Origin of the sequence: Thauera sp. 28 (assembly GCF_000310145.2) — a bacterium.
Lineage (GTDB): Bacteria > Pseudomonadota > Gammaproteobacteria > Burkholderiales > Rhodocyclaceae > Thauera > Thauera mechernichensis.
Window position 1 is genome coordinate 54,606 of record NZ_AMXA01000001.1, and the last position, 114,320, is coordinate 168,925.

The 114,320-nt window shown below is 66.6% G+C and carries 98 protein-coding genes and 1 tRNA gene (2 of these 99 cut by a window edge); 48 read left to right on the plus strand and 51 right to left on the minus strand.

The annotated features are described in order from the left end of the window. From C662_RS00280 to C662_RS00295, 4 genes are all read right to left on the minus strand, one after another. Positions 1-16,021, minus strand: the 5' portion of a protein-coding gene (locus tag C662_RS00280) for a leukotoxin LktA family filamentous adhesin (protein WP_002923505.1). 26 nt of this gene lie to the left of the window's left edge; 16,021 of the gene's 16,047 nt are visible here — the first part of the coding sequence; its start codon is at positions 16,019-16,021; its stop codon lies off the left edge, out of view. Positions 16,022-16,238: 217 nt separating this feature from the next. Then, a complete protein-coding gene (gene fdhF / locus C662_RS00285; RefSeq protein WP_002923512.1) occupies positions 16,239-19,088 on the minus strand; it encodes a formate dehydrogenase subunit alpha in 2,850 nt (949 codons plus the stop codon). Beyond that, the gene (locus C662_RS00290) at positions 19,085-20,842 is read right to left on the minus strand and encodes an NADH-ubiquinone oxidoreductase-F iron-sulfur binding region domain-containing protein (protein ID WP_232433182.1); all 1,758 of its coding nucleotides are present in this window, start codon (positions 20,840-20,842) and stop codon (positions 19,085-19,087) included. The genes fdhF and C662_RS00290 overlap by 4 nt, the downstream gene beginning before the upstream one ends. Positions 20,843-20,882: 40 nt before the next feature. Then, entirely contained in the window at positions 20,883-21,215 is a 333-nt protein-coding gene (locus C662_RS00295; RefSeq protein WP_002923514.1) for a hypothetical protein, read from the minus strand. A gap of 284 nt (positions 21,216-21,499) precedes the next feature. On the opposite strand from C662_RS00295, the gene C662_RS00300 reads away from it, so the two are divergent. Then, the gene (locus tag C662_RS00300) at positions 21,500-23,548 is read left to right on the plus strand and encodes a sigma-54-dependent Fis family transcriptional regulator (protein WP_037983949.1); all 2,049 of its coding nucleotides are present in this window, start codon (positions 21,500-21,502) and stop codon (positions 23,546-23,548) included. A 33-nt stretch (positions 23,549-23,581) separates the two neighbouring features. Here the strand turns inward: C662_RS00300 and C662_RS00305 are convergent, their stop codons facing one another. After that, entirely contained in the window at positions 23,582-24,151 is a 570-nt protein-coding gene (locus tag C662_RS00305) for a cytochrome b (RefSeq protein WP_002923518.1), read from the minus strand. 58 nt (positions 24,152-24,209) lie between these two features. Continuing rightward, positions 24,210-24,737, minus strand: a complete 528-nt coding sequence (locus C662_RS00310; RefSeq protein WP_002923521.1) for a DUF302 domain-containing protein — start codon at positions 24,735-24,737, stop codon at positions 24,210-24,212. A gap of 66 nt (positions 24,738-24,803) precedes the next feature. Between C662_RS00310 and C662_RS00315 the strand changes: the two genes are divergently transcribed. Beyond that, positions 24,804-25,262 carry a tetratricopeptide repeat protein gene (locus tag C662_RS00315; RefSeq protein ID WP_002923529.1) on the plus strand — a complete coding sequence of 153 codons (459 nt, stop codon included), beginning with the start codon at positions 24,804-24,806 and terminating at the stop codon, positions 25,260-25,262. Positions 25,263-25,272: 10 nt separating this feature from the next. Here the strand turns inward: C662_RS00315 and C662_RS00320 are convergent, their stop codons facing one another. Together C662_RS00320 and C662_RS00325 are read right to left on the minus strand one after the other, a co-directional pair. After that, positions 25,273-26,226, minus strand: coding sequence for a quinoprotein relay system zinc metallohydrolase 1 (locus C662_RS00320; RefSeq protein ID WP_002923531.1), 954 nt, complete (start codon positions 26,224-26,226; stop codon positions 25,273-25,275). Next, a complete protein-coding gene (locus tag C662_RS00325; RefSeq protein ID WP_002923533.1) occupies positions 26,223-27,020 on the minus strand; it encodes a quinoprotein dehydrogenase-associated SoxYZ-like carrier in 798 nt (265 codons plus the stop codon). The genes C662_RS00320 and C662_RS00325 overlap by 4 nt, the downstream gene beginning before the upstream one ends. A gap of 373 nt (positions 27,021-27,393) precedes the next feature. Here C662_RS00325 and C662_RS00330 point away from each other — a divergent pair, with 373 nt between their 5' ends. After that, positions 27,394-29,187: a methanol/ethanol family PQQ-dependent dehydrogenase gene (locus C662_RS00330; RefSeq protein WP_198291855.1), complete on the plus strand. Its 1,794-nt coding sequence runs from the start codon at positions 27,394-27,396 to the stop codon at positions 29,185-29,187. Between the two features lie 122 nt (positions 29,188-29,309). Here C662_RS00330 and C662_RS00335 read toward each other — a convergent pair whose 3' ends face one another. From C662_RS00335 to C662_RS00345, 3 genes are all read right to left on the minus strand, one after another. Next, positions 29,310-29,765, minus strand: a complete 456-nt coding sequence (locus C662_RS00335; RefSeq protein ID WP_002923540.1) for a c-type cytochrome — start codon at positions 29,763-29,765, stop codon at positions 29,310-29,312. Continuing rightward, positions 29,747-30,352 carry a pentapeptide repeat-containing protein gene (locus C662_RS00340; protein ID WP_002923542.1) on the minus strand — a complete coding sequence of 202 codons (606 nt, stop codon included), beginning with the start codon at positions 30,350-30,352 and terminating at the stop codon, positions 29,747-29,749. Before C662_RS00340 ends, C662_RS00335 begins: the two co-directional genes overlap by 19 nt. A gap of 72 nt (positions 30,353-30,424) precedes the next feature. Then, positions 30,425-32,320 (minus strand): methanol/ethanol family PQQ-dependent dehydrogenase, encoded by a 1,896-nt coding sequence (locus C662_RS00345; RefSeq protein WP_002923543.1) that lies wholly within the window; start codon positions 32,318-32,320, stop codon positions 30,425-30,427. 182 nt (positions 32,321-32,502) lie between these two features. Between C662_RS00345 and C662_RS00350 the strand changes: the two genes are divergently transcribed. The 3 genes from C662_RS00350 to C662_RS00360 all read left to right on the plus strand — a co-directional run bounded on the left by C662_RS00350 (position 32,503) and on the right by C662_RS00360 (position 35,476). After that, entirely contained in the window at positions 32,503-33,834 is a 1,332-nt protein-coding gene (locus tag C662_RS00350) for a sensor histidine kinase (protein ID WP_002923547.1), read from the plus strand. Further along, on the plus strand, positions 33,809-34,456 hold the full coding sequence (locus C662_RS00355; RefSeq protein WP_232431436.1) for a response regulator: 648 nt from the start codon (positions 33,809-33,811) through the stop codon (positions 34,454-34,456). Before C662_RS00350 ends, C662_RS00355 begins: the two co-directional genes overlap by 26 nt. A 189-nt stretch (positions 34,457-34,645) precedes the next feature. Beyond that, a complete protein-coding gene (locus C662_RS00360) occupies positions 34,646-35,476 on the plus strand; it encodes a cache domain-containing protein (protein WP_002923551.1) in 831 nt (276 codons plus the stop codon). 75 nt (positions 35,477-35,551) lie between these two features. Here the strand turns inward: C662_RS00360 and C662_RS00365 are convergent, their stop codons facing one another. Both C662_RS00365 and pedF read right to left on the minus strand, forming a co-directional pair. Further along, on the minus strand, positions 35,552-36,403 hold the full coding sequence (locus C662_RS00365) for a substrate-binding periplasmic protein (protein WP_002923552.1): 852 nt from the start codon (positions 36,401-36,403) through the stop codon (positions 35,552-35,554). Further along, positions 36,390-36,839: a cytochrome c-550 PedF gene (gene pedF, locus C662_RS00370; RefSeq protein WP_002923553.1), complete on the minus strand. Its 450-nt coding sequence runs from the start codon at positions 36,837-36,839 to the stop codon at positions 36,390-36,392. Before pedF ends, C662_RS00365 begins: the two co-directional genes overlap by 14 nt. A gap of 294 nt (positions 36,840-37,133) precedes the next feature. Between pedF and C662_RS00375 the strand changes: the two genes are divergently transcribed. The 16 genes from C662_RS00375 to C662_RS00445 all read left to right on the plus strand — a co-directional run bounded on the left by C662_RS00375 (position 37,134) and on the right by C662_RS00445 (position 51,272). Continuing rightward, positions 37,134-39,206 carry a sigma-54-dependent Fis family transcriptional regulator gene (locus C662_RS00375; RefSeq protein ID WP_002923554.1) on the plus strand — a complete coding sequence of 691 codons (2,073 nt, stop codon included), beginning with the start codon at positions 37,134-37,136 and terminating at the stop codon, positions 39,204-39,206. Between the two features lie 133 nt (positions 39,207-39,339). Further along, positions 39,340-39,819: a 4Fe-4S dicluster domain-containing protein gene (locus C662_RS00380; protein WP_002923555.1), complete on the plus strand. Its 480-nt coding sequence runs from the start codon at positions 39,340-39,342 to the stop codon at positions 39,817-39,819. A gap of 12 nt (positions 39,820-39,831) precedes the next feature. Next, positions 39,832-41,679 (plus strand): aldehyde ferredoxin oxidoreductase family protein, encoded by a 1,848-nt coding sequence (locus C662_RS00385; RefSeq protein ID WP_002923556.1) that lies wholly within the window; start codon positions 39,832-39,834, stop codon positions 41,677-41,679. 59 nt (positions 41,680-41,738) lie between these two features. After that, a complete protein-coding gene (locus C662_RS00390; RefSeq protein WP_002923557.1) occupies positions 41,739-43,031 on the plus strand; it encodes an NAD(P)/FAD-dependent oxidoreductase in 1,293 nt (430 codons plus the stop codon). 9 nt (positions 43,032-43,040) lie between these two features. After that, complete coding sequence (gene thiS / locus C662_RS00395; protein ID WP_002923559.1) at positions 43,041-43,310, plus strand: sulfur carrier protein ThiS; 270 nt, start codon at positions 43,041-43,043, stop codon at positions 43,308-43,310. A gap of 3 nt (positions 43,311-43,313) precedes the next feature. Further along, positions 43,314-43,622, plus strand: coding sequence for a hypothetical protein (locus C662_RS00400; RefSeq protein WP_002923565.1), 309 nt, complete (start codon positions 43,314-43,316; stop codon positions 43,620-43,622). Between the two features lie 69 nt (positions 43,623-43,691). Then, complete coding sequence (locus C662_RS00405; protein WP_002923566.1) at positions 43,692-44,396, plus strand: ABC transporter permease; 705 nt, start codon at positions 43,692-43,694, stop codon at positions 44,394-44,396. A gap of 8 nt (positions 44,397-44,404) precedes the next feature. After that, positions 44,405-45,139, plus strand: coding sequence for an ABC transporter ATP-binding protein (locus tag C662_RS00410; protein ID WP_002923569.1), 735 nt, complete (start codon positions 44,405-44,407; stop codon positions 45,137-45,139). Then, positions 45,136-45,309, plus strand: a complete 174-nt coding sequence (locus C662_RS20210; protein ID WP_198291856.1) for a hypothetical protein — start codon at positions 45,136-45,138, stop codon at positions 45,307-45,309. The genes C662_RS00410 and C662_RS20210 overlap by 4 nt, the downstream gene beginning before the upstream one ends. Further along, positions 45,306-45,542 carry a hypothetical protein gene (locus tag C662_RS00415; RefSeq protein ID WP_002923571.1) on the plus strand — a complete coding sequence of 79 codons (237 nt, stop codon included), beginning with the start codon at positions 45,306-45,308 and terminating at the stop codon, positions 45,540-45,542. Before C662_RS20210 ends, C662_RS00415 begins: the two co-directional genes overlap by 4 nt. A 154-nt stretch (positions 45,543-45,696) precedes the next feature. Further along, positions 45,697-46,518 (plus strand): response regulator, encoded by an 822-nt coding sequence (locus C662_RS00420; protein WP_232431433.1) that lies wholly within the window; start codon positions 45,697-45,699, stop codon positions 46,516-46,518. Next, positions 46,505-46,831 (plus strand): hypothetical protein, encoded by a 327-nt coding sequence (locus C662_RS00425; protein WP_002923577.1) that lies wholly within the window; start codon positions 46,505-46,507, stop codon positions 46,829-46,831. The genes C662_RS00420 and C662_RS00425 overlap by 14 nt, the downstream gene beginning before the upstream one ends. After that, a complete protein-coding gene (locus C662_RS00430; RefSeq protein ID WP_002923579.1) occupies positions 46,821-47,672 on the plus strand; it encodes an HDOD domain-containing protein in 852 nt (283 codons plus the stop codon). Before C662_RS00425 ends, C662_RS00430 begins: the two co-directional genes overlap by 11 nt. 14 nt (positions 47,673-47,686) lie before the next feature. After that, positions 47,687-49,420 (plus strand): ATP-binding protein, encoded by a 1,734-nt coding sequence (locus C662_RS00435; RefSeq protein ID WP_002923584.1) that lies wholly within the window; start codon positions 47,687-47,689, stop codon positions 49,418-49,420. Beyond that, positions 49,417-50,739, plus strand: coding sequence for an HD domain-containing phosphohydrolase (locus C662_RS00440; RefSeq protein WP_002923586.1), 1,323 nt, complete (start codon positions 49,417-49,419; stop codon positions 50,737-50,739). The genes C662_RS00435 and C662_RS00440 overlap by 4 nt, the downstream gene beginning before the upstream one ends. After that, positions 50,736-51,272 (plus strand): response regulator, encoded by a 537-nt coding sequence (locus tag C662_RS00445; protein WP_002923590.1) that lies wholly within the window; start codon positions 50,736-50,738, stop codon positions 51,270-51,272. Before C662_RS00440 ends, C662_RS00445 begins: the two co-directional genes overlap by 4 nt. Positions 51,273-51,290: 18 nt before the next feature. Here the strand turns inward: C662_RS00445 and moaC are convergent, their stop codons facing one another. Then, a complete protein-coding gene (gene moaC / locus C662_RS00450; RefSeq protein WP_002923592.1) occupies positions 51,291-51,788 on the minus strand; it encodes a cyclic pyranopterin monophosphate synthase MoaC in 498 nt (165 codons plus the stop codon). 167 nt (positions 51,789-51,955) lie between these two features. Here moaC and C662_RS00455 point away from each other — a divergent pair, with 167 nt between their 5' ends. After that, positions 51,956-53,395, plus strand: a complete 1,440-nt coding sequence (locus C662_RS00455; RefSeq protein WP_002923595.1) for a M48 family metalloprotease — start codon at positions 51,956-51,958, stop codon at positions 53,393-53,395. A gap of 93 nt (positions 53,396-53,488) precedes the next feature. Next, the gene (locus C662_RS00460) at positions 53,489-53,719 is read left to right on the plus strand and encodes a sulfurtransferase TusA family protein (protein WP_002923597.1); all 231 of its coding nucleotides are present in this window, start codon (positions 53,489-53,491) and stop codon (positions 53,717-53,719) included. A gap of 97 nt (positions 53,720-53,816) precedes the next feature. Here the strand turns inward: C662_RS00460 and C662_RS00465 are convergent, their stop codons facing one another. From C662_RS00465 to C662_RS00480, 4 genes are all read right to left on the minus strand, one after another. Then, positions 53,817-56,801 (minus strand): valine--tRNA ligase, encoded by a 2,985-nt coding sequence (locus tag C662_RS00465; RefSeq protein WP_002923600.1) that lies wholly within the window; start codon positions 56,799-56,801, stop codon positions 53,817-53,819. A gap of 121 nt (positions 56,802-56,922) precedes the next feature. After that, complete coding sequence (locus tag C662_RS00470; RefSeq protein WP_002923604.1) at positions 56,923-57,507, minus strand: hypothetical protein; 585 nt, start codon at positions 57,505-57,507, stop codon at positions 56,923-56,925. Then, complete coding sequence (locus C662_RS00475; protein WP_002923607.1) at positions 57,504-57,944, minus strand: DNA polymerase III subunit chi; 441 nt, start codon at positions 57,942-57,944, stop codon at positions 57,504-57,506. Before C662_RS00475 ends, C662_RS00470 begins: the two co-directional genes overlap by 4 nt. Positions 57,945-57,967: 23 nt before the next feature. Continuing rightward, the gene (locus C662_RS00480; protein ID WP_002923608.1) at positions 57,968-59,473 is read right to left on the minus strand and encodes a leucyl aminopeptidase; all 1,506 of its coding nucleotides are present in this window, start codon (positions 59,471-59,473) and stop codon (positions 57,968-57,970) included. 182 nt (positions 59,474-59,655) lie between these two features. Here C662_RS00480 and lptF point away from each other — a divergent pair, with 182 nt between their 5' ends. Together lptF and lptG are read left to right on the plus strand one after the other, a co-directional pair. After that, entirely contained in the window at positions 59,656-60,738 is a 1,083-nt protein-coding gene (lptF, locus tag C662_RS00485; protein ID WP_002923610.1) for an LPS export ABC transporter permease LptF, read from the plus strand. Then, positions 60,735-61,811: an LPS export ABC transporter permease LptG gene (lptG, locus tag C662_RS00490; protein WP_002923616.1), complete on the plus strand. Its 1,077-nt coding sequence runs from the start codon at positions 60,735-60,737 to the stop codon at positions 61,809-61,811. The genes lptF and lptG overlap by 4 nt, the downstream gene beginning before the upstream one ends. Positions 61,812-61,936: 125 nt before the next feature. On the opposite strand, the gene rplS is transcribed toward lptG, so the two are convergent. The 4 genes from rplS to rpsP form a co-directional block, all read right to left on the minus strand. Continuing rightward, on the minus strand, positions 61,937-62,338 hold the full coding sequence (rplS, locus tag C662_RS00495; RefSeq protein ID WP_002923618.1) for a 50S ribosomal protein L19: 402 nt from the start codon (positions 62,336-62,338) through the stop codon (positions 61,937-61,939). Positions 62,339-62,436: 98 nt separating this feature from the next. After that, positions 62,437-63,276, minus strand: a complete 840-nt coding sequence (gene trmD, locus C662_RS00500) for a tRNA (guanosine(37)-N1)-methyltransferase TrmD (RefSeq protein WP_083485709.1) — start codon at positions 63,274-63,276, stop codon at positions 62,437-62,439. Beyond that, the gene (gene rimM / locus C662_RS00505; RefSeq protein WP_002923621.1) at positions 63,270-63,788 is read right to left on the minus strand and encodes a ribosome maturation factor RimM; all 519 of its coding nucleotides are present in this window, start codon (positions 63,786-63,788) and stop codon (positions 63,270-63,272) included. The genes trmD and rimM overlap by 7 nt, the downstream gene beginning before the upstream one ends. A gap of 31 nt (positions 63,789-63,819) precedes the next feature. After that, positions 63,820-64,071 carry a 30S ribosomal protein S16 gene (gene rpsP, locus C662_RS00510; RefSeq protein ID WP_002923624.1) on the minus strand — a complete coding sequence of 84 codons (252 nt, stop codon included), beginning with the start codon at positions 64,069-64,071 and terminating at the stop codon, positions 63,820-63,822. 191 nt (positions 64,072-64,262) lie between these two features. On the opposite strand from rpsP, the gene C662_RS00515 reads away from it, so the two are divergent. The 4 genes from C662_RS00515 (at position 64,263) to C662_RS00530 (ending at position 67,484) form a co-directional block, all read left to right on the plus strand. Further along, positions 64,263-65,777, plus strand: coding sequence for a hypothetical protein (locus C662_RS00515; RefSeq protein WP_002923626.1), 1,515 nt, complete (start codon positions 64,263-64,265; stop codon positions 65,775-65,777). Between the two features lie 81 nt (positions 65,778-65,858). Further along, positions 65,859-66,458 (plus strand): NAD(P)H:quinone oxidoreductase, encoded by a 600-nt coding sequence (gene wrbA, locus C662_RS00520; protein ID WP_002923628.1) that lies wholly within the window; start codon positions 65,859-65,861, stop codon positions 66,456-66,458. Beyond that, positions 66,455-66,808 (plus strand): DUF2069 domain-containing protein, encoded by a 354-nt coding sequence (locus tag C662_RS00525; RefSeq protein WP_002923629.1) that lies wholly within the window; start codon positions 66,455-66,457, stop codon positions 66,806-66,808. Before wrbA ends, C662_RS00525 begins: the two co-directional genes overlap by 4 nt. Before the next feature lie 193 nt (positions 66,809-67,001). After that, entirely contained in the window at positions 67,002-67,484 is a 483-nt protein-coding gene (locus C662_RS00530; protein WP_002923630.1) for a cytochrome P460 family protein, read from the plus strand. 79 nt (positions 67,485-67,563) lie between these two features. Here C662_RS00530 and C662_RS00535 read toward each other — a convergent pair whose 3' ends face one another. The 5 genes from C662_RS00535 to C662_RS00555 form a co-directional block, all read right to left on the minus strand. Beyond that, positions 67,564-69,105, minus strand: a complete 1,542-nt coding sequence (locus C662_RS00535; protein WP_002923631.1) for a 2-isopropylmalate synthase — start codon at positions 69,103-69,105, stop codon at positions 67,564-67,566. Next, the gene (gene pssA, locus C662_RS00540) at positions 69,102-69,920 is read right to left on the minus strand and encodes a CDP-diacylglycerol--serine O-phosphatidyltransferase (protein WP_002923634.1); all 819 of its coding nucleotides are present in this window, start codon (positions 69,918-69,920) and stop codon (positions 69,102-69,104) included. The genes C662_RS00535 and pssA overlap by 4 nt, the downstream gene beginning before the upstream one ends. Positions 69,921-70,109: 189 nt before the next feature. Next, a complete protein-coding gene (gene ilvC / locus C662_RS00545; protein ID WP_002923637.1) occupies positions 70,110-71,126 on the minus strand; it encodes a ketol-acid reductoisomerase in 1,017 nt (338 codons plus the stop codon). Positions 71,127-71,200: 74 nt separating this feature from the next. Continuing rightward, positions 71,201-71,692: an acetolactate synthase small subunit gene (gene ilvN, locus C662_RS00550; RefSeq protein ID WP_002923638.1), complete on the minus strand. Its 492-nt coding sequence runs from the start codon at positions 71,690-71,692 to the stop codon at positions 71,201-71,203. A gap of 34 nt (positions 71,693-71,726) precedes the next feature. Further along, the gene (locus C662_RS00555) at positions 71,727-73,439 is read right to left on the minus strand and encodes an acetolactate synthase 3 catalytic subunit (RefSeq protein ID WP_002923639.1); all 1,713 of its coding nucleotides are present in this window, start codon (positions 73,437-73,439) and stop codon (positions 71,727-71,729) included. Positions 73,440-73,687: 248 nt separating this feature from the next. Here C662_RS00555 and C662_RS00560 point away from each other — a divergent pair, with 248 nt between their 5' ends. Both C662_RS00560 and pepN read left to right on the plus strand, forming a co-directional pair. Then, positions 73,688-74,209 carry an RDD family protein gene (locus C662_RS00560; RefSeq protein WP_232433184.1) on the plus strand — a complete coding sequence of 174 codons (522 nt, stop codon included), beginning with the start codon at positions 73,688-73,690 and terminating at the stop codon, positions 74,207-74,209. Between the two features lie 135 nt (positions 74,210-74,344). Then, positions 74,345-77,020 (plus strand): aminopeptidase N, encoded by a 2,676-nt coding sequence (gene pepN, locus C662_RS00565; RefSeq protein ID WP_002923642.1) that lies wholly within the window; start codon positions 74,345-74,347, stop codon positions 77,018-77,020. A 97-nt stretch (positions 77,021-77,117) separates the two neighbouring features. Here the strand turns inward: pepN and C662_RS00570 are convergent, their stop codons facing one another. The 10 genes from C662_RS00570 to C662_RS00615 all read right to left on the minus strand — a co-directional run bounded on the left by C662_RS00570 (position 77,118) and on the right by C662_RS00615 (position 85,061). After that, positions 77,118-77,564, minus strand: coding sequence for a CBS domain-containing protein (locus C662_RS00570; RefSeq protein WP_002923644.1), 447 nt, complete (start codon positions 77,562-77,564; stop codon positions 77,118-77,120). A gap of 114 nt (positions 77,565-77,678) precedes the next feature. Beyond that, the gene (panC, locus tag C662_RS00575; protein WP_002923645.1) at positions 77,679-78,506 is read right to left on the minus strand and encodes a pantoate--beta-alanine ligase; all 828 of its coding nucleotides are present in this window, start codon (positions 78,504-78,506) and stop codon (positions 77,679-77,681) included. Positions 78,507-78,567: 61 nt separating this feature from the next. After that, a complete protein-coding gene (panB, locus tag C662_RS00580; RefSeq protein WP_002923649.1) occupies positions 78,568-79,383 on the minus strand; it encodes a 3-methyl-2-oxobutanoate hydroxymethyltransferase in 816 nt (271 codons plus the stop codon). A gap of 109 nt (positions 79,384-79,492) precedes the next feature. Beyond that, positions 79,493-80,131 (minus strand): deoxynucleoside kinase, encoded by a 639-nt coding sequence (locus C662_RS00585; RefSeq protein ID WP_002923651.1) that lies wholly within the window; start codon positions 80,129-80,131, stop codon positions 79,493-79,495. Positions 80,132-80,145: 14 nt separating this feature from the next. After that, a complete protein-coding gene (locus C662_RS00590; protein WP_037983894.1) occupies positions 80,146-80,529 on the minus strand; it encodes a DMT family protein in 384 nt (127 codons plus the stop codon). Between the two features lie 80 nt (positions 80,530-80,609). Next, positions 80,610-81,095 carry a 2-amino-4-hydroxy-6-hydroxymethyldihydropteridine diphosphokinase gene (folK, locus tag C662_RS00595; protein ID WP_002923656.1) on the minus strand — a complete coding sequence of 162 codons (486 nt, stop codon included), beginning with the start codon at positions 81,093-81,095 and terminating at the stop codon, positions 80,610-80,612. A 7-nt stretch (positions 81,096-81,102) separates the two neighbouring features. Next, positions 81,103-82,461, minus strand: a complete 1,359-nt coding sequence (gene pcnB, locus C662_RS00600) for a polynucleotide adenylyltransferase PcnB (protein ID WP_002923657.1) — start codon at positions 82,459-82,461, stop codon at positions 81,103-81,105. Positions 82,462-82,544: 83 nt separating this feature from the next. Continuing rightward, positions 82,545-83,207, minus strand: coding sequence for an HAD family hydrolase (locus C662_RS00605; protein WP_002923659.1), 663 nt, complete (start codon positions 83,205-83,207; stop codon positions 82,545-82,547). Between the two features lie 58 nt (positions 83,208-83,265). Then, positions 83,266-83,958, minus strand: a complete 693-nt coding sequence (hda, locus tag C662_RS00610; protein ID WP_002923662.1) for a DnaA regulatory inactivator Hda — start codon at positions 83,956-83,958, stop codon at positions 83,266-83,268. Next, on the minus strand, positions 83,955-85,061 hold the full coding sequence (locus tag C662_RS00615) for an AI-2E family transporter (protein ID WP_002923664.1): 1,107 nt from the start codon (positions 85,059-85,061) through the stop codon (positions 83,955-83,957). The genes hda and C662_RS00615 overlap by 4 nt, the downstream gene beginning before the upstream one ends. Before the next feature lie 141 nt (positions 85,062-85,202). On the opposite strand from C662_RS00615, the gene purM reads away from it, so the two are divergent. Beyond that, complete coding sequence (gene purM / locus C662_RS00620; RefSeq protein WP_002923667.1) at positions 85,203-86,261, plus strand: phosphoribosylformylglycinamidine cyclo-ligase; 1,059 nt, start codon at positions 85,203-85,205, stop codon at positions 86,259-86,261. Between the two features lie 86 nt (positions 86,262-86,347). Next, on the plus strand, positions 86,348-86,707 hold the full coding sequence (locus C662_RS00625; RefSeq protein WP_002923670.1) for a DUF2784 domain-containing protein: 360 nt from the start codon (positions 86,348-86,350) through the stop codon (positions 86,705-86,707). A gap of 215 nt (positions 86,708-86,922) precedes the next feature. Here the strand turns inward: C662_RS00625 and C662_RS00630 are convergent, their stop codons facing one another. Beyond that, entirely contained in the window at positions 86,923-89,007 is a 2,085-nt protein-coding gene (locus tag C662_RS00630; RefSeq protein WP_232433185.1) for a cation:proton antiporter, read from the minus strand. Between the two features lie 267 nt (positions 89,008-89,274). Here C662_RS00630 and C662_RS00635 point away from each other — a divergent pair, with 267 nt between their 5' ends. From C662_RS00635 to C662_RS00655, 5 genes are all read left to right on the plus strand, one after another. Further along, entirely contained in the window at positions 89,275-89,751 is a 477-nt protein-coding gene (locus C662_RS00635; protein WP_232433186.1) for a hypothetical protein, read from the plus strand. Positions 89,752-89,812: 61 nt separating this feature from the next. After that, the gene (locus C662_RS00640; protein ID WP_002923679.1) at positions 89,813-90,070 is read left to right on the plus strand and encodes a hypothetical protein; all 258 of its coding nucleotides are present in this window, start codon (positions 89,813-89,815) and stop codon (positions 90,068-90,070) included. A gap of 10 nt (positions 90,071-90,080) precedes the next feature. Next, complete coding sequence (locus tag C662_RS00645) at positions 90,081-90,506, plus strand: VOC family protein (protein WP_002923681.1); 426 nt, start codon at positions 90,081-90,083, stop codon at positions 90,504-90,506. 160 nt (positions 90,507-90,666) lie between these two features. Further along, complete coding sequence (locus tag C662_RS00650; protein ID WP_002923684.1) at positions 90,667-91,791, plus strand: efflux RND transporter periplasmic adaptor subunit; 1,125 nt, start codon at positions 90,667-90,669, stop codon at positions 91,789-91,791. Positions 91,792-91,801: 10 nt separating this feature from the next. After that, positions 91,802-94,876: an efflux RND transporter permease subunit gene (locus C662_RS00655; RefSeq protein ID WP_198291857.1), complete on the plus strand. Its 3,075-nt coding sequence runs from the start codon at positions 91,802-91,804 to the stop codon at positions 94,874-94,876. Positions 94,877-94,943: 67 nt separating this feature from the next. Here C662_RS00655 and C662_RS00660 read toward each other — a convergent pair whose 3' ends face one another. The 4 genes from C662_RS00660 to C662_RS00675 all read right to left on the minus strand — a co-directional run bounded on the left by C662_RS00660 (position 94,944) and on the right by C662_RS00675 (position 99,094). Next, positions 94,944-95,165 (minus strand): YdcH family protein, encoded by a 222-nt coding sequence (locus tag C662_RS00660; protein WP_002923690.1) that lies wholly within the window; start codon positions 95,163-95,165, stop codon positions 94,944-94,946. A 289-nt stretch (positions 95,166-95,454) separates the two neighbouring features. Then, a complete protein-coding gene (locus tag C662_RS00665) occupies positions 95,455-96,000 on the minus strand; it encodes a DUF1415 domain-containing protein (protein WP_002923698.1) in 546 nt (181 codons plus the stop codon). A 62-nt stretch (positions 96,001-96,062) separates the two neighbouring features. Beyond that, entirely contained in the window at positions 96,063-97,010 is a 948-nt protein-coding gene (gene miaA / locus C662_RS00670; protein ID WP_002923700.1) for a tRNA (adenosine(37)-N6)-dimethylallyltransferase MiaA, read from the minus strand. A 314-nt stretch (positions 97,011-97,324) separates the two neighbouring features. After that, a complete protein-coding gene (locus C662_RS00675) occupies positions 97,325-99,094 on the minus strand; it encodes a diguanylate cyclase domain-containing protein (RefSeq protein ID WP_002923702.1) in 1,770 nt (589 codons plus the stop codon). Between the two features lie 201 nt (positions 99,095-99,295). Between C662_RS00675 and C662_RS00680 the strand changes: the two genes are divergently transcribed. Further along, entirely contained in the window at positions 99,296-99,874 is a 579-nt protein-coding gene (locus tag C662_RS00680) for a YqaA family protein (protein WP_037983899.1), read from the plus strand. A gap of 52 nt (positions 99,875-99,926) precedes the next feature. Here C662_RS00680 and mutL read toward each other — a convergent pair whose 3' ends face one another. Beyond that, the gene (mutL, locus tag C662_RS00685) at positions 99,927-101,795 is read right to left on the minus strand and encodes a DNA mismatch repair endonuclease MutL (RefSeq protein ID WP_002923704.1); all 1,869 of its coding nucleotides are present in this window, start codon (positions 101,793-101,795) and stop codon (positions 99,927-99,929) included. 224 nt (positions 101,796-102,019) lie between these two features. Here mutL and C662_RS00690 point away from each other — a divergent pair, with 224 nt between their 5' ends. From C662_RS00690 to C662_RS00715, 6 genes are all read left to right on the plus strand, one after another. Continuing rightward, entirely contained in the window at positions 102,020-102,718 is a 699-nt protein-coding gene (locus tag C662_RS00690) for a hypothetical protein (RefSeq protein WP_002923705.1), read from the plus strand. 60 nt (positions 102,719-102,778) lie between these two features. Further along, complete coding sequence (purN, locus tag C662_RS00695) at positions 102,779-103,444, plus strand: phosphoribosylglycinamide formyltransferase (RefSeq protein ID WP_002923706.1); 666 nt, start codon at positions 102,779-102,781, stop codon at positions 103,442-103,444. After that, positions 103,441-104,190 (plus strand): DUF3108 domain-containing protein, encoded by a 750-nt coding sequence (locus C662_RS00700; protein ID WP_002923707.1) that lies wholly within the window; start codon positions 103,441-103,443, stop codon positions 104,188-104,190. Before purN ends, C662_RS00700 begins: the two co-directional genes overlap by 4 nt. 1 nt (position 104,191) lies before the next feature. Then, positions 104,192-105,565, plus strand: coding sequence for an RsmB/NOP family class I SAM-dependent RNA methyltransferase (locus C662_RS00705; RefSeq protein WP_002923710.1), 1,374 nt, complete (start codon positions 104,192-104,194; stop codon positions 105,563-105,565). After that, entirely contained in the window at positions 105,552-106,145 is a 594-nt protein-coding gene (locus C662_RS00710; protein ID WP_002923712.1) for a phospholipase D family nuclease, read from the plus strand. Before C662_RS00705 ends, C662_RS00710 begins: the two co-directional genes overlap by 14 nt. A 162-nt stretch (positions 106,146-106,307) precedes the next feature. Next, positions 106,308-107,477 carry a DesA family fatty acid desaturase gene (locus C662_RS00715; protein WP_002923713.1) on the plus strand — a complete coding sequence of 390 codons (1,170 nt, stop codon included), beginning with the start codon at positions 106,308-106,310 and terminating at the stop codon, positions 107,475-107,477. Positions 107,478-107,505: 28 nt separating this feature from the next. Here the strand turns inward: C662_RS00715 and queD are convergent, their stop codons facing one another. Further along, on the minus strand, positions 107,506-107,949 hold the full coding sequence (queD, locus tag C662_RS00720; RefSeq protein ID WP_002923714.1) for a 6-carboxytetrahydropterin synthase QueD: 444 nt from the start codon (positions 107,947-107,949) through the stop codon (positions 107,506-107,508). An 87-nt stretch (positions 107,950-108,036) separates the two neighbouring features. Here queD and C662_RS00725 point away from each other — a divergent pair, with 87 nt between their 5' ends. Further along, entirely contained in the window at positions 108,037-108,921 is an 885-nt protein-coding gene (locus C662_RS00725; RefSeq protein WP_002923718.1) for a radical SAM protein, read from the plus strand. A gap of 17 nt (positions 108,922-108,938) precedes the next feature. Here C662_RS00725 and C662_RS00730 read toward each other — a convergent pair whose 3' ends face one another. Beyond that, positions 108,939-109,232 carry a helix-turn-helix domain-containing protein gene (locus C662_RS00730; RefSeq protein ID WP_002923721.1) on the minus strand — a complete coding sequence of 98 codons (294 nt, stop codon included), beginning with the start codon at positions 109,230-109,232 and terminating at the stop codon, positions 108,939-108,941. Positions 109,233-109,653: 421 nt separating this feature from the next. Between C662_RS00730 and C662_RS00735 the strand changes: the two genes are divergently transcribed. Then, positions 109,654-109,747, plus strand: a tRNA-Ser gene (locus C662_RS00735). Between the two features lie 397 nt (positions 109,748-110,144). Here C662_RS00735 and C662_RS00740 read toward each other — a convergent pair. The 6 genes from C662_RS00740 to C662_RS00765 form a co-directional block, all read right to left on the minus strand. Next, a complete protein-coding gene (locus tag C662_RS00740) occupies positions 110,145-110,456 on the minus strand; it encodes a cyd operon YbgE family protein (protein WP_002923722.1) in 312 nt (103 codons plus the stop codon). Between the two features lie 19 nt (positions 110,457-110,475). After that, positions 110,476-110,646 carry a cytochrome bd-I oxidase subunit CydX gene (gene cydX, locus C662_RS00745; protein ID WP_002923724.1) on the minus strand — a complete coding sequence of 57 codons (171 nt, stop codon included), beginning with the start codon at positions 110,644-110,646 and terminating at the stop codon, positions 110,476-110,478. A 27-nt stretch (positions 110,647-110,673) separates the two neighbouring features. Continuing rightward, positions 110,674-111,816, minus strand: a complete 1,143-nt coding sequence (cydB, locus tag C662_RS00750; protein ID WP_002923725.1) for a cytochrome d ubiquinol oxidase subunit II — start codon at positions 111,814-111,816, stop codon at positions 110,674-110,676. A gap of 16 nt (positions 111,817-111,832) precedes the next feature. After that, the gene (locus C662_RS00755) at positions 111,833-113,395 is read right to left on the minus strand and encodes a cytochrome ubiquinol oxidase subunit I (RefSeq protein ID WP_002923727.1); all 1,563 of its coding nucleotides are present in this window, start codon (positions 113,393-113,395) and stop codon (positions 111,833-111,835) included. Further along, on the minus strand, positions 113,385-113,582 hold the full coding sequence (gene cydP, locus C662_RS00760; protein ID WP_002923728.1) for a cytochrome oxidase putative small subunit CydP: 198 nt from the start codon (positions 113,580-113,582) through the stop codon (positions 113,385-113,387). Before cydP ends, C662_RS00755 begins: the two co-directional genes overlap by 11 nt. A 344-nt stretch (positions 113,583-113,926) precedes the next feature. After that, positions 113,927-114,320 carry the 3' end of a SulP family inorganic anion transporter gene (locus tag C662_RS00765; RefSeq protein WP_002923730.1) on the minus strand. 1,349 nt of this gene lie beyond the right edge of the window, so only the last 394 of its 1,743 coding nucleotides appear in the window; the start codon falls outside the window, past its right edge; its stop codon occupies positions 113,927-113,929.

Consider the following 114,320-nt stretch of genomic DNA (forward strand, 5'->3'; position numbering starts at 1 on the left):
CCGGGTTGGCGTCGACGCTGACCAGGCTTTCTTCCTCATCCTCGCGCGGTGCCCCTGCAGCGGGCGGCGCGAGATGGAACTCGGCCAGTACGCGCTCGGTGTATTCGACCACGCTCAGCTGCGGGCCGTCGGGGCCGAGCACCTCGTGCGAGGCACGGCGGTCGATCACAAAGCTGTCGGTGGCGATCAGGTTGCGGTCAAGCTTGAGGGCGAAGGCCGGGCCGCCGGAGTAGAGCTGCGCATCGTAGCCCTGCAGGCGGAAGTTGTGCTGGTCGATCAGCAGGCGGGTCTGCGGATTGGTGACGACGACGCGGTCGCCGACCTGGAACTGATCCACCTGCAGCGTGCCGACCGGTATGTCGATCCTGCCCGTGAGGGCGGCGATGCGGTCGAAGTGGAAGCCGCCCAGCCCGCTCAGCGTCAGGTCCATGGCCGAGGCCATCCCGCCGCCGTAGCCGCCGATCGCGCCGAAGATGGGGGCGCTACCGCTGGCGAAGACCTGGGCGACGATACGGTCTGCACTCAGACGCAGGTCGCGACCGACTTCGAGGCGATCGACGTCGATGCGGTCGCGTGCGCCGATCGAGACCTCCGTCGCCCGCAGCTCGCCGATGCCGACACTGCCTGAAGGGACGTCGACATCGAGGTTGCGGGCGTCGATCGAACCGATATCGGCGTCTCCATTCATGGCGCTGAGCTCGACGTCGCGTCCGCTGATGGCGCCCACGCGCAGGTCGCCGTCATCGGCAGCGAGCTTCACGTCTTCGCTCAGGCTCGTGACCGACTGGGCGCTGATCGAACCGGCGGCGCGGATGTCGATTTCGCGCTCGGCGTGTACGTCGCCCATGATCAGGGAGCCCGGCGAGTCGATGTGGATGAGCCCGCCCGCACTGGCGTTGAAGTTGAGTACGTCGATGTCGAGCGGGTTGCCGCCGATCTGGCCACCCGCACGGATGGTGAGCGTCGCCCCGGGGGCGGTGTTGGCGATGATGTCCAGACGGGTGTCGCCGCCGTCATACACGCTGCCGCCGGCGGTGATCAGGATCGCGCTCTCGGTGGGGTTGCCGGTGAAGATGCCGGTGATGACGGCGTCGCCATCGGTGCGCAGGTCGATCGTGCCGACATCGACGCGCATCTGCGCTGCGTGGATGCCGTCGCCAGCGTCCTGCATGAGCAGGTCGCGTGCCTTCAGGAACACGCCCAGCGTCGTCGCATGCACGTCGGCGAACGGGGTCAGCACCATCTGCGCGCCGGCGACGAGGCTGATCGGGCCCGGGCCGCTGACGCGGCCGTCGATGAACATGAAGGTGGCCGAGGACAGCGCGACCGCGTCGCCCGAGCGCACGGCGCCGATGTTGAAGAACTTGCCGAGCGTGCCGTTGAGATGGACGCCGTTGCCGAAGCCCTCCGTGCTTGCAGAGATGCGGCCATCTTCGTCGGAGAGCGCGACGTCGAGCGGGTTGTCCGCGCTGCCGATCTCGCCGCCGCTGGCGTTGAGACTGACGTTGCGGGCCAGGATGTTGAGATCGGGGGCGAGCGGGTTCTCGGTGAGCTGGAAGTCCAGGATCGAGCCTGAAGCGTCCAGGCGCACGTCGCCGATCGAGAACACGGTGTCGACGAACAGGCCGGACGAGGCCGCCAGCCAGATGTCGGAGCCGGCGCGTGCGATCAGTCCGGCACCGTCGCTGAGCTGGATGCCGAGCGGCGTCAGGAACAGCTTGTCGCCGTCGAGGGTGCCGCCGATGCCTCCGCTTGCCGCCTCGAGGATAATGCGTCCGCCACTGTTGATGTGGACTGCGCTGGCGCCGGAGTCGATGCCATGCAATGCGCCGGCGACCTTGATGCGGACCTCGTCGCCGGCGCTGACCTGGCCGATGCGCAGGCTGCCCTCGGAGCCGATGAAGACCTTGCCGGCGGCGGTGGCGTGGAGCGTGGCGGGATCGTCCGGGTCGCGGTTGGCGACGTTGAGCGGTTGCGGCTGGCGGATGGTGACGAAGCGCGGGTTGTCCTCGTCGTCCACGATCGCGTCACCGCGTTCCACTGCGGCGAGTGCTGCCTTTTGCGCCTTGGTCAGGGTGTCGATGCCCGCGATGGTGTCGATGACCTGGTCCGGGCCGTAGCGGCCGATGTCGTCGCCGGCGACCAGGGTGACCGTGCGGCCGACGACATTGGGTGCCTTGATGGTGGTGACGGTGTCGGTGATCTCCTTGAGCAGCCCGGCGCCGACCGATAGCAGCAACTGTGCGTCGGTCCATTCAGAGCCGCGGGTGATCGCGGTGATCTCCTCCGCGCTGAGGCGGCTGCGGTAGTCGAAGTCCTCGTCGAAGGTGCTGGTGTAGCTGCCCACCTCCTCGTGCAGGGCGCGGTATTGCTGGGTGCGCTTGTCGGCGAAGGCGGCGATGTCGGCCGCGTCCATGCCGGTGTCGCGCAAGGCCTGCTCCTCGGTGGCGGTCAGCGCGTATTCGAACGTCGGGTCGTAGCTGGCTCCGCCATCGGCCTGGCGGACGCGGAACTGCCAGTACAGCCGGTAGTTGTTGCTGCGTCCGTTGGCGTAGGCTTCGACCGCTTCCTGCGCCTTGGCGTCGGAGCCGCGCGCAGCGCCGGTGATGGGGTCGTTCGGCTGCTGGCGCAGGCGCATTTCGTCCCACAGCGCAGCGAGCTCGTCCTCCGTGCGGGTGTCGACCGTGGCGAAGGGGTTGTTGTCGATCACGCTGCCGGTGGTGGTGATGCGTACGTCACCGCCGAGCGATTCCACGCCCACCACCAGCAGGTCGCCGGTGTAGATGTGCGCGGCCAGCGGATCGGCCAGGTTGGCGATGTTGATGTCGCCGCGCGCCTGTGCCGAGAGGCCGTGGCGGGCGAGCACGGCGGCGTCCTCGCTCGTCGTGTAGCCGCTGCGGATGCGCAGCGGATCGCCGCCCAGTGCGTCGAGACGGCCGATGCTGCCGTTGGCGCTGCTGAGGTCGATGCGGCGGGCCTGCACGAGGGCGCTCGCGTCGCGGCCGACGATGTCGCCCGCAGACTCGAGGACCACCTTGTCGGTCGCTGCCGAGCCGATGGTGCCGACCCTGAGGTCGCCGATCGTCTGCTCGAGGTAGATCGACCCGCTCGTGGTGCCGGCATTGACGACGCCGCCCTCGGACTGACGGATGCGCAGGGCCTGGTCGGGTGTGCCGTCCGCGTGCAGGCTGCCGATCCCGGTGCCCGCCGACAGGTCGATACTGTGTCCGCCCAATACCGCGGACGGCCCGTTCTGGGTCAGGCTGCCGGCGCTGCTGACCGTGGTGTTGCCACCGCGGTTGTTGACGCTGCCGTTGAACATGACGTCGCCGACCGAACTGATGTCGACGCGTCCCTCGTCGAAGCCGATGTACTCGATGCCGATGCGGTAGTCGCCGCGCACGCTGTCGGTGGTGGTGTACTTCTTGCCGGTGGTGACGCTGAACTCCTGGTAGTAGCGCGCCGAGATGCACAGCGACCACCAGTTGCACTCGCGCCAGCTGCGGCCCGGCGTGAGCACGCTGCTGACCGTCTCTTCCTGCGTGCGCGGGCCGCCGGGGAGGTAGTGGTAGTCGGCCGCCGGATCGACGACGAGGAAGGCGTCGGTGAGCAGCGGGTCCTTGGTGCGCTCGATCGAGCGCAGGCGATAGCCGTCGAGCGCCTTGCCGCTGAGGATTGCGGTGCCGAACCAGCCGGTCTGCGAGTAACGATACTCGTCGATGCGCACCTCGTCGTAGCCGGTGGTGACCACGTAGCGCAGGCCGCTGACCGGGTCGTACCCCTGGGTGCCGGTGCGCGCCTCGCCGTCCGCGCGGGTGCGCGAAACCGGCTCGCTCAGGATCGGCGCCCCGGTCGCCGGGTCGATGCCGCGGATGTCGGTGATGTTGATGCGCCCCTTCACGCCGAGGCCGGCATCGAGTGTGTTGACCAGCAGGGTCTTGCCGGTCTCGTTGTCGATCTTGATGCGGCCGTAGCCGTCGAGCACGCGCAGGCGACCGCCGCCCGACTGGCTGGTGCTGAAGATCTGGCCGAAGAGCTCGATGTAGCCGCCCTGCACCTGCACGCCCGACAGCTCGAGCCTGTCGTGCAGTGCGTTGTAGCGCACCGTGATCGACTCCCAGGCGTCCCACTCGGCGCTGCCGAGCCCGGCGACCGTGGCGCCGCTGACCGTGTAGTACTCGCTGCCGGTGCTGGTCCGGCCCTCGAGAACCTGCAAGGCGTAGTCGTCGCGCGCGTCGGCGAAGCTGCCGGTGCCGCCGCCGGGCAGGCTCACGGTGGCGCCTTCGGGGATGCGTACGCCCCATTCGGCGATGCCGCTCTGGATGGTGCCGTTGATGTTGAGGTAGCGCGCCGCGATCAGCACGCTGCCATTGGCGATGATGCCGCCCACCGGCTCCGTCGCTGGGCGTTCGATGCTGTCTACGTTGGCCGGGAAGGGGTCGGTTGGGACGCCCGGGATGACCTTCAGCGGTTCGCCCGCGGCGTGCCAGGCGCCGTCGGTGTAGCTCTGCACGAAGTCGCCATTGCGCGTCTTGACCTCGACACGGTCGGCGCGGATGGTCGCGGTTTCGACCGGTGTGATCAGGCTGCCGTCCGGCTTGCGCTTCTGCTCGAGGCGGATGCTGCCGGCGGCGCTGTCGATCTTGACCAGGCCGCGCAGGTTGCTGATGTCGCCGCGCAGGATGATGTCGGGTGCGAGCGGGCGGATGCCGTCGGCGCGCATCGCATCCTTCTCGGCTTCGCTGATGTCGAGCGGCGAGAACAGGCTCTTCACCAGGATCACCGGCTCGCCGGCGCCGCTCGTCTCCGCGGTCGTGATCGACGAGAAGGCGGCCGTGCCCGCGCCGCGGTTGATGCGAGCGATGTCGGCGTTGGCGTTGACCTCGACGCCATTGAAGAACAACTTGCCGCCTTCATTCGGTGCAATCGTCATGTTACCGAGGATGAGGACATTCGGCCCGTAGTTGGTGATGGTGATGCTGGCGTCGCCCGGGGCGTCGAGCACGCCGGTCCCGGTCAGGCGGTTGCCGCGCACGTCGATGTTGCCGAGCTTGGCCACGCTGTCGCTGATCTTGAGCACGCGCGCGATCGGGCCAGCCAGGGGTACGTTGCTGAACGCCCCGGCGGTGATGTCGCGGTCGAGATCCGTGATCTGCGCGTTGAGGTCGGTCAACCTGGCATCCAGGTTGGGGTAGGCTGCGACGATGCTGCCCAGTTCCGCGGGGATGTCGACGTCGCGCCGCGTCTCCTTGGTCGTGATCAGCCCTTCGCGAACGGCGATCTGGCCTTCGCGGTCGGTGATCAGGCCGTTCAGCCGGGTAATCTCGGCTGCGTCGTCGGTGTCGTCGGGGTCCAGGCCAACCAGGTCAGTCTCGAATCCTTCGATCTCGGTCTTCAGGCTGGTGATCTCAGCCTCGAGAGCGGTGATCTCGGCCGGAATCTCCGCGAGCTCAGTGTTCAGGGCGCTGCGTCGATCGACCTGGGCGTTCAGCTCGGTGCGTGTGTCCTGCATCGCGCTGAGCGATTGCTGGGCGACTTCGAGCGGGCTTTCCGGCGGCACGCTGCTGAAACCCGGCTGGCTGGGGTCGCGTGGGAAGCCCATCTCGTCGAGCTTGCGTTCGAGGAAGCGGACTTCGGAGCGGTAGGCTTCGGCGGCGATTGCCGCGTCCGAGCTGGGGTTGCCCACCGAGTACTGGCGGATGAGCTCCTCGAGCATCGCGATGCGGTCGAGGATGTCGGTTGCCAGGCCGATGAAGTCCCGGTCGAGCACCGAGATCCCGTCGGTATGGGTTTCGCTGCCGTCGAGCGCAATGGTCAGCCACTGTTCGCGATTGATGCCGACCTCCACGCGACCGTCGACATGCACGCTGCTGTCCTGGTTGACCACCGAGCGCCCGGTGCGGGTCTCGAAGCTGACGTCGTCGCCGCCGAAGAGGTTGCTGAACCAGCTCGCGATCGCCGCCAGGGTCTCGCGGTAGATGTCCTTGCCGATGCCCACGCCCGAGGCGGTGTTCGAGCCGCGGTCGGCATGCAGCGCAGTGTGGCGTACCGACAGGATCTCGGCGCCAGCGGCGACCGAGAGGTGGCTGCCGGCGTTGACGAAGGCGTCGGCGACGGGGTCGCGATTGACCGGGATCGCCGTGTTGTTATAGACGTCGGTGCGTGCCCTGGCCGATGCGCTGCTCCCCGCGCCGTTGGTGGCAGCGCCTGCGGACAGCTTGATGTCGTTGCCCGACTTCAGGGTGGCGTCACCGATGGTGACGCGGTTGTTGCCGATGTAGCTCGACACGCTGCTGCCTTCGGGCGCGACGCCGACGAGGCCATAGACGTCCACCGCGGACTGGGTGGACAGGCTGGCCACGGTACGGCTACCGAGGGCGATGTTCCAGGCGCTCTCGATGTGGGCGCCGTTGGCCACCTCGACTGCGGCCAGGGGGGTCTGGCCGGTGGCGCACACGATGCGCCCGGCCGGGCACACGGTGATGATCTCGGATTCCCCGCTGGCCGCGGAGACCGCACCGCCCGAGGTCATCGTGACCCGATCCGAAGCATTGATGTGGTTCGCGGCGTCGATGGCGACGCCCGCGACCAGGGCCGCCGGATCGCGCGGCGTGATGTTCGCGCTGGCGCCGACCCTGGCGCGGGTGTCGGCGAGCAGGCGCGTCTGGCTACCGGCTGCGGGGAAGTCGGCCAGGCCACCCGAGCTCGATTCGACGTTCCAGGCCGGGCGCGAGATGCCCGACCCGGCCAGCAGGCCGGCAGGGGCGCCCTTGGTGAGCGTGGTTGCCGCATTGAGTTCGACACGGTCGCCCTTGACCCTGGCGTTGTCGCCGATTTCGGCGAGCGTCCTGCCGAAGGCGAAGTTCTCCGCGTTGGCGCCGCTGACGCCGATCAGCGAGGCGTTGAGGTTGCGCATCCAGCTGTCGAAGGACAGCGCCTGGGTCGCGTCGATCCTGAGCGTGCCGACTTCGAGCATGCGTGCATCGGCCGGATGGCTGGCGCTGTAGCGGCTGCCGATACGGGCGATGGTGGTGCCGACGGTCGAAGTGTAGGACGCGGAGAAGGGCACCGACACCAGGCCGCCCGCGCCAGCCACGCCGTGCGCATGGTTGGTGCTGTTGCCGTTGGCCAGGACCTGCAGCGTGCCGGCGCTTACGCCGACGCGGTCGCCGAGCGTGGCCTGGCTGAGCGTGCTGGAACTGGCCGTGGCCTTGTTCGCCCCTATGGCGACGAAGCCGACCGAGACACCGGAGACGTGCGCCAGCTGGGCGCTGGTGTTGTCCGTCTGCACGGTGGCGATGCCGGTCACCGTGAGCAGGCTGTCGTCGCCCACGCCAGCGCGCACCTGGCCGGTGTTGCTGGCGAAGGACTGCGAGGCGTTGGCGCCGACCAGCAGGCCGCCCGCCGCACCCGAGGCGCTGGAGTAGGCCGAGCGCGCGATGCCGCCGGGCAGGCGCTGGCGCGCCATCAGGCTGAGGCTGGCGGACTCGATGCGGCTGCCGCTACCCACCGTGGCATCGACCTGCGGCGACACGCGTGCGCGCGCGATCGAGGCGCCGACGGCGCCACCGAGGCTGACGTTGATCCCGGTTGCGCTGGCATGGGCCGCGGTGGCAGCGTCCGCGTCGATGAGCACATCGTCACTCACCTTGATGCGGGCGTCGGTGCCGGTGCTGGCGCCCACTGCCGTCTCGATGGTGGCGGTGGCGACCGTGCCGCTCGCCGCCAGCCCAAGCCCACCCTTGGCCGCGAGGGCCTTGGCGGACACCTCGTGGTGGGCGTCCGCAGTGGCTTCCAGGCGGCCGACGCTGCGCCCCGCGGTCTGGCCGACGCGGACCTCGTTGCCGACCTTGGCTTGCGTGCGGCCGGTGATCTCGGCGGTGGTCACCGAGGCGCCGGCCGCGATCAGGCCGACGCTTGCACCTGCGGTCTCGGCGCTCAGCTTGCGCGTATCGTCGGCATCGACGCGCACGCTGCCAGCCTGCTCCACGATCACGCCTTGCTCGAAGCGGGCCTCGACATGCGCACCGGACTTGAGCACGGCGACGGCAGCGTCCACTGCCAGGATGCCGCCGGTGCCGGCAAAGGCGAGCGAATCCAGGTCCTCGTCGAGCGCGGCGGATACCGACACCGTGCCGGCATCCCCTGCATTGAGCGTGGTGCCGGTGTCGACGAAGGCCGTGGTGTGGCTGCGGAAGCTGGTCACGCCAACCCCTGCGCCCAGGCCGATGGCGCCTATTGCCAGACCGCCGTTGAGCATGTCGAAGCGCACATGCTGGCGCGCATCGACATCGATATTGCGGCCGGCCTCCAGCGTGCTGCGCTTGCCGACGAAGGCTGCGGTGCCCGCGGGCAGCAGCCGGGTCTCGGTGGCGGTGAAGCTTGCGCTGGCCGCCGTGTCGGCGCGTTCGGTGGCGACCCGCGTCGATGCGTTGCGGATGCGGCTGTCGCTGTAGCCATTGAGCACGCTGCTGATGCTGCCGTTGGTGGCCTGGCCGTCGACGTAGCTGCCGGCGTTGCCATCGTCGGTCTGCAGGCGGCGCTGGGCGTCCTCGTCAAGCCCGCTGCCCACCGAATACACGCCGACTGCCCCGGCGAGCGCGCCGAGCCCGCCGGCGGCGCTCACCACGTAGGTGTCGATGTCGGTCTTTGCGAGCGCGTTGACGTCGATGTCGCGGCGGGCCTTGACCGTGGCATCGTCGCCGATGAAGGCCGTGGTGTCGTTGCGGATGATGCCGACATCCACGGCGCCGGCGATCCCCACCGCACCGACGCCGAGGGCGCCCGACACGTTGAAGAGGCGCAGATCGTTGCGCGCGCTGACGTTGACGTCCTGGTCGTCGTGCGCTGCGCCAGCCTGGGTGTTGATCTGTGCGCCGTTGCCGATGTAGGCCAGGGTGTCCGAGTCGACCGTCGCCACCGAGGCGGCGCCGGCGAAGCCCACATACAGCCCGCCTGCACCTGCCGCGGAGACGGTGAACAGGTTCTCGTGCGAGCGTGCCTGGACCTGTACGCCGCGCATCGCGGTGGTGAGATCGACCCCGTCGCCCGAGTAGGCGGTGAGGGCTGTGCTGCCCTGGCCGCGGCCATCGACGACAGCGCGGTTGCCGATCCAGGCGCGTGTGTCCTTGTCGATCAGGGTGATGCCGACGCCGGCGCCGATGCCGCCGCCACCGATGCCGAGCGCGACGGTGCCGGCGACCAAGGTGGTCGCGGTGTCGTCATCGGCCTTGACCACGACGTTGCCGCCAGCATCCACGACGGCATCATCGCCGATCGAGGCCCAGGTCTGGTTGTCGAAGCTCAGCACCGACACGCTGCCGGCAACGCCGACGGTGCCCGATGCGCCCAGGCTGGCGCTCACCGAGACGACCTCCTGCACCGAGTTGGCTGCGACCTCGACGTCGCGCGCGGCCTTGACGGTACTGTGGTCGGTGATGGTGGCGTGGGTGGCGTGCTTCATCACCGCCACGTCGGCACCCACCCCCACACCCACCGTGCCCGAGGCGGCCAGGGCGCCGGCAATGCCAAGGTGGAAGCTGTCGTTGCCGGCGGCGACCAGCACCGATTGCGCGCTGTCGGCGCCGCTGTTGTCCGCATTGATGCTGACGCCGCTGCGGGGCGTGCCCGCGGCGACGTCGATGCTGCCGATCGAGGCGCGGGTGTCGGTACTGTGCACCGAGACCTCGCCCGACAGCGTCACCGCCCCGGTGCCTGCTGCGGCGCCAGTGACGGCGAAGCCCTTGATGTCGTCTCGGTTGACCGCGGTGACCGCCAGGCCGCGGTGGTCGCGTAGCTGCGAGGCGCTGCTGCGGGTGCTGCCGAGCGCAGGACTGCCGCCCGCCAGGCTGTCCTTGCCGTTGCTGGGTGTGATCCCGGGCGCGGCGACTTCGCCCGCGCCGGCGCTGGTGGCGGCGTATGAGACACCGAAGTTGCCGCTCGCCACCTGCGTGGCGGCCGCCTTGCCGAGCGCGGTGGCCGATGCGCCGTCGTCGATCCAGGCATGGGTGGTCTTGTCCACCACGGCCACCGCCGCCCCGGCACCGACTGCGGCGGTGCCGGCTGCACCGATGGCGCCGGCGAGCAGGTCGAGGTCGCTGTCCGATTCGGCGGCGATGACGAGGTTGCCTTCGGAGTGCAACGCGCTGCCGGCCCCGGCCGAGGCCAGGGTGGCGACATCGAGCACCAACACCGAGGCTGAGCCCTGCACCCCGGCGGTACCGCCGGCGCTGACGCCGACGCCGATGGAGCGGATCTTCTCCGTGCTGACGGCGGTGATGTCGAGCGCGGCGCCGGTACGTGCGATCACGCCTTCACCCAGCCAGGCTGCGGTTTCCTTGTCGATGACCACGACGTCGGCGGCACCGCCGACGCCTGCCGTGCCACCAATGCCGACGGTGCCGACGATGGACAGCAGTTCGGTGTGTGCGCTCGCGCCGACCGCAAGCGCGCGCGTGCCCAGGGCAGCGCCGTCCAGGCCTGCGTTGATGCGCGCATCCTTGCCGATCCAGGCCTGCGTCACCGGGTTGTACACATTGACTGCAGCCGAGCCGGCGACACCCGCCGTGCCGCCGCCGGCGCCGCCGACCACCACCGAAGTCACGTCCTGAGTGGCGCCTGCGGCCACCGTGATGAGACCGGCAGCGGCGAGGTTGGCGTCCTGTCCGGCCCAGGCCTGCGTGACATTGTCGATGAGGAAGGTGCCTGCAGATACGCCCACGCCGGCTGTGCCGCCGATGCCGGCAACCCCGGCCACGCCGAGTGCGTCGAAAGTGTTGGCGGCCTCGATCCGGATGTCGCCGTTGCTGCGCAGCCAGCTGCCGTTGCCCGCGGTGGCCTCGACCGTGTTGTCGGAGAGGATCAGGCTGAGTACGCCGCTCACCCCCGCGGTGCCGCCTGCGCCCGCGCTGGCGGCGATGACCGCGAGGTCCATGGTGCTGGAGGCGTCGATGGCGATCGACGACGATTGCTCGATGCGCGCAGCGGCGCCCAGTGCGGCGCGCGTCACGCCTTCGTTGGCGATGTCTGCGCTGGCCACGCCGACGCCCACCTTGCCTGCGGCCGAGATGCCGCCGGCGAAGGCTTTCGCGGTCGAGGCGTTGCTGGCGATCAGGTCGACCGCGCCAGTGGTCGATACGCGTGCGTCGGCGTCGATGCCGGCCTCGGTCGTGTCCTCGAACACGTTGACCGAGAAGGCGCCGGTGACGGCGACCTGGTTGCTGCCTGCGCCCGCGATGGTTTCGGTGTAGTAGTTGTTCTGCCCGAGCAGCAACTGCAGGTTGGCGTCGGTGAAGCGGTCCTTGAGGCCCTCGAGCGACCAGTCGAAGGCGGCAGGGCCGGTGATGGCGTGATTGCGTCCTGCCACCTCCAGGCTCATCGCGGCAATTTCGGCCTCGCGGCCGATCCAGGCGCGGTAGGTGTTGTCCGACACCAGGACCGCGATCGAGGCGCCGACGCCGACCTTGCCGGCGAGCGCGGCGCTCCAGGCCTTGGCGGCCAGCTTGCTGGTGTTGTCTGCACTCACCCGCACGTTGCCGACTCGCGTGCCGCCGTCGATGTCGCCGATGCGGACCTCGTCACCGATCGATGCCTCGGTGGTCGATTCCGAGTTGGCGACCGCGAGCGCGCCGGCGATGCCGACCTTCTCCGCGCCTGCGCCTGCCACGCCCTCGGCGGCGAGCTTGTAGGCGAAGCCGGGCGAGGTGTTCTGTGCCGACGTTGCGCTGACCTCGATGTTGCCGGCGCGCACGATCTGGCTGCCGGCGCCGATCGCGGCCTGGGTGTCGTTGCGGGTGATGGCCAGCCCGACGCCCACGCCGATGCCGACCTTGGCGCTGTCCTGGAGCTTGGTCACGTCGAGCGTGTTGCCCAGCCCGCGGGCGCTGAAGTCGCTGCTGCTGGTCGCGCTCAGTGTGAGGTCGCCCCCAAGTTCGAGACGGCGACCGGCGGCAACGGTCGCGCGCGCGTCGTCGTCGAGCACGAGCACGCCGGCCGCAGCCGCGATGGCGACCTTGCTGCCGCTGCCTGTGGTTTCGGTGCCTTGCTGGGCGCTTTCGTTGTCCTTTAGCGTGCTGGTGGTGGCGGCCTTGTCGCGCTCGGTCGCGGTGGTCTCGTCTTCCGCCTTGCCACCGGCGGCGCTGGCCTTGGCGATGGCCTCGTAGCTGCGTGTGCTGGTGGCGGTGATGTCCACCTTGCCGTCGTCGCCGCTGGTTGTGGTGACGAGATCGCGCGCCAGGCTGGCGAGCGTGTGCGTGGTGCTGAGGATGATCGCGCCCGAGGCGCCGACGCCGACCTTGTCGGATTTGACGTCACCGGTGGCGCTGGCCTCGTGCTCGCCTGCCGAGCTGGCGCGGATCTCGACCGGTCCGGTTGCGGTGATCTGCGCGCCGGCTTCGACGATGGCCTCGGTCTTGAGCTTGAGGTCGGACAGCGCCACGACTGCGTCCAGCGCCACGCTGCCTTCGGCGCCTGCTTCGGCTTCGGCCTTGCTGTCGCTGCGCGCATCGGCGACGACCTGCAGCTTGTCGAGGTCGATCAGCTGGGCGCCGTTGCGCACCCGTGCGCGCACCAGGTCTTCGCGGAACAGGTTGAGTGCGACCGAGGCGCCGACGCCGAGCTTGCCGCCCGAGGCGGGCTCGTCGGGGAGCGCCGTGGCGCTGGTCTCGGACGCGCTCTCGGCGCGCAGCTCGATGTCGTGGCCGTCGGCGTCGAGCTCGGCGCCGCCATGGATCTCGGCCGTGCTGCGGGTGTCGATGAGGTTGAGGGCGAGGGCGCCGGCAATGCCGACCTTGCCGGCACCGGCGCCGGCCTTGGCCGAACTCGAGAAGCTGTTCACGGTGTCGCTGTCGACCGCGGTCATCAGCGCGCGTACCGCGATGCCCTCTGCGCGGACCTGGGCGTTGCCGATCCAGGCCGCGGTGTGGCTGGTGACGCTGTTGATCGCGACTGCAGCGCCGATACCCACCGTCGTGGTGCTGCCGGCGGCGCTGCCGTCGGCGCTCGCGCTGGCGTCGGTGTTGCCGGATGCTTCGACTTCCAGGGCCCCGGCCGCGCTCACATCGACCCCGTCAGCGATCGTGGCGGAGGTGCTGACCCGCGCTGAATTGACGGCCACTGCGGCGGCCACCGAGATCTTGCCTTCGCTGGTCTCGGCCGAGTCGGGCGCCTGGGTCTTGCTGTCGCTGCCATCCTTCTGCTTGTCCTGCGCGAAGCCCGCCTGGCGGCCGATCTCCTGGTCAACGCCGTCCTCGGGCGTGTCGTCGTCGCCGCCGTCCTTCTTCTCTTCCTTGCCGCCCTTGGCGCTGGCGGTGGCGTCGGCCGAGCTCGAATGCCGGCTCTCGGCAGCGACGCGGATCGTGCTGCCCGCGTGCAGGTCGCGCCCGACACTGGCGCTGACCGTCTCCGCGACCACGTTGACGGCAACACCGATGCCGATCGCCGCCTTCTCGCCGGTCGCCGAGCCCTTGGCGACGGTTTCGGTGGTGCTGGCGTGGCGCGCCTCGACGCTCACCGCGCCACTCGTATGCACCGCTTCGCCGCTGCCGATGTCGGCCAGCGTCTTGTTGTCGGCGACTGTGACCGCAGCGACCGGGGTGGCGGCAATGCCGCCCTCGGCGCCGGCCTCGGCCTCGGTACGGGCCGAGTAGTCACCCTCAGCCTTGACGTCGAGGGCGGCGGCATTGCGCAGGCGGGCGCCGTCTGCAAGCTGGGCGCGACTTTCGTTGCTGACGACGTTGACCGCGACCGAAGCGCCGACCCCCACCGTGTCACCGCTCGCGGTGGCATCCTCGGCCGGGGTGGCGCTGGCGTTCGAGGTGCTGCGGTTTTCGGCGTCAATGGCGACGTTACCGTTCTTCGCGTCTACGTCGCCCGCCGCGGAGATCGTTGCGTTGGTGAGGTTGTCGATGACGTTGATGGCCAATGCGCCGGCAACGCCGACGTCGCTCGCACCTGCGCCCGAGGTGGCCGTCGAGGTGAAGAGGTTGGTGTCGTCGCCTGCCGGCGTGCGCGCACTGGCCTCGATCCCGGCGGCCTCCACCTGCTGGGCGACGCGCGCCTCGTTGGAGACGCGGGCGAGGTTCAGCGCGACGCCGACACCGACGCCGACACTGCCACCGGCGCTGCTGCCGTCGGCCTCGACCTCGGCCTGGGTCAGCGCCGTGCCCGCCACCGTCAGTGCGCCGTCGCTCTGCAGCGGACGGCTGGCGTCGACGGCGGCCAGCGTGTGGCTCTCGAGGTCGCTCACCGCGACCGCTGCAGCCACCGTGACGCCGCCATCGGCGGTGGCGGCATCGTCCTTGTAGGTTTCCAGCGTCTCCTCGGTCTTGCTCTCTTCCGCGCCCTTTTCGGTGGCGCCGCCTGCCGCGGCCTTGGCCGAGGTGGCGACGAGGGTGGTTGAGGCCGCACGCACGCCGACGCCGGTTTTCCCGGACAGCCTGGCATTGTCGGCTGCACGGGCGCGGGTGGTGCTGCGCACGACGGTGACCGCGACGGCGCCGCCCACCGCCGTGTCGCCGCTGGCGGAGGCGTCGACAGCGGCATCCACCCGGGTGTTGTTGGTGGCGCTGAGATCGTTGCGGCCCAGCGCACTGCCCACCTCGCTGTCGCCCAGTACATCGACCGTGGCGGTGGTGTTGCTCGTCACCACGGCGACGCCTGCGTCGCCCGGCAGTTCGCCGAAGTCGGGCAGGCCCGGCCGTGCGCTCAGTTCGGCGTCGACACGGGCGGACAGCTCGGTGCCGGCGGTGCCGCTGAGCCGGCTGTTGCCGGCCACCTTCAAAGTGGCGGAAACATCGACGTCGACCACCGCGAGGGGAACGAAGTCCGGTGTCGCCACCGTGGCGACGGCTTCTGCGCGCACGGCCAGCATGCCGCTCGCCTCGAGCGTGGCGTCGTTGAGCTCGGCTTCGGCCGCGACCGTCTTGGTGACGACGGGGGAGAGGCTGCTGTCATGCTCGGCCTTCGCCGTGGCCGTGATGTCGCGGCCTGTGACGGTGGCACCCTGGATGCCGACCCGGGCCCGGGTGTCGCTCACCACGTCGAGCAGCCCGCCGCTGGCGGCGGCCTGCACGTTGACGTCGCCGCCGGCATGGCCGGCGCCGCCTGCGGCAAGCACGCGGGCGCCGCTGCCGAGCGTGACCGAGCGGGCCTCCAGGCTGATGTCGCTCGACGCACCCACCGAGGCGCCGCTGCGCAGGGTGGCGTCGCTGCCGTCGGCGACCCGGCGTGTCGACAGGGTGCCGGTGACGCTGATGTCGTCGTCGCCGACGATCAGGATGCGACCGTCGTGGACGGCCACGGTGCTGGCAGCGTCGAGGCCGTGAACATTGACGACGTCCTTGAAGTCGGGGTCGGTGCCGCTGAAGCGGGCGCCGGTGAACACCTTGCCGCCCACGACCACCGAGCCCGCGCTCACGGCGACCTGTTCGATGGCGTTGACCGTGCCGTCGATGCGCACCTGTGCGTCGCGGTTGCGCGGCGCGGTGCCGGCCACGAGCTGGGCCGAGCTTGCCTCCGCGCCGCCTGTGGCGCTGAAGAACTCATCCACGAACTGCTGGCTGGGCGTGGATACGTGCAGGCTGCCCACATTGACCACGCCGGTGTTGCTGACGATGAAGCCGTGCGGGTTGGCGAAGTAGACCTTGCCGCCGATCTTGCCGTCCTTGATTGCGTTGAGCATGCCGCCGATCGTTGTCGTCTGGTCGCGGACGAGGTTGATGAGCGCGGCCGCGGTGTCGGGCACATGCAGGTTGGCGACCTGGCCTTCGCCAACGTTGAACCGGCTGAAGGAGTTGAGTGCGTTGCCGTTGCCGAGCACCGTGCCGGTGTGGATGTTGACCACTGCGGCGCCCGCGTCGGGCATTACGGTGGTGAGGGTGCGGCCGTCGGGGACGATGGCCTGCGCCCAGGCCATGCAGGGCGATAGCCCATGGGCGACGATGAGTGCGCAGGTGACGTGGAAGACAATTTCCTTCGGGCGCGGCAAATCCGCGGCACCCATGTGCTGCTGTCCGTTGCGCATCGTTGTGACTCCCTCAGCCCCGCTCCGTTGCGGGTGTTGGTGGAACACGTCTCGACGCAGGTGCAGCGTGGCGGCCGAAGGCCTGCGGGACGTGATTACCCTTCAATCATAGGAACGATTTCACGATTTGCATCAAGATTTGTCAGCCTGGAATCCAGAAGAAAAGGCCGATCGAAGGGGCCTGCCCGCTGTCGATCGGCCCTTGCATTGTGCCGGCTCAGACCCGTGCGGGCTTGCATGCAGAGAGCCTGCACGCCGCGTACTTGAACTCCGGAATTTTCCCGTAGGGATCGAGCGCGGGGTTGGTCAGCATGTTGGCCGCCGCTTCCACGTAGCAGAAGGGCACGAAGACCATGCCCTCGGGCATCAGCGGGTCTGTGCGCGCGGTGAGCGTGATGCTGCCGCGGCGGGTCTCGATGGCGAGCGGTTCGCCGGGTTCGAGGCCGAGGCGGGCGAGTTCGCCGGGGGCGAGCGTTGCCACGGCGGCCGGCTCGAGTGCGTCGAGTACGGCGGCGCGTCGGGTCATGGAGCCGGTGTGCCAGTGTTCGAGCTGGCGGCCGGTGATGAGCACGGTGGGCCAGGCGTCGTCGATCGGCTCGTCGGGCGGCAGTGGCACGGTGGGGCGGAAGCGGGCGCGGCCGCTGGCGGTGGGGAAGCGGTCGCCGAAGACCACGTCCAGGCCGGGGGCGTCGTCGGCGGGGCAGGGGTAGGTGACGGATTGCTCCGCGTCCAGCCGCTCCCAGCTGATGTGGTCGAGCGAGTGCATGCCGCGTTTCATCTCGGCGAAGACGTCGCGCGGGTGGGTGTAGTGCCAGTCGAGGCCAAGGCGGCGGGCGATTTCCTGGATGATCCACCAGTCGGGGCGGGCGTCTCCGGGCAGGGGCACGGCGGCACGGCCCATCTGTACCTGGCGGTTGGTGTTGGTGACGGTGCCGTCCTTCTCGGCCCAGGCCGAGGCCGGCAGGATGACGTCGGCGAACTGTGCGGTTTCGGTGACGAAGAGGTCCTGCACGACCAGATGCTCGAGCATGGCCAGCGCGCCGCGTGCATGGGCGAGGTCGGGGTCGGACATGGCCGGATTTTCGCCCTGGATGTACATGCCGCGGATGGTGCCGGCATGGATTGCGTGCATGATCTCGACCACGGTGAGGCCGGGCTTGTCATGCAGCGGCGTGTTCCACAGCTCCTCGAAGGCGGCGCGGATCTGCGCATTGCCCACGGGCTGGTAGTCGGGGAAGACCATCGGGATGAGGCCGGCGTCCGATGCCCCCTGCACGTTGTTCTGGCCGCGCAGCGGGTGCAGACCGGTGCCGGGGCGGCCGATGTGGCCGGTGGCAAGCGCGAGCGAGATCAGGCCGCGGGCGTTGTCGGTGCCGTGGGTGTGCTGCGAGATGCCCATGCCCCAGAAGATCATCGCGCGCTCGGCCTTGGCGTACAGGCGGGCGATGTCGCGGATCTCTTCGGCAGCGACGCCGCAGGCGGGCGACATGGCCTCGGGTGTCATCGGTGCGACGTGGGCCTTGAGCGCCTCGAAGCCTTCGGTGTGGGCGGCGATGTAGTCCTCGTCGTAGAGCTGTTCGGTGACGATGACGTTGAGCATGGCGTTGAACAGCGACACGTCGCTGCCCGGGGTGAAGCGAACCATGCGGTGGGCGTAGGCGCCCATGGTGATGCCGCGCGGGTCGAGCACGATGAGCTTGGTGCCGCGCTTGGCCGCCTGCTTGAAATAGGTGGCGGCCACCGGGTGGTTAACCGTCGGGTTGCAGCCGGTGAGGATGACGACGTCGGCCTGCTGTGCCTGCATGAAGGAGGCGGTGACCGCGCCAGAGCCGATGCATTCGATCAGCGCGGCGACCGAGCTGGCGTGGCATAGCCGCGTGCAGTGGTCGACATGATTGGAGCGGAAACCGGTGCGCACCAGCTTCTGGAACAGCCAGGCTTCCTCGTTCGAGCACTTGGCGCTGCCGAAGCCGGCGAGCGCGTCGGGGCCGTGGGTGTTGCGCAGGCGGAGCAGGCCGGCAGCGGCAAGGTCCAGCGCCTCGTCCCAGCTCGCGGCGCGGAAGTGGCTGAATGGCTTGGCAGGGTCGAAGTCCGGGTCGAGGCCCTTAGGTACGCCTTCGCGGCGGATCAGCGGCACGGTGAGGCGGGAGGGGTGGTTGGGGTAGTCGAAGCCGAAGCGGCCCTTTACGCACAGGCGGTTCTCGTTCGACGGCCCGTTGCGGCCTTCGACGAAGACGATCCTGTCCTGCTTGACGTGGTAGGTGAGCTGGCAGCCGACGCCGCAATAAGGGCAGACCGAATCCACCTTGCGGTCGGCGCAGGCGGAGTCGCCGCGGCCGTTCGCGTCGACGATGCGGGCGGGCATCAGCGCGCCGGTGGGGCAGGCCTGCACGCATTCGCCACAGGCCACGCAGGTGCTGTCGCCCATCGGGTCGTCGAAGTCGAACACGACCTTCGAGGCTGCGCCACGGTGGGCGAGGCCGATGACGTCATTCACCTGAACCTCGCGGCAGGCGCGCACGCACAGGTTGCAGGCGATGCAGGCGTCAAGATTCACGTGCATCGCGGTGTGCGAAGTGTCGGGCGGCGTGGGCGCCGTGCGGCGCTGCGGCAGCTGTCTGTGCAGCGTGTCGGGCGCATCGATGTCGAGCGCCATCAGGTCGACCATCTCCCAGAAGTGGCTGGCGCGGTCGGGGCTGTCGGCGCGCGGCGGCTGGTCGGCGAGCAGCAGCGCCATGACGCCTTCGCGCGCAGTGCGTGCCCGTTCCGAGCTTGCGCTTCGTACCACCATGCCTGGCGAGGCCTGGCGGATACAGCTCGCGGCCAGGGTGCGCTCGCCCTCGATCTCGACCATGCAGGCGCGGCAGTTGCCGTCGGCGCGATAGCCGGGTGCGTCCTTGAAGCACAGGTGCGGGATGCGTTCGCCCGCGCGCTTGGCGACCTGCCACAGCGTCTCGCCCGAAAAAGCCTGCACGCGGACGCCGTCGAGGGTGATCTCGAAGGCGTCCAGCGTGGCAGTCAAGGAGGAAACGGGAGCGCCGGAGGGCGAGGAGGCAAGTGTGCTCATGAAGCGGATTCCGTATTGACGGCCGCGGGCCGCAGGCGGATGCCCTGTTCTGCCAGTTCGGCCGGGAAGAAGCGCAGCAGGCTGGTGACCGGGTTGGGCGCGGCCTGGCCGAGGCCGCAGATCGAGGCGTCCTGCATGACCTGGGCAAGGCGCTGGAGCTGCTCGGTGTCCCAATCGTCGCGTTCGAGCAGGCCGAGCATCTTCTCGGTGCCCACGCGACAGGGCGTGCATTGGCCACAGGACTCGTCGGCGAAGAAGGCCATCAGGTTCTTCGCCACCGCACGCAGGTCGTCCTGGTCCGAAATCACCACGATGGCGGCCGAGCCGATGAAGCAGCCGTGTGGCTGCAGGGTGTCGAAGTCGAGCGGGATGTCGGCCTTGCTCGCCGGCAGGATGCCGCCGGAGGCCCCGCCGGGCAGGTAGGCCAGCAGGCGGTGGCCTGCGAGCATGCCGCCGCAGTATTCGTCGATGAGCTCCTGAAGCGTGATTCCCGCCGGCGCCAGATGCACGCCGGGCTTCATCACCCGCCCCGACACGGAGAAGCTGCGCAGGCCGTGGCGGCCGTGGCGGCCCTGGCTGGCGAACCAGTCGGCGCCGTGCTGCCACAGCAGCGGGATCCAGTACACGGTCTCGACGTTGTTCAGCAGCGTCGGACGGTCGAACAGGCCTTTTTGCGCGACGAAGGGCGGGCGGTGGCGCGGCTTGCCTGGCTTGCCCTCGAGTGATTCGATGAGTGCGGATTCCTCGCCGCAGATGTAGGCGCCGGCGCCGCGGCGCAGCACGATGTAGCCCGGTTCGGCGAAGCCGGCGGCCTCGGCCTCGGCGATCGCCGCGCGCAGTACCGCGTGCAGGCCGGGGTATTCGTCGCGCAGGTAGATGTAGAGCGCAGCGGCATCGACCGCCCACGCGCTGACGAGCGCGCCTTCCAGAAAACGGTGGGGCGCCTGTTCCAGGTAATGGCGGTCCTTGAAGGTGCCGGGCTCGCCCTCGTCGGCGTTGATCACCATGTAGCGTGGCGCAGGTTCGGCGCGCACGAAGGCCCATTTCCTGAAGGTGGGAAAGCCGGCGCCACCGAGACCGCGCAGGCCGGCGTGCTCGAGCATGGCGCCGAGCTGATCGACCGACACCGCCCCGTCTCTGGCCTTGGCGAGCAGTGCGTATCCGCCCTCGCGGCGGTAGGCCTCGAGCCCCTGCCATGCGATGGGCGCGGGGTGAAGTTCGCCCCCGGCGAGCTGGGCGAGCACTGCGCCCGGTGTCGTGTTGCCTAGATGGCGATGGCCGACCTCGACGACCGGTGCGCTGTCGCAGCGGCCCATGCAGGGGGCCCGCAGCACGCGCACCTGCGTGGGGTCGAGGTCGCGCGCGAGTGCGGCATGCAGCGCCTGCGCACCGGCAAGCTGGCATGGCAGCGAATCGCACACGCGGATCGTGACGGCGGGGGGCGGAAGCGCCTCGTCACGGACGATGTCGAAGTGGGCGTAGAACGAGGCGGTCTCGTAGACCGCGGCCATCGGCAACCCCATCCAGTGGCTGAGCGCACGCAGGTGAGCCATCGACAGATGTCCGAACGCGTCCTGGATGGCGTGCAGGTGCTCGATGAGCATGTCCCGGCTTCTGCCGCCTGCGCCCAGCAGGGCCTCGATGTCGTGCAGTGCGTCAGGTGCGAGCTGGCGGCCACGCTGTGTGCCGCGGGTGCGCTTGCCTGGTGCCGCGGAGGGTGTGGGGGCTGGGCCGGAAGGATGCGGGCGAGTCATCGTCGTGGGTCGGTCCTGGTAGGGCGCTGGCCGGGTGTGTTCAGCGGCCAAGGATGCGCTCGAGCAAGCTGGCGAACCAGCCCTTGGGTTCGACGTTGGCGCTTGCCCGGGCTGGCGGTGGGGCGCTTGGGCCCTGGGGCGCCTGCGCTGTGGTGGATTCTGCAGCACTTGGCTGGCGGCGGACAGGTTCGGGGCGACCGCTTGCGGGGGCTGGGCCGCCGGCGCTGCGCACGGCGAGCCGTGCGGCGAGCAACTGCTGGTAGTGGCGCCTCTGCACCGAGTCCTGCGGTGGTGTGCTGAGCCCCGCGATGGCGGCAAGCTGGTCGTGGTGGCGGCGCAGGATCGAGTCGGTTGGTGCGGGGCAAGCGCTCATGATCGGATACCTCCTGGTGGGGTGGTCGCATTCACGTCCGAGCCGAACCTGCGTGCGGCGAGCAGCGCTGACGTGTTTCACAGGCGAGGGTTTGCAAGCCCTGTGCCAGGCGCCCGATCGCCTTGGCATGCGGCCGCCCGGCCTGCCGATGCGGGATAGCCCCGATTGATCCGTCGGACCGCTCATCTACATTTGCTTCAATGTTGGGCAGGTGCTACTTTTTTGAACATAACAATGCATTGCACCCGATCAACAACGATACGGGGCATCCGGAGGAAGACACGATGAGCGCTATGCCGCGGACGAAAGTGGCGCGCGAGGATCGGGCTGCTGTCGCTCGTGAGCATTTTTTCGAGCGTGGCGTGGTGCCCGACAAGTACCTGTCGCCGCTGATCCTGCGCTCGTGGGAACGCTGTCGCGACGTGGGCCTGGACCACCGCGACGGCGGCTCGATCGAAGTGGCGAGCCGGGCGCAGCTGGAGGAGTCGCGCAACCAGAGTGCGCACATGCTCGAACTCGCGAGCGGCGTCATGGAGCATGTGTTCGAGCAGATCCGCTCCTCGGGCAGCATGGTCATCCTTGCCGACCTGGATGGCATGATCATCCACAGCCTGGGCGATGCGGCCTTCGTCGATCGCGCGCAGCGCGTCGCCTTGCAGCCCGGCGCGTGCTGGAGCGAGGCGCGGCTCGGTACCAACGGCATGGGTACGGCGCTGCTCGAAAAGGCGCCGGTCGAGATTCTCGGCTCCGAGCACTATCTCGACCGCAACATCTTCCTGGCCTGTTGCGCGTCGCCCGTGTTCGACGCCCATGGCCGCATGGCCGGTGTGTTCGACATCTCGGGCGACTACCGCAACCCGCAGCGCCATACGCTCGGGCTCGTCCGCCTGTCGGTCCAGCTGCTGGAAAAGCGCCTGTTCGAGGCCGAGTTCGGCAAGGACATCCTGATTGCCTGCCATCCGCGGCCGGAGTACGTGGGCAGCCTGCAGGAGGGCCTTGTTGCGCTCAGTCCGGACGGCACCATCCTGGGGGCCAATCCGGCGGCGCGGGAATGGTTTGCCTCGCAGTCACATGATGCTGCGGGCGGCAGCTTCAATGAGCTTTTCCGGCTCGGTTTCGGTGCGATCATCGATCGTTTGCAGTCAAGCGGCAATGCTCTGGTCCGCCTCGGTACACGCAATGGCGGCGAGCTGTATGTGCAGTTGCGCAGCATCAGGCCGCTCGCGCTGGCGGGAGCGGGCGAGGTGGCCGCCGACGGTGGCCAGCCAAGGACTGAGCAACGCTTGCGCGCCCAGGCCGGGGCAGCGCCGGCGGCGCGTGCGGCCGAGCGCAGCGAGGCAGCGGGGCCGACGCTCGAGTCGCTGGCGACCGGCGACGAGCGCTTGCAGCGGGCGATCGACCGCGCCCGGCGGATTGGCGGCAAGGACATTCCGCTGCTGATCCAGGGCGAGTCCGGTGTCGGCAAGGAATTGTTTGCGCGCGCTTTCCACAACTCGAGCGCGAGAGCGGACGGCCCCTTCGTACCGCTCAACTGCGCGGCCATTCCCGAGCACCTGATCGAGTCCGAGCTGTTCGGCTACGTTGGCGGTGCGTTCACCGGCGCACGGCGGGAGGGCGCGGTTGGCAAGGTGCAGCAGGCCCATGGGGGGACGCTGTTCCTGGACGAGATCGGTGACATGCCGCTGGCCATGCAGACGCGTTTGCTGCGTGTGCTGCAGGAACGCAGCGTGACCCCGGTCGGGGGCATGAAGGCGATTCCGGTCGATATCTCGCTGGTTTGCGCGACTCACCGCGTGCTGCGTGATGCGGTGGCGAATGGTGAGTTTCGCGAGGATCTGTACTACCGCGTCAATGGCCTGACGGTGACCTTGCCGCCGCTGCGCGAGCGTAGCGATGTCGGCACGCTGGTCGACCGCTTGCTGCGTGCCGAGGCGCGGGACTCGGGGCGCGAGGCGATCTCGATCAGCGCCGAGGTGCGGCGCTTCTTCGAGACCTACCCTTGGCCGGGCAACATCAGGCAGCTGCACAGCGTGATCCGGGTCTCGGCGGCGCTGCTGGAGGATGATGAGGACGAGATCGAGTCGGTTCATCTGCCCGAGGAACTGTTCGGACCCGAGCCGTTCGTTCCCACCCAGCATGGCGGCGCGTCACCTGCGCCGAGCGAGGGCGTGTTGCCGCCGAGCGAGCCCGCTGTTGCGCGCAGTCTGGATGAACTCGAGCTCGAAGCGATCGCCAAGGTCATGCAGGAAGTCAAGGGCAATGTCTCGGCCGCCGCACGCCGGCTGGGCGTGAGCCGCAACACGCTTTATCGCAAGCTCGGGCGCATGAGCTGAGGTTCGGTGTCGGCCAGCCGGTTCTTTGCCATCTCATTCCGCGTCGGCCGAGCGCCCGGGGACGGGATGCCGGAACCACATGCGCCTCAATACGCCCTCGCCGTGAACGGCGTGCTTGATGACGGCGGCCACGTGAAGGGCGACCAGGGCGGCAAGCAGGTTCGTGGTCCAGATATGGACGATCTTCAGGAATTGGTAGGCTTCGCGATTTTCGGGACCCCATGATGGCAGCGAGAAGAGCCCGAAGAAGTCTATTCCCCAGCGTGAGAAGTTCGTTCCCACATATCCGCTCAACGCCGAGCCCAGCAACAGCAGGTACATCGCAAGGTGGCCCCAGGCAGCCGCGCGGTGCTGCCAGGGCGGGAGCGTTGCCGGCAGCGGCGGTGGCGAGAACCGCCTGCGCTGCATCGTCAGCAACAGGATCATGATGAGCGCAAGCAGGCCGAACGACTTGTGAAGGTTGAAGAAGTAGGCGCGCTCGGGTGTCCTCTGCGGGATGTCGACCATGTACCAGCCCAGTGCCGCAGCGGCGATGACGAGAAGGGCGAGTAGCCAGTGCGATGCCACGAAGGGATTCGGATAGGTCTTGTTCATGGTGTTCATTCCGGGACGATCCTCTCTGGTGTGCGTGTTCGGCGCCAAGGACGCTGCTTGCGAAGGCTCACTCCTGCCCTAGCAGTCGAGCAGTGCGTGAGACGATGCGCTGCATGAGCGCGCGCGCGGCGTCTCCGCCTGCGCCGTGCAGCGAAGGCGGACGGTAAGCAAGGACGGCGGCCGCCTCGCCCTCTCGCAAGGTGTATACGGCGATCGACAGTGGGCAGAGCGCGATGTGCTCCCTTGCCTCGGTCACCAGCGCAGCGGCGACCGGCGCGCTGCAGAAGGTGAGGATCTCGGCCTCTGCATAGAGTCCGTGTGCGTGGCCGAGGTCGGCCGCGGTGCGATCGAGCATGCGGGCGAAATGACTCTCGACCGGCCGTGCAATGCCCTCGTTGGCGATGGCTTCGGCGAGTGCCTCTCGTGCATCGGCGAACTCGACAGTAACGAAATGGCGGGTGACGATACCCTCCGCATTGCCGTCTGCGCATGCGGCCAGGCCCGGGGTGAGCACGGCAAGTGCCATGGCAAGGCGTGCGACCCGGAGCAGGCTTGCTGTGGCGCTGGCAGGCGGCGAGTTGTGCAGGTCGGGCAAGTTCTTGCTCCAGGTGCGTTTGTTGCTTCTGACGGATGTGGCCTTCTTCGCCCGGAGACGAAGTAAATGCGTTCAAGAACCAGTCTTGCCCTGGCGCTGCTGCTCCAGTCCTCTGTCGTACATGCGGTCGGGGAGGCAGAGCTTGCCGAACTCGTCGAGCGTCCGAGCATCGGCCTTTACAAGGCCTATGCCGAGTTCAAGATGGCCGACTACGACAGTGCGCGCCGCATCTGGCAGGCGCTCGCCGAGCGCGGCGTGGCCGAGGCCTGGTTCAATCTCGGTATCCTGGCCGAGGACGGACTGGGCGAACCGAAGGATGCTGCGCTTGCGCTGGAGCGCTATCGGCGTGGTGCCGAGGCGGGTTCGGTGAAGGCGCAGTACCGCCTGGGGTTGCTGCATCTCGACGGCCGCCTTGTTGCAGCCGACCTCGAGCAGGCCCGGCATTGGCTTTCCCTTGCGGCAGGCGCGGGAGACGCCGAGGCTGCGCGCAGGCTCGAAGCGCTCGACGCCGGGCATGCGCGTTGACGCCGGCGCCTCAGTCGCGCCGGCCGCCGCTCAGGGCGGCCTGTTCCGCTGCCGGGAACAGGTGCACCACGGAGCGGCGGAACTCGGTGTCGACGAGGGCAAGCTGGGCAAAGCGGGCGGGGATGTCGAGCGCGAAAACTTCGGTCATGTCCATTCCGGCCTCGGCCGCATCGCGCATCGTGCCGGCCAGCCATTCGAGGTAGTCGCGGGTCTCGTGCAAGGGGGCGAGGCTGGCGCTGACGTCGCCGTGGCCGGGCACCCAAAGGCGGGCTGGCAGGCGCGCAAGCTGCTCTAGCGCGGCGATCCAGCGCGGGATGTCGGCATGTGGCGTGGTCGGGGCGCGGCCATTGAACAGCAGGTCGGCGGCGTACACCGTGCCGCTGTCGTGGTCGACCACGACGAGGTCCGCCGCCGTGTGCCCGCCGAGGGCGAGGAACTCGACATCACGCCCGCCGATGTCTTGCCTGCCCGCGCTCAGGGCGCGGGCGGGGATGACCACTTCGGTGTCGCGCATCCAGTCGCCATTGAGACGATACATGTTGTCGTTGAAGCCTTCGCCCTCGCTGCGGATGCCGGCGATCGTCTCGGGCAGTGCAGCGAGCGTGTCCTGCGGGAAGGCCTGGTTGCCGAGGAAGTGGTCCGGGTGGTGGTGGGTGTTGAGCGTGAGCACGACGGGTAGCGGTGTCACCGCGCGGATGGCAGCCAGCATCTGTTCGCCATAGCGCCGCGACGGGCCGGTATCGATGACGATGACCCCACTGCGACCGACGATGAAGCCGGTGTTGACGATGTTGCCGCCGTTGTCGAAGGAGAAGTCCTCGCGCAGGCCGACGATGACGTAGGCGCCGGGGGCGATCTCCTGTGCGACGAGGCCGTAGTCGAAGCTGCTGCGCTGCTGGGCAGCGAGCGGCAGCGCGATGAGCAGGGCCAGCAGCAGGCCGGCGAACGAAAGAGGGCGCCTCATCGTGTCACCCATGCATCGATGCGGTTGCCGTTGTTGTCGCGGCCGCTCACGTGGAGCCTTCCGCCGCTTGCCGCCTCGGCCAGGTCGATGGTGAAGCTGGGGTTCTCGGACACCGGCTCGAGCGGCTGTATGCGGCTGAGGATGCGGCCGTTTTCGTCGCTGATCACGATGTCCTCGATGTGGAAGGCCGGAATGCCGGCCGCGAGCCCGGTGTCCATGGGGTGGATGACGCGCATGCGCAGGCGCTCGCCGCCATCGATGCGCGCCCACAACCGGCCGCTGACCTCGTTGAGGCGTTCCTGCCATTCCGGCGAGCCGGAGCCGACCGAGGGCAGGGTGCAGCCGCCGCCGGTTGCAGTGACCCAGGCGCCGCCCACCCGCCAGACGCCGTCCACCGTGCGTGCGGCGACCCTCACCGGGGAGGATTGCTGCAGCTTGAGGCGGAAGCCGAGCCGCGCCTGTGCGGCACCGGGCTCGAAGCGCAAGGCCTTGAGAATCGGGTTGAAGTCGGCGAAGACGATCATCTCTTCCACGCCGGGCAGCGCGCTGGCATCGACCGTGATCGGCACATTGAGCGAATCTTCTGCCACCAGCGGGCCGCTGACGCTGATGCGCGGGTCGAACACGACCTCCTGTCCGTCGAAGAAGGCCTTTGCCATGTCTCCCCAGCGTGGTGAGTTGAGCGGGTCATTCGCCGTCTGCTCGCCTGCGGGGGCGGCGACAGCGTATGGCGGGCCGAGTGCGAACGTACCTGCCCACAACAGGCCGGCAAGAACAAGGGTGTGGCGGATCATGCGGTCTCCTCGTTGCATGGGTGCGGCGCCGGAAGGTGTCCGGGCCGCCCCGTTGCGTGTTTTGTGCCTGTCGGGCAGCAAACGTCATGCCAAGCTCCGCTCATGTCGTCGGGGGCGGTTGATCTGGCGTTTTGCCGCAGCGCTGCTCCAGCCGGCTGCGTGCAGAGCTGTTCCGAAGCGCAACGATTGTGCCCAAGTGTTACATCCGGCGTTGCTGCCTGGGCAGGCGCTGGAACACCGGAGCGCATGATTTGGAGCCTCCCCGATGCTGGCATGGCGATTGCAGTTGTCCATGTGTCCGGTCCGGGTCCGTGCCGGAGAAGAAGTGGATCAATAAACCATACGTCCGAGAGACACCAAGGAGGAGTCGATGATGAGCAAAATCAAGCGCCAGCGTGCCCTACCCGTGATGCTGACCGCGCTGACCGTGGCGCTGGCGGGCATCGGTAGCGCACAGGCCAAGGGCGTGACCGACGAGGACATCCTGAAGGATGCGGAGTTGACCCACCAGATCGTCACGCACGGCCTGGGTACCAAGGGTCAGCGCTACAGCCCGCTCAAGCAGATCAATCCCGAGACGGTGCGCAATCTGGTGCCGGCCTGGGCTTTCTCCTTCGGTGGCGAGAAGCAGCGTGGCCAGCAGTCGCAGCCGCTGATCCATGACGGCAAGATGTTCGTTACCGGGTCGTACAGCCGGATCTACGCGCTCGACCTCAAGACCGGCGCGAAGCTGTGGAAGTACGAGCACCGTCTGCCCGAAGGCATCATGCCCTGCTGCGACGTGATCAACCGCGGTGCGGCGATCTATGGTGACCTGGTGATCTTCGGCACGCTCGACGCCCAGCTCGTGGCGCTCAACAAGGACACTGGCCGCGTGGTCTGGCGCGAGAAGATCGACGACTACAAGGCCGGCTACTCGATGACCGCGGCGCCGCAGATCGTCAAGGGCAAGCTGATCACCGGCGTGTCGGGCGGCGAGTTCGGCGTGATGGGACGCGTCGAGGCCCGTGACCCGCTCACCGGCAAGATGATCTGGATGCGTCCGGTGGTCGAAGGCCACATGGGCTACACCTACGACAAGGATGGCAAGGCGATCGAGAACGGTGTGTCGGGCACGGTCAACGCGACCTGGCCGGGCGATCTGTGGAAGACCGGTGGCGCCGCCACCTGGCAGGCCGCCTACTACGACCCTGACGTCAACCTGATCTTCATGGGCACCGGTAACCCGGCGCCGTGGAACTCGTGGCTGCGTCCGGGCGACAACCTCTACTCTGCGGCGACGGTGGCCATCAACCCCGATACCGGCAAGATCGTCTGGCATTACCAGAGCACCCCGCACGACGGCTGGGACTATGACGGTGTGAACGAATTCATCTCGTTCGAGTACAACGACCCGAAGACTGGCAAGCTGGTCAAGGCGGGCGGCAAGGCCGACCGCAACGGCTTCTTCTTCGTCAATGACCGCGCCACCGGCAAGCTGCTCAATGCCTTCCCCTTCGTGACCCAGATCGACTGGGCCAAGGGCATCGACATGGAGACCGGTCGCCCGATCTGGAACGACGAGAAGCGCCCCGGCAACCCCTTCCTGGATAGCGTGAAGGATGCCGGCAAGGGCGAGGTGGTGTTCAACGCGCCGTCCTTCCTGGGTGGCAAGAACCAGATGCCGATGGCGTTCAGCCCGGACACCGGCCTGTTCTATGTGCCCTCCAACGAGTGGGGCATGGACATCTGGAACGAGCCGGTGAGCTACAAGCGCGGCGCTGCCTACCTGGGCGCAGGCTTCACCATCAAGCCGCTGTACGAGGACTACATTGGTGCCATGCGCGCGGTCGATCCGGTGAACGGCAAGATCGTGTGGGAAGTGAAGAACAACGCGCCGCTGTGGGGCGGTGTGCTGACCACCGGCGGCAACCTGGTGTTCTACGGCACGCCCGAGGGCTACCTGAAGGCGGTCAACGCCAAGACCGGCGAGGAAGTCTGGCAGTTCCAGACGGGCTCTGGCGTGATCGCCCCTCCGGTCACCTGGGACGACAACGGCGAGCAGTACGTCGCCGTGGTATCGGGCTGGGGCGGCGCCGTGCCGCTGTGGGGTGGTGACGTTGCCAAGCGTGTGAACTTCCTCGAGCAGGGTGGCATGGTCTGGGTGTTCAAGCTGCACAAGAACTGAGCTGCAGGCCGTTTCCCATTGCCGGTGAGAAGCCCGGCGGCGCAAGCCGCCGGGCTTTTGCCGTGAACGCTGCTGCGGACGGACTCGGGAGCGTTGCCCAGTCGTCGCATGGGTTGCGGGCGTCATCGCGGGCGCGTCTCGATGAAGGCCTGGATTGCCCACGCCTCTTCGGTGGAGATCAGGTCCTTCCAGGCCGGCATGTGACGGATGCCGAGCCTGAGCTTGCCTTCCTCGACCGTCTTCAGGAAATAGACGTCTGCGTCCAGATGGCAGCGCTGCTGGAGCCCGGGGTCCGTCAAGCGCCGGCAGGTACGGCCGATGTTGCGCAGGTCGGCGGCCGGCCCGGGCTTGGTGGCGCCTTCGCCATGACAGCTGGCGCAATGCCGAGCGTAGTGCTTCTCGCCGCTGGCGATTGCCTCTGCCTGACCGCGCACGGGGTTGATGCGCTCGGCCTTGGGCTCGTCCACGGCCTGCCGTTGCGGCGGCGTCGCGCAGGCGGCCAGGGCCGCGACCGAGAGGGTGGCGATCAATCGGAGCGTGTGCGCCCAGCCGCCTGTCTTCACCAGTCGTGCGGGCATTTGTTGCACCCCTTCATGTAGGTTTCGTTGAAATTGGTGAAGCGTGTCAACGCGCCGTCGAGGTCGGCGTCGTCCAGTTCGGCGCTCTGGAACTTGGCCTCCTGAAGATCGGCGCCGACCAGGCGTGCGCCGCGGAAGCGTGCGTGGTTGGCGCGCGCGATCTCGAGCCGCGCGGCGCTCAGGTCGGCATTGGTGAAGTCGGAGCGCATCAGCCGCGCCGCTTCGAGATCGGCGCCCACGAAGCGCGCACCGACGAAGGAGGCGACCGGGGCGTTCACCTTGTTGAGGCGGGCGCCGCTGAGATCTGCGCCATCGAGGTTCGCGCCCGCGAGGTTGGCGCCGCGCAGATCGGCGCGGACCAGATTGGCTCCGCGCAGGTCTGCGCCGGCAAGATTGCGCCCGACCAGGTCGGCATGGCGCAGGTCCGCACCCGGGCAGCGGGTGTAGGGCCAGATGCCGCAGCCATTGATCTCATGGACCGGTTCCGGTTCGGCCTGAGCGCTCGATGACATGAGGGCGCCCGGCAGCACCGCACAGCCGAGAAGCAAGCGCAGGGCGTGCCGATAGCAGGTGTGGAACGTGTTCATGGTGTGTTCATCCGTGAGGTGTCGCGGGCCAGGGAGGAGGCTGGCCCGCGACCGGTTTGCCGCTTCAGTGCCTCAGCGGCTTGCCACCTGCTTGGGCAGCTTGAACACCCAGACGCTGCCGCCCTGCGTGACCTGCTTGGTGAGCTCGGCCATGTCGCCGCCCCAGAGCGGAACGGCGCCGCCGTAGCCGGACTGGATCGCGATGTACTGCTCGCCGTCCATCTCCCAGGTGATCGGGCTGGAGACGATGCCCGAGCCGGTCTGGAACTTCCACAGCTCCTTGCCGCTACGCTTGTCGAAGGCCTTCACATAGCCGTCGGAGGTGCCGGTGAAGAGGAGGCCGCCGCCGGTGGTGAGCGTTCCTGCCCAGAGCGGGAAGGTTTCCTTGTGCTCCCAGGCGATCTTGCCGGTCAGCGGGTCGATGGCGCGCAGGATGCCGACGTGGTCGTCGAACAGGCGCTTGATGCGGAAGCCTTGGCCAAGGTAGGCCGAGCCGGCCTTGTAGTGCACCTTCTCGGTCCAGTAGTCCATCGCCCAGTGGTTGCCGGGGATGTAGAACAGGCCGCTGTCGGGGCTGTAGGCCATGGGGTTCCAGTTCTTGCCGCCGAGGAAGGGGGGCGAAACGAATACGGTCTCGCCCTTTTCCTGGCCCTCTGCGACCGGCGGCGGGCGATTGCCCTTCTCGATCGGCTTGCCGGTGCTCAGGTCGAAGCCCGAGGCCCAGGTGATGCCGTCGACGAACGGCCAGGCGTTGATGAGGGCGGTGGGCTTGTTCGGGTGGTCGGCTCGGGCCGCGAGTTTCTCGCGGTCGGTGACGAAGAAGAAGCCGTTGCGGTCCGCATGCGCGCCGGCCTTGACTTGCTTGCCGGTCTTCGGGTCCTTGTATTCGAAAAGGATGATCTCGTTGTTGCCGGAGAAGTCCCAGGCGTCGTTCGGGGTGTGCTGATAGAAGCCCTTGAGTTCGCCGGTGGCCGCATCGACGTAGGCCTGGCCGGAGGTAAACAGGCTGTCCCAGTTGCGCGGGTCGTCGCCCGGAGGGGTGCGCGCCCAGGTGTTCCAGGGTGCCGGGTTGCCGGCGCCGATCACGATGGTGTTGGTGTCGACATCGAAGCTTGCGCTCTGCCAGGGGGCTCCGCCGCCATGGCTCCAGGCTTCGACCTTGCCCGTCTCGCGCGTCGGGTCGTTGGGCCAGGAGGGGGCCTTCGGGTCGCCGGTCGGCGTGCTGGGCTTGCCGTTCAGCGTGCCCATGTGGCCTTCGACCATCGGGCGCTTCCAGATCTCCTCGCCAGTGTCCGGGTCGCGGGCGTAGACGTGGCCGATTACGCCGAACTCGTCGCCCGAGTCGCCGTGGATCAGCATGACGCGACCGGACTCCTTGTCACGCGCGATCGTGGGTGCGCCGGTCATGGTGTAGCCGACCTTGTGGTCGCCGAACTTCTTGCGCCAGGCGACCTTGCCGGTCTTCTTGTCGAGCGCGACGATCGCCGCATCGAGGGTGCCGAAGAAAATCTTGTCGCCGAAGATGACTGCGCCCCGGTTGACGACGTCGCAGCAGGGGCGGATGTCGTCGGGCAGGCGGTGCTCGTAGCTCCACAGTTGCCTGCCGGTGCGGGCATCGATCGCGAACAGGCGGGAATACGAGGCGGTGACGTAGAGCACGCCGTCATGCACCAGGGCCTGGGCTTCCTGGCCGCGCTGCTTTTCGCCGCCGAATGAGAACGACCACGCCGGTACCAGGCCGGCGACGTTCTTGGTGTTGACGTGCGTCAGCGGCGAATAGCGCTGGGCCTTCAGGCCGAGCCCGTAGGTGAGCACGTCGCTCGTCGTCTCGTGGTCGCGGACGATGTCGTCCCAGGTGACGGTGCTTGCTGCCAGGCTCGACGCCGGAAAGGCGACGGCGAGCGAGGCCGCGAGAGCGGCCATCCGCAGCGGGCGCAGGACGGGGGTTGGAAAATGCGTGCGAGTCATTTGTTGGCGTCTCCTGTTTTATTGCTATGTGGCGCAGACCGCCTGCGCCATTGCGGAGCCAAGTCTGCGGGCCGGGGGCGTCGATGGCCCGGGCGGTCTTCCCGATGAAGCCGGGAGTTTTTCCCGAGCTGGCATGTGACTTGCGTAGCCAGAGGCAGCTAAGGAGCATGGGAGAAGGCGGAATGGATCTGCGGGCGAGGCTGGTTGGCGGCTTGGTCGGGTACTTCGTGCTCTTGATCGTGCTGGCCTGCGTGCTGATCGCGCTCGCATTGCGTGAGGACGTCCTCGAGGAGGTGGACGCTTCGTCCCGACTCGTCGACCTGATGCTCGCCATGTCCGATGCCGGCGAGCATCGCCTGGCGCGCGTGGAGTCCCTGATTGCCGAGGGCGGTATGAGACATCTGGCGGTCACGCTCGAGCGCGACGGAGAGCCTGTTGCGCAGGAGGCAGCGGCTGGAGGCGTGCCGCGCTGGCTTGCAGCTGTCCTTCCGCACGCGGTGTTCGACCTTGCCGAACAGCGCATCCGGATCGACGGTGCGACGGTGGTCATCAAGCCCGATCCGGCGAGCGAGACGAGCGAGATCCTTGCAGAGTCTGCGCGCATGCTCGGGCTCTTCGTGCTGTTCGTGTTCGTGGCCGGTTTCGCCGCCTGGCGCACCGTCGGTGTGGCCCTGCGCCCGGGGGTGGAGCTGGAGCGAGGGCTGGTTGGCCTGCTCGATGAGACCCCGCGCACGCTGCCGGCCTTCGAGCTGCGCGAGTTCGACCGTATCGCGCGAACGATGGAGTCGATCGCGCACGAACTGGCACTGGCGCGCGAGGCCGAGCGGCAGATGGGGCGACGGCTGATCCAGGTCCAGGAGGCGGAGCGCCGGGCATTGGCGCGCGAGCTGCATGACGAGATCGGCCAGACCCTGGCGGCGCTTGGTCTTGCAGCGGCCTACATCGAGCGCCATGCGGGGACGGCTGAGCGCGAGGCGATCGCCGACTGCGGGCGTGAGATCCGCGAGGGCGTGGCGACGGTCTCAGGCCAAGTGTCGGGCATCCTCAAGCGCCTGCGGCCGCATGGCCTCGATGAGCTTGGCCTGCTGGAAGCGCTCAACGACCTGCTCGATTTCTGGCAGGGGCGTCAGGGTACTGCGGCGATTTTCGCCCGGTTGCCGACAGCGCTGCCGGCCCTGCCCGAGGCGGCGGCGCTGTCCATCTATCGCACGGTGCAGGAGGCGCTGACCAATGCGCATCGGCATGGAGACGCGACGCATGTGGACGTCGAGCTTGCCGTCGCCGCAGCCGCGGCCTTCGTGGAGCTGCGCATCGAGGACGATGGCCGCGGCTGCACCGAGGAGCAGCTGTCGAGGTCATCGGGTGGAGTGCTTGGCATGAGAGAGCGCGCACGCATCGCCGGTGGCGAGCTGGTATTCGAGAAGGGGCGTGCAGGCGGGCTCGCGTTGCGTCTGCGGCTGCCTGTCGCTGGATTGGAGGAGGGGAGACATGATCCGATTGATGTTGCTGGATGACCACGCGCTGGTGCGCACGGGGTATCGGCGGATGTTCGATGCCGAGCCCGACATGAAGGTGGTCTGCGATGTGTCCGGGGCGGATGAGGCTTGCGCCTGCCTGCGGACGCACGAGATCGATGTCGCGCTGGTCGATCTGAGCCTGCGCGGTGCGAGCGGTATCGATGCGATTGCGCGCATCCTCCAGCGCGATCGCAGTGTTCGCGTGCTAGTGCTGTCGATGTACGACGAGCCCGGCTTCGTGCGCCAGGCGATCCGTGCCGGTGCGCTCGGCTACCTGACCAAGAATTGCGCCCCCGATGAGCTGATGGCCGCCGTGCGCGCGGTGCATTCGGGGCGGCGCGTCCTTGCCGAGGGGCTGGCGCACTCGACCATGACCGCAGCCTTCGATTCGGAGGTGATGCTCGAGCGCCTCACGCCGCGGGAGTTCGAGGTGCTGCGCTTCGTAGCCAGTGGCGACCCGGTTGCAAGCATTGCCGAGTCGATGCACCTGAGCCAGAAGACCGTGCTCAACCATCTGTCGGCAGTCCGCCAGAAACTTGGCGCCGAGAACGACTTCAGGCTGCTCCACCTTGCCGTGAGGCATGGCCTGGTGAGTCTGGGAGAGCAGTTGCGGGCCTGACCGATACGTGCCGAACCGCAACAGATGCTCCATGCCGGATGCTCCACATGCCCGGTGTGAAGGCTCGCTGATGCGTCTGCCCGCGGGCCTGTTTCTTGCAATTTGGCAATCGGGATTGTTGCCCCTTGAATATCCGCACCTTGCAAGGATGGAATGATGAAGATGAATTACCCAAGGATCTCTCGGTTGATGGTGGCGGTATTGTGTGCCGCCGGTGTCACAACGGCCGTCCACGCAGGCGAACGCGCGACGCCGCGCGAGGCGCGGGCGATGTTCGAGCAGGCGGTCGGCTACATGGAGCAGAACGGCGCCGAGGCAGCCTTCGCGGCCTTCAATGACCGCACGGGCAAGTTCGTGCGCAAGGATCTCTATGTCTTCGTGATCGACGACAAGGGGGTCTATCACGCCAGTGGTGCTGCGCCCGAGGCGCTGGTCGGGCTGACCGTACTCAACACCACCGACGCGGCCGGTAACCCCCTGTTCCGCGAGATGATCGACACCACGCGGGTGAACCAGGAAGGGACGGTGCGCTACATGTGGCTGAACAGGGTGACCAACAAGGTCGAGCCCAAGGTGAGCTACGTGCGCAAGGTGGGCAACTACGTCGTCGGTGTTGGCTACTCCGCACCGCGCGCCGGTGCAGACGATGCCCGCGCGATGCTGGAGCGTGCGGCCAAGCTGGCCAAGGAACAAGGCCATGCGCGTGCGGCAGCAGTCTTCAACGACCGGCGTGGCGAGTTCGTGAAGAACGATCTCTACGTGTTCATGATCAACATGGACAGCGGTCGCTTCGAGGCCATGGGCATGAATCCGGCCCTGTCGGACACCGATGCACTGGGCCTGCATGATGCAGCCGGCAATGCCTTGGTGGCGGAGATGATCTCCAAGCTCAAGGATGCCGACGAGGCGACGGTCGATTACGTCTGGCGCAATCCGGTGACCAATGCGGTGGAAAACAAGCGCTCGTATGTGCGCCGTGAAGGCCGTTCGCTGATCGGCGTCGGGCACTACATCGAGTAAGCCGAAAAAATGCTCCGCTGCGGAGCATTTGTTCCGCAGCGGAGCAATGGAGCAGGGTGCCGATAGGCCCGCTGTTCAGGGCAGGCGGTGGGTGAGGCCGTGGTCGGCGAAGATTCTGGCCAGCGTTCCCGAGCGCTGCAGTTCGGCCAGTGCGTTCGACAGGGCGTCGGCAAGCTGGCCGCTGTCCTTCTTCACGGCCATGCCGAGCGGCCATGGCCTGATGCGCAGTTCGGGCATCCCGAGGGGGTCGAGCGCGATGTCGCCGCCGCCGCCGATGGCGCCCTCGAGTTCGGTGCGCGTGCCCATTGCAGCCGCAATCTCGCCGCGGCGCATGGCCTCGACTGCTGCGGCGAGGTTGGGGAAGTGCACGATGTTGGGCTGCAGGCGGCCATCCAGGATGTGGAGCAGGAAGTCGCTCGAGTGGGTGTCGAGTTCGACGCCGATCTTCTCCGTAGTGAAGACTTCGAAAGTCTCAGCGACCGAATTCGACGGCTGCGGTACGCGCTCGGGCAGGCGCGCCATCGCCAGTGTCTCGAGGTGATAGGGGCCGAAGATGCGTACCTGCGGGTTGATGGTAGCGAAGTGGTTGTCGACCGGCACGTGCAGCATCACGTCGCCCGGCTTGGTGCCGAGATAGTGCCCGCGCCACACCATGTTGCGCAGGTCGTCCTTCATATCCTCGTCGGCCGGGAACTCGACGATTTGCGGCTGTAGGCCGAGGTGCTCGGCAAGCGCACGACCGAGCGCGATGTCGACACCCTTGCCTGCAGCCGAGTAGGGCGGGAAGTTTGCGTAAACCGCCACCCTCAGGGTGCCGGGCTGCTGCAGTTCGAGTTCGGCAGCTGCCGCGGTGGCGGGCGGGATCAGGCCCGCGAGGGCCAGGGCCCCCGCGGCGCGCAGAAAGCGTCGGCGCTCATTGCTGCTCATAGACCGTCTCCAGCCAGGCACGGATGGCCCACATGGCTTCCTGCGACAGGATACCTTCGAACGGCGGCATGTATACCGCACCGTTGCGAGTGACGCCGTTGCGGACCTTGCCGATGTAGAACTCGTCCATGTAGTCGTCGTGCTCGAGGTAGCGCAGGTCGGGCGCGATGCCGCCCGATACCGCGCCCAGGCCGTGACAGCGCGCGCAGTTCTGGTTGAAGGCCGAGTCGCCGATGCGGATCGCGTCGGCGTTGCCGCGGTAGGGGTTCTTCTCGACCCATTGTTCGCCCAGTTGCGGCAATGAACTGGTATCGACCGCCTGCGGCACCACGTCGCCATGCGCGTGTGCCAGCGTTGCCGCGGCAACGATGCCAAGGCTTGCCGCGCCAAGTGCGAAACGGTTGATCAGTGTCTCCTTCAAGGTACGTGTCTTCACCTTGTGTATCCTCTTGTGCGTGGTTCGATTGGGTGCGTGTTTCCGGTGCCTCCGGACAAGCCTTGCACTGCAATCGCCGTGCCACCCAATGCTCGATAGGGGTCTGAGCTAGGAGTCTGGACGGCTTGTGGGGTGAGGTCGGCTGCGAGGTGCTGGCAGGCTTTGTGCTTACATTCGGGCAAACGGAGCAGTCGATTTGTTTCGAAGCGAATCAAATGCTACGTTTCGAACCGAAGCACTAGAAAAGATGGCGGCCTGTCGGTTGTTCCGGCAAGGCGGCCCGGAGGAGACGTGATGGCAACAGAGCATGCGCTGGCGCAGCCGGTGGCGCGCGAGTATCGCCTGCAGCGGGCGCGCAGCCAGTTCTTTGAAGAGGGGGTTCTGCCCGAGGACGGTGTCCCGGAGCAGATCGTGGATTCCTGGGTGCGTTGTCGTGACTTGGGTCTCGATCGTGCGTCCAGTGAGGCGAGGGACCATGCGGACCGGTTGCGGCTCGCCGAGGCGCGCGACCGCAGCGCCCGCCTGGTAGAACACGCCAGCGGCGTTATGGAGCATGTATTCGAGCAGATCCGCGCCTCGGGTAGCCTGGTGATCCTGTCCGATGCGCGCGGAACGATCGTGCATAGCCTGGGCGATGCCGAGTTCGTGGATAAGGCCAGTCGCGTCGCGCTGCAGCCCGGGGCATGCTGGAGCGAGGCCGCGCGTGGCACCAATGCGATCGGTACCACCATTGCTGCCAGTGCGCCCACGGTCGTGCTCGGTGGCGAGCACTTCCTCGATCACAACGCCTTCCTGTCCTGCACGGCTGCGCCCATTCTCGATCCGCGCGGTACCTTGGCGGGCGTGCTCGATGTCTCGTGCGACCAGCGGGCACACCAGCGCCACTCGCTCGGGCTGGTGCGTCTGTCGGTGCAGCTGATCGAACGGCGCCTGTTCGAGACCGAGTTCGCCAACGAGATCCTGGTTGCCTTCCACGAGCGTCCGGAGTACGTCGGCAGCCTGCAGGAGGGGCTCATCGCGGTCACCGCCGATGGCATGGTCGTGGGTGCGAACTCGATTGCACGCGAGTGGATCCACCGGCGGCTGGAAACCGGGACCGGTGGTACCTTTGCCGAACTGTTCCGCCAGGGGCTGGGCAAGATCGCCGACCGCGTCCGCAGTTCGAGCGATGCCCTGGTCAGGCTCAATCTGCGCGATGGCTCCGATCTCTATGTCCAGCTGCGCTCGATGAGGGCGCACGTCAGGTCGGCCATGGACGCGCCGACTGCGGCCGATGGGGGCCGCCCGGCTGCGCTTGCGGAGGCTGGGGGCAATCGGGCGCCTGCCGACAAGGGCAGGATCGTGCTCGAGACGCTGGCCACCGGCGACGCCGGGATCGCGCGTGCGGTCGACCGGGCGCGGCGCATCCTCGGCAAGGACATTCCCCTGCTCATCCAAGGCGAGTCGGGCGTGGGCAAGGAGTTGTTCGCCACTGCGTTCCACAACAGCGGACCGCGCGCCAGCGGGGCTTTTGTCGCCCTCAACTGTGCGGCGGTCCCCGAATCCCTGATCGAGTCGGAGCTCTTCGGCTATGTGGGCGGCGCCTTCACCGGCGCGCGCAAGGAAGGCTCGATCGGCAAGATCCAGCAGGCCCACGGCGGTACGCTCTTCCTCGATGAGATCGGCGACATGCCCCTGGGCATGCAGGCGCGCCTGCTGCGCGTGCTGCAGGAACGCTGCGTGACGCCGGTCGGCTCGTTGAAGTCGATCCCGGTCGATATCTCGCTTGTCTGTGCGACGCACCGGGTGCTGCGCGATGCCGTGGCGCGCGGGGAGTTCCGCGAGGATCTCTATTACCGGGTCAACAGCCTGACGGTGGCGCTGCCGCCGCTGCGCGAGCGCAGCGACATCCGCTGCATCGTGGACCGTCTGCTGCGGCTGGAGGCTGCCGAGGCCGGGCGTGGCGAGCTGAGTATCGGCGATGACGTCATGCGCTTCATCGAACGCTATGCCTGGCCGGGCAATGTCCGGCAACTGCACAACGTGATCCGGGTTGCGGTTGCGCTGCTCGACCCCGACGAGGACGAAATCCTGCCTTCCCATCTGCCCGAAGACCTGTTCCTGGCCGACCCGGTAGATGACGCAAAGCCATCGCCGCAGGGGCCTGGCCCCGGCATGCCGCCGGCAGTGGCGGCAACGGCTGGTGGCCTGGCCGCGCTCGAACCCGGCGCGCGCAGGCTCGATCAGCTCGAGGTCGAACTCATCGAGCGAGTGATGCGGGAGGTGGGCGGGAACCTGTCGGCTGCAGCACGCACCTTGGGCGTCAGTCGCAACCGCCTTTACCGCAAGCTCGGACGCGCGGGGGCGCGGCAGGCGGCAGGAGGGTAATCCCGGGTTGACCTTCGTCTGGCACGACATATGCTCGTAGTTGCATAGGCGACTCGGTTCCCGAGTTGCTTGTGGGTGGCTCGGCAGCCTCCAGGCCGATGACCACGACCAACAACGAATGAGGAGACGATCGATGTGGAAGGCACTGCACATTGATCCCGCCAAGTGCACCGGCTGTCTGCAATGCGAGATGGCCTGTTCGTACGAGCACACCGGGGTCATCAATCCGAGCAAGTCGCGCATCAAGGTGTTCAACTTCGAACACGAGGGCCGCAAGGTGCCCTACACCTGTACGCAGTGCACCGAAGCCTGGTGTCTGAACGCCTGTCCGGTCGATGCGATCCGCATCGACCTGGTGACCGGCGCCAAGATGGTCTTCGAGGACACCTGTGTGGGGTGCAAGGTATGCACCATCGCCTGCCCGTTCGGCACCATCAATTACAACCAGGACTCGGGCAAGGTACAGAAGTGCGACCTGTGCGAGGGCAACCCCGCCTGTGCCAGCGCCTGTCCGACCGGCGCCATCACCTATGTCGATGCCGACTGGACCGGTATCGACAAGATGCGCGCCTGGGCCGCGAAGGCCAACACCCCGGCTTCGGCCGCAGCCTGAGGAGGACGGATCATGGGTTGGAATCGAAAACTCCTGCGGGTGAACCTCACGGCCGGCACCTGCTCGGTGGAGCCGCTCAACATGCAGTGGGCCGACGAGTACCTCGGCTCGCGCGGCCTGGCCACCAAGTACCTGGTGTCCGAGATCGACCCCAGGGTCGATCCGCTGTCGCCGGACAACAAGATGATCATGGCCACCGGGCCGCTCACCGGCACCATGGCCTCGACCGGAGGGCGCTACACCGTCGTCACCAAGGGCCCGCTCACGGGCGCCATTGCCTGTTCGAACTCGGGCGGCTTCTTCGGCGCCGAGATGAAGTTCGCCGGCTGGGACATGGTGATCTTCGAAGGGCGCTCGGCCAAGCCGGTGTGGCTCTACATCGAGAACGACAAGGCCGAACTGCGAGATGCTTCGGGCCTGTGGGGCAAGAGCTGTTGGGAGACCGAGGAGCAGATCAAGGAGGCGCTGCAGGATCCGCTGGTGCGCATCTCCTCGATCGGCAAAGCGGGCGAGAACCAGGTGCTTTACGCCTGTGTGGTCAATGACCTGCATCGCGCAGCCGGCCGTTCAGGCGTGGGTGCGGTGATGGGGTCGAAGAACCTCAAGGCGGTGGCCATCCGCGGCACCAAGGGGGTGGCGGGGATCAAGGATTTCGGCGCTTTCCTGAAAGCCACCAATGACGCCAAGAAGGTGCTTGCCGACAACGCGGTCACCGGCCAGGGCCTGCCCAAGTACGGCACGCAGGTGCTGATGAACGTCATCAACGAGATCGGTGCGCTGCCCACCCGCAACCACCGCGACGTGCAGTTCGAGGATGCCTCGAAGATCTCCGCCGAGGCCATGCACGAGAAGCGCGAATCGGACGGCAAGACCCACCTCGTCACCAATGCTGCATGCTTCGGCTGCACCATCGCCTGCGGTCGCATCTCGGAGATCGACAAGGGCCACTTCACGGTCAAGAACAGCCCGAAGTACTGGGGCGCCTCCGGCGGCCTGGAGTACGAAGCCGCGTGGGCGCTCGGTGCGGCCAATGGCGTTGGCGACCTCGAGGCGCTGCAGTATGCCAACCTGATCTGCAACGAGCAGGGCATGGACCCGATCTCCTTCGGCGCCACCGTGGGTGCGGCGATGGAGCTCTACGAGCTGGGCATCCTCAACGACGAGAAGATCGGCATCTCGGCGCCCTTCGGTTCGGCCGAAGCACTGGCGAAGATGGTGGAGATGACGGCGGTGGGCGAGGGCTTTGGCAAGGAGCTTGGCCTGGGCAGCAAGCGCCTGTGCGAGAAGTACGGCCGCCCCGAGCTGTCGATGAGCGTGAAGGGGCAGGAATTCCCGGCCTACGATTCGCGCGGCATCCAGGGCATGGGCCTGGCCTACGCCACCTCCAACCGTGGCGCCTGCCACCTGCGCGGCTATACGGTTGCCTCCGAAGTGCTCGGCATTCCGGTCAAGACCGACCCGCTCACGACCGACGGCAAGCCCGAGCTGGTGAAGGCCTTCCAGGACGCCACGGCGGTGTTCGATTCGGCCGGCATCTGCGTGTTCACCAGCTTCGCGTGGACCCTGGCCGACGTGCAGCCGCAGGTCGCTGCCGCCTGCGAGGGCGACTGGAGCATGGAGAAGCTGAACGAGGTGGGCGAGCGCATCTGGAACATGGAGCGCATGTTCAACAATGCCGCCGGTTTCACCGCCAAGGACGACAACCTGCCGCCGCGCCTCACGCAGGAACCGGCCAAGACCGGTCCGGCAAAAGGCCTGGTCAACGGCTTGGCGAAGATGCTGCCCGAGTACTATCAGGTGCGCGGGTGGACGCCCGAGGGCCAGCCGACCGCCGAGACGCGGGCACGCCTGGGCTTGTGATCGTGTAAGCGTACGCGGGCGCCCTCGAGGGCGCCCGTGCTTCGTTCGAGGGTTCCCAAATGAAACACCTGATTCTCGGTAATGGTCCCGCGGGGGTTGTTGCCGCCGAAGCCCTGCGCAAGGCCGCGCCCACCGACGACATCCTGATGGTCGGTCACGAGGACGCGCCGCCATACTCGCGCATGGCCATCCCCTATTTGCTCGAAGGCAACATCGACGAGGCGGGCACGTATCTGCGCAAGGGTGCGGATCACTTCGAGCGCCTGTGCATCCGCCAGCTGCGCGGGCGTGCGGTGGCGCTCAACACTGACAAGCGCACCGTGCTGTTCGACGACGGCCACTTCGAAAGCTACGACCGCTTGCTCATTGCCACCGGCTCGCACCCGGTGCGGCCGCCCATCCCCGGTGTGGACCTGCCCGAGGTGCAGACCTGCTGGACGCTGGCCGACGCCCGTGCGATCGCCGCGCTGGCCAAACCGGGCGCGCGCGTGCTGCAGCTCGGCGCTGGCTTCATCGGCTGCATCATCATGGAAGCACTGGCCAAGCGCGGCGTGCAGCTCACCGTGGTGGAGATGGGCGACCGCATGGTGCCGCGCATGATGACACCCAAGGCCGGCGGCATGATAAAGCGCTGGGTCGAGGAGAAGGGCATCCGGGTCGTCACCTCTGCGGGCGTGCAGCGTATCGATCGCGGGGGCGACGCGGCGAGCGATGCGCCGCTCGTGGTGACGCTGTCGACGGGCGATCGCCTCGACTGCGACCTGGTCATCGTGGCCGCGGGAGTTGCGCCCAACGTCGGCTTCCTGGAGGAAACTCCGGTGCATGTCGCCAAGGGCGTGCTGGTCGATGAGCGCATGGAGACGAGCGTGCCCGGCATCTTCGCCGCGGGGGACGTGGCCGAGGCGCCGGATCTCTTCACCGGTGCGCACCTGGTCGCCGCCATCCAGCCCAATGCCGCCGACCAGGCGCGCATCGCGGCGATGAACATGGCGCGCGCAGCCGCCGCCAGGGATACAAAGCTCAACGGTGTGCTGGCGATCAACGTGCTCGACACGCTGGGCCTGATTTCCTCGTCCTTCGGGCAGTGGTGGGGCGAGAAGTCGGACGCCGGTGGCAGCGGTGTCGAGTTGGTCGATGAGGCGCGCTACCGCTACCTGAGCCTGCAGTTCAAGGACGACGTGCTGATCGGCGCCACCTCGATCGGTCTCACCCAGCATGTGGGCGCGCTGCGTGGCTTGATCCACGGTCAGGTGAAGCTCGGAGACTGGAAGGACCGTCTGCTTGCCAGCCCGCTGGCCTTCGTCGACGCCTACGTGGCGTGCAGCCAGCAGCCGATGGCGCTTGCGCGCTGAGGGGGGCGAATGCAGACCCGTGTGACGATTCGCATCGCCTTCAAGCTGTTTGCGTCCTTGTCCGACTACCTGCCCGACGGCCACCGCGGCAACCGGCTGGAGCTCGAGGTGGACGAGGGCACAACGGTGGCGGACATGATCCACCGCTACCGCGTGCCCGAGCGCAGCGCCCACCTGGTGCTGGTCAACGGCCACTTCGTGCCGCCGGCCGAGCGCGCCTGCCGGCGCCTGGCCGAAGGTGACGAACTCGCGATCTGGCCGCCGATCGCCGGCGGCTGAACGGTGGCTTTCATCAACGGCCCGGTGCCCGAGTCCTTCGAGCGCCGGGTCACCGCTACGCCGCGTGAATTCGAGCGCGACCTGCGCCAGGCCTGGCCGCAGGTACAGGGCGGCGCCGACGCCTCGGCCTTCGGGCTGCAGGATGGGACGCAGCATCTCGCGATCGAGATCGAGCCCGCTGGCCTGCGCCGTCTCGGCCTGTTGGAGCTGCCGCAGCTGATCGTGCGTTATCGCTTCGGCGCCGGGACCGAGCCCGCGCGCCGCGCCCTGCTCGAACGTCTTGATCGGGCGATGCAGAAAGGCGGCGGCTGATCGCGACACAGCGCGCCCGACCGCGCCAGCGTTCAGGCCTGTGCCGCGTTTCGGGTATGCTCCCTGCCGATGTCCGTTTTTGCCACCACCTTCTCCGATGCCCTGGCACTGCTGGCCACCTTCGACCATGCGGTGGCCGAGATCGTGCTGCTTTCGCTTCAGGTGAGCGGCGGGGCGGTCGTGCTGGGCACCCTGATCGGACTGCCGCTCGGCGCCTGTATCGCGGTGGGACGCTTCCCCGGCAAGACTACGCTGTCCGTGCTGATCAATGGCCTGATGGGGTTGCCCTCGGTGGTGGTGGGTGTGGTGGTGTACCTGCTTTTGTCTCGCTCCGGACCGTTCGGGAGCTTCGGCCTGCTATACACCCCGGTGGCGATGATCATTGCGCAGACCTTGCTCGTGATCCCGCTCATGGCCGCGATTGCCCGCCAGGTCGTCGAGGACGTGTGGCAGCGCTACGCCGAGGAGCTGGCACTGATGCGCTTTTCGTGGTGGGACAGTGTCACCACGCTGCTGTATGACTGTCGCCATTCGTTGGTCGTGGCGGTGCTGGCCGGGCTGGGACGGGCAATGAGCGAGGTTGGGGCAGTGATGATCGTGGGCGGCAACATCGATCGTGCTACCCGCGTCATGACCACTGCAATTGCGCTCGAGACCAGCAAGGGCGATCTGCCGCTGGCGATCGCGCTTGGCCTGATGTTGATCGTCATCATTCTCGTGCTCAACGCGCTGGCGTTCGCCTTGCGCCACTGGGCGATGCGCCGCTTCGGCTAGGCGGACTCATGGCGATCTTTCCGCTGCGAATCTCTGGACTGCGCTTCCGACCCAACGGCAGGGAGGTGCTTGCCGGCATCGACCTGGAACTCGGCGACGAGGGCATTACCCTGGTGCTGGGCCCCAACGGCGCGGGCAAGAGCGTATTGCTGCGGGCGATCTGCGGTCTGGTCGAGGCCAGTGGTGGCAGCATGGCCTGGGGCGACGAGGGCGCACGCCGGCCGGAGCAGGGGGTGATGATGGTGTTCCAGCGCCCGATGATGTTGCGTGCTTCGGTACTGTACAACGTGGCGCTGGGTCTCAAGCCGCTCGGTCTGCGCGCCGATGAGCGGCGGCGGCGGGCACTGGCGATGCTCGAGCGCGTGGGCCTGGCCGATCGTGCCGCCGACAGTGCCCGTCACCTGTCAGGGGGCGAACAGCAACGACTCGGGCTCGCACGCGCGTGGCTGACCAAGCCCCGGCTGCTGCTGCTCGACGAACCGACGGCCAGTCTCGATCCGTCGGCGAGCGCCGAGGTCGAGCGCATCATTCGTGAGATCCGTACCGATGGTACGCGCATCCTGATGGTGACCCACAACCTGGCCCAGGCGACCCGCCTCGGCGATGACATCGTCTTTGTGTCCGGTGGGCGTGTGTGCGAACATACTGCAGTCCGCGAGTTCTTCAGCCGCCCGCGCTCCGAAGAGGCGCGGCTGTTCATCCAGGGAGAGTTGCCATGGAAAATGCGGTTTCAAGGCGCTTGAGAAGCACGCTGCTGGCCACGGCTGCGGTGGTGCTGCTGGGGAGCTTCGGTGCGAACTGTGGTTTCGTGGTGCGTGAGGCGTCCAATGTCCAGCCGGTTTCGAGCCAGGCGCTGGCGCCCGTCGCCGAGCCTGGGGAAGAAGGCTTTTTGCCGGGGCGTGTTACCCGATGATGGCGATCGGGCCGCGGGTGCCGGTCAGCGCGGTCGTGTTGTTCGCGCTCGCTGCAGTTGTGCTCGTTCCTGCGCTGTTGTGTTTCGCCGGCTTTGGCACACAACTGCATCCTGCGCTGTCAGACCCGATGGCGGGCCTCGCTTTCCTGGTTACGGCAGTCGCATTGGCGGGTTCCGGCGCGTTTCCGCTCGTGCTTGCACGACTCGCCGCGCGTGACGAGAGGCCGCGCTGAGTCTGCTCGCGTGATGGTGGCAGTGTTCCATGCGTATTGCCTGAGTGTGCAGCGTGTCACGGCCTATCTTCGTTATCTGGGAGAAAGTGACACAATCAAATAATATGCGATTAATGGCTTAATTGATTTGCGGCCGGTGTGCGAGGTGCCGAGATTGGACGAGACGACAGGTAGTCTCCTGGTGGTCGACGACGAGGAGAACATTCTCGCTGCGTTGCGCCGCACGCTGAGGCGGGAGCCCTACACGGTGCTGGTCGCGAACAGTGGTGCGGAAGGCTTGAGGATTCTTGCCGAGCGGCATGTCGATGTGGTGGTTTCGGATCAGCGCATGCCCGGCATGAGCGGCACTGATTTCCTGCGCAGCGTCAAGAAGGCCTATCCGCATACCGTGCGCATGGTGCTGTCGGGATACACCGAGTTGAAGTCGGTTACCGATGCCATCAATGAGGGCGCCATCTACAAGTTCCTCACCAAGCCATGGGACGACGACCACCTGCGGGCGAACATTGCCGAGGCCTTCCGTCACAAGGCGCTGGCTGATGAGAATCGCCGTCTCGCGCACGAACTGGCGTTGTCGAACGAACAGCTCGCGTGCGCCAACGAGAGTCTCAAGGCGCACCTGGCCGTTACCGAGCGCGAGTTGCTCATCGATGGCGCAGCCCTCGAGGTGGCGCGCGAGGTGGTTGAGGCACTGCCGCTGCCTGTCGTCGGGGTCGATATGGATCGTCTGATCGTGTTCGCGAACGCCGAGGCGGAGCGTGTGCTTGGAGCAGGGGGGCCATTGCTCGGGATGGCGTATGACGAAGTCCTGAGCTCGGAGTTGCAATCGCTCCTGGGTGTCGGTGGGACGCAGGTCCGCAGTGTGCGGATCGGTGGTCAGGGCTTTGTTGCCAGGGCAAGCGAGATGGGGCGCGATTCGCGCTCGATCGGTCGCCTGCTCGTTCTGTTGCCGGAGACGAGCCATGCAGCGCGTTGAGACCGAAACCCTTGCCCTGGATGAGGTGCAGCCCGGCGCAGTCCTGGCGGTCCAGCTTTGCGACGCGAGTGGCATGATCCTTCTGCCGGCAGGCTGCACCCTTGATGAGGCGATCCTTGAGCGCTTGCGTGTTCGTGGTGTGGAGCGGCTGCAACTGGTGGTGCCCGAGTCTGCGGCAGCACGTGGCGCGCGCGAGGCTGCGCTGCAGGAACGGCTGGAACATCTGTTCCGGGTGGCAGGTACGGGGGAGGCGGCCCGCGAACTGATGACGGTAGTCCTGGCTTTGCGCACAGGAGGGACGGATGAGCACTGAGTCGATCTTCCCGCTCGAACTCGACGCCGTCATGGAGGCTGTGGCACGCCTGCCGCCGTTTCCTGAGGTGGCGTTGCAGTTGCTGCAGTCACTGGATGGGGCGGATGCGGATTCCGAACAGCTGGAGCGGCTGATTGCCACCGACCAGATTCTGACCGCGCGCCTGTTGCGGGTCGCGAATTCGTCCTTCTACGGGATGCAGGGGCGCATCCATTCGATCCGCGATGCGCTGGTGCTGATTGGCTACCGCGGGCTGCGCTCGCTGGCCATTGCTGCGAGCTTGTCGAGTGCCTTGCCCGGCGAGGGCGGGCAACCGGGTGGCTTCTGGCGGCAGGGCCTTGCCGCAGGTGTGGTCGCGCAGGTACTGGGCCGTGCTGCGCACCTGAACCCGGATGTGTGTTTTGCCGCCGGGCTCATGCATGGTCTGGGGCGGCTGTTGCTGGCGAGGGCATTCCCCGCGCAGTGTGCGGTGGTCGAGGATTGGCGTCGCGAGCACGACTGCATGCAGCATGAGGCTGAGCGCGCCGTGCTCGGGCTGGATCATCTGGAGGTCGGGCAACTGCTGGCCGAGCGCTGGCGATTCCCCGCCGCTCTCGTTTCGGCAATAGGAGGCCATCAGGATCCTGTGCGCATCGCCCAGGATCCATATGCAGCGCTGGTACATGTTGCGGATGCCGTGGTGATCGCGCTCGATGTCGTGCCCGAGCGCGATGCGATGGTGCCGTGCATCGATGAGGGGGCGTGGCGGCGTTTCGTCGCATCGCCGGAGGTTTTGCTGCACCTCCTGCACGACATCGACGAGCAGATCGAGTCTGCCGCCGGGTTGTTGCAGGCGCCTTGAGCAAGGAGTACGGAATGGGCAAGCGGATCGTCCTTCACTCTTGCGCACGCGAGCGCGGCTGCGGGGTTGACAGCCGGCTGGCGCTCAATCTCCTCGATACGGTGGGCGCGCCGATGCTGGCCTACCGGGATGGACCGGTGCTGTACGCCAACGAGGCCTGCCAGCAACTGCTGCAGCGCGACCAGGCGAGCTTGCTCGGGATGCCCTTCGATGCGCTCGTGATCGACGGCGATCGGCAACGCTGGCAGGCGCTCGCCGCGGCCGTCCTTGCTGGCGAGGCCGCACCGGAAAAGCTCGAGCTGTGCTTGCTGTCCGGTGGTGGAGAGCAACGCACGGTCGAGATCGCGCCGAGCCGAATCGACATCGACGACGATCCGCTGCTCGTCTGTTTCATTTACGACCTCTCGGAGTACAAACGGAGAGAGGCGCGTGAGCGGTCCCTGTTCCGTCTCTTCGCGCAGATCATCGATGGCGACCCCGTGCCCACCTTCGTGCTCAATGCCCAGCATCAGGTAACGCACTGGAACAAGGCCTGCGCGGCCATCACGGGCACCGCAGCGGCCGAGATCGTGGGTACGACGCGGCAGTGGTATCCCTTTTATCGTACCGAGCGTCCGACCCTGGCCGACCTGGTGCTGAGCGGCGATCTCGAGCGTGGTTTCGAAGAGTTGTACCGCGGCAAGCTGCGCCGCTCGGAACTCATCGACGGCGCCTACGAGGCGGAAGCCTTCTTCCCGCATTTTGGCGACTCGGGGCGCTGGCTTTACTTCACGGCGGCGCCGCTGCGCAACGCCCGGGGCCAGGTGGTGGGAGCGATCGAGACCTTGCAGGACATGACGGCACGGCGCACGGCAGAGGAGGCGCTGCGTCAGCAGCAGGCCGGCCTGGAGCGCCTGGTGGCGGAGCGTACCGCACAGCTCGAGTCGGCCAGCGCGCAGCTCGTGCAGTCCGAGAAGATGGCCTCGATCGGGCAGTTGGCGGCAGGTGTCGCGCATGAGATCAACAACCCCATCGGCTACGTCCATTCCAACATCGGCGCACTGGAAGGCTACATGGGCGACTTGTTCGAGATGCTCGACGCCTACGAGCAGGCGATGTCTTCCTGCCTGGCCGAGGACAAGCGCGAAGCCTTGCAGGCACTGGGGGCGAAGCTCGACGTCGAGTTCCTGAGGGAGGATATCCCCAAGCTGGTGGAGGAGTCCAAGGAGGGCATCACCCGCGTACGCAAGATCGTCCAGGACCTGAAGGACTTCTCGCATGTCGACGTGAAGCAGGAGTGGCAGTGGGCGAACATCGAGGCAGGCCTGGAGTCGACCCTCAATATCGTGAGCAACGAGATCAAGTACAAGGCTGACGTTGTCTGCGAGTTCGCCGGGCTGCCCGAGATCGAGTGTCTGCCGTCGCAGCTCAACCAGGTGTTCATGAACCTGCTGGTGAACGCAGCACATGCAATCGGCGAGGCACGCGGCCGCATCCGTGTGGCCACCCGGGTGCTGGATGCAGGGCAGGTGTGCGTCGAGGTTGCCGACAACGGTTGCGGCATTGCGCCCGAGCTGCAGACGAAGATCTTCGATCCTTTCTTTACCACCAAGCCCGTGGGCAAGGGGACTGGGCTCGGGCTGTCCTTGTCCTATGGCATCGTCAAGAATCACAACGGTCGCATCGAGCTCGAGAGCACCCCGGGGGCGGGGACGCTGTTCCGCGTCGTCCTGCCCGTGCATCATGTCGAGACGCGGAGCGAAGCATGAGCGACGCCACCCAGGCCGCATCGCTTGGCGCGGACGAGGTGCCGGCCTGGCGGGTGCTCTGTGTCGATGACGAAGCCAACATCCTGTCGGCGCTGCGCCGCCTGTTCAGGCCTTGCGGCTACGCGGTGACGGTGGCGGCCAGCGGCGAGGAAGGGCTGGCCATACTCGATCAGACGCCGTTCGATCTCGTCATCTCGGACATGCGCATGCCCGGGATGTCCGGCGCCCAGTTCCTTGAAGAAGTGAGCACGCGCTGGCCGGACACCATGCGGCTACTGCTCACCGGTTACGCCGACATCGACTCGACCATCGATGCCGTCAACAAGGGGCGCATCTTTCATTACGTCAGCAAGCCCTGGGATGACAAGGCACTCCTGCTCATCGTCCGCCATGCGCTCGAACGCAAGCAGCTCGAGCGCGACAAGGCGAGGCTCGAGGCGCTGACTGCGCGGCAGAACGAAGAGCTCAAGGACGTCAATGCCAGCCTGGAACTGAAGGTGATGGAGCGTACGGTCGAGCTGCGCAAGGCCAATGAGCACATCAAAGCGAGCTTCATCACCTCGATCAAGGTGTTTGCCAACCTCATCGAGTTGCGTGAGGGCGCGATTGCAGGCCATTCGCGCCGGGTGGCGGAGCTGGCACGCAAGCTGGCCAAGCGCGCAGGCATGGATGCCGCTGCGGTGCAGGACGTGTTTCTCGCCGGGCTGCTGCACGATATCGGCAAGATTGGCCTGCCCGATACTTTGTTGTCGCGTGCAGTCGCAGAGATGTCGGGGCCGGAGTTGCTGCGCTACCGCAAGCACCCGCAGGCCGGCGAGCACGCCCTGATGGCGCTTTCCGAACTCGCGCAGGCGGCACGCCTGGTGCGAAGCCACCACGAGCGCTTTGATGGTAAAGGCTATCCCGATGGCCTGGCGGGCGAGCAGATTCCGCTCGGTGCGCGTATCGTGGCGGTTGCGAACGACTATGACGGGCTGCAGATCGGCACCCTTGCAGCGCGCAAGCGCACCGCCAGGGAGGCGCTGGAGTTGCTCGAAGCCGGCCGTGGCCGGAGTTACGATCCGGGTGTCCTCGATCTGTTCCTGGAGGTCGTCGCCGAGTCGGAGCGAGACGATCTGAAGGAGGTCGGGCTGAGCGTCGCGCGCCTGATGCCCGGGATGATACTGTCACGCGACCTGGTCACTCGACAGGGCTACCTGCTCCTGGCGACCGACTTTGTCCTGACCGCAGGGATCATCCGCCAGATCCAGGAGTATGCGAGCCAGGAGGGCCTGGAGGGGCTGGTGATTCACGTGCGCGACGAGGGGAGGATGGTATGAAGCGCATCATGCTCATCGACGACGAGCCCAACGTGTTGTTTGCGCTGCAGCGCGTGCTCGAGCGCGCTTTCAGCGGGCAGGATGTCAGTGTCGAGTCGCACGCCTCTCCATTGGCCGCGCTCGGCCGTTGCCAGTACATCCGCTACGAGGTGGTCATTTCGGACTATCGGATGCCGGGTATGGATGGTGTGACGCTGCTCAAGGCCATACGCGCACTGCAGCCCGACAGCATCCGCCTGATGCTGTCGGCAACCACGGATTTCGATGCGGCGATGGCTGCGGTCAATCAGGCCGAGGTCCATCGCTACCTCGTCAAGCCGTGGAGCCGTGACGAACTGGTCGACACCGTACGTGAAGCGCTGGAGCGCTATGACCGTCTGCTCGAGGATCGACTGCTTGCCGACGAGAAGCGCGCCGAGCGCGGCAGCATCACGTCCGAGGACAAGGAGCGCAGGAGGCTGGAGGCGGAGAGCCCCGGCATCACCAAGGTGAAGTGGGGCCCGGGAGGCGAGTTGCTGCTGGACGATGACTGAGCCGTCCGGGCCCCGCGCTCACGCCTTCCAGTGCCCCGACTTGCCCCCCAGCTTTTCCATGAGCTGGATGCCTTCCATGCGCATGCCGCGGTCCACCGCCTTGCACATGTCGTAGATCGTCAGCAGGCCCACATTCACCGCGGTCAGTGCCTCCATCTCGACCCCGGTGCGGCCTACCGTCTCTGCCGTGACCGTGCAGCGGATGGCGGCGTCGTGCTCGATGAGCTCGAAATCGACTGCGACGCGGGTGAGCGGGATCGGGTGGCAGAGCGGGATCAGTTCGCTGGTGCGCTTCGAGGCCTGGATAGCAGCGATGCGCGCAATGCCGATGACGTCTCCTTTCTTCGCGCTGCCCGCCTTCACCATCGCGAAAGTTTCGGGCTGCATGTGGATGCAGCCCGTGGCGACGGCGACACGACGGGTTTCCGCCTTGGCGCCGACGTCGACCATGTGAGCCTGGCCGTCGGCATCGAAGTGGGTGAGCGGGGTCGGGCTGGCGGAGGACGTCGTGGTCATGGCAGTCGGAGAGCAGTGGGTAAGGGTGTAGAGCGGATCTAGAGCGCCCGCCGGTGCGCGCTCGAGTGCGCACGGTGACGGGGCTGCGCGGGCACGGATGACGAGTGGCAACAGATCGATGCACTCGGACGGGAACGCGCGCAAGGTCGCGCGTATCATAGCACCCGATGATGCGCCGACCCCTTGCCCTCCTGCTCAGCCTGGTGCTGGCCCTGCCCGCGCCGCTTCCCGTGCTCGCCTTCGATCTGCCCGACCTGGGCGATGTGGCGGCTTCCGAACTCTCGCCTGCCGCTGAAAGGCGGATCGGCGAGCAGATCATTCGTGAGATCCGCTGGCGTGACGCCGCCTACCTGGACGACCCCGAGGTCGAGGAGTACGTCAACCGGCTCGGCCATCGCCTGGCTGCGGTTGGCAACAACGCGTCGCTCGATTTCGACTTCTTTGTCGTGCGCGACCCCTCGCTGAACGCCTTTGCGCTTCCTGGCGGCTATATCGGTGTGCATACGGGATTGCTGCTTGCAGCCGAAACCGAGTCGGAGTTCGCCTCGGTGCTCGGGCACGAGATCGCGCACGTCACCCAGCGCCATATTGCCCAGATCGTCGGCAAGCAGAGCCAGTCGGCGATGCTGATGATGGCGTCGCTGCTGGTCGCAGTGCTGGCTGCGCGCAGCAATTCCGATGTCAGCCAGGCGGCGATTGCGGCCGGGCAGGCGGGGGCGATCCAGTCGCAGCTCGGCTACACGCGTGCCTTCGAGCGCGAGGCCGATCGCGTCGGTCTCGATACCCTGGATCGTGCCGGGCTGGACGTGCGCGGCATGCCGAGCTTCTTCGAGCGCTTGCAGCGTTCGACACGGATGTACGAGAACAACGCGCCGGCCTACCTGCGCACCCACCCGCTCACCACCGAGCGGATTGCCGACATGGAAAACCGGGTGGCCTCGATGCCATTCCGCCAGGTGCTCGATTCGGACGACTTCCGCTATGCGCGCGCCAAGCTGCGCGCCAGTGTGGGCCAGCCGGCCGATGCGGTGCGCGATCTGGAGGATCGTGTTGCCCGCGATGGGCGCGACGATGCAGCGCTTTACGGTCTTGCGCGTGCCTTGCTACGGGCAGGGCGCACGGCAGACGCTGCGGACAGGCTTGGCAGCTTGCGCGCGCGTGCAGCGCCGTCGCCCTGGATCGAGACCCTTGCGGCCGAGATCAGCCTTGCACGGCGAGATCCGAGCAGCGCGATCCGCACGCTCGAGACCGCTCAGCAGCGTTTTCCGGCGAGTCGCAGCCTGGCCTACGCGCTGGCCGACGCACAGATCCGTGGCGGCCAGGCTGCGCAGGCCGTTGCAGGCGTGCGCCGGATGATCGATACCCGAAGTGCCGATCCGCGCCTGTGGCAGCTGCTCTCGCGTGCGCAAGCCGAGCTTGGCCAGCGCACCGAGCAGCACAGGGCGCAGGCCGAGGTCTATGTGTTGCGCGGCAGCCTGCCTGCGGCCATCGAGCAGCTCGAGATTGCGCGCCGTGCGGGCGATGGCGATTTCTACACGCTGTCGGCAGTGGATGCGCGCCTGCGCGAGCTGCAGCAGCGTCTGCTGGAGGAGCGGCGCGAGCGCTGATACCAAGGTGTGCGGCGGTGTCCGCCTTCCTGCGCCTGCCTCGATCCATTAGAATATTGGATTCAAGCAATTAGCCATGACAGAGGACGAGGGATGGATTTCGACAAGGAAGTGGATGCCCGTGGACTGAACTGCCCGTTGCCGATCCTGCGCGCCAAGAAGATGTTGGCCGAGATGCAGTCCGGGCAGGTGGTGCGCGTGCTTGCCACCGATCCGGGCGCGGTGAAGGACTTCCAGGCTTTTGCACGGCAGACGGGCAATGAGCTGGTTGGCCAGGGCGAGACGGCGGACAAGGCCTTCGAGTTCTTCCTCAAGCGCAAGTAAGTCTTCTCAGTACGGCGCTGGAAACGGAAGGGGCTGCCCGTGTTGCCGGGCAGCCCCTTCTTGCTGTTCAGGCCGGACGTGCCCGGCCCTGTTCAGTTCAGCCGCCGAGCTTGGCGAGCTGCGGCTTGAGCTTGTCCACCGTGACCTTGAAGCCAGCGAGGCGGTCGCGTTCCTGCTGCACCACCGCGGCCGGGGCGCGATCGACGAAGCTGGCGTTGCCGAGCTTGCCTTCGGCCTTCGCGATCTCGCCCTCGAGGCGGGCGATCTCCTTGCCCAGGCGTTCGCGCTCGGCAGCGATGTCGATCTCCACCTTGAGCATCAAGCGGGTCGCGCCGGCCACTGCGACCGGGGCGAGTTCGTCGGCGCCGATCTCGTCGACGATCTGTACGTCCGAGAGCTTTGCCAGGCCGGCGAGATAGGGGGCATACACGGCCAGCGCCGCCTTGTCGCCGGCGGCGACCAGCGGCAGGCGCTGGGCGGGCGAGATGTTCATCTCACCGCGCAGGTTGCGGCATGCATAGACCATCGCCTTCAACTCGGCGACCTTGGCCTCGCAGGCCTCGTCGATCCGACTCATGTCGGCCTGCGGGTAGCGTACGCGCATGATGCTGTCGCCATCCTTGCGCCCGGCGAGCGGGGCGACCGTCTGCCACAGCTCCTCGGTGATGAAGGGAATCAGCGGGTGGGCCAGGCGCAGCACCGTCTCGAGCACGCGCAGCAAGGTACGCCGGGTGGCGCGCTGCTGGGCCGGGGTGCCGGTCTGGATCTGCACCTTGGCGAGTTCCAGGTACCAGTCGCAGTACTCGTCCCACACGAACTCATAGACCGCACGCGCGACGAGGTCGAAGCGGTAGGCCTCGAACTGGGTTGCGACTTCGGCCTCGGTGCGCTGCAGGCGCGACACGACCCAGCGGTCGGCGAAGGAGAAGTCGAGCACCTCGGTGGAGCAGGCGACGTTGTCGCCGATGCCGCAGTCCTGGCCCTCGCAGTTCATCAGCACGAAGCGGGTGGCGTTCCACAGCTTGTTGCAGAAGTTGCGGTAGCCCTCGCAGCGCGCGAGGTCGAACTTGATGTCGCGGCCCGGGCTGGCCAGGCTGGCGAAGGTGAAGCGCAGCGCGTCGGTGCCGAAGGCGGGGATGCCCTCGGGGAATTCCTTGCGTGTCTTCTTCTCGATGCTCTGCGCCTGCTTGGGGTTCATCAGGCCGTAGGTGCGCTTGCCGACCAGTTCGTCGAGGGCAATGCCGTCGATGAGGTCGATCGGGTCGAGCACGTTGCCCTTGGACTTGCTCATCTTCTGGCCTTCCGCGTCGCGGATGAGGCCGTGCACGTAGACGTGCCTGAACGGGATCTTGCCGGTGATGTGCTTGGTCATCATGACCATGCGCGCCACCCAGAAGAAGATGATGTCGAAGCCGGTGACGAGCACGGTCGAGGGCAGGTAGAGGTCGAGCGCGTCGTTGCTCTTGCCCGGCCACTCCGTGGTCCAGTCCAGCGTCGAGAACGGCCACAGTGCGGACGAGTACCAGGTGTCGAGCACGTCGTCTTCCTGGCGCAGGTGGCCGGCGTCGTGGCGGGCATGCAGCACGGCCAGGCGTTCGGCGATGGCCGGGTAGTCGGCGGCAGTCTGGCCCTGGCTCTGGCGCGCCTGAACCTCGGCGGTGAGCGCGTCGATCTCGGCCTGCAGGTCGGCCTTCCAGGCGTGGATGGCCTCTTCTTCGCAGCTGGCGACGTAGATCTTGCCTTCCTCGTCGTACCACGCCGGGATGCGGTGACCCCACCACAGCTGGCGCGAGATGCACCAGTCCTGGATGTTGTTGAGCCACTGGTTGTAGGTGTTGACCCAGTTCTCGGGGTAGAACTTGATCTCGCCGGAGGCGACGACGTCGAGCGCCTTCTGTGTGATCGACTTGCCATCCGCGCCCGGCTTGGACATGGCCACGAACCACTGGTCGGTGAGCATGGGTTCGATGACGACGCTGGTGCGGTCGCCGCGCGGCACCTGCATCTTGTGCGCCTTGACCTCGATCAGCAGGCCGAGCTGTTCCAGCTCTGTGACCACCGCATCGCGCGCCGGCACGCGATCCAGGCCGGCGACCGTGGCCGGCATGGCCACGCCGTCCAGAGTGATGCCGTCGCTGGTGTAGCGTTCGGCGACTGCGGGCACGCTGCCGTCGAGCTTGAGCACGACGATCATGTCGAGCTTGTGGCGCTGGCCGACCGCGTAGTCGTTGAAGTCGTGCGCCGGGGTGACCTTGACGCAGCCGGTGCCGAACTCGCGGTCGACGTAGTCGTCGGCGATGATCGGGATCTGGCGGCCGGTGAGCGGCAGCGCGACCGTCTTGCCGATGAGGTGGGCATAGCGCTCATCCTCGGGATGCACCATCACCGCGACGTCGCCGAGCAGGGTTTCGGGGCGGGTGGTGGCGACGGTCAGGCCGCGCAATTCACCGATCGGGCCATCGGTGAAGGGGTAGAGGATGTGATAGAGCTTGCCGTCCTCTTCCTCGGACACCACTTCGAGGTCGGACACCGCAGTGCCGAGCTTGGGGTCCCAGTTCACCAGGCGCTTGCCGCGGTAGATCAGGCCCTCGTTGTAGAGGCGCACGAAGGTCTCGGTGACCGTCTTCGACAGGCCTTCGTCCATCGTGAAGCGTTCGCGCTTCCAGTCCGGGCTGGTGCCGAGGCGGCGCATCTGGCGCGTGATGGTGCCGCCGGAGTACTCCTTCCACTCCCACACCTTTTCCAGGAATTTCTCGCGGCCAAGGTCGTGGCGCGACACGCCCTGGGCGTCGAGCTGGCGTTCGACGACGATCTGGGTGGCGATGCCGGCATGGTCGGTGCCCGGCTGCCACAGCGTGTTGTCGCCGCGCATGCGGTGGTAGCGCGTCAGCGCGTCCATGATGGTCTGGTTGAAGCCGTGCCCCATGTGCAGCGTGCCGGTGACGTTGGGCGGCGGCAGCAGGATGCAGAAGGCGTTGGGGTTCGACTTGTCGAGTCCGGCGTCGAAATAGCCGCGGGATTCCCATTCCGGGTACCAGCGACGTTCGATGTCGGCGGGCTCGAAGCTCTTGGCCAGTTCCATGGTGTTCTACGCGCTTGAAGGCAAAGCGCGGATTATAGCGGATGCGCGGCTGCCTCCCGGCCTGTTGGCGTGACGCGGCCGGGGCGCGTGCCTGCGCCGCTATCGTTGCGTCGGCAGCGCCTCAGGTGCCTGAGGGCGGTTTGACGGCCTGGGGCGCGCCGGCGTCGTCGAGCAGGCGGCCGACGCGGGCGGAGAGCTCGGGCAGAAGCGTGGCACGCAGGTGCGCCTGCATCTCGGCCTGCAGGCGGCTGGCCAGGCCATCGAGCTCGCGGGAGAGGATCTGAGGCATCTCGGTGGAAACCCAGAGGCCGATCTCGCGCGCGATCTCGGTGTCGAGTTCGACCAGCTTTTCCGCCAGCCGGGATGACAGCGCCGCCTGCAGCGCTGCACTGTGGTCGGCGCCGCCACTGGGGGGCGCCTGCACCGAGGAAGCGTGGGGCTTCGGAGGGGGTGTCGGCGGGCGCTCGAAGCCGGTTGCATGGGGTGCCGACGTCGCGGGCCAGTCTGGCGGCAGCGCAAAATCCTCGACGACCTCGGTGAGGATGGGCAGGTCGTCCTCGTCCAGCTCAGGGGTTGGATACCAGTCCATGCCGCCGGCGTCGTCCTTTGCCTGGTGGCGCTTGAGCAGGGCGTCGGCCTGGTTGAGCAGATCGTCGGCACGCTCGAGCTCGTCTTCAGGGGAAAGTCCCTGCCAATCCTGGTTCACAAGGGCGCCCTCATTACCGAGTCGAAAGCCTTCAACTCCAGGCCGCGCTGCCGGTAGTGGCCCCAGCGCGCGCGCGCGGGTGCCTTGTCGGCCTCCGTCTGGCCGACGATTTCGATCAGCAGGCGGAAGTGCTCGAAGCCGGGGGGGACGTCGTCGGCGAGGTTGAGCAGCATGTCGGTGTGCGGCCAGGGGGTAGCGGTACCAGCCTCCGCCAGCACGATAGGGGTTTCGCCGGCGAGTGGCGAGTCGACCGCGACATGAGGCGTGAAGGACTGAGGTTCCCGGGTCCACAGCAACTGGTCGAAGCGCTTGAGCATCGTGCCATCGGGAAAACGCACCGCTGCCTTGCGCCCGCGCTCGAGCGCCCGCCCGACCAGCTCGCCTACGAGGGCGAGGCGGTCGGGGGTGTTGTGGTAGAAGTGGATGCGCGTGCCCATGCCGGCTGTGGTCTGGCGGCTGCTCAGCGCGCTGCTGCCTGAGCGCGGCCGATCAGGAAGCCGGACAGCAGCGGTACCGGGCGGCCGGTTGCACCCTTGGCCTCGCCCGACACCCAGGCGGTGCCGGCGATGTCCAGATGCGCCCACTTGTACGCCTTGGTGAAGCGCGCGAGGAAGCAGGCTGCGGTAATGGTGCCGGCGTAGCGGCCGCCGATGTTGCCCATGTCCGCAAAGTTGCTCTTGAGCAGCTCCTGGTACTCGTCCCACAGTGGCAGCTGCCAGGCACGATCGCCAGACTCCGTGCCGCGCTTGAGGAGCTCAGCGGCAAGGTCGTCGTCGTTGGCCAGCAGGCCGCTGGGGATCTTGCCCAGCGCGACCACGCAGGCGCCGGTGAGGGTGGCGATGTCGATCACGCACTCGGGCTTGAAGCGCTCGGCGTAGGTCAGCGCGTCGCACAGGATGAGGCGCCCCTCGGCGTCGGTGTTGAGTACCTCGATGGTCTGGCCCGACATCGAGGTGACGACGTCGCCAGGCTTGGTCGCTCCGCCGCCGGGCATGTTTTCGGTGGTGGGGATGAGGCCGACGAGATTGATCGGCAGACCCATCTGTGCAACCGCCTTGAAGGTGCCGAGCACGCTGGCCGCGCCGCACATGTCGTACTTCATCTCGTCCATCTCGGCTGCGGGCTTGAGCGAGATGCCGCCGGTGTCGAAGGTGATGCCCTTGCCGACCAGTACGATCGGCTTGGCCTTCGCCTTGCCGCCCTTGTATTCCATGACGATGAACTTGGGCGGCTGGTGCGAGCCGCGGGCCACCGACAGGAAGGAGCCCATGCCGAGCTTCTCCATGTCGGCCCGTTCGAGCACCTCGACGCCGAACTTGTACTGCTTGCCCAGTGCCTGGGCCGTCTCGGCGAGGTGGGTGGGGGTGCAGATGTTGCCGGGGAGGTTGCCGAGGTCCTTGGCCAGCGCCATGCCGGTGGCGATTGCGTGCCCTTGCAGTACGGCAGTGTCGAGTTCGGCCGAAAGCTCGCTGCTGACGAGCAGGGTAAGCTTGCGCGCGCCGCGCTCCTTGCGCGTCTTCTTGCCCTGGTCGGATTTGAGCGCATCGAAGCGGTAGGCGCCGTCGGCGACGATGCGGGCCGCCTGCTGCAACCGCCACGACAGGCTGCGGCCCTCGAGCTCGATGTCGGCCAGCGCCAGCACAGCATCCTTGGCTGCGCTGCTGCTGATGACCTTGGCCGCTGCGCCGAGGGCGTCGCGGTAGGCCTTGTCGCCGAAGTCCTCGGCCTTGCCGAGGCTGACCAGCAGCACGCGCTCGGCTTGGGTGCCCGCGAGGTCGGGGATGAGCAGGGTCGAGCCGGCCTTGTCGTCGAGATCGCCACGCTTGATCAGCGCCGCGATGCGGCCTTCGGTCGCGCCATCCACGGCCGCCGTGAGTGCGCTCAGCTTGCCGCCAGCGAAGGCGCCCAGCACCAGGAGGCCGGTCTTGAGCTTCGCCGGGCTGCCGGTCTTTATGGTAAATTCCATCCGCTTTTTCCTTTGATGAACGCTTGCTTCGGATCGACGCCGATTATGGCCCGTACCCGAGCAGGGCGTCAAAACCGCCTCCCCGCCACCGCCGTCGTGGCCGCCCCAGCGGCGGTTCCGTCAACGCTGGCGAGATCCAGACCACAACGCTGTCTTGCAACTCGGTTCCTGACCTTCGCCCGATGATCTTCCGGCGCGCCCTGCAACGGGAATTCGCCCAAACGGCAGCCGCGGTGTTCGTGGCGCTGTTCGCGATCCTGATCTCCACCGTCCTCATCCGCTTGCTCGGGCAGGCGGCAGGCGGCCGTGTTCCGGCCGACGCGGTCATGGCATTGATCGGCTTCGGTGCGCTCGCACAGTTGCCGACGGTGCTGACGCTGACCTTGTTCATCGCCATCCTGGTGTCGTTGTCGCGCAGCTACCGCGATTCCGAGATGGTGGTCTGGTTCGCGGCCGGCGTGCCGCTCACGGCCTGGATCCGGCCGGTGCTGATGTTCGCGCTGCCGATGGTGATCGTGATCGGGGCGGGGGCGCTGTACCTGACGCCCTGGTCGCAGCTCAAGAGCGCCGAGTATCGCCAGTTGCTGGAGAGTCGCGACGACACCCACCGGGTCGCTCCCGGCGTGTTTCGCGAGTCGTCGAGCGCTCAGCGCGTGTTCTTCGTCGAGGTGGGGGCAGGCGAGGATGGTCGCGTGCGCAATGTGTTCGTCAGCGAGCAGGCGCGCGATGGCGGGCTTGTCGTCATCGTATCGGCCGAGGGTTTCCTGCGCAGCGACGAGGAGGGGCGTCGCTATGTCGTGCTCGAGAAGGGCAGGCGCTACGACGGTCGGCCCGGCACACCCCAGTACAGGGTGATGGAGTTCGAGCGCTATGAGGTCCTGGTCGAACAACGCCAGATGGCGGGGCAGCCGTCGCGTACGCGCGCCTTGCCAACGGCAGTGCTGCTTGCCCTGGACAGCTCGAGCGCCCTGGGTGAGTTGCTGGCGCGTTTCAGCGCGCCGCTCACCGCGCTGCTGCTTGCCTTGATGGCGATTCCGCTGTCCTTCGTCAATCCGCGGGCCGGTCGTGCCAACAACATGCTGGTGGCCCTGCTCGTGTACCTTCTCTACAGCAACGCCATCTCCGTATTCCAGTCCTGGGTCGCGCAGGGTCGAATCGGCTTTACGCTCGGACTCGTGCTGCCGCACCTGGTTGTGGCCGGTGTGCTCGGGCTGTTGTTCTACAAGCGGCTGGCAATCTCACCGTTCTGGCGGAGGCGGTCATGAGCGGCGTGCTGCTGCGCTATCTGGCGCGCGAGATCCTGTCGGCAACGGCACTTGTCCTGCTCGCCTTCGTCGGCCTGTTCGCCTTCTTCGACTTCATCAACGAGCTCGAGGATGTGGGCAAGGGGGGCTACACGCTCTACCAGGCCTTCGTCTATGTGCTGCTGAGCCTGCCCGCGCTGGTCTACGAGTTGATGCCGATCGCGGTGCTGATCGGTAGCCTGTATGCGCTCGCAACCCTGGCGCGGCACTCCGAGATCACGGTGATGCGTGCCTCGGGCATGTCCAATCTGGTGCTGATGCGTACGCTGGGCCTGATTGGCGGGGTGTTCGTGGCGTTCACCTTCCTCGTCGGCGAGTATCTCGCGCCGCCCGCTGCGACCGCGGCGCAGGAGTGGAAGCTCAACGCAACCAATGCCACCGTGTCGCAGCAGTTGCGCTCCGGGCTGTGGGTCAAGGATGGGCGCCTGGTGATCAACGTGCGCACGCTGATGCCCGATCGCAGCATGCGCAATGCCCGGGTCTACACCTTCAACGACAACTACGAGCTGGTATCGATTGCCGAGGCCAAGCGCGGCGTGTATGACGGTTCAGGCGAATGGAAGCTGCTCGAGGTGTCACGCACCCGCTTCCTGGGCGATCGTACCGAGGTCGAGGTGCTGCCCGAGATCGGCTGGCGATCGGATCTGACGCCGGAGGTGCTCGGCGTACTGATGGTGTCGCCGGAGCACATGCCCTTCGACAAGCTGTGGGCCTACATCAGCCACCTGCGTGACAACAACCAGAGTGCCGATCGTTTCGAGATCGCGCTGTGGAAGAAGGTGGTGTATCCGTTCGCGGTGCTGGTGATGATGGCACTGGCGATGCCCTTCGGCTTCATTCATGATCGCATGGGCGGCGCGAGTGCGCGCATCTTCGTCGGCGTGATGCTCGGCGTTGCCTTCCATCTGCTCAACGGCCTGTTCTCGAATCTTGGCATGATCAACGCTTGGCCGCCCCTGCTTGCGGCGCTTACGCCCAGCCTGATCTTCCTGGCTGCGGCAGGCTACATGCTGCATCGCGTCGAGCGGCGCTGACGAGGGTTTGCGTCGCGGACCGGGCGCCGGGCTGCTGGAGATGATGGCGCGCGCGAAAACGGGATGCGCAAAAACAAAAAACGGGCCGAAGCCCGTTTTTTGTCGTCTTGCCGGATAACCGGCAATCAGCCTTGCTGCTGGGCAGCGCGCCGTGCAGCGACCGCCTTGTAGTCCAGCTTTTCCTTGATACGAGCCGACTTGCCCGAACGCTGGCGCAGGTAGTAGAGCTTGGCGCGGCGGACGTCGCCGCGGCGCTTCACTTCAACGCCGGCGACCAGCGGCGAGTAGGTCTGGAACGTACGCTCGACGCCTTCGCCCGAGGAGATCTTGCGGACGATGAAGGACGAGTTCAGGCCACGGTTGCGCTTGGCGATGACGACGCCTTCATAGGCCTGCAGACGCTCGCGGTTGCCTTCCTTGACCTTCACCTGGACGATCACGGTGTCGCCGGGACCGAACTCGGGGATGGTCTTGCCTTCGGAAACGCGGGCGATCTCTTCTTGTTCGAGTTGCTGAAGCAGGTTCATTGGACTAACTCCATCTATGTTATCGGCCTCTGCCTTGTTGCATCGGCCTGGCAGCAGAGCAGGTCGAAACCTGATGCCTGCCGTTTGTGATCGGGCTTTCAGACACCCTGCGCATGCAGGTCGCCTTTTGCCCCGGCTTGCTCCTGCCTGAACTCGTCAAGCAGTTTCAATTCGGTCTTGCTCAGTGGCCGCGCAGCCAGCAATTCGGGCCGGCGCAGCCAGGTGCGGCCCAGGGACTGCTTCAGCCGCCAGCGGCGGATCGCAGCATGGTTGCCCGACAGCAGCACGTCGGGCACGCGTTCGTTCTCGTACAGCTCTGGCCGCGTGTAATGCGGACAGTCCAGCAGGCCGTCGGCGAAGGAGTCCTCCTGTGCCGATCCGGCGGTATTCAGTGCGCCGGGCAACTGGCGCACGATTGCATCGAGCAGCACCATCGCCGGCAGTTCCCCACCCGACAGCACGAAGTCGCCGAGCGAGAGTTCTTCGTCGACCTCGCGATCGATCAGGCGCTGGTCAACGCCTTCGTAGCGACCGCACAGCAACACCAGGCCCGCCTCTGCCGCCAACTCCATCACTACCGCCTGGTCCAGCCGGCGCCCCTGAGGCGACAGGTAGATCACCCGGGCCTGCTTGCCCGTGGCTGCGTGCTGTGCCGCGCGCGCAGCGGCGATCGACTGTGCCAGCGGCTCGGCAAGCATCACCATGCCCGGCCCGCCACCGTAGGGACGGTCATCGACCGTGCGGTGCGGGTCGTGGGTGTAGTCGCGCGGGTTGTGGAACCCGAGTTCGTACAGCCCCTTGTCCTTCGCTCGCCGCGTGATGCCGCTTGCCGTGAGGGCAGAGAACATCTCGGGGAAGAGCGTGATCACGTCGTAGCGACGCTGGCCACCTTCTATGCCGGCAGACCGCCCCGCATCCTCCTGGCTGACGTCTACCAATCTTTCTCCCAGCTCACCCGGATATGCCGGGCGGCGAGGTCAACGTCGAGCACGTAGGCGGCGACGAAGGGAATCAGCCGTTCGACGGCATCTTCGCCCGCGCCTTCGCGCACCTGCAACACGTCGTGGGCACCGGTCGACAACAGTCCACTGACGACGCCAAGGGCCTCGCCTGCCTCGTTATCGACCGTGAGCCCGACAAGGTCGCCCCAGTAGTACTCGCCGTCTTCGGTTGCGGGCAGGGCTTCGCGTGGAGCGGCGATGTAGAAGCCGTTGATCGCCTCGGCCGCGTTACGGTCGGGGACTTCGGCCAGCGTGGCAACCAGTCCCTTGCCGTGCGTGCGGCAGGCGCTCAGCGTGTATTGCTTCCACTGCGCTGCAGGCGCATTGTCGTCACGACTCAGCCACCAGTGCGACATCTTGCGCCAGGCAGCGGGGTCGTCGCCGAAGGGATGGATCTTGATCCAGCCCTGAACGCCAAAAGGGGCGACGATGCGCCCCAGTACGATCATGCCGTATTCCGCCGTAGCAGACTGGCGCTGATCAGGCTGCGGCCTTGGCGGCCTGCTTGACCAGACGGGCGACCGTCGGCGACAGCTGGGCGCCGTTCTGCTCCCAGTAGGCCAGGCGCTCGGTGTTGACCACGAGGCCCTTTTCGGCGCCCGAGGCGATCGGGTTGTAGTAGCCAACGCGCTCGATGAAGCGACCGTCGCGGCGGTTGCGCGAATCGGCAACAACCATGTTGAAGAACGGGCGCTTTTTGGCGCCACCACGGGCAAGGCGAATGACGACCATCTGATTTTCCTGATCGGTAGATGCGAAAAACGTCGGATTATATGGGAACGTTCCCGCAAGAGCAAGGACTTGCACGTCTTTCCTTCTGCCGTTCATGGTCTGGCAGCATGCTCGATGGTCGTGCTCTGCGTGCGCGCGGCGATCCCACAAGCGGCTAGAATGCAGGTCGAGCCCGTTGATTGAGCAGGATGATGGACGACCCTCGAGCACTTTCCGATGCCTTGCAGGCGCTGAGCGACTGGCTGGGTGGCGAGCCGGCTGACGATCCTGCGGCGGATCTCGTTGCGCTCAAGCGCCACATGCCGATCCTGGCTGCGCCGGGCATCGCGGCCGAGCGCAAGCAGGTGCTGGTCGATGAGGTGTCCGAGCGGGTGATGGACCTGGCAGAGCGCTTGCGTCCGCAGTTGCTTGCGGCCCACCTGCCGCTCGCCGCCACCGTGTTCGAGCTTACCGAGCAGGTCTGTGTCGCCCTGCTCGATGTTGCGGGGGCCTACGCAGAGCTGGTCGATGCCGGCCGGCGCTCGCTGCTGAGGGCCAGCGCTGCGCGCCAGACGCTGGCTGCCAGTGCGCTCGGACTCGTCACCGAGGCCTGCGCGCTGTCGGGACTCGCAGCCATGCAGACGCCCGCAGGTTGCTGGCGTCTGGCGCACCGACTGGCGAGCGCGGTCGATCTTGCGGCAGGCGAGGCCAGCGCAGCACGCACTGCCTATCTCCGCCTTCTTGCGGTCGCGGTTTCGCAGCCCGAGGGGCTTACTGCGCGCGAGCTTGCCTGGTTGTTCGATTTTCTCGATGAGCGCGTCCTCGCGGTCGCCTTGCTGGCGCCCGATGCAGCGACCGAAGGCGGTGCCGTGTGGTGGATCGATCCCGGCGCCGACGCGCCGCCGGTGGCGCTTGCCCGTCGCGCAGTACCCGCGGAACTGCTGGCCGAAGGGCGGGCGTGGGCGTTCAACCCGAGGGCGATGGCACAGAAGCTCAGCGAGTGCATCGACTGGGTAACAGCACACATGACTGCGGCTGAGTTGGCAGGCAGCAGTTGCGATATCGAGCCGCTCGCAGCGGAGGAGGGGGGATTTCCTGCCGGGCTTGCGCCGCTGGAGATGCTTGCCTTGCTGCGTCGCCTGCGCATGCACTGGATGGCAACACCGGTGCGCGAGCAGCCGCGGCGGGCGCAGCAGTACGTCATCCAGGTCAGCGTTGGCCTCAAGACCGTGTGGGAGCTCGGATGTGGGTTGCGCGAGCAGGGGCGGGTGCACGAGTGGGTGGTGCTGAACGAGAGCCCCGGTGGTTACGCGATCATGAGCGCTGCGGGTGTCGATTGCGAGGTCGAGGCGGGCAGTGCGGTGGCGCTGCGGCGCGAGCCCGGGCAGCCGTGGTCGGTATGCGTCGTGCGTTGGGTGCGCAGCGAGCATCCCGGACAGCTTGAACTCGGTCTGCAACTCATCGGCCCTTCATTCCAGTCCGTGAAGGTTGGTTTCCGCGGCACGGCGGCGCTCCATCCTTCACCAGCGCTTTCTCTGCCGGTCATGGAGCCGGTGCGGCGGCATCCGGCGATGCTGGCGCTGGCTGGTACCTACGCATCGCGGCGCTTTGTGTTCGTACGCGATTTGGGGCATGTCTATGTGGCACAGGCGCGCGCGCTGGGCCTGGACATGCAGACGCCCAGCGTCGAACTGTTCCAGTACGAGATCGACCCCTATCCGATCTGAACCGACGAGCGGTCTGGAACGCCGGAGGCGCACGCGCGTGAGGGGTATAATTCGGCCCCCCGCCCTGGAATGCAGATGCCGATGCAAGAGATCCTTGTTCTTTATTACAGCCATCGTGGCTCCGTGCGTGCGCTCGCCGAGCAGATCGCGCTCGGTATCCATCAGGTTCCCGGCGCTGGCGCCAGGGTCAGGACGGTGCCACGGGTGTCTACGGTATGCGAGGCGGTCGAGGACGACATCCCGGCCGACGGTCCGCCCTACGTCGAAGCGGCTGACCTCGAGCAGTGCGCTGGCCTGGCGTTGGGCAGTCCGACCCGTTTCGGCAACATGGCTGCACCGATGAAGTACTTCCTCGACGGCCTTGCCGGCGCCTGGGTCGGCGGCGTCCTCGCAGGCAAGCCGGCCTGTGTGTTCACTTCGAGCGGCGGGCTGCATGGTGGACAGGAGAGTACCTTGCTGACGATGATGGTGCCCCTGCTGCACCACGGCATGTTGCTCATGGGCCTGCCGTACACCGAGCCCGCGCTCGCGCATACGCGAAGTGGCGGGACGCCCTATGGGGCGACCCACGTGGCCGGCATCGATGGCGCGCCGCTGCTGAGCACTGAGGAGATCACGCTGGCCAGGGCCCAGGGGCGCCGGCTCGCTGAAGTGGCGCTTCGGCTGGGGAGGAACGCATGAACCCACAGATCTTCGTACGTGTTTCCAGCTTCGCACTGCTCGGCCTGATCGTGCTGAGCGTGGTGTGGGAGGGTTGGCTTGCGCCGCTGCGCCCCGGCGGCTCGTGGATGATTCTCAAGGCGGTGCCCTTGCTGCCCGCGGTGTTCGGTATCCTGCGCGGCAAGCGCTACACCTCGCAGTGGGTGTCGATGTTGTCGCTGCTGTACTTCACCGAGGGTGTGTTGCGCGCCACTGATCCAGGCCTGATGGGGGTGTTCGCGATCATCGAGGCTGCGCTGGCCACAGCGCTGTTCGTCAGCACGACCTTCCATGCGCGCTATACCGCGCCGTCGCGCCAGCGTCGAGACTGAGCGCGCGCGGCACGTGCACGCCCCTGTGCATGCGTAGTGGCCGGTTCAAGATTTTCGCGAGTCGTGGGCACAGCCGATCATGATGACGTCCTGCGCCCGGCGGGCGATCCTGTCTCCAGAGATCGGTCATGGCCGATCTCTGCACATATACGATGCCGACCTCGCGTCGGCCACCTGTGAGAGAGAGACCCACATGAAAATCCTGATTCTCGCCGGCTGCATCGCCGGCTGTCTGACCGCACCCGTATTCGCCGCGCAGGACACCAGCGACATCGCCGCTCCCGAAGGTTACCGCAGCTGGTTCCACCATCATTCGACGCTGAACATGCAGGGCCACGAGCCAGAGGGCAACGTCGGCATCCAGCATGTCTATGCCAACCCAGCAGCCGTCGCCGGCTTGAAGGCGGGCAAGTTCGAGGACGGTGCGACCTTCGTCGTCGACCGCTTCGCCTACGTCGAGGGCCTCAATAGCTCGATCTCGCAGGGCAAGCTCAAGGTCGTGGCAGTGATGATCAAGGATGCCGCGAAATACCCCGGAACCGGCGGCTGGGGATTCCAGGCCTTCAAGGGCGGCGATCCGAACGTCAAGGCCGTCAAGGACGGCGGCACAGCTTGCTTCTCCTGCCACATTCCGTACCAGGACAACGATTTCGTCATCACGCGCAACGCGGACTAAGGACGGGCCGCGCCCGGCACGCCGGAGGGTCAGCCGCGAACGGGCCCTCCGAGCGGAACTGCAGGCGTCCTGTGCTCCGTCAGGGGCCGACCTGGGGGTTCAGGCGTGCAGTGCCGGCGTGCAGCTTGTTGAGCGCGTTCAGGTAGGCCTTGGCCGAGGCGACGATGATGTCGGTGTCGGCGCCCTGGCCGTCCATGACGCGTCCGCTCCTTGACAGGCGTACGGTGACTTCGCCCTGGGCGTCGGTGCCGGTGGTGATGGCATTGACCGAGTAGAGCAGCAGCTCGCTGCCGCTCGACACCACCGACTCGATGGCCTTGAAAGCCGCGTCCACCGGTCCCGAGCCTTCGGCTTCGGCGTGCTTCTCGGCGCCGCCGACGGCCAGCGTGATTGCCGCCAGCGGGGTCTCTCCGGTTTCGGAGTGGAAACGGCTCGACAGCAGGCGGTAGTGCTCGAGTTCTGGGGTGACGGCTTCGTCGCGCATCAGCGCGGTCAGGTCCTCGTCGAAGATCTCGTGCTTCTTGTCGGCGAGTTCCTTGAAGCGCGCGAAGGCGTGGTTGAGGTGCTCCTCGCTCTCGATCTCGATGCCGAGCTCGATCAGGCGGGCGCGGAAGGCGTTGCGCCCGGACAGCTTGCCGAGCACCAGCTTGTTGGCACCCCAGCCGACGTCCTCGGCACGCATGATCTCGTAGGTTTCGCGATGTTTGAGCACGCCGTCCTGGTGGATGCCCGACTCGTGAGCGAAGGCGTTGGCGCCGACGATGGCCTTGTTGGGCTGCACTGGGTAGCCGGTGATCTGAGACACCAGCTTGGAGGCGGGTACGATCTGGGTGGTGTCGATCCCGGTTTCGACCGGGAAGATGTCGGCGCGCGTGCGTACCGCCATGACGATTTCCTCGAGCGAGGCATTGCCGGCGCGTTCGCCGAGCCCGTTGATCGTGCATTCGACCTGGCGTGCGCCGACGCGCACGGCGGCGAGCGAGTTCGCCACCGCGAGGCCGAGGTCGTTGTGACAGTGCACCGACCATACGACCTTGTCCGCATTGGGTACGCGTTCGATCAGGCTGCGAAGGGTCGCGGCGAACTGGTCGGGTACGTTGTAGCCGACCGTATCCGGCACGTTGATGGTCCTGGCGCCGGCCGCGATCACGGCTTCGAAGATGCGCGCGAGGAAGTCGAGTTCCGAGCGTCCGGCGTCCTCGGCCGAGAATTCGACGTCGTCGGTGAACTGGCGCGCCCAGCCGATCGCCTTGACTGCCTGCTCGACCACCTGGTCGGGCGTCATGCGCAGCTTTTTCTCCATATGGATCGGGCTGGTGGCGATGAAGGTGTGGATGCGGCCGCGTGCTGCGGGGGCGATCGCTTCACCCGAGCGCCGGATATCGGCTTCGCTGGCGCGCGCCAGCGAACAGACGGTGGACTCCTTGATCGCTTCGGCGATCGCGCGCACCGACTCGAAGTCGCCATTCGAGGCGGCGGCGAAGCCGGCCTCGATGACGTCGACCCGCATGCGCTCGAGTTGGCGGGCGATGCGCAGCTTCTCGTCGCGCGTCATCGACGCGCCCGGGCTTTGCTCGCCGTCGCGCAAGGTGGTGTCGAAAATGATCAGCTTGTCTTTCATGATTTGCTCCCGGGGTCGGAGGAATCGCCCTGCTCGGGCGCTGCAGGCGTGGCGGTCTCGACCGCCTGCGTGGTGCTTGTCGTCGTCGCCTCCAGCCGATTCTGACGGCGTCGGCGCCAGCGCACCAGTGCGAAGACGTAGCCGGACGCTGCGTAGGCGAGGAAGAGTGCGAACAGGATGCCTGGCGGATAGCTCGAGATGAGCGCGAAGGCGAGCACCAGCGCGATCAACACGATGAAGGGCACGCTCTTGCGCAGGTTGATGTCCTTGCCGCTCCAGAACAGCACGTTGCTGACCATGGAAACGCCCGCGAAGATGGTGAGACCGCAGGCGTACCACTGCAGTTCGGGGCCGGCGAAGCCGTTGTCCAGGCCGACCCAGACCATACCTGCGATCAGCGCAGCGGCAGCCGGGCTGGGCAGACCCTGGAAGAAGCGCTTGTCGACGACGTCGATGTTGGTGTTGAAGCGCGCCAGGCGCAGCGCGGCGCCGGCGCAATAGATGAAGGCGGCGATCCAGCCCAGCTTGCCCAGGTCCTGCAGGGCCCATTCGTACATGACCAGGGCCGGTGCGGCACCGAAGGACACCATGTCCGACAGCGAGTCGTACTCGGCGCCGAACTCGCTCTGGGTGTTGGTGAGGCGGGCGATGCGGCCGTCCAGTCCGTCGAGCACCATGGCGACGAAGATCGCCACCGCGGCATACTCGAAGCGGTCGTTCATGGCCTGCACGATCGCATAGAAGCCGGCGAACAGCGCTGCGGTTGTAAACAGGTTGGGCAGGATGTAGATGCCGCGGCGGCGCTTGTCTAGCATCGGCAGCGGCTCTTGATCTGGGTAGGACACGTTCGGCGTCGCTTCGTGGAGTTCCGAAGCCTGGATTCTAGCGCATGCGGACAAGGGGCCGGGCGCGTCCGCTGCTTCTGTGTGGGGCCACGGTCCGATGCAATGAAAAAGGCCGGTGCCGCTTGCGCGGCACCGGCCTCTGTCAGCCGAAGGCGAAGATCAGTTCTTCGACTTGTCGACCAGGGCCTTGGCCTTGATCCAGGGCATCATCTCGCGCAGCTGGGCGCCGACCTGCTCGATCGGGTGGGCGGCGTTCAGGCGGCGGCGGGCGGTCATGCTCGGGTAGTTGGTGCGGCCCTCGAGGATGAACATCTTGGCGTACTCGCCGGTCTGGATGCGCTTGAGCGCGTTGCGCATGGCTTCGCGCGACTGCTCGTTGATGACCTCGGGACCGGTCACGTACTCGCCGTACTCGGCGTTGTTCGAGATCGAGTAGTTCATCGTCGCGATGCCGCCTTCGTACATCAGGTCGACGATCAGCTTGAGTTCGTGCAGGCACTCGAAGTAGGCCATCTCGGGCGCGTAGCCGGCTTCGGTCAGGGTCTCGAAACCCATCTTCACCAGCTCGACGGCGCCGCCGCACAGCACGGCCTGCTCGCCGAAGAGGTCGGTCTCGGTCTCTTCGCGGAAGTTGGTCTCGATCACGCCGCCCTTGGTACCGCCGTTGGCTGCGGCGTAGGAAAGGGCGATGTCACGCGCCTTGCCGGACTTGTCCTGGTACACGGCGATCAGCGACGGCACGCCGCCCCCGCGCAGGTACTCGGAACGCACGGTGTGGCCGGGGCCCTTCGGGGCGACCATGATCACGTCCAGGTCCTCGCGTGGCACGACCTGGTTGTAGTGCACGTTGAAACCGTGGGCGAAGGCGAGCACGCCGCCCTTCTTGATGTTCGGTTCGACTTCGTCCTTGTAGACCTGCGGGATGTTCTCGTCCGGCAGCAGGATCATGACGACGTCGGCGCCCTTGACGGCCTTGGCGATCTCTTCGACCTTGAGGCCGGCAGCCTTGGCCTTGTCCCACGACGAGCCGTCCTTGCGCAGGCCGACGGTGACCTTGACGCCGGAGTCGGACAGGTTCTGGGCGTGGGCATGGCCCTGCGAGCCGTAGCCGACGATGGTGACCTTCTTGCCCTTGATGAGGGAGAGGTCGGCGTCCTTGTCGTAATAAACCTTCATGTCTTTCCTTTCTTGCTTAGCGGGTCTGGAGGTGGTGCGGGGTTCTGCGAGTGTGGATGCGAGCGCGCGCAGCCTCAGAGCTTGAGTACGCGGTCGCCGCGGCCGATGCCGCACACGCCCGAGCGCACCGTCTCGAGGATCAGCGAGGGGTCGATCGCGCCGATGAAGGCGTCGAGCTTGCCCTGGTTGCCAGTCAGTTCGACGACGTAGGACGTGTCGGTGACGTCGATGATGCGGGCGCGGAAGATGTCGGTGGTGCGCTTGATCTCCTCGCGGTCCTTGCCGGTGGCGCGCACCTTGATGAGCATCAGCTCGCGCTCGATGTGGGCCGCTTCGGAGATGTCGACCACCTTGACCACCTCGATCAGCTTGTTCAGCTGCTTGGTGATCTGCTCGATGATGTCGTCCGAGCCGGTGGTGACGATCGACATGCGGGACATCGAGGCGTCCTCGGTGGGGGCCACCGTGAGCGATTCGATGTTGTAGCCGCGCGCCGAGAACAGGCCGGACACGCGCGACAGCGCACCGGCTTCGTTTTCGATCAGGAGGGAGATGACGTGACGCATGGTGTGTTCGGGTCCGGGTTCAGCGGGAGGGCGTTCAGAGGTCTTCGGCCGACAGGATCATCTCGGTGAGACCCTTGCCGCCTTGCACCATCGGGTACACGTTCTCGGTCTGGTCGACCTGGAAGTCGAGGAAGACGAGTTCGTCCTTGTGCGTGGTGAAGGCCTCGCGCAGCGCGCCTTCGACGTCGGCCGGGCGGTCCACGCGGATGCCGACGTGGCCGTAGGACTCGGCCAGCTTGGCGAAGTCGGGCAGCGAATCCATGTAGGACTCGGAGTAGCGCCCGCCGTGGAACAGTTCCTGCCACTGGCGCACCATGCCCAGGTAGCGGTTGTTGAGGTTGCAGATCTTGATCGGCAGGCGGAACTGCTTGCAGGTCGACAGTTCCTGGATGTTCATCTGGATCGAGGCCTCGCCGGTCACGCAGGCCACCTGGCGGTCCGGGTTGGCGAGCTTGGCGCCCATGGCGTAGGGCATGCCCACGCCCATGGTGCCGAGGCCGCCAGAGTTGAGCCAGCGCCGCGGCTTGTCGAAGGCGTAGTACTGCGCGGCCCACATCTGGTGCTGGCCGACGTCGGAGGTGACGATGGCCTCGCCGCCGGTTACTTCCCAGAGCTTCTGGATGACGAACTGCGGCTTGATGATCTCGTCCGAGTTCTTGTACACCATGCACTTGCGGCTGCGCCACTCGTCGACCTGCTTCCACCATGCGGCGAGCGCATCGGGGTTGGGGCGGGCCTCGCCTGCCTCGAGCTGGCGGATCATCTCCTCGAGCACTTCCTTGACGTCGCCGACGATGGGGACGTCAACCTTGACGCGCTTGGAGATGGAGGAGGGGTCGATGTCGACGTGGATGATCTTGCGCGGCTCTTCGGCAAAGTGCGCCGGGTTGCCAATGACGCGGTCGTCGAAGCGGGCGCCGACGGCGAGCAGCACGTCGGAGTAGTGCATCGCCATGTTGGCTTCGAAAGTGCCGTGCATGCCCGGCATGCCCAGGTACTGACGATCGCTGGCGGGGTAGCCGCCCAGGCCCATCAGGGTGTTGGTGATCGGGTAGCCGAGCAGGCGGGTGAGGCGGGTGATCTGTTCGGCGGCGTTGGACAGCACCACGCCGCCGCCGGTGTAGATCATCGGGCGCTTGGCTTCGAGCAGCAGCTGCACGGCCTTCTTGATCTGGCCGGAGTGGCCCTTGACCACCGGGTTGTACGAGCGCATCGAGATCTCGCGCGGATACTCGAACTCGCACTTGTGCATCGACACGTCCTTGGGAATGTCGACCAGCACGGGCCCGGGGCGCCCGGTGCGCGCCAGGTAGAAGGCCTTCTTCATCGTCGCCGCGATGTCGCGCACGTCCTTGACGAGGAAGTTGTGTTTCACGCAGGGACGGGTGATGCCGACGGTGTCGACTTCCTGGAAGGCGTCCTGGCCGATCGCCGCCGTGGGCACCTGGCCGGAGATGATCACCATCGGGATCGAATCACAGTAGGCAGTGGCGATGCCGGTGACTGCGTTGGTGGCGCCAGGGCCGGAGGTCACCAGTGCGACGCCGACCTTTTCGGTGCTGCGCGCGAAGCCGTCGGCAGCGTGCACCGCGGCCTGCTCGTGGCGCACCAGCACGTGGCGCACCTGATCCTGCTGGAACAGCGCGTCGTAAAGGAACAGCACCGCACCGCCCGGATAGCCGAAGACATACTCGACCTTTTCTTCCTGCAGGCACCTGATTACAATTTCGGCTCCGGACAGCACCATCGAAAGCTCGCTTGTTTGTTGGGGTTTGAATAAACGCAGAACGTTACCGGCCGTCCGCGGTTTGGTCAAGGCTGCGTCCCTGGTGCGTGTGCCTGTAAATCCGGGTTTTCCGATGGGCGGGGCGCGTCCGACCCCGTCTCAGGGCGGCCGGCACGCTGTCGCCGGGCCGCCTCGGGTCCGTCCTGAGCTCCACCTTTCTGTTTCAGCCTTGCCGTGCCATCGGCCAGGCGCGCTTTGCGGATGACCTCATGACACGTAGGAAGAGCAAGGCTGCCGTTGTCCGCCCTGAACCAGTCCAGGGTGGGGTGGCAGAGGGCTCGGCACGGGCCGGAAGGCCGGTGGTCGAGCTTGCCGGGTTGCGCCGACGGCTGGCGGCAATGCTTTATGAGTCCTTGCTGCTGCTCGGCGTGCTTGCGCTGACTTTCCTGATCCCCTATCTGGTTCTTGGCGTGGTGTTCGAGTTCGCGCCACCGGGCTGGTTTGCCTGGGTACACATCTTCGCCGTACTCGGCGCCTATTTCGTCTGGTACTGGCGCCGTAACGGCCAGACCCTGTCGATGCAGACGTGGCGGCTCAAGCTCGTGCGCGCCGACGATGGCCGTGCGGTGGGCCGTGGGCAGGCCTGGCTGCGCTATGCGCTTGCGTGGCCGTCGCTGATGCTGTTCGGTGGTGGCCTGGTGTGGGCGCTGATCGATCGTGACCGTCAGTTCCTGCATGACCGCCTGGCCGGGACTTGTATCGTGCTCCTGCCGTCTTCGCCCAAAACCTGATGCAGTGATCTTCGGGGCCTCCCCTGGCGCAACCAGTCGGTCCGCTCGACGCTGGTGTCCGGCGCCAGGCAAGCGCCCCGGAACCGACCCCAACGCCAGCCTGCGGACCGCAGTCCTGGTTGCACGGAAAACAATATGCAGAACGAGCAGCCCCAGACCATCCAGCGCGCGGACTACCAGCCGCTTTCGTGGACGGTAGACACCGTTGACCTCCATTTCGCCCTCGATGCCGGTGCGACAGTGGTGACCAACCGCATGCGCTGCGTGCGCAATCCTGATGCCGCGCCGGGGCCGATCCGCCTCTGGGGCGAGGCCATGGAGCGCCTCGAGCTGACCGTCGATGGCGCGCAGCCGGTGGCGTTGCGCGAGACGGGGGCGCTGCTCGAGATCGATGCCGCCGGCGAGTCCGTCATGGTCGAAGTGCGCACGCGAGTCGATCCGCGCGCCAATACAACGCTGTCCGGCCTGTATCTGTCGTCAGGCGGCTTCTTCACCCAGTGCGAGGCCGAGGGCTTTCGCCGCATCACCTGGTTCCCGGACCGGCCGGATGTGATGGCGCGCTACACGGTGACGCTGGAGGCCGACCGCGAGGCCTGCCCGGTGCTGCTGTCGAACGGCAACCTGGTGGGGCAGGGCGAGCTGCCCAACGGGCGTCACTACGCAAAGTGGGAAGACCCCTTTCCAAAGCCGTCCTACCTGTTTGCGCTGGTGGCGGCCAGACTGGTCGCGCTCGAGCGCAAGGTGCGCACGCTGTCCGGCCGTGAGGTGCTGCTGCAGGTGTGGGTGGAGGAGGGCAACCTCGACCGTTGCGAGCATGCGATGGAGGCGCTGGTGAACTCGATGCGCTGGGACGAGGAGACCTTCGGCCTGGAACTCGATCTCGACCGCTTCATGATCGTGGCCGTGGCCGACTTCAACATGGGGGCGATGGAGAACAAGGGGCTGAACATCTTCAATACCAAGTTCGTCCTCGCCAAACCGGACACCGCCACCGACGTCGATTACGAGAACGTCGAGAGCGTCGTTGCGCACGAGTACTTCCACAACTGGACGGGCAACCGCGTCACCTGCCGCGACTGGTTCCAGCTCACCCTCAAGGAAGGTCTCACCGTCTTCCGCGACCAGCAGTTTTCGGCCGACATGCTGGCGCGCGCTGCCGGGCCGGAGGGCGCGGCCTCGGCGCGCGCGGTCAAGCGCATCGACGACGTGCGTGTGCTGCGCGCGGCGCAGTTCCCCGAGGATGGAGGCCCAATGGCGCATCCGATCCGCCCCGACAGCTACCAGGAGATCAACAACTTCTACACCGCCACCGTGTACGAAAAGGGTGCCGAGGTCATCCGCATGCTGCACACCCTGCTCGGGCAGGAAGGTTTTCGCAATGGCATGGATCTCTACTTCAGCTATTTCGACGGCCAGGCGGTGACCTGCGACGACTTCGTGGAGGTGATGTCCGAGGCCAACAACGGCTTCGATCTCGATCAGTTCATGCGCTGGTACAGTCAGGCCGGCACACCGCGGGTGAAGGCAAGCGGGACATGGAATGCGGCCGATGGCTGCTACGCCCTGACTCTGTCGCAGCACACCCCGGCGACGCCTGGCCAGCCTGACAAGCTGCCGCTGGTGATCCCGGTCGCGGTCGGGTTGATCGGTCCGGACGGCCGTGACCTGCCGCTGCGACTCGAAGGCGAGACCCAGGCGGGCGTCACGACGCGGGTGCTCAAGCTGACCGAGGAAGTGCAAGTGTTCCGCTTCATCGGCCTCGCCGCCGAGCCGGTACCCTCGCTGTTGCGCGGCTTCTCGGCGCCGGTCATCCTCGAGCTCGATGAGGATGACGCCCGCCTGGCCTTCCGCATGGCGAACGATGCCGACCCCTTCAACCGCTGGGATGCCGCCCAGCGTTATGCCGAGCGCGTCGTCCTGGCGATGGCAGGCGGCGCCCGTGCCGGCCTGCCGCAGGCCTTCGTCAATGCCTTCCGGGCGCTGCTTGCCGATACGCGCCTCGATCCGGCCTTCCGCGCCCAGGCGCTCGCCCTGCCGGCCGAGCCCTATCTGCTCGAGCGCATGTCCCCGGCTGATCCGGGGGCGCTGCGCACGGCGCTGATCGCCGTGATGGGAGCACTTGGCCGCGAGCTCGCAGGCGACTGGCTGAGAGTGGTCGATGGCATGCAGGTGAGCGGCCCTTATCGTTACCACCCCGGTGACGCTGGCAAGCGTGCGCTGGTCAACCTGGCCTTGCGCTACCTGTGCGCGGGTGGGCAGGCGAGTGGCCTGGCGCTCGCCGAGGCGCGCTTTGCGGCGGCGACCAACATGACCGAGCGCTTTGGCGCGCTCGCGGCGCTGGTGCAGAGCAGCAGCCCGGCACGCGGCGCGGCGCTGCTTGCCTTCCATGCGCGCTATCGCAATGACGCGCTGGTGCTCGACAAGTGGTTCGCACTGCAGGCCGGCGCATGGCGTTGGGAAGAGGGCGGGGAGCCGGCGCTGGACCGGGTCAGGGTACTGCTGAGCGATCCTGCGTTCAGTCTCGCCAATCCGAACAAGGTCTATGCCCTGCTCGGCACCTATTTCCGTGCAAACCCGGGTGAATTCCACCTTGCCGACGGTAGCGGTTATGCCTTCTGGGCCGACCAGGTGATCGCGCTCGATGCGCGCAATCCGCAGGTCGCCGCGCGAATGGCGCGTGCGCTCGAGAACTGGCGCCATTATGCGCCTGCGCTGCAGGCGCGTATCCGGCCTCAGCTCGAGCGTGTGCTTGCAAGCCCGGGGCTGTCGCCTGACGTGGCGGAGATCGTCGGCAAGGCGCTGCAGCAGTAGGCCTGCTTGCAACACCAGGGTGCAAAGCAAGACGCCGGACGGTGTCCGGCGTCTTGCTGGTTGCGTTCAGCGGGGTATCAAACCCGCTCGAGCGCTCTCACTCGGCGGCGAGGTCGCCGGCGATGTAGCTCTCGAGATGCTTGATCGTCTCTTTCTGGTGACTGACGATGGACTTGACCATGTCGCCGATCGTCACGATGCCGAGCACCTTGCCTTCCTCGACCACGGGGAGGTGACGGAAGCGGCGTTCGGTCATGATCGACATCACCTCGTCCACCTGGTGACTGAGCGAGACGGTGTGCGGGTTTGCCGTCATCAGGTCGCCCACCTTCACGTCGCGCGACATCAGGCCCTTGAGCACGACCTTGCGGGCGTAGTCACGCTCGGTGAAGATTCCGACCAGGCGATCGTTGTCGATGACCAGCACCGAGCCAACGTCGAATTGCGCCATCAGGGAGAGGGCATCGAAGACCGAATCGGTGGGCCGCACCGCATGAAAGGTTGCGCCCTTTTGTTCCAGGATCTGTCTTACGCTCGTCGCCATCTTTTCAATCCCCCATCCTTGTTTATGTGCAGGCCGCAGGTGCGCGGTGTTCTTGTACCCCGTTTTTAACCATAACTGGGCATGGACGCAAGGCCGGAGGAACCCTGACGGGCGTCAGATCTCCAGGTTGTCGATCAGCCGTGTCTTGCCCAGGCGCGCGGCTGCGAGGACGACGAGTGCATCGTCCAGGTGAACCGGCGGTTGCAGGTCGGCACGCCGGCGCACCGCGATGTAGTCCGGTTGCCAGCCAGCGGCCTCGAGTTCTGCCATGGCCTCGGTCTCGAGCTTGAGCAGGTCATGGTCGCCGCTGCGCACCGCGTCGCGGATGCGGCACAGCAGGCGGTGGAGCAGGGGCGCGCGGCGGCGTTCTTCGGCGCTCAGGTAGCCATTGCGCGAGGACAGCGCAAGGCCGTCGTCGGCGCGCACCGTGTCTCCCGGCAACACCTCGACCGGCATCGCCATCTCGCGCACCATGTTGCTCAACACCATCAGTTGCTGGTAGTCCTTCTTGCCGAACAGGGCGACGTCGGGCTGCACGATGTTGAGCAGCTTCATCACCACGGTCGCCACGCCACGGAAATGGCCCGGGCGGAATTCGCCCTCCAGGATGGAGACCTGTGCCGGCGCGGGTTCCACATGGTAGCGCTGCGGCTGCGGGTACATGACCTGCTCGTCGGGCGCAAACAGGTGCGCCACGCCGGCCGCTTCGAGCTTCTCGCAGTCGGCGGCAAAGGTGCGCGGGTAGTGGTCGAAGTCTTCGCCGGCGCCGAACTGCAGGCGGTTGACGAAGATGCTCGCAATCACACAGTCAGCGTGCGCGCGGGCCTGTCGCATCAGCGCAATATGGCCCTCGTGCAGGTTGCCCATGGTCGGCACGAAGGCCACTCGGCCTGCCTGCGCGCGCGCGCTGCGCAGGCTCTCGATGGTGTGGTGGATCTGCATTGCGTCCTGGTCTTGCGTAGGGTGTGCTGGAAAGGGGGGGCGAGGTCGGCGAACGGGCCGTTCAGTAGCAGTGTTCGGCGGCCGGGAAGCTGCCGTCCTTGACGGCTGCGGCGTAGCGCGCCACGGCGTCCTCGATGCTGGTCGCGCCGTCCATGAAGTTGCGCACAAAGCGTGCGGTCTTGCCGTGGAATACGCCGAGCATGTCGTGCAGCACCAGCACCTGGCCATCGCAGCCTGCCCCCGCGCCGATGCCGATGGTAGCCATACTGCTCAGACTGCGCGTGATCGTGCTGGCAAGCTCGGCGGGCACCATCTCCATCACCATCAGCGCCGCGCCGGCCTGCTCGAGGGCGAGGGCGTCGGCCTTGAGCCGCGCCGCGCCTTCCTCGCTGCGACCCTGTACGCGATAGCCGCCAAGCTGATGTACTGCCTGCGGGGTGAGGCCGATGTGGGCGCAGACGGGTACGCCGCGCTCGACCAGGAAGCGGATCGTGTCGGCCATGAACTCGCCACCCTCGAGTTTCACCATCTGGGCACCGGCCGCCATCAGGCGTGCGGCGTTGCGCATGGCTTGCTCGCGGTTCTCGTGATAGCTGCCGAAGGGCATGTCGGTGACGATGAACGGGCGGGCATTGGCACGCGCCACGCACTCGGTGTGGTAGGCCATCTGCTCGAGTGTGACCGGCAGCGTGGATTTCTGGCCTTGCAGCACGTTGCCGAGCGAGTCGCCGATGAGGATGCTGTCGACGCCGGCGCGGCCGAGCAGAGCGGCAAAGCTTGCGTCATAACAGGTGAGCATGGCGATCTTGCGGCCTTCGGCGCGCATCTTGCCAAGTTCGAACAGACTGACGGGTTTCTGGTCCTGGAGGTAGCTCATGGGTCACTCCTGAAGGGAGCCCGGAGTTTTCACCAAAGTGGTGCATTGCACAAGTGTGACGCTGCGCCGGCTGGGTGTCCGGTGGCGAATCCGGGCCCGGGCAAGGGGCTCAGCCCGCGTAGCCGAAGAACTCGCGATAGCCCCGCATCTCGCGCAGGCGTTCGAGCAGGAGCTCGAAATCCTCGTCCTTGTCGACCGGGTTGAGGACGCCAGCGTCGACGATGAACAGCGGTGCTGCGTCGTACTGGTAGAAGTAGCGCGTGTAGCGGTTGGCGACCTGCTCGAGGTAGAGCTCGGTGATGCGACGCTCGGCGTCCAGTCCGCGCTTGCGGACGCGCTCCATCAGGGTGTCCGGGCGCGCCTGCAGATAGATCACGAGGTCGGGCCGGGGCGGTTCGACCCGCTGCACGCTGTCGTGCACGCGCTGGTAGAGCGCGAGTTCGTCCGCCCCCAGGTTCTGCTCTGCAAACAGGCGGTCCTTGTCGAGCAGGAAGTCCGACACCACGCGGCGGTCGCCGTCGACCGGGCCGAGTGCGGCGAGTTGGTCCAGGCGCTGGAACAGGAAGGACACCTGCGTCGCCAGCGCCCAGCGCTCCGCGTTCTGGTAGAAGCGCCCGAGGAAGGGGTTGTGTTCGGCCTGCTCGAGCAGGGTCTCGGCCTGAAGGCGTTCGGCCAGACGACGGGCGAGAGAGGTCTTGCCGGCGCCGATAGGGCCTTCGACGACGATGTAGCGGGCTTTGTCGAGCATGCGGGGCGCCTTCGTCAGCTGCGAAAGATGAAATAGACGGCACCGAGCATACACAGCGCCGCCCATAGATAGTCAAGCTTGAGCGGCTGTTTCATGTACAGCACGACGAAGGGGATGAACACGAGCAGCGTGATCACCTCCTGCATGATCTTGAGCTGCGCGAGGCTCAAGGTGGTTGCACCGATCCTGTTTGCCGGCACCTGCAGCAGGTACTCGAACAGTGCGATGCCCCAGCTCACGAGAGCGGCCACGTACCACGCCTTGCTCTGCATGTTCTTGAGGTGTCCGTACCAGGCGAAGGTCATGAACACGTTGGAGGCGGTGAGCAGCAGGGCGGTCTGCAACCATACCGGGCTAGCGGTTGCGGCCGATGTAGCGGACTGGAGCCAGACAGGCATGGGAACCTCGGAAGGCGCAGTGGTGCGTCGGTATTTCTTGGGCGGGGTGGGGGGCGTGCTACTGCGGTGGCGGCGGCTGTTCAGTGGCGGCTGATGGCCTGGTCGGCAACGCCCGCGAGCAGGTCGCTGACGGCGCCGCGGCGCGGAATGTGCAAGCCCGGCGCAATCTCGGCGAGCGGCACGAGCGTGAACGCGCGCAGATGCATGCGCGGATGCGGGACTTGCAGGTCGGGTTCGTCGATGATTGCCTCGCCATGCAGCAGCAGGTCGAGATCCATCGTTCGCGGTGCCATGTGAAAATCGCGCGTGCGTCCGCCCTCGCGCTCGATCATCAGCAAGGCCTCGAGCAGGACGCGTGCGTCGAGGCTGGTGGACAGTTCGATGACCGCGTTGATGTAGTCGGGCTGGCCTGCCACCCCGACCGGTGCGCTGCGGTACAGCGCGGAGCGGGCCAGGACCTGCGTTGATGGCAACGCGTCCAGGCGCTGTAGGGCAAGTGCAAAAGCGGCGACAGGGTCACCGAGGTTTGCGCCGAAGGCGACGAACGCGCGTACCGGGGGGCTCATGAGGCGTTCAGGCGCCTTCCGGCGCCGTGCCGGCCTCGCCGCCCCCTGCGGGCTTGCGCCGACGGCGGCGCTTCTTCTTCGCCGGACTGGTTTCGGCAGGTGCCTGGCGCAGCAATGCCTCACGCTCGTCATGACCGGCATGGGCGAAGTCGTTCCACCACTCGACGATCTCCATCGGGATCTCACCCGCCTGCGCGCGCAGGCGCAGGAAGTCCCATCCGGCGCGGTAGCGCGGCTGCTCGATGAGGCGGTAGGGCGTCTTGCCGCTGCGCTTGTCGAAGCGCGGCTGCAGCGCCCAGATGTCCTTGATGTCGCCCGCGATGCGGCGCGTGATCGCCAGCTTGCCGGCCTGAGCGTCGAGGACTTCGTCCATGGCCTCGAACAGTGCAGGTTGGCCGGCCTCGCCTGCCGCCTTCCTGCGCTCCCAGGCGGCGAGGACCTCATGCCAGAGCAGGGTGGCGAACAGGAAGCCGGGCGACACCGACTTGTCCTGGCGGACGCGCTCGTCGGTGTTCTGCAGCGACAGCCAAACGAAGCGTTCGCCCATAGGCTGCTCGAGGATGACGTCGAGCAGGGGCAGCAGGCCGTGGTGCAGGCCTTCTTCGCGCAACTGCTGCAGGCATTTGACGGCGTGGCCCGAGAACAGCAGCTTGAGCATTTCGTCGAAGAGCCGCGCCGCCGGGACGTTCTCGAGCAGCACACCCATCTCGCGGATGGGGTGGCGCGCGGCAGGGTCGATCGTCAGACCGAGCTTGGCGGCCAGGCGCACGGCGCGCAGCATGCGAACCGGGTCTTCGCGGTAGCGTGTGCGCGGGTCGCCGATCATGCGCAGGGTGCGCTGTTCGATGTCGGCAACGCCGTGGTGGTAGTCGATGATGGTCTCGGTGCCCGGGTCGTAGTACAGGGCGTTGACCGTGAAGTCGCGGCGGGTGGCGTCTTCTTCCTGGTTGCCGAAGACGTTGTCGCGCAGCACGCGGCCGTGTTCGTCGGTTTCGGCCGATTCGGCGTCCTGGCTGGCGCGAAAGGTGGAGACCTCGATGGTCTCCGGCCCACTCATCACATGCACGATCTTGAAGCGGCGGCCGATGATGCGCGAACGCCGGAAAGCCGCGCGCACCTGTTCGGGGGTGGCGCTGGTGGCGACATCGAAATCCTTCGGCGGTTGGCCGATGAGCAGGTCGCGTACCGCGCCGCCGACGACGAAGGCCGTGTAGCCTTGCTCCTGCAGCGTCATGCACACCTTGCGCGCGGCAGGCGACAGCTGCTCGCGCCGGATGCCGTGGCGTTCGAGCGGGATGCGGGCGGGTTGGTGGCGGACGGTGGGCGCCGGGCGCTTGAAGACCTTGCGCAGCAGCTTGCGGATCATTGGGGAAGGCGTCGTACTTGCATAAGCCGGCAATGATAACCGATCGCCCCGTTGCGGCGGTGCGCCTTCCCCCGCCCGCGCATTCAGCGCAGCGAGATCACTGGCCAGCCCTGCGCGGTGGCATGGGCGCGCAAGGTGTCATCCGGATCGACCGCGACCGGGTTGGACACGCGGCCCATCAGCGGCAGGTCGTTGTGCGAGTCGCTGTAGAACCAGCTGTGCTCGAAGCTGCCCATGTGCAGGCCGAGCGATTCCAGCCAGGCTTCGACACGTTCGATCTTGCCGGCCTTGAAGGCCGGCGTGCCGCGGGGCTTGCCGGTGAAGGCGCCGCCTTCCTGGGCGGGGATCGTCGCTACCAGGTGCGGGATGCCGAACTCGCGCACGATCGGTCCGGTGACGAAGGCATTGGTTGCGGTCACTACCGCAACCATAGCGCCATCGTCCATGTGCTGGCGGGCCAGCGTTCGTGCCTTGGCCGTGATCATCGGGCGTATCACGACGTCCATGAACTCGCGATGCCAGGTGTCGAGCTGGGCGCGCGGGTGGCGCGCCAGCGGTGCGAGCTGGAAGTCGAGGAAGGCAAAGATGTCCAGCGTGCCGGCCTTGTAGTGCTCGTAGAACTCGATGTTCTTCGCTTCCTGGACTTCGCGGTCGAGGACGCCCTTGCCGATCAGGAACTGGGCCCAGGCAAAATCCGAGTCGCCGGCAAGCAGGGTGTTGTCGAGGTCGAAGAGGGCGAGGTTCAAGGCGGTGCTCCGTTGGCTGGTAGGTCGTATTGGTGAGGGGCTGAGTGCGTGAGAGGGCTCAGATCTCGAGCCCGTGCTGCATCATCTCGCGCAGCAGGGGCAGGGTGATCGGACGCTTGCGTTCGAGCGAGGCGGCGTCGAGCGCATCGAGCACGGTGCGCAGGCTGGCGAGGTCGCGGCGACCATGGCGCAGCAGGAAGTCGATCACTTCGTCCGACAGACGCAGGCCGCGCCGCTCGGCGAGCGTGCCGAGGATGCCCGCGCGCGAATCGTCGTCGAGCGGCTGTACCTCGTAGATCAGGCACTGGCCGATGCGGGTGCGCAGGTCCTCGCGCAAGTTCAGGCCGAGCGGGGCTGACGGACCGGCGAGCAGCAGCGACTGGCCGTTGCCGCGGGCACGGTTGAAGGCGTTGAAGAGCGCGATCTGGGCCTCGGCGCCCAATTGGTCTACATCGTCCACCGCCACCATGGCGTCGGGCGTTTCGGGCAGGTTGTCGTCGATGTCGGCAGCGGTGAACAGGTGAGCGGGGCGGCCGCTTTCGCGCGCGAGGGCCGCCGCTGCGCGCAGCAGGTGACTGCGTCCGCTGCCGGGCGCGCCCCAGAGGTAGACATGGCGCACCGGCAGCTGCCGCGCCGTACCCAGGCTGGCGAGCAGCGATACGGTTGCGACCAGCTCGGCATTGGTGCCGGCGACGAAATTCTCCAGGGTCGGTGGCGTGTCGGGGCGGATGTCGAGGACGAGCTGTTTCATTTTTCGCCCTCGTCAGCGGTAGGTGGCGTAGCACCGTCGCGGCCCAGGTAAACCGGGCTGGCGTACCAGGCACCTCGTATCTCGCGCAGACCCACCAGCAATGCTGCACTCACTGGCAGCGCCACCAGCACGCCGACAAAGCCGAACAGCTGGCCGAACGCCATGAGCGCAAAGATGACCGCCAGCGGGTGCAGGCCGATGCGCTCGCCGACCAGGTAGGGGGTGAGCAGGAAGCTCTCGAGCAGCTGGCCGAGGCTGTACACCACGGCAACCCCGAGCAGCGGTGTGATGCCCTCGCCCTGCAGTAGCGCGGCCATGATCGCCAGCAACAGGCCGCCACCGAAACCGACGAAGGGGATGAACACCAGCAGGCCGGTAAGCACGCCCACCGGCAGGGCGAACTTGAGTCCGGCCAGCCACAGCCCGACGCTGTAGAAGACCGCGAGCAGCAGCATCACCGAGAGCTGGCCGCGCAGGAACTCGGACATCACCGAATCGATGTCGCCGATGATGCGCAGCGTGCGCTCGAGCATCGGCCGCGGCACGATGCGCTGCAGTTCGGCAAGGATGCGCGGCCACTCCTGCAGCAGATAGAACATTACCAGCGGAATCAGGAACAGGTTGGCGACGAAGGCGATCACCGCCATGCCCCCGGTCTTGAGGTGCCCGAGCATGATCGGCAGCAGGTCCTGCGCACTGTCCCAGTGGTCGGTCAGGAGCTTGCGGAACTGCTCGGCATCGAGCTTGATCTCTGCGCCCAGCCGGGCCTGCAGCAGGGGGGCGACCTCGGCATTGAAGAGCTCGATCAGCTCGGGCAGGCGGCGCACCAGCAGTACGCCTTCGCGATACACCATTGGCAGCAGGATCAAGGCCAGGGCCACCAGTACCAGGCCGAGGCCGATGATCACCAGCAGTACGGCGAGCGCGCGTGGCACCCGGCGCGCGACCATCCAATTGACGGCCGGGTCGCAGATGTAGGCGAACACCGCGGCAATCACGAAGGGCGTCAGGATCGGGCCGAGCAGCCAGAACAGGCCGACCAGTGCGATACCGGTCGCCATCCAGACGCGGGTTTGCAGGCGATCGGCGCGGGCAGTGTTCATTTCAAGTAAAATCGCGGACTTGGCGCGGGCGTCAGCCGCCCGCGGAACCCGTAAATGTAGCCACTTGGCGTGGCGGCCTCAAGTTGAGTGCGCCGCCGGGTGGCCCCGCCCTGCATTTCTTGCGAGCCCAGAGGACCGACCTTGAGCGCACCCACCTCTCCCAATCAAGCCTCCCTTTCCTACCGTGACGCCGGTGTGGACATCGAAGCCGGCGACGCCCTGGTCGACCGCATCAAGCCTTTCGCCAAGCGCACCATGCGTCCCGAGGTGCTGGGCGGCATCGGCGGTTTCGGCGCACTGTTCGAACTGTCGAAGAAGTACAAGGAGCCGGTGCTGGTGTCGGGCACCGACGGCGTCGGCACCAAGCTCAAGCTCGCCTTCCAGCTCGACAAGCATGACACCGTTGGCCAGGATCTGGTGGCAATGAGCGTCAACGACATCCTGGTGCAGGGTGCCGAGCCGCTGTTCTTCCTCGACTACTTCGCCTGCGGCAAGCTCGACGTAGACACGGCCGCCGACGTGGTCAAGGGCATCGCCCAGGGCTGCGAGCTGGCCGGTTGCGCGCTGATTGGCGGCGAGACCGCCGAGATGCCGGGCATGTACCCGGCCGGCGAGTACGACCTCGCCGGCTTTGCCGTTGGCGCGGTGGAGAAGGCCGACATCATCGACGGCAGCAGGATCGTACCGGGCGACGTGGTACTCGGCCTGGCCTCGAGCGGCGCGCACTCCAATGGCTACTCGCTGATCCGCAAGATCATCGACGTCGCCCAGCCCGACCTCGACGCCGATTTCCACGGCCGCAAGCTGCGCGACGTGGTGATGGAGCCGACCCGCATCTACGTCAAGCCGCTACTGGCGCTGATGCAGGCGCAACCCGGCGTGGTGAAGGGCATGGCCCACATCACCGGCGGTGGCATTACCGAGAACGTGCCGCGCATCCTGCGCGACGAGCTCACCGCCCGCATCGACGCCGCGAGCTGGACGCTGCCGCCGCTGTTCCAGTGGCTGCAGAAGGAAGGCAACGTCGACATGCAGGAGATGTACCGCGTGTTCAACTGCGGCATCGGCATGGCGGTCGTCGTTGCAGCGGCGGATGCGGATGCGGCCGAGGCTGCGCTCAAGGCGGCGGGCGAGGCGGTGTACCGGATCGGCCGCATCGATGCGCGCAAGGCTGGAGAGGCGCAGACCATAGTCGGCTGAGGTCGACAGCGGCGGCGGTGGGGGGCCGGGGCATGGCACCCCGGCGGGCGCCGTGTGCCGGGCAGGATGCCTGAGGAGGCTCGACCGTGATCTACCGCGTGGCGGCCGACGGCGTGCTGGTACTGCACCTCTGCTTCATCCTGTTCGTGGTGTTGGGCGGGCTGTTTGCGCTGCGCTGGAGGTGGGCGCCGCTTCTGCACCTGCCGGCCGTGGCCTGGGGCGTGTTCATCGAGCTGAGCGGGGGTATCTGCCCGCTCACGCCGCTGGAAAATCTCTTGCGCGCGAAGGCCGGTCAAGCGGGCTACACGGCCGGCTTCATCGAGCACTACCTGCTGGCGCTGATCTACCCGCCCGGGTTGACGCCGCAGATCCAGGTTGTGCTCGCAGGCGTCGTGATCGTTGCCAATGTGCTCATCTATGCCGTCGTGCTGCGGCGGCGGCATTGATCCGGTCGGCCAGGTGCAGCGTCGGCCGCCCGCAGCAGATAGATGCATATCCGCCTTCAACCCCTCGCGGCTTGCGCCGCTCCTACGGCGGGAACAAACGCTGCGGCGCTCTCCTGTAGGAGCGGCGCCAGCCGCGAGCTTTTTTGAGCGGTCATCCGGCGTGGTCGCCTTCAACCCCTCGCGGCTTGCGCCGCTCCTACCGGGGGGCGGGGCGTTCAGATGCTTACTCTCCGGTTCGAATCGCTGACATCGATCACCGTTTGCGCGCCCGCCCCCAGGGCGAGGTCGTCGCCACGCTCGTCACGCGGTATGGCTGGATAGACGAGCAGGATGTTCGTCTCCGGAAAGATGCCGGCCAGACGCCCGGGCAGCAAGCGCATCGCCGGGCGCCAGGCGAGACCGCCGACGCGCGCGCCATAAAGGACGAGGGCGTCTCCCGGGCCCTTTTTGTCGCTGATGACGCGGATCAGATTCGACCACTTCGCCAGCCCCAGCGTGCGTACCTCGCACTGTGGTGCAATGCCCTTGACGCGTTTGCTGACCTCGGCCTCCTGTTTGGTTTCGGTGAGGATCACGAGCGTGCCGTCGAGCTGTCTGGCAAGGCGCTTGACCAGACGCACGGCGAGCGGAAAGCCGGGTTCGTGGCGGGCGTCGGGTGGAATGGCGAAAAGCAGCCGGCTGCAGGTGTTTAGGGGTGTCCTGGGGCGGCTTACGATCAGGTTGTATTCGCGCTCGGTCAACATGTTCTCGACCAGCGAGCCGAAGAACAGCTCGGGTGCCGTGGTGCGTTCGCTCCAGCCGACGATGACGTCGGTTCCACTTAGCTCGCGCCGCGCCTTGAGGATGCCCGATGCAAGGTTCAGGTCGATGCGGGTGGTCGGCTGCGAGCCCACGTCGGCAGCGGAAAGGTAGCTCGTTGCGCGTGACAGGACACGTTCTGCCGCTACGACCTTTTCGTTCGCGTCCTCCCTGTCCTCGATGACCGTCAACGGGAATATGGGCTGCTGCTGGTCCGGTTCGCGCAGCATCATCGCCAGGTCGAGCAAGGCCTTGTGTGGCGCACGACTGGACAGGCTGACGAGGATGCGTTGCTTCGAGCCGATCACCGCGTTGTCGTTGCTTGCACTCTGGCGGGCGATCTTGCGGCCGTGGTGATCGACCTGCAGGGGGGCGACGATGCAGGTCACCAGCATCATCATGATCGCGCCGTTGACCACCGCATCGTCGAAAAGGCCCAGATCGTAGCCGACGATGGTTGCCGCCAGCGTAGCCGCGGCCTGAGCGACGCTCAGACCGAATACAAGGCCGGCCTGCTCGCGGCTGTAGCCGAGCAACACGCGAGTGGCGGCGGCGGCAAGCCACTTGGTCACCAGCACGGAGGTGAGCATGGCGAGCATGATCGACAGTGAGCGCACGTCTGCGACAAGCACGCTGACATCGAGCAGCATGCCGACCGAAAGCAGGAAGAAGGGGATGAAGATCGCTTCTCCGGTGAATTGGATCCGGTTCATGAGTGCGCTGTTGTGCGGGATCAGCCGGTTCAGCGCAAGGCCGGCGAGAAAGGCGCCGACAATCGGTTCCGAACCGGCAAGGTGCGCCATGCCGGCGCAGCCGAACACCGTCGACAGCACGAAGACGAACTCCGACACCCCGTTGCGTCCGACATTGCGGAAGAACCAGCGTGCGAGCTTGGGCAGGCCGAACAGCACGATCACGCCATAGAGCACGAGGCTGCCGACCAGCGTGTGCCAGAAGTAGTCCCCAGTGTCGCCACGTGTCGACGCGGCGATCACGGCGAGTACGAGCAGGGCGAGGGTGTCGGTGATGATCGTGCCGCCGATGGCAGTGGTGACGGCTTGATTGTGTGCGATGCCGAGCTGTCGGGTGACCGGGTACGCCAGCAGTGTGTGCGATGCGAACAGGCTTGCGAGCAGAATCGCTGCAGGCAGGCTGAAGCCGAGGACGTAGTACCCCACCAGCGTGCCCACACCTTGCGGAATGGCGAAGGTGAGCAGGCCGAAGACGAGGCTGTGCATGCGGTAGCGCTTGAGCACGACGAGGTCGATCTCGAGCGCGGCGGAAAACATGATGTACAGCAAGCCGACGGTGCCGAACAGCACGAACGACTGGTCGCGGGCGAGTACGCCGAGGGCATTGGGGCCGAGTATGGCACCCGCCAGCAGCAGACCGATCGTGCCAGGCAGGCGCCAGCGCCCCATCACGATGGGGGCAAGCAGGATCAGCAACGCGACGAGTGCGAACACCAGGACGGGGTCCGTAATCGGGAGATAGTCGTTCATTTTGCGCCGCACCATCCGGGAGCGAAGGCTGCATCATAGCGCCGCTCCGGCGCTCGCACGCAAGCCTGGTGTCGCGTGGGAGGGCGGCGCGCAAAGAAGGCAATCGCCCTGCACGTTGCGGTGTCGTCGGTTAGACTCGGCAGCGGATCTGCAGCGAGAGGGCGGGATGCTGAGCGTATCGGGCGATGTCATCGAAGTGGTGCGGGGTGCGTGCGACCTGCCGAGCGCGGAGGATGCCGCATCACGCCCCGGGGAGGCGCTACCTCGATGAGATGGGTCTGGATGAGCGGTCTGCTTGCGCTGGTCCTGTCTGCCGCCATCACGGTTTACCTCTGGCCGCTCAGCCCGGGTGTCCTGGCACTGCAGTTCGCCTGGTCGCCGCGCACGTTCGGCGAGATCGTTCACCTTTGGCCGCCCGAGGATCTTGAACGTTACCGCCGCCATCTCGTCGTCGATCATGTCTTGCTGCTGTCCTACGCGGCGTTCGGTTGGCTGCTCGCCACGCGTACCCATGTGTTCGAGCCCTTGGGGCGGGCTGGGAGGGCGTTTGCGCGCATGTGCCTGCCGCTGGCGGCTGCCTTCGATGCGGCGGAGAATGCCTTTCATGCCTGGCTCACGGAGGTGCCGCGATTCGATACGCCGCTGACCTACCTGTTGTCGACCGCATGTTCGTCCCTGAAGTGGGCGCTGCTGTTCGTGTTTGCGGCGCTGCTCCTGTGGGCGTGCGCCCGCGGCGAGGACTGAGGCGGGGATTGCTGATACGCTGTCCGCCAGTCCAGCCCTCAACATCAGGGAGTATCAGACCATGAACATCCGGACCTTGCTCATGAGTGGTGCCGCAGTGCTTGCGACCGCGGTGTCGGTCGTCGTGCTCAGCGCTGCGCCGTCGGCCGCCGAAAGCCGGGCGCAGGGCCTGCCCAGCCTGGAGCCGCTCGACTGCGTGTGCTCGCGCGGTGTCGATCTCGGCGCCGCGGGCGCTGCCGTGTCCACCTTGCGTAACTGCCAGTGCGGTGCGATGCAGTGCGTTGTACATGTACAGTCGGGCCACCTGCAATGTCGATGAGGTTTGCCTCATGAAGCCGCGCGTCACGGTGATCACCCTCGGGGTGGATGAGCTCGAGCGTGCGCTGCGCTTTTACCGCGATGGCCTGGGCTGGCCGACCAAGGGGATCGTCGGCACCGAGTTCGAGCATGGCGCCGTAGTCTTTTTCGACCTCCAGCCGGGCTTGAAGCTGGCGCTCTTTGAGCGCGCGAGCCTGGCCCACGATGCGGGCGTGACAGTCGGCGCGAGGAGCTCCACCGAGTGCCTGCTCAGCCACAACGTGGCCAGTCGCGATGCGGTCGATGCCGTGGTGGCGCAGGCGAAGGCGGCCGGTGCGCCCATTCCGCAACCCGCGCGCGACACATTCTGGGGGGGCTACGCCGCTTACTTCCAGGACCCCGATGGTCACCTCTGGGAAGTGGCGTGGAACCCGAAGTGGCCGCTTCCCGAGGATTGAATACTTTGCGTTGCGGCACCGCGAGGCCCTTGCGTGCCGGGAAACCAATGGCGCACAGGCCGGTCCGTCTTCTGGGCTGGTGCCATGATGGCGCCGGGCGCCGTTGGCGGCGTAGCATCCCCGCCCGCCTGCGCTTTGCAATGGAAACCATAGAGGCATCATGTCTTCACGTCGTACTCCCGTCCTGGCGCTGAGCCTCGCTGGCCTTGCCGTCGTGGCTGCGCTCGCCTGGTATGTCAACCGCGAGCAGTCGGGGGGGCTGAAGGCCGATCGTCCGGGCCTCGCGGCGACCGTGACTGCAACGGGCGCCGCCGCGCCTGTGCGGGTCGAGGCGCAGACGGTACGGGCGCTGGCCCTCGCAGACGATGTAGCGGCGGTGGGCTCGCTGGTGTCGAACGAGTCGGTCGTGCTGCGCCCCGAAGTGTCGGGAAGGATCGCAGCGATCCGCTTTCGCGACGGCCAGGCAGTGGAGCGTGGCGAGGTGCTGGTCGAGCTCGATGCCGCGGTGCAGCGCGCCGAACTACAACAGGCGCGCGCCAACCTGACCCTTGCTGAGTCCAATTTCGGTCGGACCCAGGATCTGTTTGCACGTAAGTTCGTCAGTCAGAGCAGCCTCGACACCGCGCGTGCTCAACTTGAGGTGGCACGCGCGGGTGTGGCGCTGGCGCAGGCGCGGCTCGAGCGCATGCAGATCCGTGCGCCCTTCGACGCCGTAGTGGGCATTCGCAGCGTGAGCCCGGGCGATTTCGTGAAGGACGGCGATGCGCTGATCAACCTCGAGGATATCGCGACGCTCAAGGTGGATTTCCGCCTTCCCGAGCAGTATCTGGACCGTGTGCGTCGTGGCCAGGTGGTCGAGGTATCGAGCGACGTGCTGCCGGGCGAGCGTTTCAATGCTGTCGTGGATGCAGTCGATCCGCTCGTGGACGCCCAGGGGCGGGCAGTGCGGCTACGTGCGAACCTGGACAACCCGGACGGCCGTCTGCGCCCCGGGGTTTTCGCGCGTGTGCGCGTGATCCTCGCCGAGCGTAGTGGCGTGCTGGTGGTGCCGGAGGCGGCGTTGGTGCCGGCGCCGGGCAATGTGCAGTACGTCTATCAGGTCGTCGATGACACAGTGCGCAGGGTGGATGTCCGTACCGGGGTGCGCCGCAATGCTGTCGTCGAGATCACCGAGGGCTTGTCCGCAGGTGCGGTCGTGGTGACGGCCGGCCAACTGAAGCTGCGCGATGGTGCGCAGGTGACGCTCGCGGATGCGCCCAGCGGCGTGGCGCTGGCGGCGGACTGAGGCAGGCAGCGTGCGCATCTCAGACATCTGCATTCGCCGTCCGGTGTTCGCCACCGTGCTTTCCTTGCTCGTGCTGCTGGTCGGGATGATGTCGTACTCGCGGCTTACCGTGCGCGAGTACCCCAATATCGATGAGCCGGTGGTGACGGTCGATACCCGTTACCGCGGTGCGAGCGCAGAGATCGTCGAGTCCCAGGTCACCAAGCCGCTTGAAGATTCGCTCGCCGGTATCGAGGGCGTGGATGTGCTGTCCTCGATCAGCCGTCAGGAGCGCAGCCAGATCACGGTACGCTTCCGCGTCGAGCGCGATGCCGACAGCGCAGCGGCCGACGTGCGCGACCGCGTTTCGCGCGTACGCCAGCGCCTGCCCGACGATATCGATGAGCCGGTGATCGCCAAGGTCGAGGCTGACGCCAGCCCGATCATATGGGTTGCGTTCTCGTCAGACCGCCATTCGCCGCTGGAGATGAGCGACTTTGCCAGCCGCATCATCAAGCCGCGCCTGCAGACCCTGCCTGGCGCAGCGGATGCGCGCGTGTTCGGAGAGCGTCGCTATGCGATGAGGATCTGGCTCGACCGCGACCGCATGGCGGCTTTCGGGCTCACCGTGCAGGATGTGGAAGACGCCATCCGGCGCCAGAATGTGGAGCTGCCCGCCGGACGCATCGAGAGTCGCGAGCGCGAGTTCGCGGTGGTGGCGCAGACCGACCTGGTCGAGCCGGCGCAGTTCGAGGCGGTAGTGCTGCGCCAGGCCGGCACCCCCGACGCCTACCCGGTGCGTATCCGCGACGTCGGCCGTGTCGAGGTGGCGCCCGAGAACGAACGCACTTCGGTACGCTTCATGGGCCGGCCGGCGATCTCTATCGGCCTCATCAAGCAGGCCACTGCGAATCCGCTCGACCTCAAGCGCGGCCTTGACGAGATGCTGCCACGCCTGCAGGCGGAGCTGCCGGAAGGCATGTCGATGACGATTGCCAACGACACCACGGTGTTCATCGAGCGCTCGATCGATGCGGTGTTCGCCACGATCTGGGAGGCGGTGCTGCTGGTGGCCGGCGTGTGCCTGTTCTTCCTGCGCAGCTGGCGTGCGATGCTGGTGCCGCTGGTAACGATCCCGGTGTCGCTGGTCGGCGCCTTCACGCTGATGTATGCCCTGGGCTTCTCGATCAACACCTTGACCCTGCTGGCGCTGGTTCTGGCGATCGGGCTGGTGGTGGACGATGCGATCGTGGTGCTGGAGAACATCTATCGCCATATCGAAGAAGGCATGGCGCCGCTGGCGGCAGCCTTCCAGGGTGCCAGGGAGATCGGTTTCGCGATCGTGGCGATGACGATCACCCTGGCCGCGGTTTATGCGCCGGTGGCCTTCATGACCGGGCGCACGGGGAAGTTGTTTACCGAGTTCGCACTCACTCTGGCGGGGGCGGTGCTGGTGTCGGGCTTTGTCGCGCTCACCCTGTCGCCGATGATGTGCGCGAAGCTGCTGCGCCACGAGCGCACGCATGGACCGGTGTACAACGCCATCGAACGTTTCCTGAGCGGGCTGACTCATGGCTATCGTGGCGTGTTGTCGGCCTCGCTGGAGCTGCGCTGGCTGGTGATGCTGGTGTTTGCCGTGGTTGCCGGGAGCTCGGTGTGGCTGATGGGGCAGCTCAAGACCGAGCTCGCTCCGCTCGAGGATCGAGGGCGCGTGGTCGGCTTGTTCAACGGTCCGGAAGGCGCGACGCTGGACTACATGGCGCGCTACGCACGCGAGCTCGAGGAGATCTACGCCAGCATCCCGGAAGTAGACCGCTACCTCGTGATCACCGGCAACCCGACGGTGTCGCAGGGTATCTCCTTTGTCGGGTTCGCCGACTGGAGCGAGCGCGCGCGCAGATCATCCGAGATCGCCTCCGAGTTGCAGCCGCGCATGCGTGCCGTGACCGGGGTCAATGCCTTTCCCAGCCTGCCGGCGTCATTCGGTCAGGGGGCACGTTCGCGGCCGGTGAGCTTCGTGGTGTCGACCTCGGACAGCTACGAGGAGCTTGCCGCCGTCGCCGAGGCTTTTCTCGATGCGATGCGCGACAACCCTGGCCTGGTGTCGCCCGACACCGACCTCAAGCTCACCATGCCCGAGCTGGCGGTGGAGGTCGATCGCGACCGCGCTGCAGACCTCGGGGTGGCTGTCGATGTCATCGGCCGTACGCTGGAGACCATGCTCGGCGGCCGCCAGGTCACGCGCTACAAGCAGGACGCCGAGCAGTACGAAGTGATCGTCCAGGTGGCGGCGGACGATCGCCGTGACCCGCGTGACATCCGCGACATCTATGTGCGGGCGCGCAACGGCGACATGGTGCCGCTGGCGAGCGTCGTTAAGGTGAGCGAGCGCGTCGCGCCGCGCGAACTCAACCACTTCGGCCAGCGCCGCTCGGTGACGATTTCGGCCAACCTGGCGTCCGATTACACGCTGGGCGAGGCCTTGAAGTGGATGGAGGCGACCGCAGAGCGCCTCCTGCCGCCGGGCTACGGTACCGACTACGACGGCCAGTCGCGCGAGTTCAAGTCGAGCTCGGCTAGCCTGGCGCTGGTGTTCGTGCTCGCGCTGGCTTTCATCTACCTGGTGCTGGCGGCGCAGTTCGAGAGCTTTCGCGATCCCTTCATCATCATGCTCACCGTGCCGCTGTCGATGACCGGGGCGCTTGGTGCGCTGTGGCTGACTGGCGGCACCCTCAATGTATATAGCCAGATCGGCCTGGTCACCCTGGTCGGCCTCATCACCAAGCATGGCATCCTGATCGTGGAGTTCTCCAACCAGCTGCGCGAGCAGGGTCAAGCCCTGCGCGAGGCCGTGGTCGAAGCCGCGGTGCTGCGACTGCGCCCGATCCTGATGACGACTGGGGCGATGGTGCTGGGGGCGGTGCCCCTGGCGCTGGCGACCGGTGCCGGTGCCGAGAGCCGCCAGCAGATCGGCTGGGTGATTGTCGGCGGGCTGCTGATCGGTACCTTCTTCACGCTGTTCGTGGTGCCGACCGTCTACACGCTGCTGGCGCGTCGTGAGCGTGAGGCGCTGCCAGACGGGGCATCGGCACAGATCCAGACCTGAACAAGCGATCGGGCCCGCACCCCGCCCGTGGCGTGAGTGCGGGCCCCGTTGACCGTGTGTGCCGTTGTCAGCCTGCGGTCTCGACCTTCTTCAGGTGCGCATAGATCTGATCCTTGATCAGCAGCTTTTCCTTCTTCATCACTTCGACTTCTTCGTGAGTGCCGAGCTCGATGTTCGCCTCGACGTTCTTGATCTTGTGATCCAGTTCGTTGTGGCGCTCGAAGAGCTGAGTGAAGTGACGGTCGGTGTTCTTGAGACGGGTGATCAGTTCGCGGTATTCGGGAAACATAGGCTCTCCTGCATTTCAGGCTTGGGAAAAGTCGCGATCTGTTAGCTGCAGTCTACTCCTCTCCCTGTGCCTCCGCGAGTGTCTGCCCGTGACCTGCAAGCCCCCGCGGCTGGCGCCCAAGCGGAAAATCGCACGGCATGCGGCCCTGCTGTAGGAGCGACGCAAGTCGCGAGCTTTTTCTGGGGCAATGTCCCCGCGGCGTCGTCTTCAACCCCTCGCGGCTGGCGCCGCGCCCACTGCAGCCGACCTGTACCCGGCCCCGCTGAGTTGTGGGGCGCGGCGCGGGCGTTCAACCGAACAGGTAGGGGAAGAGTCTGTGGCGCTCCTCGGCGCTGAGCGCCTTCATGCGCTTGACGTTGCGCTCAGGGATGGCATCCACGTCGGGGTAGTGGGCGATGATCTTCTCCAGGCTCTCTTCGCGGATGATGTGGAGCAGCGGCCACGGCGAGCGGTTGGTGAGGTTGCCCGGGTCATCGCTGTCGGTGTCGGCGAATTGGTACTGGGGATGGAAGCTTGCGACCTGCAGTTCGCCTTCCCAGCCGAAGTGCTCGACCCAGAGGTCTACGGCATCGAGGAAATCATTGTAGTCGGCGAAGTCCTCGAGCATGTCGGGGATGGCGAGCAGCGTGGTCTCGAGCTGTTCCGCCGGGGTGTCCGACAGGCGCTCGAGTTCGGCCTGCAGGTCGTTGAGCAGCGCTTCCTCGTCGCGCGCATGGCTGACGGCGATGCGCACGCGCCCCTCGCGCCGTGGTTTGGCGGCGAAGGGACAGAGCTCGAGACCGATGACGACTTCGTCGAGCCACTGCTCGACGTCGCTGATGATCTGTTCGTCCATGGGTTTCCGTTGCTTGGGGTAAGAAATGGGCTGGTGGGAGTGGGGCGGCGGGGTACTTGCGCTCAGCTGTCGAGCAGGCGGAATGCCGCCGCGCGCACGGCCTCGGTGAGGTCCGGGCGCAGGCAGTCGAGCTCGATCAGGTCCGGCCATGTTTCGCGGAACTGTCTTTGCCAGGTGAGCTGGCGCTTGGCGAGCTGGCGGGTGGCAGCGATGCCCTTGAAGCGCAGTTCATCGTAGCCGAGGTCACCGTCAAGATACTCCCAGACCTGGCGATAGCCGACGCAGCGCATCGACGGCATGGCCGGGTCGAGCCGATAGTCGTGGCGCAGCTGGCGGACCTCGTCGATGAAACCGGCATGCAGCATGGCGTCGAAGCGCTGCTCGATGCGAGTGTGGAGCACCTCGCGAGCCGAGGGTGCAAGTGCGATGGGCAGCAGTCTGCAGGGCAGGGTGCTGTCTTCCTTGCGCTCATAACTCTCGGCCAGGGGCCGGCCAGTCAGGCGCACGATCTCCAGGGCACGCTGGATGCGTTGGGCGTCACCGGGCTCCAGGCGGGCCGCGGCCTCGGGGTCAAGGCGGGCGAGTTCGGCGTGCATGGCTGGCCAGCCACGCGCAGCCGCTTCGTCGTCAATGGCGCGGCGCAGGGTCGCGTCTGCCGCCGGCAAATCCGACAGGCCGTCGCGCAGGGCCTTGAAGTACAGCATGGTGCCTCCTGCGAGCAATGGAACATGCCCGCGCGCCGTGATCTCTGACATCAGGCGCAGCGTGTCGGCGCGAAAGCGGGCCGCGGAATAGCTTTCTTCCGGGGAGATGATGTCGATCAGGTGATGCGGGCAGGAGGCCTGCTCTTCGGCACTGGGTTTGGCCGTGCCGATGTCCATGTCGCGATACACCAGGGCCGAGTCGACACTGATGATCTCGACCGGGAGCCGTTGCGCAAGCGCGAGCGCACAGGCCGTCTTGCCGCTGGCCGTCGGCCCGAGGAGGAGGAGGGCGGGTGGGCGCGGCAATCCCTCAGCTGCACATGCGGTGAGGGAGGAGGGGGCGGTGTCCGCGGCTTCTGCGCGACAGGGGTTCGAGTTGCTCAAGTGGATCCGGTAGCAGCAGTCGGCGTGCGGGTCATGGAGGCCGGGGCACGCATGCTGCGCTGGAGATGAGTGCGTTGGCGCGGATTATCCTCCACCCGGGCCAGGAAGGGGTGTTGAACGCTGCAGTTGCGGACACACATGCCTGGAATGCCGCTGCCTAAAATAGAGGCAGCGGCACCGACTCTCGATGCGTCAAGGGCTTGCCACATTTATCCACAGCTTGTCCCGAGGGCTGCTCACGGTCGCTGGGGAAAACGGACCACGCCCGAGGGCTCTGATCTGCGCCGGTCGAGCTTGTCCGCATACATCGCGTGATCGGCATGGCGGAGCAGGCTCTCCGGGCTGTCGCCATCGTCGGGATAGAGTGCGCCACCGATCGCGCCGCCGACGCTCAGTCCGAGGCCTGCGATCTGGGGTGTGGTGAGGGGCGCGCGCAGTACGGCTTCGACGTGGAGACGAACCTGATCGAGTGCGGGGCGGTCGGTGACGTTGTCGGTGACGATCACGAACTCGTCCCCGGCGTAGCGGGCGACGAGGTCTTCCGCGCGAACGCTGTGCGCGAGACGGTTGGCAATCTCCTGCAGTACCTGGTCGCCGATTTCGTGACCGTGGTTGTCGTTGATGCTCTTGAAGCGGTTGAGGTCGATGAACAGCACGCCGACGTGTGGGTTGCGCCGGTCGTTGCGTGCGTGCTCGATGCGGCGCTGCAACTGCTGGAGCAGGGCCTCGCGGTTGGCGAGCCCGGTCAGGCGGTCGGTGCGCAGGCGGTCCTGCATGCGCTCGAAGCTGCGTGCAAGCTCGCCAATCTCGTCACGGCGCACGATGCCGACCGGCGTCTCGAGGTCGCCGTCACCGATGCGGCTGGCGACCGCCGCCAAGCTGCGCAGATCGCGCGACACCCAACTCAGGATGCCGAGGCCGATCGCGACCGCGACCATCACGGCGATGGTCGCCAGCACGACCGTGCGGCGTACGTTCTCGATGACGTCGCCGAGGAAGTCGCTGGCTGGCATTGCGACCACGGTAACCCAGTCGAGGCCTGCTGCATCGCGCACGCGGTCGATGGCGGCATGGATCTGGTTGCCCTCGGGGTCGACAAACTCGAATACCCGCGGCAGCTTCTCGTCGCTGACGACCGCAATGCGGTCGCGTACCGTCAGGTAGCTCGCCTTGAGCAAGGGGTGGTCGCTCTCCGCCGCTTGCAGCCGCCCGTAGCTGCCATCGGGCAGCACGACCACGTTGGCGCTCGCTGACGAGGCGATCAGATTGCCGTCCGGCTCCACGATGAAGGCGATGCCGTTGGGCGATACCTTGAGGCGGCCGACGAAGTCATTGAGCGCCTTGAGCGCGACGTCGGTGGCGACCACGCCGGCGAATTCATTGTCGGGTCCCAGCACGCGGCGCGCACGCGTCGCGACCAGCTGCAGGGTGCCGAAATCGATGTAAACCGACGTCCAGGTGTGGCCGTCGGTCGTCTTGCCGTTTGCATACCACGGGCGTGTGCGCGGATCGAACAGCGTGGTTTCCCGGCGGACGAACTCGAGGTGGCCGTCGACACCCTGGTAGCGGTAGATGGCGCGATGTTCATCCGCGCGCAGTTTCATGCGCAGCTCGACCTCCTCGCTCGAGCGGCGATACAGCCCGAGCCCCTGGCCAGCTTCGTTGCCATAGTAAACGTAGTCGTTCGGGTCGGTATGGATGGAGGTTGCCACCCAGAAGCGGTTGCGGATGTCGTGGAAGTCCTGCTCGATGGTCGGTGGTGCGGGCATGCCCTCGGGGAAGGCCGACTCGAGCACTGCGCTCGAACCGACGACGTGCCGGTCGACTGCCTGAGTGATCCGACCGACGGTTTCGAGCAGCAATTGACCCGAGACTGTAGACAGGGCGCGGCTTCCCGCCGAATAGGAGAGCACCCCGAGGGCCACGGCGAGGCCAACGAGGAGCAGCACATAGGGCACGATCAGCACGAGCCGCAGGGAGATGGATTGCAGGAGGCGGGTCGGCATGGCGTTGGTTCGCGTTACGGACTGGCAGTCGCTAAGGCCCTGATTCTCGGACCTTGTGGGGAAGTGCGCAAGCCAGGGTCATCCGCAAGGCGGTGCCGACGAAGCCGACAAGCGCAGGTCATGGACTTGCGGTTATCATCGCGCCTCGCCCGGTCGCTGCTGGAACCGGGTTCGTCTTCGAAATCCCCCCGGAGTGTTGTCTTGAAGATCTTCTCGCCGTTGTACGCGCGGACGATGGCATGGTCGCGGCATCGACGCGCCCCCTGGTTTCTAGGTGGGCTCAGCTTTGCGGAGTCGTCATTCTTCCCGATTCCCCCTGATGTGATGCTGGCGCCGATGTGCCTGGCAAACCCGCGGCGGGCAATGTGGTTCGCCTTGCTCACGACGCTGGCTTCGGTTGCGGGCGGCTTGCTTGGCTATCTCATCGGGTACTTCGCATTCGACGCGATTGAGCCGTGGCTGCGGGAGACACGCTACTGGGCGGCCTACGAGCAGGCGGTAGCCTGGTTCGATACCTGGGGTTTCTGGGCAATCTTCGTCGCGGGCTTCTCGCCGATTCCGTACAAGGTGTTCACGATCGCAGGGGGCGTGGCGTCGATGGCGCTGGCGCCCTTCGTGCTGGCCTCGCTGGTGGGCCGTGGGGCGCGCTTCTTCCTTGTAGCCGGGCTGATGGCCTGGGGCGGCGAGCGCATGGAGGCCGTGCTGCATCGCTACGTAGACCGCCTGGGGTGGGCGACGGTCGCCGTGGTCGTGATGGGGGCGCTGATCTACAGCTTATAGGTACGCGCAGGGGCTTGCGTCTTGGCGCGCCGGCGCTACTGGGGTGCCGGCACTACTGGCCGCGCATGAAGAAGCGATCGAGTTCTGCCATGCTGAACTGCGTCCAGGTCGGACGTCCGTGGTTGCACTGGTCTGCGCGCTCCGTGGCCTCCATGTCGCGCAGCAGCGCATTCATCTCGGGCAGGGTGAGCTGGCGATTGGCACGTACTGCGCCATGGCAGGCCATCGTCGCGAGCAGTTCGTTGCGGCGCGCCGTCACCACCTCGGTGGCTGGGTATTCGCGCAGTTCCTGGAGGAGCTGGCGCATCAGTTCGGCCACGGGGGCGCCGGCGAGGAGGGCAGGCACGCTGCGTACGGCGAGTTCCTGCGGCCCGGCGGTGCTCACGTCGAACCCCATGCCGGCGAGGACTTCGCGGCATTCCTCTGCGGCGGCCATGTCCTTGGCGCTGACCGAGAACACGGCTGGAATGAGCAGGCGCTGGACGGCGGGCCGGCCATCGAGCACCGTCTTCAGGCGCTCGTAAAGGATGCGTTCGTGCGCTGCATGCATGTCCACCAGCACCAGGCCATGCGTGTTCTGCGCCAGGATATAGACCCCATGCAGTTGGGCGAGCGCGAAGCCGAGCGGTGGCGCCGCGCCCTCGTCTGCAGACAGGGTCCTGGTTGGCCATGCGGTTGTGGTTGCCGCGGCCTGGACTGGCGCAGCGCCGCCGACAGGGCGGGCGCCAGCGGCGAAGTCCAGGTAGCTGCGGCTTGCGGCTTCCATGGCGAGCTGGCCCTGGCGCGCTGGGGCGGCAGACCAGGCGTGCCAGGTCTGAGTCCCGGCGTTGCCCGTGCTGCTGCCGGTGAGCGCAGACGTGGCGGCCATGCCAAGCATGCCGTCGGCGGACGCTGCCCGATGCTGCGGCGCAGTCGAGCTCGCGTCCGATTCGATGCGGTTTGCACCGCTTTCGGCGAGCGTGCGCTTCAGCGCGTGGTAGATGAACTGGTGGACCGCACGCGCCTCGCGAAAGCGCACCTCGATCTTGGCTGGGTGCACATTCACATCGACGCCCGCCGGGTCGAGCTCAAGAAAAAGGACATACGCCGGATGGCGGCTGCCGTGCAGGATGTCGGCATAGGCTTCGCGCACTGCATGGGTGAGCAGCTTGTCACGCACGAAACGGCCATTGACGAAGAAGAACTGCGCGTCGCGGCTCGACCGCGAGTAGGCGGGCAGTGAGGCGAAGCCGGCCAGCCTCAGCGGCCCGGCATCTGCTTCCACCTGGCGCGCCTGGGCAACGAAGTCGTCCCCCATCAAGGCTGCAACCCGTTGCGCGGAAGGTGAGGGCGGCAGGCGGTGGGTCACGCGCCCGTTGTGCGCGAGCTGCAGGCTGATGTCCGGACGGGCGAGTGCGACGCGGCGGAACACGTCGTCGCAGTGCGCGTACTCGGTGGCCTCGGTCTTTAGGAACTTGCGTCGTGCCGGGGTGTTGAAATAGAGGTCGGCGACTTCGACCACGGTGCCCTGGTTGAGCGCGGCAGGCGCGATGCTGCGATCGCTGCCGTCGATGCGCCAGGCGTGAGTCGCAGCTTCGGCGCGGCTGGTGATCGTGGTGCGGGCGACGGCGGCAATTGCAGCGAGCGCTTCGCCCCGAAAGCCCATGGTGCCGACGCGCTCGAGGTCGTCGAGCGACGCGATCTTGCTGGTGGCGTGACGTTCGAGGGCGAGGGCAAGCTCCTCGCGATCGATGCCGCAGCCGTCGTCGGTGACCCTGATGCGGCGCACGCCGCCCTGTTCGAGCTGGACCTCGATCGCACGCGCGCCGGCATCCACTGCGTTCTCGAGTACCTCCTTGAGGACCGAGGCCGGGCGTTCGACAACCTCGCCTGCGGCGATCTGGTTGACCAGCAGGTCGGGAAGGCGGTGTATGTGGGGCATGGCGTGCTTGGATGATGAGCCGACGGCTGGGCGGCCTCGCATTATAGGCGCTGAGCTGCAGGCCGGGCCGCGGCGCCGGCCGTGCGCGCCTTGGCTCGAGGGGTAGGGCATGATCGGCAAGCGCTCGGTTATGATCCAGGGTCAGGGGCAATAGCGGGGGCACAGGGCAGATGCATCAAGCTGAGCGGGGGTTGCCGGCACGGGCCGCAGGCGCCCACCTCGGTGTGGCCTGCCTGATGTTGGCGCTAGCGGTGGCGCTCGGTGGTTGCTCGTCGCCGGGGACGGCGCCTTCTGAGCAGCGCGCGCGTGGTTTCGACCTGCGCCAGCTGCTCAAGACCGATATCAACCGCGTCGCCGAGCGCCATCAGCAACATGTGTTCGCCAGCTTGCGCCGCCTTGCCGACAAGCTGTACAAGCGCAATCCCGGTGAGTGGCGCAAGGGCGGTGCGGGCAGTGCCGAGGCAGCGATCTCGAGGATCTTCGACGAGAAGCATCGCTGGCGTTTTGCATCGCTAGGTAACCGTCGCGACCTCGACGCCATGCAGATTGCGCTGCATCCGGAGTATCGCGGCGACCGGGTCCAGGCCCTCGTCGTCGGGCTCGCCAGCATGGTGCAGACCGCCCTCGGCGATCGCGAAGTTTTTTACATGCTGGATGATCTGGAGCCCCAGCACATCTACAATGCCGCCCGTAACGTAGAGATTGCAGCGTGGAAGCTCGCGACGGCGCGCGACCCTTCGGGGCGCCCGCTGTTGTTGTCCAACGAGATGGGCGAGGTTGCCAACCTGAGCTTCGAGCGCGAGTTCGGTCGCATCATCGGGCTGCTCGATGCGCTCGCCGATATCGTCGAGGACGAAACCGACCGCACCGTCACACGCGTGGTCCAGAACCTCGGCACCGCGGTCTTCCTGCCTGTGTATTGAGCCAGCCAGCTACTTTGAAAGTGCCCGTGCTGGACCCTGTTTCCCGACTCCCTCATTGCCATGAAGTCCATCGTCATCCTTATCTCCGGCCGCGGCAGCAACATGGAAGCCATTGTGCGTTCACGCATACCCGGCGCCCGCATCGCCGCGGTGATCAGCAACCGGCCGCAGGCGCCGGGCATTGTCTTTGCGCGTGAGCACGGCATCGACACCGCGGTGGTCGACCACACCGCCTATCCGGATCGCGAGGGTTTCGACGCGGCGCTGATCGAGGCCATTGACGCCCACCGTCCGGATCTCGTGGTGCTTGCCGGTTTCATGCGCTTGCTCACTGCTGGCTTCGTGCGCCATTACGAGGGCCGTTTGCTCAATATCCACCCTTCGCTGCTGCCTGCTTTCACCGGGCTCAACACGCATCGCCGCGCCCTCGAGGCCGGGGTGAGGGTGCACGGCACGACGGTGCATTTCGTAACTGCCGAACTCGATTGCGGCCCGATCGTCGTCCAGGCGGCGGTCGAGGTGCGCTGCGGTGACGACGAGGCGGCACTGGCCGCGCGCGTTCTCGAGCAGGAGCACCGCATCTATCCGCAGGCCGTGCGCTGGTTCGTTGACGGGCGGCTGTCCATTGATGCGCACGGACGGGTGAGCCTGCGCGACGCGCCTGATGAGCCGCTGCCTGCACTTGTTTCGCCGCGCCTCGAGCCCTCGGGTGGGGGCGTGTCGTGAGCGGCAGCCTGCGCTTTGTCGTGCTGCTCTGCCTGGCCTGCCTGGTGCCCGCGGCCGCAGCAGCGGGTTTTGCCGATCCGCCGGCGACTGGCAGCATGCGTTTCGACGTTCATTACGGTTCTCAAGGCTTCAAGGTTGGCAGTGCCCAGCACAGCTGGTCCCTTGCGGATGGACGCTATGAGCTCGAACTCGAGCTTGAGGCGCGCGGGCTCGCGGGTCTGTTCGGCTTGCAGTACCGTCAGCACAGCCGTGGGCTGCTGAGCGGGGCGGGCTTGCGGCCCGAGCTGTTCAGTGTCGAGCAGCGCGGACGCAAGAGCGAGGCAGCGCATTTCGACTGGCCGGCAGGGCGTGTCAGCATCCGCCGCGATGGTGCGGAGCGGCGCAGCGGTACGCTCGAGGCGGGGGCGCAGGATCTGCTCAGCCTGTGGCACCAGGCCAGCCACGTCGCCCGTAATGGCAGGCCTGTCAGTCTTCAGGTCATCACCAACAAGAGCGTCAAGGACGCAGTGCTGGAGCCGGACGGCAAGGAGTCTCTGAGCCTGCCCATCGGCAAGGTGGAGACCTTGCGCCTGCGCGCGCACGCCGAGGATGGCGGGCTGAACATCCGGATCTGGCTGTCGGTGGACCATGGGCTGCTGCCGGTGCGCATCCGCATCGAGGACGAAAAGGGCGGAGTGCTGGATCAGCGCGCCGCCGCGATTGAAACGGGACGCCCGGCGGCGACCGCAACAGGAACCAAGAACTGACATGACCAAGACGAGCAAACCCGGCCGCCCGCGCACGGCAGGCAGAACTGCCACGACCGGCCGAACCGACAGGGCGGCGCGCCCGCAAGAGGCAGGCGCTGTCACCGGGGCGGGGATTTCGCGGCAGCTATTCATTCAGGCAACCCAGGCCCTGGGGGCAGTGCTCGCCTTCGAGTACCCGGCCGATGCGGTGTTGTCGCGCCATTTCCGTGACAACCGCGAGCTCGGACATCGCGACCGCGGCTTCATTGCCGAGGCGGTGTATGGGGTGCTACGCCGTTTGCGCTGGCTGCGCCGGCTGGCCGGTGCGGAGGCCACGCCGCGCATGCTGCTGCTGGCCTGGTTCGCGCGTGGTGAAGGCTGGCCGATGCGTAATTTCGAGGGCCTGGTGAGCGCTACCGAGAGCGATTGGCTTGCTTCCGTCAAGGCTGCCGACGCTGGCGAGATGAGTCTCGCCGAGCGCGTCGACCTGCCCGACTGGCTGGCTGAGCGGCTGCTGCAGCAGATGGACGAAGCCGAGCTGGTGGCGCTTGCACATGGGCTGAACCGGCCGGCGCCGCTCGACCTGCGGGTGAACCTGCTCAAGGCCGACCGCGACGGGGTGCTGGCGCAGCTGCAGGCCGGTGGTGTTGCCGCCGAGCCCGGCAGGCTGTCGCCGCAGGCCATCCGGCTCGCGGCCAAACCGGCGCTGCAAAAGCACACGCTGTTCCTGGACGGCAGCTTCGAGGTCCAGGACGAGGGCAGCCAGCTGCTTGGCCTGCTGGTGCAGCCGCGGCGCGGGGAGTTGGTGGTCGATTTTTGCGCTGGCGCGGGTGGCAAGACGCTGCAGCTGGGGGCGCTGATGCGCTCGACTGGCCGACTGTATGCCTTTGATGTGTCGGACAAGCGGCTGGCCAAGCTCAAGCCGCGCATGGCCCGCGCCGGTCTGTCGAACGTGCACCCGGTGCTGATTGCCCATGAGGCCGATGCCAAGGTCAAGCGCCTTGCCGGCAAGGCCGACCGCGTGCTGGTCGATGCGCCATGCACCGGCCTGGGTACCTTGCGCCGCAATCCGGACCTGAAATGGCGCCAGTCGCCTGCAGCAGTCGAGGAGATGGTCGCCAAGCAGGGGGCGATCCTGGCTGCGGCGGCGCGTCTGGTGCGCCCGGGAGGCCGCCTGGTGTATGCCACCTGCAGTCTGCTCGCGGAAGAGAACGATGCCATCGTCGACGCCTTCCTGGCTGCGCACCCTGGCTTCGCGCAGCTGTCGGCCCAGGACATCCTCGACAAGCAGGGGGTGGTCGTCGCCACTGGCGAGCGCCTGCGCCTGATGCCCCATGTGCACGACACCGACGGGTTCTTTGCTGCCGTGATGGAGCGCCGTGCCGAGGCTTGAGCACGCGCGCTGCGGCCTTGGTATCTGCGCCGGAGTGCTGCTCGCGGCCGGTGTGGTATTCGTTACGCCGGCGCTGGCCAGCCAGCGCTTTGCCGCCAAGGGCGAGGTAGAGCTGGCCTTCTCGCCCAGGGACAACACCGAGCAGGTCGTGATCGATCTCATTGCGGCTGCGCGCAAAAGCCTGCAAGTGCAGGCCTACGTGTTCACCAGCCGCAGCATCGCCGATGCCATGGTGGCGGCGCGCCAGCGTGGCGTGAAGGTGGAGGTGCTGGCCGACGCGCAGATGAACCGCCGCGAGAAGGGCAATGCCATCCCGCGCTTGCTGGCGGGCGGGGTGCCGGTCGCTTTCGAGACCAAGTACAACGCCGCCCACAACAAGCTCATCATTGCCGATGCCGAGGGGCCGGCCTGTGCGGTGCTCACCGGCTCCTACAACTTCACCTGGTCGGCACACAATCGCAACGCGGAAAATCTGCTCATCGTGCGCGGACATTGCGAGCTGGCACGCGCCTACCGCGACAATTGGCTGCGCCACCGTGCCGAAGCTACGCCTGTCAAGTCGCTGCCATGGCGGCCTTGACCCGATTGTGGACGGCGTGAAAGCGTATTGAACGCTTGGTCGTGCGCGCCGGTCTCAAGCTGGCGTATGCGCGCGGCGGCGCGTTCCGGGTAGTGGTTTCTGGTTTGCTGCGCGCGCTGGCGTAGAATCAAAGCGCTGTGTTCCTCAGAGGTGTTGTCACGCATGTATAACGGGCTGTTCGATCTTCCCTGGTGGGGCTATGTCGTCGTCGCACTCGCGCTCACCCACGTCACCATCGCTGCGGTGACGATCTTTCTGCATCGCCACCAGGCGCACCGTGCGCTGGACCTGCACCCTGTGCCCAGTCACTTCTTCCGCTTCTGGCTATGGCTCACGACGGGCATGGTCACGCGCGAATGGGCGGCGATCCACCGCAAGCACCACGCCAAATGCGAGACGGTCGAAGATCCTCATAGCCCGCAGACGCGTGGCCTGGCGAAGGTGCTATGGCAGGGGGCGGAGCTCTATCGTGCCGAGGCCAAGAATGCCGAAACGCTCGCACGCTACGGCCACGGTACGCCGGATGACTGGCTCGAACGCAACGTGTATCGCCATTCCGTGCTCGGCGTCTCGATCATGCTGGTCATCGATCTCATTGCGTTCGGTCCGATCGGCCTGACGATCTGGGCGGTGCAGATGGTGTGGATCCCTTTCTGGGCGGCAGGCGTGGTCAACGGGCTCGCGCACTATTGGGGCTATCGCAACTACGATTGCAGCGATGCATCGCGCAACATCCTGCCCTGGGGCATCCTGATCGGCGGTGAGGAGCTGCACAACAACCACCACAGCTTCGCGACGTCGGCCAAGCTGTCGGCGCGCTGGTATGAGTTCGACATTGGCTGGATGTACATCCGCATGCTGGAGATGCTTGGTCTGGCGAAGGTCAAGAAGACGATCCCCAAGCCGCGCCTGGTCGAGGCCAAGGCGGTGCCGGACCTGGATACCTTGCAGGCGGTCGTCACCCACCGCTACGACGTGATGACGAACTACATGCATTCGCTGCGCAAGCTTTGCGCTGCCGAGTTGAAGCGTGTCAAGCGCGATGCGGTGAGCGGTCTGGACGTCAGGGCAGTGCGGCGCTGGGTGCTGTCCGGCGAGGAGCGCCACCTTGGCGACGCGCAGAAGGAGCAGGTGCGCGTCGCCGTCGGCATGAGCCCGGCGCTGGCAACCGTGGTTGCGATGCGCGAGGAGCTGGCGGCGATCTGGGCACGCTCCAATGCATCGCGTGAGCAACTGCTGGCGCAACTGCAGGACTGGGTTACGCGCGCCGAGCAAAGCGGGATTGCCCAGCTGCAGGAGTTCGCCCTGCGCCTGCGCCGCTACGCTGTCTGAACAGCGGCGCCCGGCAGGCCGGGCTTCTTCAGGTGCGTACGGCGTCTGCCCAGCAGTTGGGCGTTTCGTATAGTCGTACGCGCTCGAGCCGCAGATGGTTGCCGTAGGTGTCGCGGTAGGCGGGATCGAGCAGGCGGAATGCCTCCGCGGCGAGATTCTCGGCGGTGGGAACGAGGTCCAGCACGACGGTCTTGTGTTCGGGCATCGAGGTGAGGAAGTCGAGCACCCGGGTGTCGCCACGATAGACCAGGAAAGCGTGGTCCCAGCGGTCCACGACGAGTTCCTTGGCGATGCGCTTGACGTCGGCGAAGTCCATGATCATGCCATTGACCGGAAGGCCGTCGGCCTTGATCACCTCGCCCGAAAGGGTGATCTCGAGCGCATAGCGATGCCCATGAAGGTGGCGGCATTGGCTGGCATGGTCGGGGATCCGGTGACCGGCATCGAACTCGAGGCGGCGGGTGATGCGCATGGCGACTCTCTCTTGTGGGGGCGCGGATTATAGCACCGGGGGCGCTGCTGCCGGTGTCCACGGAAATTGCAAGTCTCTGAGCTGACGATGAATTCTTCCATTTCTTCGGGTGCACCGGCAAACCGTGCCAGCACCCTGGACATCCGAAACCACGACCGCGATCTCGCCGGGCTCACCTATGTGTATCCGGTGCTGTCAAGGCGAGCAGGTGGGGTGTCGATCGGCATCAACCTCAACCCGAACAATGCCTGCAACTGGCATTGCGTGTATTGCCAGGTGCCTGGCCTGGTGCGGGGCAAGGCACCGGAGATCGATCTTGCCCGACTGCAGGACGAATTGCGCGGCTTCCTCGCCGACCTCATCCACGGCAGCTGGATGGCGCGCCACGTTCCCGATGGTGCGCGTGTCATTCGCGACATTGCCTTCTCTGGAAACGGCGAGCCGACGAGTGCGGCGGTCTTCGGCGAGGCGGTCGAGCTGGTTGCCGGGCTCAAGGCGGAGTTCGGCCTTGCGGCGGATGCCGTGCCGCTCAGGTTGATCACCAATGGCAGCCTGTTGGGCCAGGCACGCGTCCTCTCCGCAGTGCGCCGGCTGGCGGATGCGGGGGGAGAAGTGTGGTTCAAGGTCGATGCAGGCACGGTGGACGGTATCGAGCGCATCAATGGCGTACACCTGGAGCCGGAGGCCGTCGCACGCAACTTGCAGCGCTGCGCGCTGGCCTGTCCGACCTGGGTTCAGACCTGCATGTTCCGTTGGGATGGTCAGGTACCCGCGGACGCGGACATCGAGGCTTATCTCGGGGTGCTCGAGGCGGCCGGACTGGAGCACTTGCGCGGGGTGCTGCTGTACGGAGTTGCACGTCCGTCCATGCAGGCGGAGGCGTCACGACTCAGCGCCTTGACCAGCGACGAACTCGAAGCGATTGCCGAGCGCATCAGAAAAAAAGGGCTGACGGTATCCGTCAGCCCTTGAGTTCGATTGCCCGGTGATCAGCGCTCCTTGCGCTTGGCACGAGCTTCCTTCTTGAGCGTCTTGTAAAGCTCGGGGTTGGTCGCCTTGAGGTACTCGGCGACATCCACGTCGTCGCGCTTGACCTTGTTGATGTCGATTTGCTCGACATGCACCAGGCGCAGCAGCGCCTGCACGGGGCGAGGGATGTTGCGCCCGCTTTCGTAACGCGACCCGCCACTCTGGGTCACGCCGATCTTGGACCAGAACTGCGACTGGTTCAGGCCGAGCTTTCGGCGAATTTCGCGAACATCGATTTTTTCGGTGACTTTCATTACGGTATTCCTTTTTCTCTTGACCAAGGTGGACACGGCAACGGGGTCGACTCTGGCATGGGGTGAATGGGTTTCCTATGACCTAAGTCATAGGGTGTATGAAGTATAGATCACTATCCTTTCCTCATACAATGTGGTTTTTGTTGTTTTAGTTGAAATCTGTGATTTTTTGCCTGATGTCCTCTGTCTGCCGGCGTCCTCCGGCAAATTCCTGTCCTGACGCCTTCGACGGTAGTGACGAGGCACTTTCACGTCAAATTGGATACGACAATGGCACTAATAGTTCAGCTTGACGCCGTCGTGTGCTGACCTTCCTTCGGGGGGTGCCGGCTCGATTCGGCCAATGGTGCGATGCATGAAAAAGGCGCGTGAACGTGTTTGACCGATAGCCCCGAACTCGCTATGATCGCGCCTTCCTGATGGAGACGTGGCCGAGAGGTCGAAGGCACTCCCCTGCTAAGGGAGCATGCGGGCTAAAACTCGCATCGAGGGTTCGAATCCCTCCGTCTCCGCCAGAGCACTGAAGCCCCTTGTTTCGAGGGGCTTTTTTGCGTTCACGCGGCGCACCTCAGGGAGGTCGGAGTGCCCTGGTCTTTCTCTTCGGGACCGAAGTTCTTGTTTGTCGTGCCCTTCGTGTCCCCTGGCAGACTCCGCAAGGCAGAGCCCGGTGCAGGGCCGGGCTTGCAGGGGCGGGTGCCTTAGCGCTCAGCGCAGGTCGAGGCGATGGTCCTTGTCAGCGTTCATCTTGGGCGACCACGGTAGGCCGCTGTTCTGCCAGCCGTTCTTGAGGCGGAATCCGGCCTGTGTTCCTTCCTTGATCGCTTCGCCCTGGAAACCGTTGATGACGTAGCGTGCGTTGGCAAAGCCGCTCTCGCGCAGAAAGGCGGTGTGATCAGCGCTATGTCACCGAGGTTACACAGGACTGCCGTGCAAGGACGCCAGGCGTACGACGGCCAGGGCGATGCCGAGCAGACAGGCGGTACCCGAGAACATCAGGCGCCAGGCCAGGTGTCGTGGTACGAAGCCGACGCCACGCACGAAGCCCGCGCTCATGGCCCAGAACAGTGCCATAGCGGCCCAGTGGTCCGCGCCGCCCTGCGGACCGGAGAGGGCGGCGGGCCAGGCGGTGATGCCGAGCATGATCGCGATGGCTGTCAGCAGCGGCAGCAGGCTGATCCCGCCGGTCGGCGCGGCGGGCGGGTGGGGGGCGACCTTCGTGTTCATCGTTGCCTCCTTGCCGCCTTCAGTGTGCGCCGCTGCCGTTCGGGTGAACCGGATCGGCGTCGAGACGGGGCTGTCGCAGCGCGTCGGCGCGTGCCTCTTCGCGCGCCTGTTCATTTTCGCCCCACAGGGCGTTGAGGATGGCCAGCAGCACGGCGAAGCCGATGCCCAGGACCCAGGCGAAATACCACATGTCGTTCTCCTTGTTTCGTGTGCGCGCTCAGTATGCGGAGTGCTCGTTCTCGCGGATGTAGGCCGCGGTGACTTTGCCTGCCATCACGCTGTAGGCCCAACTGGTGTAGGCAACGATGATCGGCATGAAGATCAGCGTGGCCCAGAACATGATGCCCAGCGTGCGCTGGCTTGAGACCGCATCCCACACGGTGAGGCTGGCGCCCGGCACGGTCGAGGAGGGCATCACGAAGGGGAACATGGATACGCCAGCGGTGCCGATCACGCCCACGATGGCGAACGACGAAGCAACGAAAGCGGCCAGGGTGCGCCCCTTCCAGACCAGCAACAGCGCGGCAATGCCGCCGGCGTAGCCCAGCGCCGGCACCAGCATCGTCAGCGGCGCCTTGGCGTAATTGGCCAGCCAGGCGCCGGGCTGCAGTTCGACTGTCTTGGCGAGTGGGTTGGGCAGCGCCGCGGTGTCCACCGCCGAGGTGATGGCGTAGCCGAAGCTGCCGTTGGCGATCCATAGCCCGGCGGCGGTGAAGCCCACCAGCATCAGCACGCCGAAAACCAGCGCGGCGGTTATCGAACGGCGCTGGATGCCGCCCTCGGTACGGTGCGCAAGATAGATCGCGCCGTGGAAGGTGATCATCGCCGTGCTCACCACGCCGGCGAGCAGCGCAAAGGGGTTGAGCAGGCCCCAGAAACTGCCGGTGTAGTGGGACACCAGGGTGTCGTCGAAGTGGAAGGGCACGCCTTGCAGCAGGTTGCCGAAGGCCACGCCGAAGATCAGCGGCGGCACTGCACCGCCGATGAAGAGCCCCCAGTCCCAGGTGCTGCGCCAGGCGGCGTTGTGGATCTTGCTGCGGTAGTCGAAGCCCACCGGGCGGAAGAAGAGCGCCCACAGCACCGCCAGCATCGCCCAGTAGAAGCCCGAGAAGGCTGTGGCATAGACGATCGGCCAGGCGGCGAAGATGGCACCGCCGCCGGTGATGAACCACACCTGGTTGCCGTCCCAGTGCGGGCCGACGGTGTTGATGACGACGCGGCGCTCCTCGTCGTTCTGGCCGACGAAGGGCAGCAGGGTGCCCACGCCCATGTCGTGGCCGTCCATGATGGCGAAGCCGACGAGCAACACGCCCACCAGCAGCCACCAGATGAGTTTCAGGGTCGGGTAGTCGAGGATCATGATGTGCGCTCCGGGATCAGGCGTGGGCGTGCTGGGTTTCGTTCATGTAGCGGCCAGTACCCAGGCTGCCGGGGCCCTGGCGGGCGAACTTGATCATCAGAACCATCTCGACGATCAGCAGCAGGGTGTAGAAGCCGACAAAGCCAGCCAGCGAGCCATACAGGCTTTCCACCGTCAGCGTGGACACCGACAGGTGGGTGGGCAGCACGCCGTAGATCGTCCACGGCTGGCGGCCGTACTCGGCGACGAACCAGCCCATCTCGCAGGCCAGCCACGGCATCGGCAGGAACCACAGCGCCCACTTGAGCAGCCACGGCCGCTGTGCGAAGTCGCCCTTGATCGAGTACCACAGCGCCAGGCCGAACAGCGCCAGCATCGCGAAGCCCAACGCCACCATGATGCGGAAGGTCCAGAACAGCGGCGCCACCTTGGGCAGCGTGTCGCGCGCGGCGCGGTCGATCAGCGCGGGGGTGACGTCGTCCATCGAGGCGACGTATTTCTTGAGCAGCAGGCCGAAGCCGAGGTCGCTCTTGACCTTGTCGAAGGCTTCACGCAGTGCTGCGTCCTGCGGGTTCTTGCGCAGCGCCTCGAGCAGCTTCACCGCCTCTACGCCTACGGTTACGCGCTCGCGGTTCAGGGCGTAGATCTGGTTCAGGCCGGGCAGCTCCTTGTCGAGGGAGCGCGTGCCGATGAGGCCCATCACCCAGGGAATATGGATGGCGAAGTCGTTCTTCATCTCGGCTTCGTTGGGCACGGCGATGACGTTGAAGCTGGCCGGGGCTGGTTCGGTCTCCCACATCGCCTCCATTGCCGCGAGCTTGGTCTGTTGTGCTTCGCCGAGCGCGTAGCCGGATTCGTCGCCAAGCACGATCACCGAGCAGATCGAGGCGAAGCCGAAGGCCGCAGCGATGCGGAACGACCGCTTGGCGAACTCCACATCGCGCCCGCGCAGCAGGTACCAGGCCGAGATCGACAGCACGAACATGGCGCCGGTCACGTAGCCCGCCGACACCGTATGCACGAACTTGCCCTGTGCCACCGGGTTGAACACCACCGCCCAGAAGTCGGTGAGCTCCATGCGCATGGTTTCAAAACTGAACTCGGAACCCACCGGGTTCTGCATCCAGCCGTTGGCGATCAGGATCCACAGCGCCGACAGGTTGGTGCCCACCGCCATCAGGATCGTCACCAGCAGGTGCTGCTGGCGCGACAGGCGGTCCCAGCCGAAGAAGAACAGACCGATGAAGGTCGATTCGAGGAAGAAGGCCATCAGACCCTCGATCGCCAGCGGCGCACCGAAGATGTCGCCCACGTAGTGCGAGTAGTAGGCCCAGTTGGTGCCGAACTGGAACTCCAGCGTGATGCCGGTGGTGACGCCCAGTGCGAAGTTGATGCCGAAGAGCTTGCCCCAGAAGCGGGTCATGTCCTTGTAGATCGTCTTGCCGGTCATGACATAGACGCTTTCCATGATGACCAGCATCCACACCATGCCGAGCGTGAGCGGCACGAAGAGGAAGTGGTACATCGCCGTGGCTGCGAACTGCAGCCGCGACAGGTCGACGAGTTGCTCACTGACCATGGGTTTCTCCTGGAGGTGGTCGATGCGATGGCGGAGTTGAACGGGAAACCTGTGCGGCCATGGTCGAGCTGTCGACCGATACGCGTGCGTCGCGGATGAAAGCCCACCACAGCGCCGTGATCAGCGCGAGCTTGATCAGTACGACGACGACGAGATGGCGCAGCAGGCCTTGATCTGGCAGGTTCATACGGAACTCCTTTTGATAAGGGGTTGCTTATCAAGTCCCGTGCCAGCGTCGCCGAATGGGCTGGATTTGAGTTGAATCAAGGCACTTGCGGGTAGATCCCCTGCTCAGGGAAGATGGCTGTCACTGCTGCTGTCTGCAGATGTGGCAGTTTGTGTACCCTTGAAGTGTCAAAGTGGCAGCGATGGAAGGTTGTGCGCCAGAGCGCGGCGTCACGGAACGCTGTGAGCACTTGTGCCGGCTCGCGGGGCGTGGAGAAGCCCGCAGTGGCGCACGATCACGCGCGCGACGCCAGCTAGTCGGACGCAGGCCGCAGTGGCTGCGTCAAGGCGTGCATTGCGCCCGCGTCAGTGGGCGCTGCAGCAGTTTCTGGCGAGGGTATTGAAGGCTTCGGCCTGGGTCATGAAGATGCGGCCCGACAGCCACACTGTCACCCCGGTCCGGTCCAGGCGGTCCCGCACCGGACCTTTCAGTTCCGAGAAATGCAGCTGCAGGCCCTTGGCGCGCAGTTCGCGATCTAGCTGCATCAGGACCTCTAGGCCGGTGAGGTCGATGCCATTGACCCCGCTCATCATCAGCACCACGTGGCGCAGGTTCGGGCGGCGCGCCAGGGCAGACGACAGCGTCTCGGAGATCCAGCGTGAGTTGGTGAACACCAGACTCTCATCGACCCGGATCGACAGGACCTCGGGCAGCGTCTCTACCTCGAAGCGATTGACGTTGCGGAATACGTCGGTGCCG

What these genes read in the sequence shown, in the direction of transcription:
- C662_RS00640 (WP_002923679.1), top strand. Translation starts at nt 89,813, where the DNA reads ATGAACATCCGGACCTTGCTCATGAGTGGTGCCGCAGTGCTTGCGACC.
- C662_RS00330 (WP_198291855.1), top strand. Translation starts at nt 27,394, where the DNA reads ATGAGCAAAATCAAGCGCCAGCGTGCCCTACCCGTGATGCTGACCGCG.
- ilvN (WP_002923638.1), bottom strand. Translation starts at nt 71,692, where the DNA reads ATGCGTCACGTCATCTCCCTCCTGATCGAAAACGAAGCCGGTGCGCTG.
- C662_RS00355 (WP_232431436.1), top strand. Translation starts at nt 33,809, where the DNA reads ATGATCCGATTGATGTTGCTGGATGACCACGCGCTGGTGCGCACGGGG.
- C662_RS00350 (WP_002923547.1), top strand. Translation starts at nt 32,503, where the DNA reads ATGGATCTGCGGGCGAGGCTGGTTGGCGGCTTGGTCGGGTACTTCGTG.
- mutL (WP_002923704.1), bottom strand. Translation starts at nt 101,795, where the DNA reads ATGCCCCACATACACCGCCTTCCCGACCTGCTGGTCAACCAGATCGCC.
- cydB (WP_002923725.1), bottom strand. Translation starts at nt 111,816, where the DNA reads ATGATCCTCGACTACCCGACCCTGAAACTCATCTGGTGGCTGCTGGTG.
- cydX (WP_002923724.1), bottom strand. Translation starts at nt 110,646, where the DNA reads ATGTGGTATTTCGCCTGGGTCCTGGGCATCGGCTTCGCCGTGCTGCTG.
- C662_RS00410 (WP_002923569.1), top strand. Translation starts at nt 44,405, where the DNA reads ATGGCGATCTTTCCGCTGCGAATCTCTGGACTGCGCTTCCGACCCAAC.
- C662_RS00615 (WP_002923664.1), bottom strand. Translation starts at nt 85,061, where the DNA reads ATGAACACTGCCCGCGCCGATCGCCTGCAAACCCGCGTCTGGATGGCG.
- C662_RS00530 (WP_002923630.1), top strand. Translation starts at nt 67,002, where the DNA reads ATGAAAATCCTGATTCTCGCCGGCTGCATCGCCGGCTGTCTGACCGCA.
- C662_RS00295 (WP_002923514.1), bottom strand. Translation starts at nt 21,215, where the DNA reads ATGAGCGCTTGCCCCGCACCAACCGACTCGATCCTGCGCCGCCACCAC.
- C662_RS00290 (WP_232433182.1), bottom strand. Translation starts at nt 20,842, where the DNA reads ATGACTCGCCCGCATCCTTCCGGCCCAGCCCCCACACCCTCCGCGGCA.
- C662_RS00675 (WP_002923702.1), bottom strand. Translation starts at nt 99,094, where the DNA reads ATGCCGACCCGCCTCCTGCAATCCATCTCCCTGCGGCTCGTGCTGATC.
- C662_RS00405 (WP_002923566.1), top strand. Translation starts at nt 43,692, where the DNA reads ATGTCCGTTTTTGCCACCACCTTCTCCGATGCCCTGGCACTGCTGGCC.
- C662_RS00660 (WP_002923690.1), bottom strand. Translation starts at nt 95,165, where the DNA reads ATGTTTCCCGAATACCGCGAACTGATCACCCGTCTCAAGAACACCGAC.
- C662_RS00560 (WP_232433184.1), top strand. Translation starts at nt 73,688, where the DNA reads ATGACACGTAGGAAGAGCAAGGCTGCCGTTGTCCGCCCTGAACCAGTC.
- C662_RS00590 (WP_037983894.1), bottom strand. Translation starts at nt 80,529, where the DNA reads ATGCCTGTCTGGCTCCAGTCCGCTACATCGGCCGCAACCGCTAGCCCG.
- pssA (WP_002923634.1), bottom strand. Translation starts at nt 69,920, where the DNA reads ATGCTAGACAAGCGCCGCCGCGGCATCTACATCCTGCCCAACCTGTTT.
- C662_RS00445 (WP_002923590.1), top strand. Translation starts at nt 50,736, where the DNA reads ATGAAGCGCATCATGCTCATCGACGACGAGCCCAACGTGTTGTTTGCG.
- C662_RS00570 (WP_002923644.1), bottom strand. Translation starts at nt 77,564, where the DNA reads ATGGCGACGAGCGTAAGACAGATCCTGGAACAAAAGGGCGCAACCTTT.
- C662_RS00340 (WP_002923542.1), bottom strand. Translation starts at nt 30,352, where the DNA reads ATGAACACGTTCCACACCTGCTATCGGCACGCCCTGCGCTTGCTTCTC.
- wrbA (WP_002923628.1), top strand. Translation starts at nt 65,859, where the DNA reads ATGCAAGAGATCCTTGTTCTTTATTACAGCCATCGTGGCTCCGTGCGT.
- C662_RS00465 (WP_002923600.1), bottom strand. Translation starts at nt 56,801, where the DNA reads ATGGAACTGGCCAAGAGCTTCGAGCCCGCCGACATCGAACGTCGCTGG.
- thiS (WP_002923559.1), top strand. Translation starts at nt 43,041, where the DNA reads ATGCAGACCCGTGTGACGATTCGCATCGCCTTCAAGCTGTTTGCGTCC.
- C662_RS00480 (WP_002923608.1), bottom strand. Translation starts at nt 59,473, where the DNA reads ATGGAATTTACCATAAAGACCGGCAGCCCGGCGAAGCTCAAGACCGGC.
- C662_RS00725 (WP_002923718.1), top strand. Translation starts at nt 108,037, where the DNA reads ATGAATTCTTCCATTTCTTCGGGTGCACCGGCAAACCGTGCCAGCACC.
- C662_RS00650 (WP_002923684.1), top strand. Translation starts at nt 90,667, where the DNA reads ATGTCTTCACGTCGTACTCCCGTCCTGGCGCTGAGCCTCGCTGGCCTT.
- C662_RS00315 (WP_002923529.1), top strand. Translation starts at nt 24,804, where the DNA reads ATGCGTTCAAGAACCAGTCTTGCCCTGGCGCTGCTGCTCCAGTCCTCT.
- C662_RS00535 (WP_002923631.1), bottom strand. Translation starts at nt 69,105, where the DNA reads ATGAAAGACAAGCTGATCATTTTCGACACCACCTTGCGCGACGGCGAG.
- C662_RS00475 (WP_002923607.1), bottom strand. Translation starts at nt 57,944, where the DNA reads ATGGGCACGCGCATCCACTTCTACCACAACACCCCCGACCGCCTCGCC.
- rpsP (WP_002923624.1), bottom strand. Translation starts at nt 64,071, where the DNA reads ATGGTCGTCATTCGCCTTGCCCGTGGTGGCGCCAAAAAGCGCCCGTTC.
- C662_RS00515 (WP_002923626.1), top strand. Translation starts at nt 64,263, where the DNA reads ATGGACGACCCTCGAGCACTTTCCGATGCCTTGCAGGCGCTGAGCGAC.
- folK (WP_002923656.1), bottom strand. Translation starts at nt 81,095, where the DNA reads ATGAGCCCCCCGGTACGCGCGTTCGTCGCCTTCGGCGCAAACCTCGGT.
- lptF (WP_002923610.1), top strand. Translation starts at nt 59,656, where the DNA reads ATGATCTTCCGGCGCGCCCTGCAACGGGAATTCGCCCAAACGGCAGCC.
- C662_RS00435 (WP_002923584.1), top strand. Translation starts at nt 47,687, where the DNA reads ATGGGCAAGCGGATCGTCCTTCACTCTTGCGCACGCGAGCGCGGCTGC.
- C662_RS00325 (WP_002923533.1), bottom strand. Translation starts at nt 27,020, where the DNA reads ATGATCCGCCACACCCTTGTTCTTGCCGGCCTGTTGTGGGCAGGTACG.
- C662_RS00390 (WP_002923557.1), top strand. Translation starts at nt 41,739, where the DNA reads ATGAAACACCTGATTCTCGGTAATGGTCCCGCGGGGGTTGTTGCCGCC.
- C662_RS00555 (WP_002923639.1), bottom strand. Translation starts at nt 73,439, where the DNA reads ATGGTGCTGTCCGGAGCCGAAATTGTAATCAGGTGCCTGCAGGAAGAA.
- pcnB (WP_002923657.1), bottom strand. Translation starts at nt 82,461, where the DNA reads ATGATCCGCAAGCTGCTGCGCAAGGTCTTCAAGCGCCCGGCGCCCACC.
- C662_RS00665 (WP_002923698.1), bottom strand. Translation starts at nt 96,000, where the DNA reads ATGGACGAACAGATCATCAGCGACGTCGAGCAGTGGCTCGACGAAGTC.
- lptG (WP_002923616.1), top strand. Translation starts at nt 60,735, where the DNA reads ATGAGCGGCGTGCTGCTGCGCTATCTGGCGCGCGAGATCCTGTCGGCA.
- C662_RS00740 (WP_002923722.1), bottom strand. Translation starts at nt 110,456, where the DNA reads ATGAACACGAAGGTCGCCCCCCACCCGCCCGCCGCGCCGACCGGCGGG.
- C662_RS00430 (WP_002923579.1), top strand. Translation starts at nt 46,821, where the DNA reads ATGAGCACTGAGTCGATCTTCCCGCTCGAACTCGACGCCGTCATGGAG.
- C662_RS00360 (WP_002923551.1), top strand. Translation starts at nt 34,646, where the DNA reads ATGGTGGCGGTATTGTGTGCCGCCGGTGTCACAACGGCCGTCCACGCA.
- C662_RS00385 (WP_002923556.1), top strand. Translation starts at nt 39,832, where the DNA reads ATGGGTTGGAATCGAAAACTCCTGCGGGTGAACCTCACGGCCGGCACC.
- C662_RS00715 (WP_002923713.1), top strand. Translation starts at nt 106,308, where the DNA reads ATGTATAACGGGCTGTTCGATCTTCCCTGGTGGGGCTATGTCGTCGTC.
- C662_RS00305 (WP_002923518.1), bottom strand. Translation starts at nt 24,151, where the DNA reads ATGAACACCATGAACAAGACCTATCCGAATCCCTTCGTGGCATCGCAC.
- C662_RS00585 (WP_002923651.1), bottom strand. Translation starts at nt 80,131, where the DNA reads ATGCTCGACAAAGCCCGCTACATCGTCGTCGAAGGCCCTATCGGCGCC.
- panB (WP_002923649.1), bottom strand. Translation starts at nt 79,383, where the DNA reads ATGAGCTACCTCCAGGACCAGAAACCCGTCAGTCTGTTCGAACTTGGC.
- rimM (WP_002923621.1), bottom strand. Translation starts at nt 63,788, where the DNA reads ATGATCGTACTGGGGCGCATCGTCGCCCCTTTTGGCGTTCAGGGCTGG.
- hda (WP_002923662.1), bottom strand. Translation starts at nt 83,958, where the DNA reads ATGAAACAGCTCGTCCTCGACATCCGCCCCGACACGCCACCGACCCTG.
- C662_RS00300 (WP_037983949.1), top strand. Translation starts at nt 21,500, where the DNA reads ATGAGCGCTATGCCGCGGACGAAAGTGGCGCGCGAGGATCGGGCTGCT.
- C662_RS00730 (WP_002923721.1), bottom strand. Translation starts at nt 109,232, where the DNA reads ATGAAAGTCACCGAAAAAATCGATGTTCGCGAAATTCGCCGAAAGCTC.
- cydP (WP_002923728.1), bottom strand. Translation starts at nt 113,582, where the DNA reads ATGAACCTGCCAGATCAAGGCCTGCTGCGCCATCTCGTCGTCGTCGTA.
- C662_RS00320 (WP_002923531.1), bottom strand. Translation starts at nt 26,226, where the DNA reads ATGAGGCGCCCTCTTTCGTTCGCCGGCCTGCTGCTGGCCCTGCTCATC.
- C662_RS00375 (WP_002923554.1), top strand. Translation starts at nt 37,134, where the DNA reads ATGGCAACAGAGCATGCGCTGGCGCAGCCGGTGGCGCGCGAGTATCGC.
- C662_RS00415 (WP_002923571.1), top strand. Translation starts at nt 45,306, where the DNA reads ATGATGGCGATCGGGCCGCGGGTGCCGGTCAGCGCGGTCGTGTTGTTC.
- purN (WP_002923706.1), top strand. Translation starts at nt 102,779, where the DNA reads ATGAAGTCCATCGTCATCCTTATCTCCGGCCGCGGCAGCAACATGGAA.
- C662_RS00345 (WP_002923543.1), bottom strand. Translation starts at nt 32,320, where the DNA reads ATGACTCGCACGCATTTTCCAACCCCCGTCCTGCGCCCGCTGCGGATG.
- ilvC (WP_002923637.1), bottom strand. Translation starts at nt 71,126, where the DNA reads ATGAAGGTTTATTACGACAAGGACGCCGACCTCTCCCTCATCAAGGGC.
- C662_RS00645 (WP_002923681.1), top strand. Translation starts at nt 90,081, where the DNA reads ATGAAGCCGCGCGTCACGGTGATCACCCTCGGGGTGGATGAGCTCGAG.
- pepN (WP_002923642.1), top strand. Translation starts at nt 74,345, where the DNA reads ATGCAGAACGAGCAGCCCCAGACCATCCAGCGCGCGGACTACCAGCCG.
- fdhF (WP_002923512.1), bottom strand. Translation starts at nt 19,088, where the DNA reads ATGAGCACACTTGCCTCCTCGCCCTCCGGCGCTCCCGTTTCCTCCTTG.
- C662_RS00525 (WP_002923629.1), top strand. Translation starts at nt 66,455, where the DNA reads ATGAACCCACAGATCTTCGTACGTGTTTCCAGCTTCGCACTGCTCGGC.
- rplS (WP_002923618.1), bottom strand. Translation starts at nt 62,338, where the DNA reads ATGAACCTGCTTCAGCAACTCGAACAAGAAGAGATCGCCCGCGTTTCC.
- C662_RS00635 (WP_232433186.1), top strand. Translation starts at nt 89,275, where the DNA reads ATGAGATGGGTCTGGATGAGCGGTCTGCTTGCGCTGGTCCTGTCTGCC.
- C662_RS00460 (WP_002923597.1), top strand. Translation starts at nt 53,489, where the DNA reads ATGGATTTCGACAAGGAAGTGGATGCCCGTGGACTGAACTGCCCGTTG.
- C662_RS00705 (WP_002923710.1), top strand. Translation starts at nt 104,192, where the DNA reads ATGACCAAGACGAGCAAACCCGGCCGCCCGCGCACGGCAGGCAGAACT.
- C662_RS00630 (WP_232433185.1), bottom strand. Translation starts at nt 89,007, where the DNA reads ATGAACGACTATCTCCCGATTACGGACCCCGTCCTGGTGTTCGCACTC.
- moaC (WP_002923592.1), bottom strand. Translation starts at nt 51,788, where the DNA reads ATGACCACGACGTCCTCCGCCAGCCCGACCCCGCTCACCCACTTCGAT.
- C662_RS00365 (WP_002923552.1), bottom strand. Translation starts at nt 36,403, where the DNA reads ATGAGCAGCAATGAGCGCCGACGCTTTCTGCGCGCCGCGGGGGCCCTG.
- queD (WP_002923714.1), bottom strand. Translation starts at nt 107,949, where the DNA reads ATGCGCATCACCCGCCGCCTCGAGTTCGATGCCGGTCACCGGATCCCC.
- panC (WP_002923645.1), bottom strand. Translation starts at nt 78,506, where the DNA reads ATGCAGATCCACCACACCATCGAGAGCCTGCGCAGCGCGCGCGCGCAG.
- C662_RS00425 (WP_002923577.1), top strand. Translation starts at nt 46,505, where the DNA reads ATGCAGCGCGTTGAGACCGAAACCCTTGCCCTGGATGAGGTGCAGCCC.
- C662_RS00380 (WP_002923555.1), top strand. Translation starts at nt 39,340, where the DNA reads ATGTGGAAGGCACTGCACATTGATCCCGCCAAGTGCACCGGCTGTCTG.
- C662_RS00440 (WP_002923586.1), top strand. Translation starts at nt 49,417, where the DNA reads ATGAGCGACGCCACCCAGGCCGCATCGCTTGGCGCGGACGAGGTGCCG.
- C662_RS00335 (WP_002923540.1), bottom strand. Translation starts at nt 29,765, where the DNA reads ATGCCCGCACGACTGGTGAAGACAGGCGGCTGGGCGCACACGCTCCGA.
- C662_RS00755 (WP_002923727.1), bottom strand. Translation starts at nt 113,395, where the DNA reads ATGGTCAGTGAGCAACTCGTCGACCTGTCGCGGCTGCAGTTCGCAGCC.
- C662_RS00455 (WP_002923595.1), top strand. Translation starts at nt 51,956, where the DNA reads ATGATGCGCCGACCCCTTGCCCTCCTGCTCAGCCTGGTGCTGGCCCTG.